111 protein-coding genes (2 of these 111 cut by a window edge) are annotated in these 115343 nt (G+C 36.9%); 48 read left to right on the top strand and 63 right to left on the bottom strand.

What is annotated here, in order from left to right; all coding sequences use genetic code 11:
• The 12 genes from ilvB to argH all read left to right on the top strand — a co-directional run.
• Positions 1-1317 carry the 3' portion of a biosynthetic-type acetolactate synthase large subunit gene (ilvB, locus tag LB454_RS01930; protein ID WP_224462625.1) on the top strand. Its footprint begins 417 nt before the window's first position, so 1317 of the gene's 1734 nt are visible here — the last part of the coding sequence; the start codon falls outside the window, past its left edge; it ends in the stop codon at positions 1315-1317.
• Between the two features lies 1 nt (position 1318).
• Positions 1319-1846 carry an acetolactate synthase small subunit gene (gene ilvN / locus LB454_RS01925; protein WP_224462624.1) on the top strand — a complete coding sequence of 176 codons (528 nt, stop codon included), beginning with the start codon at positions 1319-1321 and terminating at the stop codon, positions 1844-1846.
• An 11-nt stretch (positions 1847-1857) separates the two neighbouring features.
• A complete protein-coding gene (ilvC, locus tag LB454_RS01920) occupies positions 1858-3354 on the top strand; it encodes a ketol-acid reductoisomerase (protein WP_224462623.1) in 1497 nt (498 codons plus the stop codon).
• Positions 3354-4619, top strand: a complete 1266-nt coding sequence (gene ilvA, locus LB454_RS01915) for a threonine ammonia-lyase IlvA (RefSeq protein WP_224462622.1) — start codon at positions 3354-3356, stop codon at positions 4617-4619. The genes ilvC and ilvA overlap by 1 nt, the downstream gene beginning before the upstream one ends.
• 366 nt (positions 4620-4985) lie before the next feature.
• Positions 4986-5609 carry a GNAT family N-acetyltransferase gene (locus LB454_RS01910; protein ID WP_224462621.1) on the top strand — a complete coding sequence of 208 codons (624 nt, stop codon included), beginning with the start codon at positions 4986-4988 and terminating at the stop codon, positions 5607-5609.
• Complete coding sequence (argG, locus tag LB454_RS01905; protein ID WP_224462620.1) at positions 5606-6790, top strand: argininosuccinate synthase; 1185 nt, start codon at positions 5606-5608, stop codon at positions 6788-6790. The genes LB454_RS01910 and argG overlap by 4 nt, the downstream gene beginning before the upstream one ends.
• Positions 6787-7764 carry an N-acetyl-gamma-glutamyl-phosphate reductase gene (gene argC, locus LB454_RS01900; RefSeq protein WP_224462619.1) on the top strand — a complete coding sequence of 326 codons (978 nt, stop codon included), beginning with the start codon at positions 6787-6789 and terminating at the stop codon, positions 7762-7764. The genes argG and argC overlap by 4 nt, the downstream gene beginning before the upstream one ends.
• 25 nt (positions 7765-7789) lie before the next feature.
• Positions 7790-8938, top strand: a complete 1149-nt coding sequence (locus LB454_RS01895; RefSeq protein WP_224462618.1) for an aspartate aminotransferase family protein — start codon at positions 7790-7792, stop codon at positions 8936-8938.
• A 10-nt stretch (positions 8939-8948) separates the two neighbouring features.
• Entirely contained in the window at positions 8949-9893 is a 945-nt protein-coding gene (locus tag LB454_RS01890) for a Rossmann-fold NAD(P)-binding domain-containing protein (protein ID WP_224462617.1), read from the top strand.
• The gene (argB, locus tag LB454_RS01885; protein WP_224462616.1) at positions 9894-10670 is read left to right on the top strand and encodes an acetylglutamate kinase; all 777 of its coding nucleotides are present in this window, start codon (positions 9894-9896) and stop codon (positions 10668-10670) included.
• Entirely contained in the window at positions 10667-11728 is a 1062-nt protein-coding gene (locus LB454_RS01880) for a M20 family metallo-hydrolase (protein ID WP_224462615.1), read from the top strand. The genes argB and LB454_RS01880 overlap by 4 nt, the downstream gene beginning before the upstream one ends.
• A 73-nt stretch (positions 11729-11801) precedes the next feature.
• A complete protein-coding gene (gene argH / locus LB454_RS01875) occupies positions 11802-13076 on the top strand; it encodes an argininosuccinate lyase (RefSeq protein ID WP_224462614.1) in 1275 nt (424 codons plus the stop codon).
• Between the two features lie 59 nt (positions 13077-13135).
• On the opposite strand, the gene leuB is transcribed toward argH, so the two are convergent.
• The 4 genes from leuB to LB454_RS01855 all read right to left on the bottom strand — a co-directional run bounded on the left by leuB (position 13136) and on the right by LB454_RS01855 (position 17572).
• The gene (leuB, locus tag LB454_RS01870; protein WP_224462613.1) at positions 13136-14251 is read right to left on the bottom strand and encodes a 3-isopropylmalate dehydrogenase; all 1116 of its coding nucleotides are present in this window, start codon (positions 14249-14251) and stop codon (positions 13136-13138) included.
• A 146-nt stretch (positions 14252-14397) separates the two neighbouring features.
• Positions 14398-15003 carry a 3-isopropylmalate dehydratase small subunit gene (gene leuD, locus LB454_RS01865; protein ID WP_224462612.1) on the bottom strand — a complete coding sequence of 202 codons (606 nt, stop codon included), beginning with the start codon at positions 15001-15003 and terminating at the stop codon, positions 14398-14400.
• A gap of 1 nt (position 15004) precedes the next feature.
• The gene (gene leuC, locus LB454_RS01860; RefSeq protein ID WP_224462611.1) at positions 15005-16387 is read right to left on the bottom strand and encodes a 3-isopropylmalate dehydratase large subunit; all 1383 of its coding nucleotides are present in this window, start codon (positions 16385-16387) and stop codon (positions 15005-15007) included.
• A gap of 9 nt (positions 16388-16396) precedes the next feature.
• On the bottom strand, positions 16397-17572 hold the full coding sequence (locus LB454_RS01855) for a 2-isopropylmalate synthase (protein WP_224462610.1): 1176 nt from the start codon (positions 17570-17572) through the stop codon (positions 16397-16399).
• 145 nt (positions 17573-17717) lie between these two features.
• Here LB454_RS01855 and LB454_RS01850 point away from each other — a divergent pair, with 145 nt between their 5' ends.
• Complete coding sequence (locus tag LB454_RS01850) at positions 17718-19262, top strand: hypothetical protein (protein ID WP_224462609.1); 1545 nt, start codon at positions 17718-17720, stop codon at positions 19260-19262.
• 9 nt (positions 19263-19271) lie between these two features.
• Here LB454_RS01850 and LB454_RS01845 read toward each other — a convergent pair whose 3' ends face one another.
• On the bottom strand, positions 19272-19718 hold the full coding sequence (locus LB454_RS01845; RefSeq protein WP_224462608.1) for an Lrp/AsnC family transcriptional regulator: 447 nt from the start codon (positions 19716-19718) through the stop codon (positions 19272-19274).
• Between the two features lie 118 nt (positions 19719-19836).
• Here LB454_RS01845 and LB454_RS01840 point away from each other — a divergent pair, with 118 nt between their 5' ends.
• On the top strand, positions 19837-21411 hold the full coding sequence (locus LB454_RS01840) for an asparagine synthase-related protein (RefSeq protein WP_224462607.1): 1575 nt from the start codon (positions 19837-19839) through the stop codon (positions 21409-21411).
• 57 nt (positions 21412-21468) lie between these two features.
• Here the strand turns inward: LB454_RS01840 and LB454_RS01835 are convergent, their stop codons facing one another.
• Both LB454_RS01835 and LB454_RS01830 read right to left on the bottom strand, forming a co-directional pair.
• On the bottom strand, positions 21469-23055 hold the full coding sequence (locus LB454_RS01835) for an NAD(P)/FAD-dependent oxidoreductase (protein WP_224462606.1): 1587 nt from the start codon (positions 23053-23055) through the stop codon (positions 21469-21471).
• 119 nt (positions 23056-23174) lie between these two features.
• Positions 23175-23858 carry a type 1 glutamine amidotransferase domain-containing protein gene (locus LB454_RS01830; RefSeq protein WP_224462605.1) on the bottom strand — a complete coding sequence of 228 codons (684 nt, stop codon included), beginning with the start codon at positions 23856-23858 and terminating at the stop codon, positions 23175-23177.
• Between the two features lie 186 nt (positions 23859-24044).
• On the opposite strand from LB454_RS01830, the gene LB454_RS01825 reads away from it, so the two are divergent.
• A complete protein-coding gene (locus tag LB454_RS01825; protein ID WP_224462604.1) occupies positions 24045-24506 on the top strand; it encodes a YehS family protein in 462 nt (153 codons plus the stop codon).
• Between the two features lie 33 nt (positions 24507-24539).
• On the opposite strand, the gene LB454_RS01820 is transcribed toward LB454_RS01825, so the two are convergent.
• The 4 genes from LB454_RS01820 to LB454_RS01805 form a co-directional block, all read right to left on the bottom strand.
• Positions 24540-25058, bottom strand: coding sequence for a DinB family protein (locus LB454_RS01820; RefSeq protein WP_224462603.1), 519 nt, complete (start codon positions 25056-25058; stop codon positions 24540-24542).
• Positions 25051-25278 carry a VF530 family protein gene (locus LB454_RS01815; protein WP_224462602.1) on the bottom strand — a complete coding sequence of 76 codons (228 nt, stop codon included), beginning with the start codon at positions 25276-25278 and terminating at the stop codon, positions 25051-25053. The genes LB454_RS01820 and LB454_RS01815 overlap by 8 nt, the downstream gene beginning before the upstream one ends.
• Positions 25279-25289: 11 nt before the next feature.
• Positions 25290-26558, bottom strand: a complete 1269-nt coding sequence (locus LB454_RS01810) for a DEAD/DEAH box helicase (protein WP_224462601.1) — start codon at positions 26556-26558, stop codon at positions 25290-25292.
• Between the two features lie 157 nt (positions 26559-26715).
• Positions 26716-27603 carry a phospholipase A gene (locus LB454_RS01805; protein WP_224462600.1) on the bottom strand — a complete coding sequence of 296 codons (888 nt, stop codon included), beginning with the start codon at positions 27601-27603 and terminating at the stop codon, positions 26716-26718.
• A 151-nt stretch (positions 27604-27754) separates the two neighbouring features.
• Here LB454_RS01805 and LB454_RS01800 point away from each other — a divergent pair, with 151 nt between their 5' ends.
• The 5 genes from LB454_RS01800 to LB454_RS01780 all read left to right on the top strand — a co-directional run bounded on the left by LB454_RS01800 (position 27755) and on the right by LB454_RS01780 (position 32480).
• A complete protein-coding gene (locus LB454_RS01800) occupies positions 27755-29227 on the top strand; it encodes an SLC13 family permease (protein ID WP_224462599.1) in 1473 nt (490 codons plus the stop codon).
• 138 nt (positions 29228-29365) lie between these two features.
• On the top strand, positions 29366-29965 hold the full coding sequence (locus tag LB454_RS01795; RefSeq protein ID WP_224462598.1) for a SatD family protein: 600 nt from the start codon (positions 29366-29368) through the stop codon (positions 29963-29965).
• The gene (locus LB454_RS01790) at positions 29962-30678 is read left to right on the top strand and encodes a DUF3307 domain-containing protein (protein ID WP_224462597.1); all 717 of its coding nucleotides are present in this window, start codon (positions 29962-29964) and stop codon (positions 30676-30678) included. Before LB454_RS01795 ends, LB454_RS01790 begins: the two co-directional genes overlap by 4 nt.
• Before the next feature lie 58 nt (positions 30679-30736).
• Complete coding sequence (locus LB454_RS01785) at positions 30737-31525, top strand: dienelactone hydrolase family protein (RefSeq protein ID WP_224462596.1); 789 nt, start codon at positions 30737-30739, stop codon at positions 31523-31525.
• A gap of 55 nt (positions 31526-31580) precedes the next feature.
• A complete protein-coding gene (locus LB454_RS01780; protein WP_224462595.1) occupies positions 31581-32480 on the top strand; it encodes an AEC family transporter in 900 nt (299 codons plus the stop codon).
• Between the two features lie 158 nt (positions 32481-32638).
• Here LB454_RS01780 and LB454_RS01775 read toward each other — a convergent pair whose 3' ends face one another.
• Positions 32639-34789: a M12 family metallo-peptidase gene (locus LB454_RS01775; RefSeq protein WP_224462594.1), complete on the bottom strand. Its 2151-nt coding sequence runs from the start codon at positions 34787-34789 to the stop codon at positions 32639-32641.
• 185 nt (positions 34790-34974) lie between these two features.
• Between LB454_RS01775 and LB454_RS01770 the strand changes: the two genes are divergently transcribed.
• Positions 34975-35397, top strand: a complete 423-nt coding sequence (locus LB454_RS01770; protein WP_224462593.1) for a DUF4829 domain-containing protein — start codon at positions 34975-34977, stop codon at positions 35395-35397.
• 28 nt (positions 35398-35425) lie between these two features.
• On the opposite strand, the gene LB454_RS01765 is transcribed toward LB454_RS01770, so the two are convergent.
• Positions 35426-37048, bottom strand: coding sequence for a family 16 glycosylhydrolase (locus LB454_RS01765; protein ID WP_224462592.1), 1623 nt, complete (start codon positions 37046-37048; stop codon positions 35426-35428).
• A 145-nt stretch (positions 37049-37193) separates the two neighbouring features.
• On the opposite strand from LB454_RS01765, the gene LB454_RS01760 reads away from it, so the two are divergent.
• A complete protein-coding gene (locus LB454_RS01760) occupies positions 37194-39617 on the top strand; it encodes an alpha/beta hydrolase family protein (RefSeq protein WP_224462591.1) in 2424 nt (807 codons plus the stop codon).
• Between the two features lie 204 nt (positions 39618-39821).
• On the opposite strand, the gene LB454_RS01755 is transcribed toward LB454_RS01760, so the two are convergent.
• From LB454_RS01755 to LB454_RS01670, 18 genes are all read right to left on the bottom strand, one after another.
• Positions 39822-40898: an alkane 1-monooxygenase gene (locus tag LB454_RS01755; protein WP_224462590.1), complete on the bottom strand. Its 1077-nt coding sequence runs from the start codon at positions 40896-40898 to the stop codon at positions 39822-39824.
• Positions 40899-41054: 156 nt separating this feature from the next.
• The gene (locus LB454_RS01750) at positions 41055-41216 is read right to left on the bottom strand and encodes a hypothetical protein (protein ID WP_224462589.1); all 162 of its coding nucleotides are present in this window, start codon (positions 41214-41216) and stop codon (positions 41055-41057) included.
• A gap of 168 nt (positions 41217-41384) precedes the next feature.
• On the bottom strand, positions 41385-41951 hold the full coding sequence (locus LB454_RS01745; RefSeq protein WP_224462588.1) for a DUF4377 domain-containing protein: 567 nt from the start codon (positions 41949-41951) through the stop codon (positions 41385-41387).
• Positions 41952-41972: 21 nt separating this feature from the next.
• Positions 41973-42419, bottom strand: coding sequence for a PH domain-containing protein (locus LB454_RS01740; RefSeq protein WP_224462587.1), 447 nt, complete (start codon positions 42417-42419; stop codon positions 41973-41975).
• A 263-nt stretch (positions 42420-42682) separates the two neighbouring features.
• A complete protein-coding gene (locus LB454_RS01735) occupies positions 42683-43105 on the bottom strand; it encodes a hypothetical protein (protein WP_224462586.1) in 423 nt (140 codons plus the stop codon).
• Positions 43106-43525: 420 nt separating this feature from the next.
• Complete coding sequence (locus LB454_RS01730; protein ID WP_224462585.1) at positions 43526-44599, bottom strand: AOC03_06830 family ribosome hibernation factor; 1074 nt, start codon at positions 44597-44599, stop codon at positions 43526-43528.
• A gap of 320 nt (positions 44600-44919) precedes the next feature.
• Positions 44920-45378, bottom strand: coding sequence for a DUF1905 domain-containing protein (locus LB454_RS01725; protein ID WP_224462584.1), 459 nt, complete (start codon positions 45376-45378; stop codon positions 44920-44922).
• 81 nt (positions 45379-45459) lie between these two features.
• Entirely contained in the window at positions 45460-46104 is a 645-nt protein-coding gene (locus tag LB454_RS01720; protein WP_224462583.1) for a hypothetical protein, read from the bottom strand.
• An 18-nt stretch (positions 46105-46122) separates the two neighbouring features.
• A complete protein-coding gene (locus LB454_RS01715; RefSeq protein WP_224462582.1) occupies positions 46123-46488 on the bottom strand; it encodes a cupin domain-containing protein in 366 nt (121 codons plus the stop codon).
• A 25-nt stretch (positions 46489-46513) separates the two neighbouring features.
• On the bottom strand, positions 46514-47506 hold the full coding sequence (locus LB454_RS01710; protein ID WP_224462581.1) for a TlpA disulfide reductase family protein: 993 nt from the start codon (positions 47504-47506) through the stop codon (positions 46514-46516).
• An 89-nt stretch (positions 47507-47595) separates the two neighbouring features.
• Positions 47596-48015 carry a hypothetical protein gene (locus LB454_RS01705; RefSeq protein WP_224462580.1) on the bottom strand — a complete coding sequence of 140 codons (420 nt, stop codon included), beginning with the start codon at positions 48013-48015 and terminating at the stop codon, positions 47596-47598.
• A gap of 84 nt (positions 48016-48099) precedes the next feature.
• Positions 48100-48894: a cation transporter gene (locus LB454_RS01700; RefSeq protein WP_224462579.1), complete on the bottom strand. Its 795-nt coding sequence runs from the start codon at positions 48892-48894 to the stop codon at positions 48100-48102.
• A 47-nt stretch (positions 48895-48941) separates the two neighbouring features.
• Positions 48942-49232 (bottom strand): DUF4235 domain-containing protein, encoded by a 291-nt coding sequence (locus LB454_RS01695; protein WP_224462578.1) that lies wholly within the window; start codon positions 49230-49232, stop codon positions 48942-48944.
• A 184-nt stretch (positions 49233-49416) separates the two neighbouring features.
• Positions 49417-50466: a DUF481 domain-containing protein gene (locus tag LB454_RS01690; RefSeq protein ID WP_224462577.1), complete on the bottom strand. Its 1050-nt coding sequence runs from the start codon at positions 50464-50466 to the stop codon at positions 49417-49419.
• A gap of 51 nt (positions 50467-50517) precedes the next feature.
• Entirely contained in the window at positions 50518-51828 is a 1311-nt protein-coding gene (locus LB454_RS01685) for a metal-dependent hydrolase family protein (protein WP_224462576.1), read from the bottom strand.
• 164 nt (positions 51829-51992) lie between these two features.
• On the bottom strand, positions 51993-52343 hold the full coding sequence (locus tag LB454_RS01680) for a hypothetical protein (RefSeq protein ID WP_224462575.1): 351 nt from the start codon (positions 52341-52343) through the stop codon (positions 51993-51995).
• Between the two features lie 245 nt (positions 52344-52588).
• On the bottom strand, positions 52589-53218 hold the full coding sequence (locus tag LB454_RS01675; RefSeq protein ID WP_224462574.1) for a hypothetical protein: 630 nt from the start codon (positions 53216-53218) through the stop codon (positions 52589-52591).
• A gap of 70 nt (positions 53219-53288) precedes the next feature.
• The gene (locus LB454_RS01670) at positions 53289-54140 is read right to left on the bottom strand and encodes a hypothetical protein (protein WP_224462573.1); all 852 of its coding nucleotides are present in this window, start codon (positions 54138-54140) and stop codon (positions 53289-53291) included.
• Between the two features lie 211 nt (positions 54141-54351).
• Between LB454_RS01670 and LB454_RS01665 the strand changes: the two genes are divergently transcribed.
• Positions 54352-54849: a DUF4494 domain-containing protein gene (locus LB454_RS01665; RefSeq protein ID WP_224462572.1), complete on the top strand. Its 498-nt coding sequence runs from the start codon at positions 54352-54354 to the stop codon at positions 54847-54849.
• A gap of 245 nt (positions 54850-55094) precedes the next feature.
• On the opposite strand, the gene LB454_RS01660 is transcribed toward LB454_RS01665, so the two are convergent.
• From LB454_RS01660 to LB454_RS01635, 6 genes are read right to left on the bottom strand one after another with little or no spacing between them, the layout of a single operon-like run.
• A complete protein-coding gene (locus LB454_RS01660) occupies positions 55095-58238 on the bottom strand; it encodes a type I restriction endonuclease subunit R (protein ID WP_224462571.1) in 3144 nt (1047 codons plus the stop codon).
• 2 nt (positions 58239-58240) lie between these two features.
• Positions 58241-59602, bottom strand: a complete 1362-nt coding sequence (locus LB454_RS01655) for a Fic family protein (RefSeq protein WP_224462570.1) — start codon at positions 59600-59602, stop codon at positions 58241-58243.
• A gap of 11 nt (positions 59603-59613) precedes the next feature.
• Complete coding sequence (locus LB454_RS01650; protein WP_224462569.1) at positions 59614-60363, bottom strand: abortive infection family protein; 750 nt, start codon at positions 60361-60363, stop codon at positions 59614-59616.
• A gap of 9 nt (positions 60364-60372) precedes the next feature.
• Positions 60373-61542 carry a Shedu anti-phage system protein SduA domain-containing protein gene (locus LB454_RS01645; RefSeq protein WP_224462568.1) on the bottom strand — a complete coding sequence of 390 codons (1170 nt, stop codon included), beginning with the start codon at positions 61540-61542 and terminating at the stop codon, positions 60373-60375.
• Entirely contained in the window at positions 61539-62726 is a 1188-nt protein-coding gene (locus tag LB454_RS01640) for a restriction endonuclease subunit S (protein WP_224462567.1), read from the bottom strand. The genes LB454_RS01645 and LB454_RS01640 overlap by 4 nt, the downstream gene beginning before the upstream one ends.
• Entirely contained in the window at positions 62716-64278 is a 1563-nt protein-coding gene (locus tag LB454_RS01635; protein ID WP_224462566.1) for a type I restriction-modification system subunit M, read from the bottom strand. Before LB454_RS01635 ends, LB454_RS01640 begins: the two co-directional genes overlap by 11 nt.
• A gap of 427 nt (positions 64279-64705) precedes the next feature.
• Between LB454_RS01635 and LB454_RS01630 the strand changes: the two genes are divergently transcribed.
• Both LB454_RS01630 and LB454_RS01625 read left to right on the top strand, forming a co-directional pair.
• On the top strand, positions 64706-64912 hold the full coding sequence (locus LB454_RS01630; protein ID WP_224462565.1) for a hypothetical protein: 207 nt from the start codon (positions 64706-64708) through the stop codon (positions 64910-64912).
• Positions 64913-65025: 113 nt separating this feature from the next.
• Positions 65026-65757 carry an SOS response-associated peptidase gene (locus LB454_RS01625; protein WP_224462564.1) on the top strand — a complete coding sequence of 244 codons (732 nt, stop codon included), beginning with the start codon at positions 65026-65028 and terminating at the stop codon, positions 65755-65757.
• A gap of 90 nt (positions 65758-65847) precedes the next feature.
• Here the strand turns inward: LB454_RS01625 and LB454_RS01620 are convergent, their stop codons facing one another.
• The 5 genes from LB454_RS01620 to mnmE all read right to left on the bottom strand — a co-directional run bounded on the left by LB454_RS01620 (position 65848) and on the right by mnmE (position 72281).
• Positions 65848-66663, bottom strand: coding sequence for a hypothetical protein (locus LB454_RS01620; RefSeq protein ID WP_224462563.1), 816 nt, complete (start codon positions 66661-66663; stop codon positions 65848-65850).
• Positions 66664-66939: 276 nt separating this feature from the next.
• Complete coding sequence (locus LB454_RS01615; RefSeq protein ID WP_224462562.1) at positions 66940-67326, bottom strand: hypothetical protein; 387 nt, start codon at positions 67324-67326, stop codon at positions 66940-66942.
• 722 nt (positions 67327-68048) lie between these two features.
• On the bottom strand, positions 68049-69707 hold the full coding sequence (locus LB454_RS01610) for a Shedu anti-phage system protein SduA domain-containing protein (RefSeq protein ID WP_224462561.1): 1659 nt from the start codon (positions 69705-69707) through the stop codon (positions 68049-68051).
• A 158-nt stretch (positions 69708-69865) separates the two neighbouring features.
• Positions 69866-70540 carry a hypothetical protein gene (locus LB454_RS01605; RefSeq protein WP_224462560.1) on the bottom strand — a complete coding sequence of 225 codons (675 nt, stop codon included), beginning with the start codon at positions 70538-70540 and terminating at the stop codon, positions 69866-69868.
• A gap of 328 nt (positions 70541-70868) precedes the next feature.
• The gene (mnmE, locus tag LB454_RS01600; protein ID WP_224462559.1) at positions 70869-72281 is read right to left on the bottom strand and encodes a tRNA uridine-5-carboxymethylaminomethyl(34) synthesis GTPase MnmE; all 1413 of its coding nucleotides are present in this window, start codon (positions 72279-72281) and stop codon (positions 70869-70871) included.
• Between the two features lie 137 nt (positions 72282-72418).
• Between mnmE and LB454_RS01595 the strand changes: the two genes are divergently transcribed.
• Positions 72419-72778, top strand: a complete 360-nt coding sequence (locus LB454_RS01595; RefSeq protein WP_224462558.1) for a DUF4870 domain-containing protein — start codon at positions 72419-72421, stop codon at positions 72776-72778.
• A gap of 130 nt (positions 72779-72908) precedes the next feature.
• On the opposite strand, the gene dnaN is transcribed toward LB454_RS01595, so the two are convergent.
• The 3 genes from dnaN to LB454_RS01580 form a co-directional block, all read right to left on the bottom strand.
• Positions 72909-74030: a DNA polymerase III subunit beta gene (gene dnaN / locus LB454_RS01590; RefSeq protein ID WP_224462557.1), complete on the bottom strand. Its 1122-nt coding sequence runs from the start codon at positions 74028-74030 to the stop codon at positions 72909-72911.
• A gap of 77 nt (positions 74031-74107) precedes the next feature.
• A complete protein-coding gene (locus tag LB454_RS01585) occupies positions 74108-74500 on the bottom strand; it encodes a rhodanese-like domain-containing protein (RefSeq protein ID WP_224462556.1) in 393 nt (130 codons plus the stop codon).
• A 2-nt stretch (positions 74501-74502) separates the two neighbouring features.
• A complete protein-coding gene (locus LB454_RS01580) occupies positions 74503-74814 on the bottom strand; it encodes a rhodanese-like domain-containing protein (protein ID WP_224462555.1) in 312 nt (103 codons plus the stop codon).
• Positions 74815-74980: 166 nt separating this feature from the next.
• Between LB454_RS01580 and LB454_RS01575 the strand changes: the two genes are divergently transcribed.
• From LB454_RS01575 to LB454_RS01565, 3 genes are read left to right on the top strand one after another with little or no spacing between them, the layout of a single operon-like run.
• A complete protein-coding gene (locus LB454_RS01575) occupies positions 74981-75445 on the top strand; it encodes a MarR family winged helix-turn-helix transcriptional regulator (protein WP_224462554.1) in 465 nt (154 codons plus the stop codon).
• A complete protein-coding gene (locus LB454_RS01570) occupies positions 75438-76070 on the top strand; it encodes an NAD(P)H-dependent oxidoreductase (RefSeq protein WP_224462553.1) in 633 nt (210 codons plus the stop codon). Before LB454_RS01575 ends, LB454_RS01570 begins: the two co-directional genes overlap by 8 nt.
• Before the next feature lie 29 nt (positions 76071-76099).
• Positions 76100-76672 (top strand): YceI family protein, encoded by a 573-nt coding sequence (locus LB454_RS01565; protein ID WP_224462552.1) that lies wholly within the window; start codon positions 76100-76102, stop codon positions 76670-76672.
• 60 nt (positions 76673-76732) lie between these two features.
• Here the strand turns inward: LB454_RS01565 and LB454_RS01560 are convergent, their stop codons facing one another.
• The 4 genes from LB454_RS01560 to LB454_RS01545 are packed head-to-tail and all read right to left on the bottom strand — an operon-like array spanning position 76733 to position 82275.
• The gene (locus LB454_RS01560; RefSeq protein ID WP_224463855.1) at positions 76733-77719 is read right to left on the bottom strand and encodes an SDR family oxidoreductase; all 987 of its coding nucleotides are present in this window, start codon (positions 77717-77719) and stop codon (positions 76733-76735) included.
• A complete protein-coding gene (locus LB454_RS01555; RefSeq protein WP_224462551.1) occupies positions 77719-78999 on the bottom strand; it encodes a nucleotide sugar dehydrogenase in 1281 nt (426 codons plus the stop codon). The genes LB454_RS01560 and LB454_RS01555 overlap by 1 nt, the downstream gene beginning before the upstream one ends.
• Before the next feature lie 15 nt (positions 79000-79014).
• On the bottom strand, positions 79015-81486 hold the full coding sequence (locus LB454_RS01550) for a polysaccharide biosynthesis tyrosine autokinase (protein WP_224462550.1): 2472 nt from the start codon (positions 81484-81486) through the stop codon (positions 79015-79017).
• Positions 81487-82275 (bottom strand): polysaccharide biosynthesis/export family protein, encoded by a 789-nt coding sequence (locus LB454_RS01545; RefSeq protein WP_224462549.1) that lies wholly within the window; start codon positions 82273-82275, stop codon positions 81487-81489. It lies immediately after the preceding gene.
• 372 nt (positions 82276-82647) lie between these two features.
• On the opposite strand from LB454_RS01545, the gene LB454_RS01540 reads away from it, so the two are divergent.
• On the top strand, positions 82648-84003 hold the full coding sequence (locus LB454_RS01540; RefSeq protein ID WP_224462548.1) for an NAD-dependent succinate-semialdehyde dehydrogenase: 1356 nt from the start codon (positions 82648-82650) through the stop codon (positions 84001-84003).
• A gap of 25 nt (positions 84004-84028) precedes the next feature.
• Positions 84029-84616 (top strand): hypothetical protein, encoded by a 588-nt coding sequence (locus tag LB454_RS01535; RefSeq protein WP_224462547.1) that lies wholly within the window; start codon positions 84029-84031, stop codon positions 84614-84616.
• 177 nt (positions 84617-84793) lie between these two features.
• Here LB454_RS01535 and LB454_RS01530 read toward each other — a convergent pair whose 3' ends face one another.
• The gene (locus tag LB454_RS01530; protein WP_224462546.1) at positions 84794-85111 is read right to left on the bottom strand and encodes a YbaB/EbfC family nucleoid-associated protein; all 318 of its coding nucleotides are present in this window, start codon (positions 85109-85111) and stop codon (positions 84794-84796) included.
• Positions 85112-85197: 86 nt separating this feature from the next.
• On the opposite strand from LB454_RS01530, the gene LB454_RS01525 reads away from it, so the two are divergent.
• The 3 genes from LB454_RS01525 to LB454_RS01515 all read left to right on the top strand — a co-directional run bounded on the left by LB454_RS01525 (position 85198) and on the right by LB454_RS01515 (position 89770).
• Positions 85198-87333: a S9 family peptidase gene (locus LB454_RS01525; RefSeq protein WP_224462545.1), complete on the top strand. Its 2136-nt coding sequence runs from the start codon at positions 85198-85200 to the stop codon at positions 87331-87333.
• 74 nt (positions 87334-87407) lie between these two features.
• On the top strand, positions 87408-88472 hold the full coding sequence (locus LB454_RS01520) for a PLP-dependent cysteine synthase family protein (RefSeq protein ID WP_224462544.1): 1065 nt from the start codon (positions 87408-87410) through the stop codon (positions 88470-88472).
• A 38-nt stretch (positions 88473-88510) separates the two neighbouring features.
• A complete protein-coding gene (locus LB454_RS01515) occupies positions 88511-89770 on the top strand; it encodes an aminotransferase class I/II-fold pyridoxal phosphate-dependent enzyme (RefSeq protein WP_224462543.1) in 1260 nt (419 codons plus the stop codon).
• Between the two features lie 67 nt (positions 89771-89837).
• On the opposite strand, the gene LB454_RS01510 is transcribed toward LB454_RS01515, so the two are convergent.
• From LB454_RS01510 to LB454_RS01495, 4 genes are read right to left on the bottom strand one after another with little or no spacing between them, the layout of a single operon-like run.
• Positions 89838-91232 (bottom strand): efflux transporter outer membrane subunit, encoded by a 1395-nt coding sequence (locus LB454_RS01510; RefSeq protein ID WP_224462542.1) that lies wholly within the window; start codon positions 91230-91232, stop codon positions 89838-89840.
• Between the two features lie 3 nt (positions 91233-91235).
• Complete coding sequence (locus LB454_RS01505) at positions 91236-94394, bottom strand: efflux RND transporter permease subunit (protein WP_224462541.1); 3159 nt, start codon at positions 94392-94394, stop codon at positions 91236-91238.
• Positions 94395-94399: 5 nt separating this feature from the next.
• Positions 94400-95518, bottom strand: a complete 1119-nt coding sequence (locus LB454_RS01500) for an efflux RND transporter periplasmic adaptor subunit (RefSeq protein ID WP_224462540.1) — start codon at positions 95516-95518, stop codon at positions 94400-94402.
• Positions 95508-96005, bottom strand: coding sequence for a transcriptional regulator (locus LB454_RS01495; protein ID WP_224462539.1), 498 nt, complete (start codon positions 96003-96005; stop codon positions 95508-95510). Before LB454_RS01495 ends, LB454_RS01500 begins: the two co-directional genes overlap by 11 nt.
• A 317-nt stretch (positions 96006-96322) precedes the next feature.
• Between LB454_RS01495 and LB454_RS01490 the strand changes: the two genes are divergently transcribed.
• From LB454_RS01490 to LB454_RS01480, 3 genes are all read left to right on the top strand, one after another.
• A complete protein-coding gene (locus tag LB454_RS01490; protein ID WP_224462538.1) occupies positions 96323-96931 on the top strand; it encodes a fasciclin domain-containing protein in 609 nt (202 codons plus the stop codon).
• A gap of 83 nt (positions 96932-97014) precedes the next feature.
• Positions 97015-97437 carry an NUDIX domain-containing protein gene (locus tag LB454_RS01485; RefSeq protein WP_224462537.1) on the top strand — a complete coding sequence of 141 codons (423 nt, stop codon included), beginning with the start codon at positions 97015-97017 and terminating at the stop codon, positions 97435-97437.
• A gap of 6 nt (positions 97438-97443) precedes the next feature.
• Entirely contained in the window at positions 97444-97827 is a 384-nt protein-coding gene (locus LB454_RS01480) for an acyl-CoA thioesterase (protein WP_224462536.1), read from the top strand.
• 4 nt (positions 97828-97831) lie between these two features.
• Here LB454_RS01480 and LB454_RS01475 read toward each other — a convergent pair whose 3' ends face one another.
• Positions 97832-98122 carry a DUF3817 domain-containing protein gene (locus tag LB454_RS01475; RefSeq protein WP_224462535.1) on the bottom strand — a complete coding sequence of 97 codons (291 nt, stop codon included), beginning with the start codon at positions 98120-98122 and terminating at the stop codon, positions 97832-97834.
• Between the two features lie 86 nt (positions 98123-98208).
• Here LB454_RS01475 and galE point away from each other — a divergent pair, with 86 nt between their 5' ends.
• From galE to LB454_RS01455, 4 genes are read left to right on the top strand one after another with little or no spacing between them, the layout of a single operon-like run.
• Positions 98209-99228 carry a UDP-glucose 4-epimerase GalE gene (gene galE, locus LB454_RS01470; protein ID WP_224462534.1) on the top strand — a complete coding sequence of 340 codons (1020 nt, stop codon included), beginning with the start codon at positions 98209-98211 and terminating at the stop codon, positions 99226-99228.
• A 10-nt stretch (positions 99229-99238) separates the two neighbouring features.
• A complete protein-coding gene (locus tag LB454_RS01465) occupies positions 99239-100747 on the top strand; it encodes an NAD(P)H-hydrate dehydratase (RefSeq protein WP_224462533.1) in 1509 nt (502 codons plus the stop codon).
• A gap of 39 nt (positions 100748-100786) precedes the next feature.
• The gene (hutH, locus tag LB454_RS01460; RefSeq protein WP_224462532.1) at positions 100787-102277 is read left to right on the top strand and encodes a histidine ammonia-lyase; all 1491 of its coding nucleotides are present in this window, start codon (positions 100787-100789) and stop codon (positions 102275-102277) included.
• Positions 102278-102329: 52 nt separating this feature from the next.
• Positions 102330-102743: a hypothetical protein gene (locus LB454_RS01455; protein ID WP_224462531.1), complete on the top strand. Its 414-nt coding sequence runs from the start codon at positions 102330-102332 to the stop codon at positions 102741-102743.
• A gap of 69 nt (positions 102744-102812) precedes the next feature.
• Here the strand turns inward: LB454_RS01455 and LB454_RS01450 are convergent, their stop codons facing one another.
• The 5 genes from LB454_RS01450 to recF all read right to left on the bottom strand — a co-directional run bounded on the left by LB454_RS01450 (position 102813) and on the right by recF (position 106723).
• Positions 102813-103622 carry a hypothetical protein gene (locus tag LB454_RS01450; protein ID WP_224462530.1) on the bottom strand — a complete coding sequence of 270 codons (810 nt, stop codon included), beginning with the start codon at positions 103620-103622 and terminating at the stop codon, positions 102813-102815.
• 80 nt (positions 103623-103702) lie between these two features.
• A complete protein-coding gene (locus LB454_RS01445; RefSeq protein ID WP_224462529.1) occupies positions 103703-104920 on the bottom strand; it encodes a bifunctional alpha/beta hydrolase/OsmC family protein in 1218 nt (405 codons plus the stop codon).
• A gap of 4 nt (positions 104921-104924) precedes the next feature.
• Positions 104925-105224, bottom strand: a complete 300-nt coding sequence (locus LB454_RS01440; RefSeq protein WP_224462528.1) for a DUF721 domain-containing protein — start codon at positions 105222-105224, stop codon at positions 104925-104927.
• A complete protein-coding gene (locus LB454_RS01435) occupies positions 105214-105639 on the bottom strand; it encodes a hypothetical protein (protein ID WP_224462527.1) in 426 nt (141 codons plus the stop codon). Before LB454_RS01435 ends, LB454_RS01440 begins: the two co-directional genes overlap by 11 nt.
• A complete protein-coding gene (recF, locus tag LB454_RS01430) occupies positions 105629-106723 on the bottom strand; it encodes a DNA replication/repair protein RecF (protein ID WP_224462526.1) in 1095 nt (364 codons plus the stop codon). Before recF ends, LB454_RS01435 begins: the two co-directional genes overlap by 11 nt.
• Before the next feature lie 144 nt (positions 106724-106867).
• Here recF and LB454_RS01425 point away from each other — a divergent pair, with 144 nt between their 5' ends.
• The 7 genes from LB454_RS01425 (at position 106868) to LB454_RS01395 (ending at position 113056) form a co-directional block, all read left to right on the top strand.
• On the top strand, positions 106868-107635 hold the full coding sequence (locus tag LB454_RS01425) for a tetratricopeptide repeat protein (protein WP_224462525.1): 768 nt from the start codon (positions 106868-106870) through the stop codon (positions 107633-107635).
• A gap of 2 nt (positions 107636-107637) precedes the next feature.
• Positions 107638-108147 carry a 6,7-dimethyl-8-ribityllumazine synthase gene (gene ribH, locus LB454_RS01420; protein ID WP_224462524.1) on the top strand — a complete coding sequence of 170 codons (510 nt, stop codon included), beginning with the start codon at positions 107638-107640 and terminating at the stop codon, positions 108145-108147.
• Positions 108148-108235: 88 nt separating this feature from the next.
• Positions 108236-108529 carry a hypothetical protein gene (locus LB454_RS01415; protein ID WP_224462523.1) on the top strand — a complete coding sequence of 98 codons (294 nt, stop codon included), beginning with the start codon at positions 108236-108238 and terminating at the stop codon, positions 108527-108529.
• Between the two features lie 3 nt (positions 108530-108532).
• Positions 108533-110380, top strand: a complete 1848-nt coding sequence (gene mutL, locus LB454_RS01410; RefSeq protein ID WP_224462522.1) for a DNA mismatch repair endonuclease MutL — start codon at positions 108533-108535, stop codon at positions 110378-110380.
• Positions 110381-111133 carry a rhomboid family intramembrane serine protease gene (locus LB454_RS01405; RefSeq protein WP_224462521.1) on the top strand — a complete coding sequence of 251 codons (753 nt, stop codon included), beginning with the start codon at positions 110381-110383 and terminating at the stop codon, positions 111131-111133.
• A gap of 1 nt (position 111134) precedes the next feature.
• Positions 111135-112019, top strand: a complete 885-nt coding sequence (locus LB454_RS01400; protein WP_224462520.1) for a rhomboid family intramembrane serine protease — start codon at positions 111135-111137, stop codon at positions 112017-112019.
• A gap of 5 nt (positions 112020-112024) precedes the next feature.
• Positions 112025-113056, top strand: a complete 1032-nt coding sequence (locus LB454_RS01395; protein WP_224462519.1) for an endonuclease/exonuclease/phosphatase family protein — start codon at positions 112025-112027, stop codon at positions 113054-113056.
• Here the strand turns inward: LB454_RS01395 and LB454_RS01390 are convergent.
• The 3 genes in view from LB454_RS01390 to dapB are tightly spaced (at most 11 nt apart) and all read right to left on the bottom strand, a layout consistent with a single transcriptional unit that may run on beyond the window.
• Positions 113046-113678: a WbqC family protein gene (locus LB454_RS01390; RefSeq protein ID WP_224462518.1), complete on the bottom strand. Its 633-nt coding sequence runs from the start codon at positions 113676-113678 to the stop codon at positions 113046-113048. The genes LB454_RS01395 and LB454_RS01390 overlap by 11 nt on opposite strands.
• Positions 113679-113680: 2 nt before the next feature.
• Positions 113681-115249 (bottom strand): signal peptidase I, encoded by a 1569-nt coding sequence (gene lepB, locus LB454_RS01385; protein WP_224462517.1) that lies wholly within the window; start codon positions 115247-115249, stop codon positions 113681-113683.
• Positions 115250-115260: 11 nt separating this feature from the next.
• Positions 115261-115343, bottom strand: partial view of a 4-hydroxy-tetrahydrodipicolinate reductase gene (gene dapB / locus LB454_RS01380; RefSeq protein WP_224462516.1) — the final stretch only. 634 nt of this gene lie beyond the right edge of the window; only the last 83 of its 717 coding nucleotides appear in the window; its start codon lies off the right edge, out of view; the stop codon is at positions 115261-115263.

Here is a 115343-nt window from a genome sequence, read left to right as displayed (position 1 = left end):
CCAGTAACCAAATGGAATCATCAAGTCACAAAAGCTTCAGACATTCCAAAAGTCTTAGCCAAAGCCTTCTACATTGCCAAAAGTGGAAGACCAGGGCCCGTGTTGATTGACATCACCAAAGATGCTCAATTTGAAGAATTTGATTTTTCCTATCAAAAGTGCGTCGGCATACGAAGTTACAAGCCCATTCCTCAGGTAGATGAAAAGAAAGTTCAAGAAGCTGCGGCATTAATTAATTCAGCCAAAAAGCCATTGATAGTTTGGGGACAGGGAGTCATTTTAAGCGAAGCTGAATCTATTTTTAAAGCAGTGGTTGAAAAAACTGGCATTCCTTCTGCCTGGACCATTTTAGGGGCTTCAGCGTTACCAACATCGCATCCGCTCAATGTCGGAATGGTTGGTATGCATGGAAATTATGCGCCCAATGTTTTAACTAATGAATGCGATGTGCTTATAGCGATTGGGATGCGCTTCGACGATCGTGTGACGGGAAATTTGAACTTTTACGCCAAGCAGGCTAAAGTGATTCATTTTGAAATTGATCCAGCTGAAATTAATAAAAACGTCAACGCAGATGTGGCGGTTTTGGGAGATGCTAAAGCAAGTTTAACTCAGCTTCTACCGTATTTAAAAGAGAAAAACCATTCCGAATGGCATCAAAGATTTAAGGATTTGTATACCATCGAATATGAAAAAGTTATCAAACACGACCTTCACCCTACCAAAGAGGGTTTGACTATGGGAGAGGTGCTGAAAGAAATCAACAAACAGAGTAATGGTAATGCTGCTATTGTAAGTGATGTGGGCCAGCATCAGATGATTGCCTGCCGCTATGCTGACTTTAATATCACCAAAAGCAATATCACCTCTGGAGGTCTTGGCACCATGGGATTTGCACTGCCAGCGGCTATCGGCGCTAAAATGGCAGCCCCAGATCGGGATGTCGTGGCGGTAATTGGAGATGGTGGGTATCAAATGACCATTCAGGAACTTGGAACCGTCTTTCAACAAAGAATTCCGTTGAAAATTGTCGTACTCAATAACGAATTTTTAGGGATGGTAAGGCAATGGCAGCAACTGTTTTTTGATAAGCGTTACGCTTCTACTGAAATGACCAACCCAGATTTTGTGGCGATCGCTAAAGGCTACTACATAAATGCACAAAAGGTGACAAAACGAGAAAAACTCTCTGAGGCTGTGAAAGAAATGATGACTTCAGACGGACCCTACTTCCTGGAGGTTGGTGTAGAAAAAGAAGACAATGTATTCCCTATGGTTCCTGCCGGAGCGAGTGTTTCAGATATAAGATTAGAATAATATGGAAGAAAACAAAATCTACACCGTTTCTATTTATACTGAAAACAATATTGGATTGCTTAATCGTATTTCGGCAATTTTTCAGAAGAGACACATCAATATTGAAAGTATCAATTCTTCAGTTTCTGAAATTGAAAACATTTCAAAATGGACTATTGTTGTTCAATTAACAGAAGACCGAATGAAGAAAATCATAGGTCAGATTGAAAAGCAAGTTGAAGTCATTAAAGCCTATTATCACAAAGAAGATGAAATCATCTATCAGGAGTCTTGTCTGTTTAAGATAAAATCTGAATTGCTTTTTGAAGAGCGACAAATTCAAAATATAATCAAAGAAAGCAACGCGAATATTGTGACCGTCAATAAAGAGTTTTTTGTACTGGAAAAATCAGGCAGGGCCGAAGAAATTGAATTGTTACACAGAGAGCTAAAAGTTTTTGGCATTATGCAGCTCACCAGATCAGGGCGTATTGCCGTTACTAAAGATGAAATGAAAATAAGTAAAATGCTGGAAGCATTTTCAAATTAACCTCATATAATATGTCAAATTATTTTAACACACTTTCACTAAGACAACAATTAGAGCAACTAGGTAAATGTAGATTTATGCATTCTTCAGAATTTGAAGAGGGCGTAAAAGTACTGGAAGGAAAGAAAATTGTGATTATTGGTTGTGGAGCTCAGGGACTCAACCAGGGGTTGAACATGAGAGATTCGGGTTTAGATATTTCTTATGCTTTGCGCCAGGCAGCGATTGATGAACAGCGGGAGTCTTTTAAAAATGCTACAGAAAATCATTTTGAAGTGGGAACTTATGAAGAATTAGTACCTGAAGCAGATTTGGTTTTAAATCTTACCCCAGATAAACAGCATTCTAACGTGATCAATTCGGTGATGCCACACATGAAGAAAGGCTCCACCTTGAGCTATTCTCATGGTTTCAATATCGTAGAAGAAGGCATGAAGATACGTGAAGATATCACCGTCATTATGGTAGCACCAAAGTGTCCTGGAACTGAAGTTCGTGAGGAATACAAACGAGGATTTGGTGTACCAACGCTTATTGCAGTGCACCCGGAAAACGATCCTGAAGGCATAGGTCTGGAGCAGGCCAAAGCCTATGCAGTGGCGACTGGCGGACATAGGGCAGGAGTGCTGGAATCTTCATTTATTGCTGAGGTAAAAAGTGATTTGATGGGAGAACAAACCATTCTGTGTGGATTACTGCAAACTGGCGCGATTTTATCTTTTGATAAGATGGTAGAAGAAAATGTAGATCCTGGTTATGCGGCAAAACTGATTCAATATGGTTGGGAAACCATTACTGAAGCTTTAAAACACGGCGGGATTACCAATATGATGGATAGATTGTCGAATCCGTCAAAAATTAAGGCTCACCAATTATCTGAAGAATTGAAAACCATATTACGGCCTTTATTTGAGAAGCATATGGACGACATTATATCTGGTCATTTTTCTAAAACCATGATGGAAGACTGGGCTAATGATGACAAAGATTTACATAGATGGCGTGCAGAAACCGGTAAAACGGCTTTCGAAAAAACTGAATTAACGTCTGAGGAACTAAGCGAACAGGAGTATTTTGATCATGCGGTTTTACTTGTAGCTTTTGTGAAGTCTGGCGTTGAACTGGCTTTTGAAACCATGATAAATGCTGGTATCATTGAAGATTCTGCTTATTATGAATCTTTGCATGAGTTACCTCTAATCGCTAATACTATTGCCAGAAAGAAGTTATTTGAAATGAATCGTGTGATTTCAGATACTGCAGAATATGGCTGTTATTTATTTGACCACGCGGCAAAACCTTTATTAAAGGATTTTATGGTAACAGTAGACACCTCAGTCATAGGAAAAGCCTATTCAGAAGGAAATCAGGTTGATAATGTAGAACTTATTGAGGTAAACGCTCAAATACGAAGTCATCCTATAGAACAGGTTGGAAAGCGTTTGAGAACTGCTATGATTGCAATGAAAGCGGTGAAGTCTGAAGAGAAAGAAAAAGTAGTGCTGTAATGGAAATAAAAACCACATACCTTCCAGAACTCAAAGATGTAAAAGTGGCTGCAGAAAACCTTAAAGGGGTGTCAATAGTGACTCCTTTGAGTTATAATATGAGATATTCTATGCAATACGAGGCTAAAGTTTATTTCAAGAGAGAAGATTTACAACAAGTAAGATCTTATAAAATTCGCGGTGCCTTCAATAAAATGTCTTCGCTTAATCAAGAAGAATCCACCAGAGGTATTGTTTGTGCCAGTGCTGGAAATCATGCGCAAGGTGTTGCTATATCCTGCAAATTGCTTAAAATAAAAGGCAGCATTTTTATGCCGTCTCCAACGCCTAACCAGAAGATTGAACAGGTGAAGATGTTTGGTGAGGACTTTATAGACATTGTGTTAGTTGGGGATAGTTTTGATGATGCGTATGCGGCGGCGATGAAGCAATGCAAGGAAGAGAACAATGTGTTTATCCACCCTTTCAACGATCCTAAAGTCATTGAAGGTCAGGCGACAGTTGGTTTGGAAATTTTGGATCAAATAGGACAAGACAGCATCGATTATGTGTTTCTACCAGTAGGCGGAGGTGGTCTGGCTTCTGGTTTATCCCAAATGTTTAAACTTTTATCTCCAAACACCAAAATCATAGGTGTAGAGCCAAAAGGGGCGCCATCCATGTCGAATTCAATTCTAAATGATAAAAACATCGAACTTGGTAAAATTGAAAATTTTGTCGATGGAGCTGCAGTGAAAAGAGTTGGAGACCTCACCTTTTCGATTGCTAAAGAGAATTTACATGACATGATCACAGTGGATGAAGGACATATTTGTCAGACGATTTTGGATTTATACAACAAGGAAGCCATCGTTGCAGAACCTGCAGCCGCTTTAAGTATTGCGGCGCTTGAGCATTATGCTGAAGAAATAAAAGGTAAAACGGCGGTATGCATTATCAGTGGGAGTAATAATGACATTACCAGAACAGCTGAAATTAAAGAGCGGGCTATGCTTTATGCAGATCTAAAGCATTATTTTATTGTCAAGTTTCCTCAACGTGCCGGAGCTTTGAGAGAATTTGTCGCTGAGATTTTAGGTCCCCAAGACGACATTACTTATTTTCAATACACCAAGAAAACCAATCGAGAAAATGGCGCTGCTGTGGTCGGCTTAGAATTGAAATCCAAGTTAGATTTTGAACCTCTGGTCAAACGCATGAAAGACAATAAGTTTTATGGAGATTACTTAAATAACAAACCTGATTTGTTTCAATTTTTAGTGTGATCAATTTTTTTCAACAAATAATTGATATTAAATAGGTTGTGTAAATAATTAATTTATATTTGATGTATGATTACTCAACAAAATAAAAACGTTTTCGATATTCCCAGCTTAGGGAATCGCCGCCGCCGCTAATCTTATGAATTAGATAGCTTTAGGTATTAACATTTTTATTTTTCTCAATTTTGATCACAGCAAGTCCTTTTTTCTATAACATTTCAAATTTTATCGATTTTTCAATTGATAAGATCTATCGCAAGGCATACTTCCGTCGCCCTTAGGGGCATATTCATTCTACAGAACTTAGATGTGTTCGGTTCTACTTTCAACATAAAATTCAAATTCTTTTCAAATTAAAAATTCAATACAATGAAAATTGTAATTGCTAATTCTATGCATACAGTGTATGCAGACCTTATTTGTGACACGATTGAAGAAGCTTCAAAAATAAGAGGGACAGGCATTGCTAAACGCCAGCCTAGATATATTATTTCCAAACTCGAACATGGAAATGCTGTGATCGCTTTGGATGGTGAAAAGTTCGCTGGATTCTGCTATATCGAAGCCTGGAGTCATGGCAAATTTGTTGCGAATTCTGGTCTCATTGTTCATCCCGACTATAGAGGTCAGGGGTTGGCAAAGCAAATTAAGGCCAAAATATTTGCGCATTCCAGAGCCAAGTACCCGGGGGCTAAAATCTTTAGCATCACCACAGGTCTGGCGGTGATGAAAATGAATAGCGACTTAGGCTACCGACCGGTCACTTTTTCAGAATTGACAGAGGATCAGTCCTTTTGGGATGGTTGCCAATCTTGTAAAAATTACGATGTTCTTCAGCGCACTGAAAGGAAGATGTGTTTCTGTACAGGGATGATTTATGATCCTCGCGCCAAGCATCCACCAGATTCCAAAAAGCATACTATCAGTAAAAAAAGTTGGGAACGACTTAAAAAGATAAAGCATTCAATTTTCTCCAAAACAAACAAAAAATGAAAAAATTAGTTTTAGCATATAGCGGAGGGCTGGACACTTCATACTGTGCCACAAGTTTATCGCAAGAAGGTTACGAAGTTCATGCGGTATCTGTAGATACAGGTGGTTTCTCAAAAGAGGAGCTGCAGGAGATCGAAAAAAACGCCTTCAAAATGGGGGTGACTTCCTATCATACGATCAAAGCTACCGATTCCTATTATCAAAAGGTCATCAAATATCTCATTTTCGGTAATGTTCTAAAAAACAATACTTACCCCTTATCGGTAAGCGCTGAGCGAATTATTCAGGCGCTTGAACTTATTAAATACGCTAAAAACATCAATGCCAAATTTATTGCTCATGGCAGTACTGGTGCAGGAAACGATCAGGTAAGATTTGATATGATTTTTCAGATTCTGGCTCCAGATATTCAAATTATTACTCCCATCCGTGATCAAAAACTAACCAGAAAAGAAGAAATCGAATATTTAAAATTCAACGGAATTGATTTATCCTGGGAGAAATCTAAATATTCGGTGAATAAAGGACTTTGGGGAACCAGTGTGGGTGGAGATGAAACTTTGACCTCTCATCAGGCTTTACCTGAAGAAGCTTACCCCTCACAACTTCAAAAAAGTGAACCAGAACAACTTAAGTTAAGTTTTAAATCTGGGGAATTAACTGCTGTCAACGGACAGAAAAATGATGCTGTATCTCTTATCAAACAAATCAGTGAAATGGCTTCAGCTTTTGCCATCGGTCGAGATATTCATGTTGGTGATACTATCGTAGGACTAAAGGGTAGAGTGGGTTTTGAAGCTAGTGCGGCTTTAATTCTCATCAAAGCGCATCACTTACTGGAGAAACACACCTTAACCAAATGGCAGCTTCAGCATAAAGATTTTCTATCGAGTTACTATGGTATGCATTTGCATGAAGGCCACTATCTGGACCCTGTGATGAGAGATATCGAAGCTTTTTTAGAAAGTAGTCAGACAAAGGTTTCAGGAGAGGTTTACGTTACTTTGAAACCTTACCGATTTGAACTAGAAGGAATTGCATCTGAAAATGATCTGATAAGCTCTAAGTTTGGAAGTTACGGTGAATATAATTCTGCCTGGTCGGCAGAAGAAGCCAAAGGCTTTATTAAAATTTTAGCGAATTCTCAAAAAATCTATCAACAAACAAATTCAGACTCATGATCAAAGTTGGAATCATAGGAGGCGCTGGTTATACTGCTGGAGAACTAATTCGACTCTTGTTGAATCATGCTCAGGTAGAAATCGATTTTGTTTTTAGCACCTCTCAGTCAGGCTCAAAGGTGAGTAAAATTCATCAGGATTTAGTTGGAGCTACTCCACTTCAATTTTCATCTGATATCAACTCAGAAGTGGATGTCGTGTTTTTGTGTCTGGGACATGGAAATTCCAAAGCTTTTTCAGAAAAGCATCAGTTTTCTAAAACGACCAAAATCATTGACTTAAGCAATGATTTTAGACTCAAAACCGATAGCAAATTTCAAGGCAAAACCTTTGTTTACGGACTTCCAGAATTGAATAAAGTAGCTATCAAATCCGCTCAATACATTGCCAATCCAGGCTGTTTTGCAACGGCGATTCAGTTGTCACTTTTACCACTGGCCAAAGAAAATCTATTAGAAGATGATGTGCATGTTAATGCCGTTACTGGAGCCACAGGAGCCGGAACAACACCCTCATCCACAACTCATTTTGCCTGGAGAGACACTAATTTTTCTTCTTACAAAGTGTTTTCTCATCAGCATTTAGGCGAAATTTCAGAATCGGTAAAAGGACTGCAACCCGATTTTGAAAAAGACATCAATTTCATTCCAAATCGAGGAAATTTCTCACGCGGAATTTTCGCCTCAACCTATACCTCTTTTGATGGAACTCTGGAAGAGGCCGAGAAGCTGTATAGAGATTTTTATACTGAAGCTTTGTTCACCACAATTGCTGAAGATGAATTACACCTAAAGCAGGTGGTCAATACCAATCATTGTTTTCTTCACCTTCTAAAGCACAAAGACAAATTATTAATTACCGGCGTTCTGGATAATTTACTGAAAGGTGCTTCAGGACAGGCTGTTCAAAATATGAATCTCATGTTTGGAATAGATGAAAGTGAAGGCTTAAAACTTAAAGCGAATTATTTCTAGATGACAACTCAAAAAAACTAAAATCATGAGCCTATTCGATGTCTATCCTTTATTTGATATTACTCCAAAACATGCAAAGGATATGTATGTATATGATGAAAACGAAACGCCGTATTTAGATCTTTATGGTGGTCATGCTGTGATTTCCATAGGACATTCTCATCCGGCATATGTGAAAGCCATAACAAGTCAAGTCTCTAAAATGGGTTTTTACAGCAATGCGATTCAGAATCCTTTGCAGGTCAAACTAGCTGATAAACTCGGCCAACTTTCATCCTGCAAAGACTACCAGCTGTTTTTGTGCAGTTCTGGTGCGGAAGCCAACGAAAATGCGCTAAAGTTAGCCTCGTTTCACAATCAAAAATCCAGAATATTAGCCTTTAAAAATTCATTTCACGGTAGAACTTCAGCGGCAGTGGCGGCAACCGATAACCCTAAAATCGTTTCGCCATTAAATGCTCAGCAGAACGTTGATTTCGTTGAGCTTGGAGATTTGGAAGTTGTAGAAAAGGTGTTAGCAAAAAATGAGACCTGTGCGGTTATTATAGAATGCATTCAGGGCGTTGGTGGTTTGGATCAAAGCACGACAGCATTTTATCAGGGTTTGGAACACCTTTGTAAGACTCACAATACGGTCTTAATTGCCGATGAGGTGCAGTCTGGATTTGGCAGGTCTGGAGATTTTTTTGCGTTTCAGAAACACGGCATCACCCCAGATGTAATTTCGATGGCCAAAGGCATGGGCAACGGATTTCCTGTGGGCGGGATCCTCATTCATCCCCATATCAAAGTCTCTTTTGGTTTGCTCGGCACTACCTTTGGTGGAAATCATCTGGCTTGCGTGGCGGCTTTAGCGGTTCTTGAGGTTTTAGAAAAGGAGAAGTTGATGGAGAATGTCAAAGTCAGATACCAGAGTTTTTTAAAGCAGGCTGAATCTGTTTCAGAACTAAAAATCATTAAAGGTCGTGGATTGATGCTGGGTCTGGAGTTTGATTTTCCTGTAGCTGAACTGAGAAAAAACCTGTTATACAACCAGCATATTTTTACGGGAAGTTCCAAGAACCTCAACTTAATTAGGATTTTACCGCCCCTAAGCATTCAGGATAAACACTGGGAGGTGTTTTTTAAAGCACTTGAAATAGAGTTAGAAAACTTTAAACACACCAGCATTTAAATTTATGATTATGAAAAATTATACAAGCATTTCAGAACTATACAATCTTGAAGAAACCATTCAAAAAGCGATTCAATTGAAAAAGAATCCTCTTCAGAATTCAGAACTGGGAAAACACAAAACCTTGGTGATGTTGTTTTTCAATGCAAGTTTAAGGACGCGCTTAAGTACTGAAAAAGCTGCTCGTAACCTTGGCATGCATGTGAGTATTTTGAATGTTAATGAAGCCTGGCAACTGGAATTTGAAGATGGAACGAAAATGAATACCAATACCTCTGAACACATCAAGGAAGCCGCTAGAATTATTTCATTATATGCTGATATTATTGCTGTAAGAGCTTTTCCAAGCCTTAAAAATAAGCAACTCGATGAGTCTGAACAGGTACTGAACAGCTTTATGAAGTATGCCACTGTTCCAATCCTAAATATGGAAAGTGCAACAGGTCACCCTCTCCAAGCGCTAGCAGATGCACTAACAATTACTGAACACAAATTAACTAAAAAACCAAAAGTAGTTTTGTCCTGGGCACCCCATTCCAAAGCGCTTCCACAGTCAGTTGCTAATTCTTTTGTTGAAATGATGCAGTTTATGGAGGCTGATTTCAGCATTACACATCCTAAAGGCTATGAACTGAATCCAAAACTTACTAAACAAACAGAAATCATATACAATCAAGAGCAAGCTTTAGAAAACGCTGATTTTGTTTACGTCAAAAATTGGAGTACTTACGATCCTTACGGACAGATTTTAAGTCAGGATGAAACCTGGATGATGACAAAGGCTAAACTTGGTAATGCTAAGTTTATGCATTGTTTGCCGGTGAGACGAAATGTCGTGGCCACCGATGAAGTCTTGGACCATGAAAATTCATTGATTATTGAGCAAGCCAACAATCGGACTTTTGCGGCTCAGGCTGTGCTTGAGGATATATTACAAGACCTAAAATCTAGCTAAATGCAGACACTCAAAATCATAAAGATAGGTGGACAAATCATAGAGGATAAAAAGGCCTTAAAAAGTTTTTTGAAGGATTTTTCTGAATTAAAAGGACCTAAAATACTAATTCACGGCGGAGGTCTTGAAGCTTCCAAATTCTCTGAGCGCCTAAGTATTAAAGTTAGTAAAATTGATGGCAGACGCATCACCGATGCTGAAACTTTAGAGGTGACTGTAATGACTTACGCTGGACTTATCAATAAAAACATAGTCGCACGATTGCAGGGTTTCGATTGTAATGCTTTAGGGTTTACTGGTGCCGATGCGAATACCATCCTTTCCGAAAAAAGAGCTACTTCTCCAATTGATTTTGGATTTGTAGGTGATATTGTTCAGGTAAATACTAAAGTTTTAGAAACATTGATGAACGAAAAAGTAACTCCTGTATTCTGTGCCATCACTCATGACAAAAAGGGCCAATTGCTAAACACCAACGCAGATACTTTGGCTTCAGAATTGGCCATAGCCTTTTCTAAAATCTATAATACTGAATTGTATTTCTGCTTTGAAAAAAATGGAGTTTTAACTGATGTCACCGATGAAAATTCGGTTGTAAAAGAACTAAATTATGGTTCTTATCAACATTTACTCAAAGAAGGAAAAGTTGCCGATGGCATGATACCAAAGTTAGATAACTGCTTTAGAGCTATAGACCATAAGGTTTCCAAAGTATGTATCGGAACCTCTGAACTGATCAAAAATTCCTTAGTAACACATACAAAAATTATAAAATGATAGATCAACTTCAAAAGGATGCACTTTCACTGTTGAAAGTATTGATAGAAACCCAGTCGTTTTCTTCAGAAGAAGACCAGACGGCTAAACATATCGAAAATTGGTTGAAGCAACTCCATATTCCATTCAATCGACAAAACAACAATGTTTGGGCGATCAATAAATATTTTGATGAGTCAAAACCAACCCTCTTGCTCAACTCCCATCACGATACCGTTCAGCCCAATAAGGGCTACACCAAAGATCCGTTTAGAGCGATAGAGGAAGACGGTAAATTATTTGGTTTGGGCAGTAATGATGCTGGTGGATGTTTGGTGTCATTGCTAGCGACCTTCGTTTATTTCTATGCCAGGGAAAACCTGAATTATAATTTAGTTTTAGTCGCCTCGGGAGAGGAAGAAAGCAGCGGTCCAAACGGACTCAGAAGTATGTTGTCAACTATACCGAAAATTGATGTTGCCATCGTTGGAGAACCTACGCAAATGCAAATGGCTGTTGCAGAAAAAGGCCTTTTGGTCTTTGATGGAATAGTAAAAGGAACGCCGAGTCATGCTGCACATCCAAATTTAGATAATCCTATTTATAAAACGGCTTCCGTATTGAAGTGGTTTGAAGCATTTCAGTTGGAAAAGGTATCTGATGTACTTGGCCCAGTGAAAGTGACGCTGACGCAAATCAATGCAGGAGTCCAGCATAATGCGGTGCCTTCAGAAGTGAAGTTGGTGGTGGATGTGCGCGTCAATGAATGCTACAGCAATGAAGAAATTGTAGACATACTTCAGAAAAACTCGCCCTGCGATAGTTTGTTGCCAAGAAGCACACGACTGAATCCGTCGAGTATTCCTTTGGAGCATCCATTAGTGAAAGCGGGTTTAACCATCGGAATGAAAACGTATGGTTCGCCAACGCTCTCAGATCAAGCCTGTTTGTCTTGCCCTTCACTGAAGTTAGGGCCCGGCGATAGCAAACGATCCCATTCTGCAGATGAATTTATTTATTTGAAAGAAATCGAAAAAGGAATAAAAACTTACATAGAACTCTTAGAAAAGGTGTTGTAAATGCGAAGTTGAATTACAACCGATCAAAAGATGACAAAAACAAGGCAAAACTTTTGTCTTTAAACAAAATACTATGAAACTCTGGGACAAAGGAATAGACATCGATAAAAAGATAGAACAATTTACAGTCGGCAACGATCGTGAAATTGATATGCACATTGCTCAATATGACGTGATGGCTTCGCAAGCGCACGCCAAAATGTTAGAGAGCGTGGGTTTAATTTCTTCTGAAGAACTCCAACTTCTTTTGAAAGAATTTGAGGCGATGGAGCAGCAATTGGAGCAAGGGACATTCATAATTGATCCTCAGTTTGAAGACGTGCATTCCAAAATAGAGTTTGATCTCATCCAAAATCTAGGCGATGTAGGCAAGAAAATTCATACAGCTCGGTCGAGAAACGATCAGGTGTTGGTGGCTCTACATTTGTATTACAAAGAGCAGCTGCTGGAGATCAGATCCAAAGTCAGACAGTTTTTTGATACGCTACTTGCTCTAGCCGAAACGCATAAAGACCAAGTTTTGCCAGGTTATACCCATCTTCAGGTGGCTATGCCATCTTCCTTTGGACTTTGGTTTTCAGCTTACGCCGAACAACTCATAGACGATGTTCATGTTTTGGATGCAGCAATTAAGGTGGTAGATCAAAATCCGCTGGGTTCTGCTGCAGGCTATGGCAGTTCATTTCCCATCGATAGAGAATTTACCACCAAAGCACTTGGATTTTCAACGATGAAATACAATGTGGTTGCCGCGCAAATGAGCAGGGGGAAAAGTGAGCGTACGGTCGCTATGGCTTTAGGGAGTTTAAGCAATACCTTGTCACGATTTGCCATGGATATTTGTTTGTATATGAGTCAGAATTTTGATTTTATAGGCTTTCCGGATCAGCTGACCACCGGGAGTAGCATCATGCCACATAAGAAAAATCCAGATGTGTTTGAATTGATACGGGGGAAATGCAATAAAATCCAGGCTTTGCCTTCAGAAATGATTTTAATTACCAACAATCTGCCAAGTGGTTATCACCGCGATTATCAACTGCTGAAAGAAAATATGATGTCTGGCATTGAAAACATGACTTCTATCCTGGAAATTTTCAATTACTCCATCAATCAAATTCAAGTCAAATCTATAGAGGAAAGCGATCCCAAATACAAATTCATGTATTCTGTGGATAAAATAAATGCACTGGTAGAACAAGGCATCAGTTTTAGGGAAGCTTACCAACAAATTGGTCAGCAAATCAATGCAGGTAGTTATCAACCAGGGAGTACCAAAACTCATACACACGAAGGCAGTATGGGCAACCTGTGCTTAGACCAAATCAAAGCAAAATTTCCAAAATAAAACATCCGTCAGAAAAATTCTCTAACGGATATTGTTGTGTTAATAAAGTATGTTTAATCCTAAATGATGGTGGATTGACCAATATGAATATTAGAAAAATTATGATTAGAATCTGTTGGATTGCTAATATAATCAGCAATAAAATCACCTACTTTAGAAGTGGTGATGCGTTCGTGTTTCACCCCGAGATCTGGGGTGGTGATGCCAAGTTTTAAGGATTTTTCAACACCTTTTTTTATCGTTTCGGCTTCTTCAAAAAGTCCAAAATGCTCTAAAAGCATGGCAGCAGATAAAATGGCCGCGATAGGATTGGCAATTCCTTTTCCAGTAGCTTGAGGATAGGAGCCATGTATAGGTTCAAACAAGGCATGTTTTGACCCCACTGAAGCAGAAGGCAAAAGTCCTATAGATCCACCAATAACACTGGCTTCATCACTGATAATGTCACCAAACATATTTTCAGTTAAAATCACATCAAATTGTTTTGGGTTCAGGATCATCTGCATGGCAGCATTATCCACATACAGAAAATTCAAGTTGACTTCAGGATAGGACTTAGCGACTTCGGTTACGGTTTTTCGCCATAAACGGGAAGTGTCCAAAACATTGGCTTTATCAACCAATGTCACTTTGTTACGTCTTCCTTCAGCGGCTTTAAAGGCCAGATGAGCAATGCGTTCAATTTCTGGAGTAGAATATTCGCAAAGGTCAGAAGCATAACTGCCGTCTTCAGTCGTTTCTTTTTTTCCAAAGTAGATACCACCGGTCAATTCTCTGTAAATACTAATATCCACACCTTTAATGATAGGTGTTTTTAAAGGTGAAAAATCCAGCAAAGCTTCAAAAGCCTTTACAGGTCGAATGTTGGCAAATAGCCCCAGTTCTTTTCTCAATTTCAATAAACCTTGTTCTGGACGAACATTGCCCTCCGCATTATCATATTTTGGATCACCAATGGCGCCAAATAAAATGGCATCACTGTTTCGACACAAGTCCAAGGTTTCATCGGGCAGAGGAGATCCCGTTGTGTCTATAGCAATCGCGCCAACATCGGCTTGTTTAAAGGAAAATTGATGGTCAAATTCCAATGCAATAGCGTTCAATGCTTTCATGGCCTGCTCGGTCACTTCCGGACCGATCCCGTCTCCGGGCAATACTGCAATGTTTAGTTTCATGTGTAAAGAGTTATCAAATCCATATTCTATTTTGGGCGTTACCCCCAATCCTCACCCTAAAACTTTTGGTGAGGATTGGGGGTCGCGCTTTCACTACTCGCTTTTTTTCTTCAGTAAAAAGAAGAAAAAGAGCTCAAACAAACCGTTCAATCGCTAACGCGAGCTAATTCCCTTTGGTTCTCGAACAGTTCAATTTCAGCTCTTTTACTTAGTAAGAAATCAATATCATCATACCCGTTGATGAGACAGGTTTTCTTGTAATTATCAATTTCAAAATGTTCTTTATGATCTGAAGACTCCATAGTGATGCACTGGTCTTCAAGATTAACTTCAATGAGGCGTTTCGGCTGTTTTTTGACGGTATGCAATAGAACTTCTAAAAATTCAGGACTCACCTGAACCGGCAAAACTCCATTGTTAAGCGCGTTCCCTTTAAAAATATCAGCAAAAAAACTAGACACGATGACTTTAAAACCATAATCACTCAGTGCCCAGGCCGCATGCTCACGACTCGAACCACAACCAAAATTATGACCTGCAATCAGTATCTTTCCGCTGTAGCGATCATCATTTAAGACAAAATCTTTATTCACACTTCCATCTTTGTTGTACCTCCAGTCTTTGAAAAGATGTTCACCAAACCCTTCACGGTTGGTGGCTTTCAGAAATCTTGCCGGAATAATTTGATCCGTATCTACATTTTCAACAGGAAGAGAAACGGCTTGTGATTTGAGGCTTATAAATTTTTCCATGTTAGTTCAAATGTTTTGTAATGTCTACTATTTTTCCTTCTATAGCGGTTGCTGCTGCCAAAAGTGGACTCGCCAGAAGAGTTCTGGATCCTTGCCCTTGCCGACCTTCAAAATTTCTGTTGGAGGTAGAAACACAGTATTCTCCTGCGGGGATTTTGTCATCATTCATTGCCAGGCAAGCACTACATCCAGGTTGACGCAGTTCAAAGCCAGCTTCAGTAAAGATGGTTTTTAAGCCTTCGACTTCAATTTGTTGTTCTACCTGCTTGCTTCCAGGCACCAGCCAGGCGGTAACGTTATCAGCTTTTTGTTTTCCTTTGACGTATTCTGCAGCCACCCGAAAATCTTCAATTCTGGAGTTGGTACAACTTCCTATGAATACATAGTTGATAGGTTTATGAACAAGGGATTCACCCTTTTGAAAATCCATGTATTTCAAGGATTTTTCAAAAGACGCATCCTCTCGGGTTGGTATATGTCCAGATATTTTGATGCCCATGCCTGGATTCGTTCCAAAGGTGATCATGGGCTCAATATCTTCTGCATCAAATTCAAATTCCTTATCAAATTCAGCATTGACATCGGTGGGTAAACCTTTCCAATACTCCAGTTTTTGCTCCCATTCTTCACCTTTTGGGGCAAATTTCCGCCCTTCTACATAATCAAAAGTGGTTTGGTCTGGGGCAATCATGCCGCCTCGGGCTCCCATTTCTATACTCATATTACAAACGGTCATTCGGCCTTCCATAGACATGTTTTCAAAAACCTCTCCGGCATATTCACAAAAATAGCCTGTTCCTGCATTGGTGCCGATTTTTGAGATGATATATAAAATAACGTCTTTGGGCTGAACGCCTTTTTTTAAGGCGCCATTGACTGTAATTCGCATGCTTTTTGGCTTGGTCAATAACAGGCACTGACTGGCAAACACCTGTGCCACCTGGCTTGTGCCAATCCCAAAGGCAATGCTGCCAAATGCACCATGCGTAGACGTGTGAGAATCTCCACAAACTATTGACATACCAGGTTGGGTAATGCCTAGTTCTGGTGCCATGACATGAACAATACCGTTGTATTTATGTCCTAGTTGGTACAATTGAATTCCATTTTTTGCACAATTTTCCGACAATTGGGTCAGCTGCTTTCTGGATAATTCATCTTTGACAGGAAGATGCTGATCTACAGTAGGCGTATTATGATCTGCGGTAGCCACCACTTGCTTTGGTCTAAAAATAGGAACATTACGACGTTCCAATTCGTTAAATGCTTGTGGACTGGTCACTTCATGAATCAAATGCTTGTCAATATATAATATTTGCGGACCATTGGTGATGGTATGAACCACATGGGCATCCCAAACTTTATCAAATAGTGTTTTATTCATGGTATGGCTTTAAGCTGATTTGATTTCTCTATAGATTTTACTGGTTTCTATGATTTGATGAATATCGTTGTCATTTACTTCTTTGCATTTATCGGCAAAGTGTAAAAAATTAAGATAGACTTCGTCCAGTTGCAGTTTGGTCAAATCATAGCCTGCATTTTTGGCCTTGTAGGCTAAGGCAGCGCGACCACTTCTGGCGGTTAAAACAATGGCAGACTCTGTAACGCCAACATCTGCTGGGTCCATAATCTCATAGGTGTCTCGTCGTTTGATGACGCCATCCTGATGGATGCCAGAGCTGTGTGCAAAAGCATTGGCTCCTACAATAGCTTTGTTAGGCTGTGGAGAAATTCCCATGTGTTTTGAAATCAATTGACTGATTTCAAACAGATGTTTGGTATTGATGTTTGTGTCGAAGTTTAAATAAGGGTGTTGTTTCAAAATCATCACCACTTCTTCCAGAGCCGTATTACCAGCACGTTCTCCAATGCCGTTGATGGTACATTCCACCTGGCGAGCTCCATTGATAATAGCTTCTATGGAATTAGCCGTAGCCAGACCTAAATCGTTGTGGCAATGGCAGGAAATAATAGCCTTGTCTATATCTTTTACATGTTCCTTAAGGTATTTAATTTTTGCCCCGTATTCCTGTGGCAAACAATAACCGGTCGTATCCGGAATGTTGAGCACGGTTGCACCCGCTTTTATAGCGGCTTCACAAACTTTGGCCAGATACTCATTGTCAGTTCTGCCAGCATCTTCCGCATAAAATTCTACATCTTCTACAAAGGATTTGGCATACTTCACTGCTGCATAAGCACGCTCAATGATTTCTTCTCTGTTGGATTTGAATTTATATTTGATATGCGAGTCAGAAGTGCCGATTCCCGTATGGATTCTGGGCTTTTTAGCATAAGTAAGCGCTTCTGCAGCAACTTTAATGTCATTCTCAACCGCACGACTCAATCCGCAAACTTTGGCATTCTTCATCAGCTTTGAAATTTCAACAACAGATTGGAAATCGCCTGGACTGGAAACAGGGAAACCTGCTTCGATAACATCAACACCGAGTTCATCCAGCTTCCTCGCTAAAATCAATTTTTGTTCAGTATTCAGTTTGCATCCAGGTACCTGTTCTCCATCTCTTAGGGAAGTGTCAAAAATTTCAACTTTCTGATGTGACATATCAAATTTATTTATAAGTTTCACTTTCAAAACTATATATAGCTTAGATTTATGCCCAGCCCATTTTTAAACACTTTACGATGTTCAATGGTTTTAATAATATATAAAATATTGGAAAACAGACTATTACGTAGATAATTTATTGATGATAAAAGATCAAAAAGATAATTTATTTTTACTGATTAAGTCCTTGACCAAGTCAGAAAAGCGTCAATTCAAACTTTATGTGGGTAGAATTGAAGGTAATGTCGACGCTAAATTTTTGAACTTATTCAATTTTTTGGATAAGGCTTCCAAATACAATGAAAAGGAAATTTTGAGCACAGGCTTTGTTAAAAAACAACAACTGGCTAATGTGAAAGCTCATCTCTACAAGCAAATCCTGATCAGTTTAAAATTAAATCCACTTCATCAAAACATCAGGTCTCAAGTAAGAGAGCAAACTGAATTTGCTACCATCCTTTATCACAAAGGATTATATAAGCAAAGTTTAAAAATTCTTGATAAAGCTAAGGAAATAGCAATTGCACATGAAGAGAAGACCCTGGTGTATGAAATTGTTGAGTTGGAAAAATTGATAGAATCACAATACATCACCCGAAGTATAGCCAGCAGAGCCGATGACTTGATTAGTCAGTCCAACTCTGTGAGCGAACTCAACGTCATTGCAGGAAAACTCTCAAATATGTCGCTGAAACTTTATAGCATTATCTTGAAATCGGGTTATGTAAAGAGCGATGAAGAAAAAACAGAAATCCTCGATTACTTTAGCAAGAATCTGCCAGATTTTGATATTCAAGATTTGGGCTTTAGGGAGAAATTGTGGTTGTATAATTCTCATTTGTGGCTGAGTTTTTTGGTTCAGGATTTTACATCCTGTTATAAATATTCTAAGAAGTGGGTAGAACTTTTTCACGACTTCCCCAAAATGATATCCCTCAACCCGGTTTGGTACCTTAAGGGTAATCAATATCTTTTAGAGTCTTTATTTTACATTCAGGACCATCAGAGATTTGAGCAGGTAATGCAGGAATTAGAAGTTAACATTCAGAAAAAATCTTTCCCCAAAGATGATAATATAGAAGGACTTGTGTTTTTATACCTTAACACGGACCGGTTGAATCTGTGTTTTATGAAAGGCTTATTTGAGGAAGGTTTATCGCTGGTGAATGGCATTTTAAAAGGAATCAAGCGTTTCAAAAACAGAATAGACGAACACCACATCATGGTGTTTTATTATAAAATCGCCAGTTTGCATTTCTGTGTGGGTAACAATAAAGAATGTATCCGGTATTTGAACTACATCATCAACAACAAGTCTTTGAGCATGCGCGAGGACCTGATGTGTTTCTCAAGAATTCTGAGTTTATTCGCACACTATGACGCAGGTATGGATTACCATCTGGAAACCCAATTGAAGAGCACCTATAAATTTTTGATGAAAATGAATGAGCTCAATGAAGTTCAGACTGAAATCATTAACTTTTTAAAGCAACTTCCAGATATATTTCCTCATGATGCTAAGTCTGCTTTTGAAGAGGTTTTAGCAAAATTGAAGAAATATGAAAATGATCCTTACGAGCGCAGAGCATTTTTATATCTGGATATTATTTCCTGGTTAGAAAGTAAAATCTCAAATACGCCTGTAGATCAGGTTATTCGGAATAAGTTTTTAAAACGCAACGCCTAACTTTTCCGATTAAAACTCAATTTCTCGGGTAAATGTTTGTTCCAGACAGATAAAGGTTTCTGTTCTCGCGACACCATCTATAGTTTGGATTTTATTACTTAAGACCTCGGTGAGGTGTTTATTATCACGACAAACCACTTTTACCAACAAAGAAAAATTACCGGTGGTGTAGTTGCATTCTACAACTTCGTTAATTTCTAATAAGGCTTTGCTTACTGTTCTATAAATATTGGCTTTGTTGAAGTAAATCCCAATAAAACTTTGAGTCTGGTAGCCGAGTTGATAAGTATCGATCATACTCTTAGATCCGGTGATGATTTTTTGTTCTTCCAGTTTTTTTAACCGAAGGTGAACCGCCGTAGGGCTCATGTGGCATACGTTTCCAAGGTATTTTAAGGAGGCTTTTGCGTCGGTACTTAAAATATTTAAGATTTTTCTATCCGTTTCATCTATCATCTTTATAATTTTTAGTGAAAAGCTAAATTAAAATTTTATTTTAAGAATTAATGGATCGAAGTTGTTTTATATTAAGTAATACCCCTTATTTGCTTTATATAATTAAAAATAAACTATCATGTGTGGAATATTTGTAGCCATCGACAGTGCAAAATCTAGTCAATTTTTAATTGATGAGTTCATGAAAATCAAACATCGTGGACCAGATGCATCAGACTTTAAAAGTATTAAGGAAAACACCTATTTTGGGTTTCATCGTTTAGCCATAAATGGCTTAACGCCAAAAGGTAATCAGCCCATGTACAAGAATGGTGTCTGGTTGGTAGCAAATGCAGAAATTTTCAATTATCTGGAACTCGCCACTAAATATGATATCACACTAGAAACAGGTTCAGACTGTGAAATCTTAATCGATTTGTATCAATTGATAGGAGAGGAGCAGATGCTGGAAGAAATCGACGGAGAATTCGCCTTTGTGCTTTATGATGAAGCCAAGGATTTATACATCGCTGCCAGAGATCATCTGGGTGTGAGAGGAATGTACATGGGGTTTGAAGATGCTGAAGTTTACTTTGCTTCCGAAAGCAAAGCCATTGCTTTCACCAAGCATCTCAACCAGTTTCCTCCAGGCCATCACTGGAACTCTTATACCGACAAAATAGTTCCCTATTTCATTCATGACTACGACACCACAGCATTTACTGAAGAAGAATACTGTCAGAAAATCAATGAATTACTGACGCAGTCTGTTGAAAAGCGCATGATGAGTGAGCGACCTCTGGGTTGCTTACTGAGTGGGGGACTGGACAGTAGTCTGGTAGCTGGAATTTTAGCCAGAAAATTAAAGGAAAAAGGGAAACAGCTGGAGACCTTTTCTATAGGGCTGGAAGGCAGTCCGGACATTACCGCAGCCCAAAAAGTGGCAGACCATATTGGTAGTAAGCACCACAGCATTACTTGTACGGAACAAGATTTCTTAGACGAATTAGAACACACTGTTTACATGCTGGGAAGCTATGATGTCACTACGATAAGAGCTTCAGTTGGTCATCAGTTGGTTGCCAAATATGTAAGAGATCATTCGGATGTCAAAGTCTTATTCTCTGGAGAAACAGCAGATGAATTCGGATCTTACCTCTATTTTCAAAATGCTCCAGATTCAGTTAGCTTTCAACAGGAATCTATCAGATTATTGAAAGACATTCAGTTTTTTGATATGAAGAGAGGCGATAGGTCCATTTCCAACGCAGGTCTGGAAGCCAGAGTTCCTTTTGCTGACAAGGCTTTTGTAAAATTCTTCATGTCGATTCCTCCAGAACTCAGAATGTTTTCCGATCAAAAAATCGAAAAATACCTGATCAGAAAAGCTTTTGAAGGAGAAGACTTAATACCAAGTGAAGTTTTGTGGAGACGCAAAAACGGTTTTTCGGACAGTGTGAGCAGTAAGCAAAAATCCTGGAGTGAAGTCATTAAAGATCATATAGAAACCTTGGTGTCTGATGAAGAATTTCAAACTGAAAAATTCAGATTTTCACCAGAACCACCATCAAAAGAAGCCTTTTTCTATTTGAAAACCTTTGAAAAGACTTATGGTTCGCATTTCCAACTGACGCCTTACCAGTGGTTGCCTAAATGGTGTGGAGATGTAAAAGATCCGTCTGCCAGAGTACTGGAGATTTATCAGGCAGATTAGAAACTTTTGTTTTCATGTTTGAAAACAGCCTGTTAAGTCGACAGGCTGTTTTTGTTTTTATGAATTTTCCTTTTCGGATACCATATTTGTAACAGCTTCAGCGCAGCGTTCACCATCAATAGCAGCAGAAACAATACCCCCGGCATAACCTGCCCCTTCACCGCAAGGAAATAAACCTTTCAGTTCTGGATGTTCTAAAGTATTTTCATCTCTGGGAATTCTTACTGGAGAAGAGGTTCGGGATTCTGGTGCAAGAATTACAGCGTCCGGATGATCGAAACCTTTCATCTTTTGAGTGAACTTTTTAAAGCCTTCGCGAAGTCTTTTGGTCATGGCTTTTGGAAAAATCGAATCCATTTCTACGGAAGTGGTTCCCGGCTGATAAGAGTTTTTTGGAATGGATGTCGATTTTCGTTTTGAAATAAAATCCTGAAGGCGTTGCGCAGGAACTCTTTGGGTTTCTCCTGCCAGTTGCCAGCATTTTTTCTCGATATATTCCTGAAATTTTAAACCTTTTAAAGGACCGTATTTTTCAAAATCAGCTAATTCTTCCTCATCGATGGTGACCACAATCCCAGAATTGGCAAACGGATTATTTCTCTTGGATGGCGACCAGCCGTTAGTCACAACTTCGCCTTCTGTTGTTGCGCAAGGAGCTATAATTCCTCCTGGACACATACAAAACGAGTAGACGCCCTTGTTATCCACCTGCTCTACCAGACTATAAGCAGAAGGCGGTAAATACTCACCTCGTTCTGGAGTTTTGTACTGGATTTGATCAATAAGGGACTGCGGATGTTCAACACGCACCCCCATGGCAAAAGTTTTGAACTCGATTTTAATGTTTCGCTCATACATGAGATAAAAAATGTCTCTTGCCGAATGTCCAGTAGCCAATATACAAGCATCAGCATAAATCTTTTCACTATGGTTCACTTCAATTCCGATCAGCTGATTTTCTTCTATGATAAAATCTGTCAGTTTGGTTTCAAAATGAATTTCACCACCAAAATTCAGTATAGTTTCTCTCATTTTAGTGATGATATCGGGTAACTTGTTGGTGCCAATATGCGGGTGAGCATCTACCAGAATATCTTCGCTCGCCCCATGTTCTACAAAGGTTTGCAATACTTTTTTTATGGTTTTCTTATTCCCTGACCTTGTGTAGAGTTTTCCATCCGAATAAGTACCGGCACCACCTTCACCAAAGCAATAGTTGGAATCAGGATTTACCAAATGTTCCTTGTTGATTTTCGCCAAATCCCGACGTCTTGCTCTCACATCTTTACCACGCTCTATGACTACAGGCTTAATGCCTTTTTCGAGCAGTTTTAAAGCTGCAAAAAGCCCGGCAGGACCGCTGCCAACGACCAAAACTCTTGGGCTTTGTTCTGTGACCTGATGATAGTTTTTCTTTTCTGTTTCAGGCCAAATGACGGATTCGTCTTTTAAGAAATAAGCTATTCTCAACTGATATTTAATCTGCCTGGCTCTAGCGTCTATAGAACGCTTCAAAATTTTGAATTCTAAAAGATTTTTTTCAGAAACACCAATAGATCTGGCCAAAGCTTCTTTTAAATCTTCCGGATGATGAGCAACTTCAGGGTTGACTCTTATGTCTACATAATGAGGTTGAGAGGGCATAAATTGAAAATAAAATGCAAAGGTAAGGAATATCCTATGTTTATAAATTGATAAACGCTTAAGGACATAAAAAAAGCCTTCCAAAAGAAGGCTTTAGTTAAGGTTGATTTAAATTGAAATTAGTGATTTAGCTGTTTAGCTAATAAATCAGCTACTTTTTCTGATGAAGCTGGATTTTGACCTGTAATCAGATTTCCGTCTTCAACAGCATAGGGTTGCCAGTCTTCAATTTTAGTGTAAACACCTCCATTATGGATTAACATATCTTCCAATAAAAATGGCACCACTTCAGATAATTGAACGGCATTTTCCTCCTGATTGGTAAATCCGGTTACTTTTTTTCCTTCTACCAGTGGTTTTCCATCTACATTTTTTGGGTGTTTTAATACGGCCGGCGCGTGACAGACAAAAGCAACAGGCTTTTTGTTGGCGTTAAACTCTTCGATGAGTTTGATCGAAGTTTGATCTTCGACAAGATCCCAAAGTACACCGTGTCCGCCTGGGTAAAATACAGCATCATAATCAGCTTCTTGAATATCGCTTAACTTATGAGTGTTGGCTAGCAAAGTTTGAGCTTCTTTATCTAAGTCGAAACGCTCTGTTGCCATTGTTTTAGCATCTTCAGTTTCAGAATTAGGATCGATAGGAGGTCGGCCTCCCTTTGGCGATGCCAAAGTGAGTTCAAATCCAGCATCTTTCAATTTGTAGTAAGGTGCCGCAAACTCTTCAATCCAGAATCCTGTTTTATTGCCTGTGTCTCCTAATTCATCGTTACTTGTGATAACAAATAGTATCTTTTTCATCTTTAAATGTTTTTATTACAAATTTAGAGCTTAAGAAGGGTTTTGATTCCGTTTTAAGTTAAGCTTAGACTTAATATTTGTTAATCTAATGTCCTGAAAAAAATAGCAGAAAAAATTTGTTTTAGTTTAGAAATAAAAGCATTTCTAAACTAGGCTTCATTATTTTTGAATTCTTAAATCTCAACTATGACCAACAACGATGTTTTACGACGATTGCGCTACACCTTTGAGTATACCGATTCTAAAATGATGTCATTTTTTAAATTGGGCGGTTTGGAAGTTTCCAGAACAGAGGTAAGCAATTGGTTGAAGAGCGATGAGGATGAAGATTTTATAGAACTAGAAGATCGTAAGTTAGCAGTATTTCTCAATGGCTTAATCGTTGCTCACCGAGGGAAAAAAGAGGGTAAAACGCCTGAAGCTGAAGCTTTTTTGAACAACAATGATGTTCTCAAAAAACTAAAAATTGCCTATGAACTCAAATCAGAAGACATCATTGAGTTATTTCAGTTAGCAGGAAAAACGGTAAGTAAACATGAGTTAAGTTCTTTTATGCGGCGTCCAACTCAACCTCAGTATCGAGAATTGATGGATCAATACCTCAGGAATTTCCTTTATGGATTACAGTTGAAACAAAAATCTAAATAAAGTATTCTGAATTTAATTCAGATCAAAATCAAGCTATAAGTTTAGTCTAGTTTTTAAAGCACTCACAGTCACGAATAATTGACCTATATGCCGCTGACTGTGTTCTGCTGCGTGAAACAACACGCCAATCTGCGTTGAAGGTAGTTGCTTTCTGCCTACTGAACGTAATTCAGTTAAATCGGTGTTTTTTAGTTGTTTAAAATAATTCAGAGCTTCATCAATTTTTAAATCCAGATGTTCTAGTAAAATGGCTAAGCTTATTTCAGAATTAGCTTTTCCTTCAGCTTCTAAATAATTAAATTGAATTTCAGAAAGTTGTTTTTGCTGAGCGTAAGTCAGCATTCTGTCGATGACTCCAGCAATGTGTTGCAAATGAAATCCGATGCTGGCTCTGCCGAACGGAGTCTCCCATAAGAACTTCTCATCAAAATCTTCGGTATAGCGATGAGCTTCAAGCTTTGTTTGTAACAAGGCATGAGCAGCAGGCTGAAGTAAAGCCGGAATATCTTCAATTGATCCTCTCAACCAGTACTCTGGAGTTGAATTATCCATTAATCTCTTTTTGAAACTTAACGTAAAGCTGTTCCACTTTAGTTCTGGCCCAGGGGGTTTTTCTTAAAAACTTCAAGCTAGATTTTATGGATGGATTTTCCTTGAAACAACGAATGTTAATTTGTTCTCCAAGTGTTTCCCATCCATAAAAGGCTTCAAGGTCCACCAGGATTTGCTCCAAAGTGATGCCGTGTAATGGATTGTTTTTTTGTGTTTCCACAGAATGTATCTTTAACGTCTGGATTTGCTGGAATTAGATCTTGAGTTTCCAGAGGGTTTACGAGAACCTTGCCCAGAATTAGACCTGGAATTACTTCGAGGTTTATTCCCTCTTTGCTGGGGATTGAAAGGCTTGGTCGAAGCATTCGGATCTGGCTCAAAACCTTCCAGAATGTCCATAGGAATTTTTGAACCGATTAGCTTTTCGATATCTCTCAAAAATACGGTTTCATCTGCACTTACCAAAGAAACCGCCAGTCCGCTGGCGCCGGCTCTTCCTGTTCTTCCTATTCTGTGGACATAATCTTCAGAAACATTGGGCAATTCAAAGTTCACCACATAAGGTAATAAAGGAATGTCAAGTCCACGAGAAGCGATGTCTGTTGCTACTAATACTTTTACGGTTCCACTTTTGAATCCTGCCAGAGCTTTGGTTCTGGCACCCTGACTTTTATTCCCATGAATCGCTGCAGCGCCAATTTTGGCCGCTTCCAGTTTTTTGGCGAGTTTGTTGGCACCATGTTTAGTTCTTGTAAACACAAGTACCTGATCCCAGTTACCTTCAGAAATGAGTTTGATCAGTAAATCTGTTTTTTTCTCCTTAGCAACTCGATAGACTTGCTGTTCAATCGCTTCCACCGTCGTATTTTCTGGAGTAGATTCAACAGAAATAGGATTTTTTAAAAAATCATTAGCTAGTGTTCTGATTTCTTTTGAAAAGGTAGCCGAAAATAATAGCGTCTGTCTTTGTTTTGGGATAAGTCCCATAATTTTTTTGATGTCTCTTAAAAAGCCCATATCCAGCATACGGTCGGCTTCATCGAGCACCAATATTTCAACTTTACTTAGAGATAATAAACCTTGATTGTTCAAATCGATAAGCCTTCCAGGTGTGGCGATTAAGATATCGACTCCATTTTTAATGGTCGATACCTGTGATCTTTGATTCACTCCACCAAAAATCACTGTCGATCTTAAATCGACGTATTTGCTGTAGTCTTTTACGTTTTGATAAATTTGAGCAGCCAATTCTCTGGTTGGTGTCAATATCAAAGCCCGTATGGGTCTATTGCGCTGAGGAGGAGTTTGAGATAGAGTATGAAGTACAGGTAGTGTGAAACCAGCTGTTTTACCAGTTCCTGTTTGTGCGGAAGCGAGAACATCTCGGCCTTCGAGTACTGGTGGAATGGATTTGGATTGAATAGGGGTTGGAGTTTCGTAACCTTGCTCGCTTACTGCTTTCAGAAGCGATTCTGAGAGTCCTAATGACTTAAATGACATAAAAAGTGTTTATGAAATGACACTAATTATTTATAAGGCCATTTCTTTATTTAGATGCAAAGGTACGTCTAAAAAGCTGCACGCTTATTTTAGTTCTTAAATAGATAAGTTTAAATTTAAATCTATTCTGAATTTAGGGCAAGCAAATCTGAAGTACCTACCAATCTATAAAAGAAATGCCAACGCCTAATGTGGTTTGGTTGTGATTGTAATCAATTAAAGTCTCACCGTATCCAGTAAAGGCTTGAATATGAAGTCTTAAATTGGATTTGACTGAATAAAAATAATTTAGTTCTAAACTTCCTCTGTGCTCGTCTAAATCCAAAGAACTTTTACCGATTAGATTGAAGCTATGCTTGTCTATATTATAAATTAAATTGGCCTCCATTCTCCCAATAAAGTCGCTTATAGCTGGGTTGTCATCTGTTTCCGGACTTTCAATTCTTATCCATGGTTTTAAGTACAATTGAAAATTATCTTTTTCGAAGGCAGCATGAAACATAAACCTGTTCCAGCTTCTGGACCTAGGTAAATCTCTACCGTTGGACTGATGGTTAAAGCCAAAACCAGCCATCCTTAAATCAACTCCAAAAATATCGATCTTCATCGGGAAATTGACAATTAGTTCTGGCTCATAATTCAATTCCCTGAAGGGCCTTGAAACCGGATCATTATAAACCTGCCAGTTGGCCAGTTGAGTATAACCCAACCATAAATCTCCGTGTCCAAAAAGAAAAGACTGAAGGAGTTTGGTCTTTAAACTCAACTGAAATTTGGCTTCAATATTATCATAGTTTTGAGCTTCATCGAAGCTGTTGTCAGGATTTTCACTTTGTGGAAGTTCATTTGGATCGCTGGACCATCTTACAGGTAACACATATATGGGTTTATAAAACGTCAGTTTAAACGTACCATTTTTATGTTCATCATCCAGTTCCCATCGCTCTGATAGAGATTTTTCAATTACAGCATCTTCTCCAAAAAAAGACTGGGACTTTGCTATAAAACTTATCAATAGAAAGAAAAGCAGATATTTTTTTTTCATGATCAAATTGGTTAAATACAAAAATAAGAAGATGAGTTGCCAATTTTGTAAACACGCCTTCATAATTCTTTGATAATTATTCTATCAGTTAAGTTTAAATTTTATGTCTAAATAAAAATGGATGATTAATTTATTTTTTTAGTTTTAACAGATGACTGCTAATTCTATTAAAGCTAACTTTTTAAAGACGCTAGGGCCACTTGTTTTTGTGGTTTTTTTATACATAGATGCACCAGCTTCATTGGGTGAAACTGGGTTCTACCTGATTGGAATTACAGTATGGATGGCAATATGGTGGATAAGTGAAGTGGTCCCTATTTCTGTTACAGCCTTACTTCCTATTGTTTTATTTCCACTTTCTGGTATCTTATCGATTTCAGAAACGACACAGCAATTTGGTCACAAATATGTCTTTTTATATGTAGGGGGATTTATCTTGGCAATTGCCATTGAACGTTGGAATCTACACAAACGAATAGCCTTACAGATTATTAAGTTTATTGGATCCAAAGCTTCTTATCTCATTTTAGGATTCATGCTGGCCACTGCTTTTTTATCGATGTGGATTTCTAATACAGCAACCACTGTCATGATGCTTCCAATCGCAATTGCTATTGCAAATCAAATTCAGAATCAAAATTTAGACCATCCAAATCAGAGTGCATTATTTTCAAAAGCATTGATGCTTTCCATTGCTTACAGTGCATCTATTGGGGGAATTGCCACACTTATTGGAACACCTCCTAATCTTGTCTTTGCAGGTGTTTTGGAAAATACATATGCTATTAAAATCAGTTTTTTTGAATGGATGAAGTTTGGACTTCCCGTCTCTTTATTCCTGCTTTTTATTTGCTGGAAGTACCTCACAAGTTTTGCATTTAAACTAAAACAAACCCAGTTTAATGGTGGTAGAGAAGAGGTTCAAGTTATGCTTTCCAAGCTTGGTAAGTTGAGTTATGAAGAAAAATGGGTAGGATTTGTTTTTATGCTTGCAGCTTTGGGTTGGATTTTCAGAAGCTTATTAGAAAGTATTATTTCTGGTATAGATGATACCATTATAGCTATTGCTGCTGCAGTACTCTTATTTTTAATCCCTACTAAAACTAAAAACAGAAAACTGCTCACCTGGACTGAAGCGGTTAAAATTCCCTGGGGAATCATCTTGCTTTTTGGAGGTGGAATGGCTTTAGCCAAGGGGTTTACAGAAACAGGATTAGCAACCTGGATAGCGAGTCAGATTAGTTTATTTGAAGGAGTAGGTGTTTTTCTTTTGGTTCTCATTATAGCTACGCTTGTAAATTTTTTAACCGAAGTCACCTCCAATTTAGCTACCACGGCTATGCTTTTACCTATTTTGGCTCCGGTTGCTCTGAGCTTTGATATGCACCCTTATTTGCTTATGATTGCAGTTACGCTTTCAGCCTCCTGTGCATTTATGCTTCCCGTTGCAACCCCTCCCAACGCTATAGTTTTTGGAGCTAATTATTTGAAGGTTTCAGATATGGCAAAAAAAGGAGTTTTGATGAACCTGATTTCAATTTTAATCATCGCTTTAGTCGTGTATTTCTTTATGCCTTATATCTTCCAATTAGAGTCATTAGCCTTTCCTGAATTCTTAAAGTAGATGATAGTTATATTCGATTTAAACATCGAATAATCATTAATTCGATTACAGGATCGAATAGTTAATAATTCGATTTAGGAGTCGAATAAGTAAAAATTTGATATATTAGTCGAATATTAAAATTCAAATTGAAAAGTCATGACAGCCATCATAACAGGAGATATTGTCAATTCAAGAGAAAATAAGTCCTCAGATTGGTTGGAGTCTTTAAAGCTGGCCTTGAATAAATATGGGGATTCTCCTAAAGATTGGGAGATTTATAGAGGCGATAGCTTTCAAATCAAAACCGATGTTAACAAGAGTCTGGAGGCTTGTTTTTACATCAAAGCCTGTATCAAAGAGTATGGTTCGCTAGATGTGAGAATGGCTATAGGAATTGGAAATACAGAGGGAGTTTCAGGAAAAATCACAGAAGACCAGGGCGAAGCTTTTTACAGATCTGGTGAATGTTTTGAAAATTTGAAATCCAATCATTTAGCCATAGACACAGGAAATCCAAATCATAACAAAGTATTGAATCTGATGTTTGAACTAGGTGCTCTGACTTTTGATACCTGGACAAGTATAGATGCTTTAACTCTCAAAACGGCTTTAGAATTCCCAAATAGTACACAGAAGGAAATTGCAAAAAAACTTAATAAATCGGCTAGTACAGTCAGCTTTACTCTACAAAAGACCGGGTATAAAGAGATACTAAAATTACTGGCTTATTATAACCAATTAATTGTGAGCTTATGATTGCTGTACTTTTAAAACTCTTGCTGGCTCATTTTATCGGAGATTTTGTTCTTCAGCCTTATAAATGGGTTCAAAGCAAAGAAACGGAAGGTTTAAAGTCTAAGTATTTTTGGTTCCATATTGGGATTCATTTTATACTCATGCTTGTATTTATAGGGTTTCAACAGAATCTAATACCTATAGTAATAGGCATTGGCTTGAGTCACCTTGTTATAGACTACTTTAAAATAAAATTGAATCATAAATTTTCTTCCATTCGGCTTTTCTTTTTAGATCAAGGTTTGCATTTATTGGTCATTTTGATAAGTCTGGGATTTTATTTTGATGTTGACTGGTCCGCATTAGTAGAAATTCAAGACTCCTGGCTTGTACTTTTATTGGCCTTGGTATTAATCACTTATGTTTCAGGAGTAATCATGAAAGTTCTACTTTCCAAGTGGAATCTTGAAAATTTTGAAGGAGAAGCTCTACACAAAGCAGGCTGGTATATAGGGGTTTTAGAGCGCTTATTCATCTTAGGATTTGTAGTAACAGATTACTGGGCGGGCATAGGTTTTTTGATAGCCGCCAAATCTATTTTTCGGTTTAGTGATTTATCAAGGTCCAAAGACAGAAAACTTACAGAATATGTGCTTATAGGCACCTTATTGAGTTATGGACTTGCTTTAGTTATAGCTATAGTAAGTTACAGGTTGTGGATTTTTTTGAGTTAAATTTCATTTCAAATTAAAATTGAAATATATTTAAGCCAAGAACTAATACCATCATAAGATGAAATCACTAACAGTCTTTTTAAGTTGTATGTGGGCTTTATCCGTGTCCTCACAAACTGACATCGAAGTTTTAGAGCAATCGCCAAGACATCAGGAGTGGGTTGAACTGGAAAGCAATGGAAGAACATTGCACAATTTTGTAGTGTATCCTGAAATATCAGATCGAACAAAAGTGCTTCTTGTTATTCATGAAAACCGGGGACTCAACGATTGGGCAAGACGCTTTGCTGATGAACTTGCAGAAAAAGGGTTTATAGCAATAGCACCAGATTTACTCTCCAATAGTTCAGAAGGAATTTCAAAAACGAGCGACTTCGAAAACTCTGATGCAGCTAGAACGGCGCTTTATAACTTAGATTCAGATCAGGTTTTTGCAGATTTGGATACAGCTTTTGACTATGCAAAATCAATCAAAGCAGGTACAGGGGAAGTATCGGTCATAGGGTTTTGCTGGGGAGGCTCACAAAGCTTTGCTTATGCAACGCATAATCCAGATCTGGAAGAGGCTTTTGTTTTTTATGGTACAGCACCAAAAGCAATGGAGGATTTAGTTAATATTGAAATTCCGATATATGGATTTTATGGCGGAAACGATGCGAGAGTCAATTCTACGATCCCGGAAACAGAAACAAACATGAATAAACTAGGTAAATTTTTCACCTACAACATTTATGAAGGAGGCGGGCATGGGTTTATGCGTAGTGGTGCTCAACCCGATGCTTCTGAAGGTAATAAAATGGCACGGGAAGAGGCATGGCAGGGTCTCCTTGAAATTTTGAATCCTTAATCGTACCAAATTATTACTTTTGCTGACTTTTTCTAATCTAGTGTTGTAAGATAGCATGAGTAATTTTATTTTGATTATTGTCTGTCTCATAGGGGGAGTGTTTCTAAGTAAATTGAAGTCATTTCCACCAAATGCTCACAAAGGCATCAATGCATTTATATTTTACGTTTCCCTTCCAGCATTATCTTTAAGGTACATTCCACATATAGATTATCGTTACGAAATCCTTTTTCCAGCGTTGATGCCTTGGCTTGTATTTGTCATTGCAGCTGCTTTATTCTTATCGTTGGGAAGAATTTTCAATTGGCATAAACATTTAATAGGTTGTCTCATCTTGTGTTGTGGTCTGGGAAACACTTCTTTTGTAGGCTTCCCACTTTTAAAGCTATTTTACGGAGATAGATCTATTCCTTTTGGTATTTTGGCGGATCAGCCCGGCTCTTTTATGGTTATGGCAACCTTAGGTATTTTTACGGCGGTATATTTTCAAGAAGGTAGAGGAAATTTTAAGCCTATTGCCAGGAAAATAATTCAATTTCCACCATTCATAGCATTTTTAGTAGCTTTACTACTCACGTTTGTCGATGTTCCAAAAACACTTAACGACGTTTTTGAAACTCTGGGTTCAACCTTAAGTCCATTAGCATTATTCTCTATTGGCACTCAGCTCACCTGGAAGACCAAAAACTTCGAGTTCTGGCCTTTTAGTATTGGGCTGGTGTATAAGTTGTTTATGTCACCACTTATCATCTTCATGATTTATTCAAAATTAGCCTCACCACAAGACCTTATTATCAAGGTGTCTATCATTGAAGCCGCAATGGCTCCAATGATCACAGGGGTATTGTTAGCCATTGAATATAAGTTAAGACCAAATCTGGCCAGTATGTTTGCTGCTGTAGGCATCCCTCTTTCTATACTCACTACCTGGCTCTGGTTTTCTTTTTTAGGCTGAATTTGCTTCTGCTAAGCTATAGTCTGAGAGAACTAAGTTTCACGTTTTCATTCACTTAATCGAGCGTGTTTCAAGAGTTAAGTTTTTTAAAACAAGACATACTTCGAATAATTAGCAATGCGCCTGAAACGTAACTAATTTTTTTAAAATCCTTTATCTTACTTTTTGATAATTCGTTTGATAAATTTAGTATTGTTCTTATAGAAAGTAATAAAATACACACCAGTATGAAGGTAGCTTAAATCTAAAGTAGTTTCTGATTGAGAATTCATTTCCTGGCTATGTATGTGTTTTCCATTCATGTCATTTAAAATAAGTCTATCAAAATTAATTGATGAATTTATGATCAAATTGGTCTCAAAAGGGTTTGGATAGATCCGGATGTCATTGTCTGCAAATTCTTGAGATGATAATGTCTCACAAGAGACATAAATCTCCCACCCACTTCTAGTCACAGAAAAATTCGAATTAAATTCTACAGTAATCGCTCCCTGAGGATTGGTTGCTTCAAAAAATGTTCTGTCCAAATCATTACCAGACAATAACTCACCGTCATCAAACACAGGAGAATTTGAAGATTCTCCATCATAAATTGTCATGAAATCATTTCCGTTTTCAAGGTCGAAATCATTAATAGTAAAACTTATCTTATTTTCAGAATCATTTGGATAAAATGTTTTGACGAGGGATTCATTGTTCCTGTAATTACCATTGAGTCCTCCAGTGTCTGAAAATGTTCTGCCTTCACACCAATTATCATCTGTAAGAAAAATGGTACTCAATACTCCTCCAAAGTTACCATTGGAACAATTATTAGCTACTATTATTTCATAATATGTGTTTGGTTCTAAATTAGTATAAACGATTTCATTATCGGTTGTCTCTAAAAAGTTGGTAGGTGTATTTAACTTATGAATACTATAAGTCCATGAATTTGAGATAACATCTTCGATAGTCAATGTAAAGGCGCTTAAATCTGATTGATCTACGCTTAAGCCTGCTATGGTTCTCATACAAGAATCTATACAATCTGTTCCAAGGCAAGGTTTATTATCGATAGTATTGCTCATGTGTTCTTTTACCTGAGGGTGAAATCCTAGAGCTAAATTCATGCCCACAGCATCCAGGTGACAATAACTCATGACTGTACCGCCTTCATCAGGTATCTCTGCATCATCGCAACCCTCAGAATAGCCGTTATTTGGGCCGCATGAATCAATTGCAGAACTATCTCCATTCCAAAAACAAGCATGGGTATGCGGAGAGCCTAACGAATGTCCCATTTCGTGAGTAATCACATTAATGGTCCATGAATAAGTAGGTAATTCCTGATAATTTAGAGATAATCCAGAAAATGCATGCCTAAATTCTGAACATAAACTATTTAAATAAGCAACTCCACCTGATACAGGTAAATCTATAAGATGACCTAAGTCTCCATTAAACGCAATTCGATTATTTCTAAAGTATTCTAGCTTATCGAGATTACTACCAGTGTATGGGTCTTCTTCCTGCCAAATCAAAACTTCACTAAGAGCTGTAGATATATCTGAATTGCTGAATAAAGTAGCAACTATATTATGTACTGAGGTAATCCAGTTGGTAGTTTCATCTACTGACGAAGAATTGTTGGTATAAATATCATTGGTAAGTTCATAAAAAACTTTCACACAATTTTCAGTTGAAGTCGAATTACCGCTAAACTCCGATGGTGGTATCAAGTCTCCAATTTGTTCAAGTTCATCGACATCACATATAAAATCATTTTTAATAGTCATTTTTGAATCATTATATATGATATACTGATCACTATTTTTGAGTTGGGCAACAATTCTGTTGCCTTGATATGGCTCTGAGATGATACCATTAAGGTTTTTTTCGAAAAAATTAAACACAGCTAAGGTATTACGATCGTCGTTCACTATTCCACGATAGTACAATCCTGGGCTGTAGCTAAGTTTTTTATCATCTTGATTTCGAACTTTAAAGTCGTCTGTTACAACTTGATGTTTTTGCATTTTGACGGACAATGTGTCGTTAGCATGAATGATTTCAAAATGAATAAATTCTGGTTTTTCCTTTTGAATATTCAAAAGTGAAGTTTTATTAATAGAAATGGGTTCTATATCGGTTGCGACTTCAATTAAAGAGGGATTTATTTTTTGATTTGAAGTAGAAAAGATAGGATAGCTCTTGAAGGTTTTATTCTTTTTATCTGCATTTTGAATGGCTTCTTGAAATGAAGGATAATTTTGACAAAAAATTAGATTGCAGAATAAAAAGAATAGTAATGAGGATATAGTTTTCATAAAATGTGTTTCTTAACAACAAATTTAGTTTTACTTAAACTTTTATCATCTCAAAAAGCTAAATATCTTTTCGGTTTATGTAAATTAAAATGGAAAATTAAGAATCAATAAGTTAAATAATTACATAAAATTTGATTCGAACTGCAGGTTTGGCTAAGTTTAGTAGCATATCTAAAAAAAATATCATGAAAATAATACTTTTACCATTTATTTTATGTCTTGCATTTATGAGTTCTAAAGCTCAAACCCCCTCTGAAGTTGTGGATTTGTTCTTTACTGCTTTAAATTCTAAAGACATAGCGCTTCTTGAGAGTTTATCTACGGAAGACCTTCAAATTCATACCTTAAACATAAAAAATGATAACACTTTAAGTAAACAAACGCTAAGTGAGTTTTCAAATGGACTAAAATCTATACCTGAAAACGATACCATTCAGGAAAAAATAAGGTCTAAAGAATCTATAGAATCAGAGCATTTGTCCCAGTATACTTTAGCTTATTCCTTTTATGTGAATGATGAACTTACACACTCCGGAACTAATGTTTTAACGCTTATAAATACCGAAAAAGGCTGGAAAATCAGTTATATAGCAGATACAAGAGAATAACTGCATTGCCAGCAATGCAATGATTAATCTAGTTTTTTATGATTTTGTAGGTTTTACTCGATGCCTTACTTTTTTGTTTAAATAAATAGACTCCAGAGTCCAAGCCCGACATATCAATTTTTGTTTTCTTATTATCTAGCTTATGAACCTCCAGAAGTTGTCCCTGGATAGTGTAAATTTCAAGATTATGATCTTCAAACTGATTCTGGATTGATACGTTAACAAATCTATTGACAGGGTTTGGATAAATTTTTAATTTAGAATCAGGTGTTACCTCTCCCGTTCCAAGAGTGCTTTCCTGGTATACTCTTACATAGTCAATTTCCATTGTACTTTCTGTAAAATTGGGATCAATACTTGATTCTATTGCCGTGTTTAATAAAATATACTGTTCTTCTGTAAAAGGCCATGTATCTGGGTTTTGAACTTCTGGTTCATAGACATAATGTACATTACCATCGACACTGAAAACCATTCTATCTTCATACCAGTCTAAAGTATAAGTATGAAACTCAGTTGACGCTGTAGGTATGATTTGTCCACCGTGATTTATCGTTCCTCCAAAACTTGAAGGCGTGTGCATAGCACTTTGTACAAAATTTTGGTTATCACCCCAGTGTTCCATGATGTCTATTTCACCACATGCAGGCCAGGGTGTTGTGCCATAACCTTCATTGTCCCAGTATCCGCCAGTTTCTTGAATATTTTTACCAAGCATCCAAATCGCTGGCCAGGTTCCAACTCCTGTAGGGAGTTTTGCTCTCACCTCTACACGGCCATAAGTAAATGCGAATTTTGAATTCAGTCGGGCTGAGGTATATTCTTTGGTTACTCCCTGGTCGGTAAAGGTTTCTTTTTTAGCCACCAAATGCATAACTCCATCTTCCACAAAAGTATTATCGACACGATCTGTATAATGCTGAATCTCTCCGTTGAACCATGAACTACCGTTTGGTAATTCTGTTTGGTGAAACCATTTTTCTGAATTCAATTCTCCATCGTTATCAAATTCATCAGACCAAACAAGTTCATCATAAACTGGATCGTCTGGATTATCCGGGTCAGTATCTGCATCTCCACCTTCAAAATAAAAGTCATCTATATAAGCAACTACCAAATCAGTATTATTTTCTCCATTGACCTGAAGGACAACTCGATTGAAATCATCTCTGGTCAATGGATCTGGGGAGTTAGGGTCCAAATTGATGTAGTTATCTTCTGAAAAATCAAATATGACTGTCTGCCATTGATCCAGTTCTAGAGGTTTGATAATTTCAGTCTGATTGGACCAAGGTTCCTGCTGATTTCTGTTTTGTAGTTTTAAAGAAATCTGGTTGGGTTGATTTCCGGTAACACTTTCAGAAGCGATATAGATATTTAAGCTAAAGGGGGTTTCATCCCCAAGTATAACGGGTTGAGAAGAATCAAAGCCAATATTTGAGTACTCGCCACCTGTATCTTCATACTTTAAAACTTTCGCAGAAGGATTTTCCTGGTTTATTACAGGATTATCAAAATCCGTATTCATTTCAATATCATCAGCATACCATGTAGAAATGGTAGAGTCATCATCAAAGTTGTCTTTCAGAAGTTGTGAATATGAACACAAACTCAATGAAAAAAACAACAAAGTCATCAATAATTTAGTCATAAAATTTAATTTGTCGCAATATACTCATAGCTAGACGTTTCTGGCAATGACTGAGTGTTAAAAGTATTTATCATAACCATACGAGATTTAGATTTGACCATTAGGCTCAAAATATCTAAATTTAAAGACAAATAAATTTAGACTTATGAAAAAACTATTTTTTGTATTTTGCGCAGTATGGCCTTTGCTCGGCTTTAGTCAAATTGACCTTGACTACCAGCAGCCTCATGAAGATATTTTGGAATTGGCAGATGTGCCAATGCCACCCTCGATGAGCATCAATCCCGACGGAAGTAAGGCTTTACTTATTTATCGCAATCAATACCAAACCATTGAGGACTTGGCAGAAGATGAACTTCGTCTGGCAGGTTTGCGTATCAATCCCAAAACCAACATCAACAGCCGTACGCGCTTCTACACAGACCTTAAATTGTTTGACACCAGAAAGAAAAAGGAGTCCGACATCAAAAACCTACCGCAGAATCCCAAAATTTCCAACATCAATTGGTCGCCAAAGTACAATTACATCGCTTTTACGCAGACCACAGCCACTGGAAATGAACTCTGGATCATCGATTACAAAAAGAAATCTGCCAGCCGCCTTACCGAGGCGACTGTGAACGGAAATATGGGAACAACACTCACCTGGCTGCCAGATGAATCTGCAATTCTTGTAAAAACCCTCCCCAAAAACCGGCCAGAACTCATCGATGCTGACAATAAAGTTCCTACAGGGCCTACGGTTTCTGTCAACGAAGCCGGAACCGAAGCTCAAAACAGAACCTATCAGGATTTATTAAAAAATAAAGACGATGAGTTCAATTTTGTGGTTTTAGCAACTTCAGAAATTCATAAAGTGGACCTCAAAGGAAACCAAAGCCTTTGGAAGCCCGAAGGCATGTATGGGAGTTTATCTGTTTCTCCAGATGGGAATTATATAATGGTATCCGAGATCAAAAAACCTTTTTCTTATATCGTCACCTATGGAAGATTTCCAACCACTTACAATATCTATAAAGCAGATGGAGAACTGGAATATACGGTGGCCGATATTCCTTTGATTGAAGAACAACCCAAAGGATTTATGTCTACAAGAACAGGCCGTCGAAGTATGTCCTGGAGAAACGACCAGCCAGCCACCATCGTCTGGGCAGAAGCTCTGGACGAGGGTGATGCCAATAAAGAAGTGGATTTCAGAGACGAGGTCTTTCAATTAAAGGCTCCATTTAAAGGAGAAAAAGAATTTCTGGCCAAAACAAAACTGCGTTACTCTGGCATTACCTGGGGAAATGAGTCAACTGCTCTGTTGACTGAGTACTGGTGGAATTCCAGAACTTTAAGAACAAGCTTTATCAATCCTTCCAAGCCCAAAGCGGATCCAGTATTGTTCAACGAGAGAAATTACCAGAATACGTATGATAATCCAGGAAGCTTTGTGACTACCAAAAATGATTTGAACCAATCTGTTCTTGAGATTTTGGACGGGAAATTAACTTTAACAGGTCAGGGCTATTCTGAAGAAGGTAAGTTTCCATTTGTGGATGAATATGATTTAAAATCCAAGGAAACCAAGCGCTTGTTCCAGGTCGAAGAGTCTGATTATCTGGAGTCTTTTGTCAATATGATTGATGCCAAAAAAGGACTGATGTTGACCCGACTGGAAAGCAGCAATGAGTTTCCCAACTATTACTTCAGAAACATTAAGACGGGTCAACTAGAACAGATTTCCGATTTTGAAAATCCGTTCAAGGCCATTCAAAATGTAGATAAAGAAGTCATTACCTACAAGCGGGAGGATGGACTGGAATTGTCTGCCACTTTATACTTGCCAGTTGGCTATGACAAGACCAAAAAAGAAAAAATGCCGATGTTGATGTGGGCGTATCCACGGGAGTACAAAGACAAAAACAGTGCTTCGCAGGTTACTTCCAATTCCAAAGAGTTTACCTATCCTTATTACGGTTCGCCGATTTATTGGGTGAATAGAGGTTATGTAGTTTTGGATGATGCTGCCTTTCCTATTATTGGAGAAGGCGAGGAGGAGCCGAATGACAGCTTCAAAACGCAGTTGGTGGCCAATGCCAAAGCAGCCATTGATGCTGTGGATGATTTGGGCTACATCGACCGAAATAAAGTGGCCGTAGGCGGACATAGTTATGGTGCATTTATGACTGCTAACCTCTTGTCTCATTCTGATTTGTTTGCGGCAGGAATAGCTAGAAGTGGTGCTTATAACCGAACGTTAACGCCGTTTGGCTTCCAGTCTGAAGAGCGCAATTACTGGGAAGCTCCAGAAGTGTACAATACTATGTCGCCCTTTATGAATGCTGAAAAAATGAAAACTCCGCTATTGCTCATTCACGGCCAGGCCGATAATAATTCCGGGACGTATCCAATGCAAAGTGAGCGTTACTTCAACGCGCTGAAAGGCCTTGGCGCCCCAGCGCGATTGGTCATGTTGCCTAAGGAAAGTCATGGCTATGCGGCCAAGGAAAGCATTATGCACATGTTATGGGAGCAGGACCAGTGGCTGGAGAAATATGTAAAAAATCGAGAGGTTCAGGAGTAATATGTCTTCTGAATTTGATTCAAGAAAAGACTGGGAGCTTACTGCTTCTGGTCTTTTTGTTTTAGTTCAACTACTAGAGCCTTCAGGTTAACCTTAAAACCTCTGACGAGCATGTTGAAGTTTGTTAGGAGCAATTAAGTTCACTACCAACATCTTCAAATTTACACGTGGCAAATTCAGCAGAAAACCAGAAAAAATTGAAACTTAAGCGATCTGTTTAAGTTGGTTAGTCGCTAATTCTCGCATGTCTTTTGGAACTTTGGGATTCATGAGTGCAAACCAAAGCGGTGGAATAAACGTCAAGAGAATGCTGGTAGGGTAACCGTAGGGCAGCTCTGGACTTGTGTCGTGATAATCTAGTAATTGGTAATTTTTATTTGCTCTGAAATGATGGTCGCTGTGTCTGGTAAGTTCGTAGAGTAAAATTCTACCAAGTAAATGGTTGGAGTTCCAGGAATGGATCTCCTTTACAGGATAATACCTACCACTTGGGCGTTGCTGCCTCAATAATCCGTAATGCTCGATATAATTGATACTTTCCAGCAACAAGAATCCTACAACTCCCATGGCGATTGCCAAAAGTGCGGTTGTCCATGAAAAAAGAATAAACAAAGCACTGATGTAAGTTAGTTGTAAGGCAGTATTGATCAGCATAGAATTGTGAAGTGACCAGAACGCCTCATTTTTGGTCGCCAGCAACTGGTTCTGAAGCTTCCAGGCATTCCAGTACTGTCTTGTGGACGACGTCAGCCAAAAAGAGTAAACAGATTGATTGAGTTTGGCAGTAGCTGGATCTTCCGGCGTGGAAACTTTGGCATGATGACCAAAATTATGCTCTATGGTGAAATGCGTGTAATGGGAGGGAAGCAATAAAAACTTAGACACCCATTGGCTACAGGTACTGGTCCTGTGTCCGAGCTCATGAGCTACATTGATGCCATTGCTGCCCAGAACAATACCAACGCTTAGGAGCAAACCAAGGGTTTGAAGGCTTGTCAATTCATAACGTTCCATTGAAACTAAGGCAAAACCCAGGATGAAATATACCAGAGGCAGATTGAAATACAGCAGCCAATCAAAAAAAGGATGAGCAGCTTTAGTTTGCTTTTCAGTACTTGACAAATTTTTTGAATACTGGGGTGTGAAAACTTCTACTAGAGGAACTATACCAAAAGTAACAACAGGAGTTAAGAAACTCAATTGCGAAGGATATATAAGTCCCAAAACTGCAGTGATGGAAATAATATAAGCTGTAAGGTATTTCAAGTCCTTAAAATTCATTTGAAAATCAACAAATTAATATCTATAAATTTAATAAATAATTTAAGATTTTCCTTTCTTAAATGTTCTTATGAAAAAATAAGATTTAAGGTATAGATAGTGCAAACCTCAGCTTTCATTTTATAAGTTGCTGTTATTTTAAACCATTGGTATTTTTTAATACCGGTATTGATTTAACATAGCTGTGGTTTTAGCTTTTTTAGTGCTTTTCATTTTCTTTTCTTCTTTTTCTTTTTTTTCTGGAAGATCACTTGATTCTAATGATTCTGTGTATGTAGAAACAGTTAATGAAACGAGGAGGAGGATGATTTTTTTCATGATTGTTGGTATTAGGATTTTCGAATAGATATGGTGTAATAGAAGCAATTTATTTTATGTCTACTCAGCTTTAAATTTCTTAGATACCAGAGTGCTAATACCTACAAGCGTTTTTATTAAAGAGTAGACTTTAAAAGTAAATGAAGTAAGGTAGTCACACCTTGAGTTTTAAAGTTCGATTTCTAGAAGTTCAACCGTTTGATCTCCGGCATGTCTAAAAATTCCTTTGACATCTGTTTGAGAATTTAGATGACTATCTAAATCATCACAAAGTTCGTTACAGTTCACGTCAATTTGGTTAAGGAGTTGAAGACCAGAGTCATTGGTGATAAAACTAAAATCATCAATCTTTAAATCCATTTTGAAATTAACTTCAGCACCTACTTCTTCTTTTGATGAAATGCTTCTTAATGAATAATTCACGGAACTTGCATCTGCGGGAGGGTTAGCAAGAGTAGTTTTATTTACAGAAAGGGAATAGATAAATCCAGGTTCATAATCAAAGCCTTCAATAAAAATAAAATTTTCCCATTTGTTTGTACCAATATTGTCACCTTCTTGATAACGCAAACCCAAATAAGGAGTTGTTTCATTAGAGGGTATTGGTGAAATGAGCATAGTTTCTGGATAATGATCGATTCTCATTTCAACAAGTTCAGTAGAATTATCATCATCACTGGAACAAGACATAAGCAGTGTTGATATAAACAGCAGGAGTAAATTGATTTTTTTCATGATTGAGTTATTTTTTTGTGATTAAGTGTTGGTTAGGTTTCTTTTAAATTCCTTCATTGTAATATTTGCATTTAGTTGCAGTAGTTTTTCTATAAAAATTTCTTGATGTTCTGGTGTTATATAGATGTTTTGAAATGTTTTATAACTGATGAGTAAGCCAGACTTAGCTGTGGCTGGATGAGATCCAAAAAGGTATTTGTTTTGGAAGGTCAAACTGTGAATTCTGTCAATAGGGATGATGTCTTTACTAAATAAACTCATACAGATCAAGTTTCCGTCTTTAATTTCATATCTGGTTTTGAGATAGGTATAAAAAATAATATAATTAATGATCAAGACTGGTAAAAGTTGCCATGGGCTGAAATCTTCACTTTGGATGAAGTCGGTCACAAAGAATGCATTTAAAATTAGAGCTATGCTTAAGACTAGTAGTTTATAAAAAGTATCTTTTTTACTTTGAAATTTCATCGTGATTAAGGTTGAAAATCCATTTATATTAAATCGATATAAATATAGAAAATAAATTCTCAACTCATGCCGATTTCTAAACTAACTTCTTCGCTTATAACTTTACATTAGATCGGGAATACTTGGACTGCTAGGCTTTTGAAAAGTGTTTATAATTTTCAGAGTTGCTTTGGGTATTGTTTTTCTTAAGTTGATTATTAACCATAAAAAAAGTCTGGTAACTAAAAGTTAGATACCAGACTTTAATGAAATAAGTAATTTTCTTAATTACAATCGTAATCTATTTCAAAAATAAAATCTTTTGTACTTGATTTTGTGATTGCAGGATTAGATCTATGATCTGGCTTATAAGAAGCACCAGTTCCTAAATCAATACCAATTCCAAGAATCCCCCAAGCAAAAGCACTTAATATAAAATTACCAGTTCTAAAAGACTTATTGAATGTTTGTGTTTTCTTTTCACAACTGTCATCCTTTACTTCTACAACAAGCTCTCTGTTTCTTGGAAATAAATTGGTAGTTTGGCCCACACCCAATTTTTGACCGTCTACTGAAATTTCAGCGTTTGGATTGTCTTTTACAATGATGGTCCCATTGTATTTACTTCCTCCAAACATCACTCCGCAGCTATTAAGCGTAAGCGTTAAAGCAAAGAATACTAATAAAATTAGTGGTTTTTTAAGCATAATAAATTGTTTAGTTTTAAAGCCTACTTTCAGTAAATTATAGTCGCTGTTTCAGCAATTCCGACTTTTATATTAACGAGTGCATAAATATTACTTTTTCATAAAAGTATATTAAAGAAAATCTTCGATTAACGTTTTTATAACAATTGATTTAGCCCAATTTAATTCCAAAATATCTTTTGATAATTGTTAGTAATTTTAAAGCGTATCATAGCTTTTTTGTTGATTTCTACTGGTTCTCAACTTAAGGCCATATTCGCTCATAACTTTAAGAATAAAAACAGGTGAGTGGTGAAATTTTTAAATCACAAACAAATCAAAATAAAAAATTCACATCAAACAAAATCCCCTGCAAATCAGATTTGCAGGGGATTCATTATAAATCTAAATTCTAACGTTTAAAGGTCTCACATCTGTACTCTAATAGCGAGTCTTCGCCGCGATGCCGTGAAATTTTTCCAACTCTCCTTTGGGTAAGAAGACCACATCACCACCAAAATTGAGGTTGGCTTCTATCATTTCATCGTAAATATCATCAATTACGTCTTGCTTCCCTGCTTTTTCTACATCTACAAGGTGGATTTCCTGGTTTTTGATGATAGCTGGTTCAAAAAGCTCTTCTTCGATAAACAAAGTGTCTACGCGACCTTCGCCGATAGCTTTCCAGATGTCGCTCAAGTCACTTAGGAAATTGCCAGCACCTACAGCTTTGGACAAGTCTTCCTTTTTGGCTTTTCGCTGGGCTTCCATCTTTTCACTCACCAACGGCCAGGCTTCAGCTACGATGGCCTGTGCTTTTTCGTCTAGTCTGTTTTTGTTCAGGTAAGTGTCCAAAATGCTTTTTTTGTCATTTGCAATTTTGAGATATTCGTGGTAATTGGCTTCTTCAGTACAAATCAATACCGGGAGTGGATTGTCTTTCCTCACCTTGTTAAGCGCTTTGTCCACACGATTGAAAAACTCTGCAACCAACTGTGTTTGTCTTCCAGCATTGGCAAGTTCATCCTTAGTTGTAGAGTAGAGGCTGGTGTTTTCAAAAGGAAATTCCCCACCGATTTCCTCTACGACTTTATCATTAAAGGCTTCAATAAGTCTCACTTCTCGCTGACTCAACACCAAGACGTAATAATTGGTTTCTTTATGCAAAGCCCTCACCAGGTCGCGCGTGGCGAAAGAGGTATCAATAACCACCCGATCGGTAACTTCAATAGGCAATCTCAAAAATTCAGCTTTATGCTCATCTGCAAAAACAATCAAACTTTCAAGATTATGACTGTGATCAATTTGCTCCTCTATCTGGTCCAGGTGGTGAAGCACACTGCTAAGTTCTCGTTTATCGTAAGCTTCCAGAAGACGTTCTTTCGCCTCTTTTATGTGATTTTTAAGGACTTTGGGATCCTTATCATAATCAGGTTTTGTCCTGTGCGTATTCATGATGATACTCACACAATATTTTCCAGTTTCGTCCTTTAGTTGTTTTAGTTTTGCATCCATAAGTCACGTCTAGTTTTAAGTTAATTTCCATGATTTGGGATCAATAATTTTTTCTTTTATTTACCCAAATACATTTGTTTCTAAGATACAACAAGAGTTCTATTCAACTGTGAAAGAGCTTACTAAACCTCTGTTAAAGCAATCTAAAGACTGATCATTATCATTTTTTCTGATTTTGATACAGATAAATTTAATGCGTGGAATACCTTAGCTTAATGCAGCTACTTAACTAATGCTATTGCCGGGCTGTAAAGTTAAAAAGCTGAAGGTGTAGAGGTGGCTTGATTCCAAAAGTCACCAAATAGGCTGTAAGATAAGGATCAGGATAATTCAGAAATCACATGGTTGATTTCTTTGACTTGTTGATCTCCTGTAGGTATTGACTGGATGCGTTTTAGGATGGCCTGTTGTTCTTTGGCAGATAAGGCATCATATGCTTTCAAAACTCCAGCATCTTTAAAACACCTAATGATTTCAGATGGTGTAAGGAGAGGGTTAGCATAGTCATGAAGATGCAAGGTTACCTTTACCTCATCACCCCCTGTTTTTTGTAGAGCGTCGCGTATATCTTTGTTTATAGAAATCAGCTTATCCTTATTTTTTCTGGGCGCAAGGTTGATCTCCTCGATCACGTAGTCATCAATTTGTCCGGAAGCCTTCAGCGATCCCCACTTGCCTTGCAGGAGGGCGGTGTTTGGAATGACCAGATGATACGTCCAGGCTCCATTTCCTTTCTTGTAATTGATTTCTAGAAATTGATCTTTGATAAGTGTAATCACCGTGGTTTTATGTATTATCTATCCCTAAGTTTTATTTTAGATATTTAAATATCAGTTGTAGCTAAAATGATTGGTTTCATCTCAAAATTGAATACCTAAACTTAAGCCATAAGAACGAAAAGTAATACGGGAAGGATCATCATTAACATCTTCCAGAATACTTTCGTTGTATGTAAAATTATTAAAATCTCCAAAAATATTCAGGTTCATTACAAATCCATCCACACGGGTAACGGGAATCTGTAAACCAAGGCGAAGATTTGAAAAATTACTATCAATTTTATCATTCAGCGCAATGTTTCCAGCTAGCATAAAGTTGAGGTTAACGCTTTCATAGTCTACAAAGTGGTACCTCATAACTGCTCCAGCCTTTAAAGCCGTAATACTCTGTTGCACCTGGTGTTGAAAGCCACCCACCGCACCTAGTGTAAATTTCTTAAAGATAGGATAGCTATAACTGTACAATAGGCCGTAAGCTGCTTTGTTCTCCAGTTCGGTTTGCGCCCCAGATCTTATATTTCCAGCATCATTTAGAATTTTGTAATCGTATTCAGTTGAACTTGCGACTGCAAAAACCAGATCTAAATGTGAAAACCAGCGTTTTTCTAGGGGAACAGGATCTGTGTCTTTTGCCACAGCATTTCCTGCATTGACTAGGTCTAAGGCGTTTTGCGATTTTACTGAAAAGGAACAAATAAGAATTAAAATAAGAACAGTTTTTTGCATCGTAAAATTTTTCGGTATTTAAATTTGGTCAGGAGTTTTAATGGTCAACTCACTGTCCACAGTTCCAGTGTTCACGGTAGATTTTGGCTCAAATAATAAAACTTTAGCTTCACCAATAGCTGAGGGTTTATGCTGAATTCCCCGCGGAACTATGATAAATTCTCCTGCATGGACGACATGAGTTTTATCTTCGAGTTCCATTTTAATTTGACCTTCGATGACAAGAAATAATTCATCCTCATCTTCGTGCTGATGACTCACAAACTCGCCCTTAAATTTAGCTAGCTTAACCTGTTGTCCATTCAATTCTCCTACAACCTTGGGGGTCCAGAATTCTGAGAAGGAATCAAATTTTTCTTTTAGATTAATCGGTTTTAAGTTCAAATTAAAATTCTTTAATGGGTGAGATTCAATTTAAAAGTTCATTCAATTTATCATACAGGTTTTCACCACGTAAGTTTCTTTCGATGATTGTTCCTTCCGCATTGATTAAGAAATTATCTGGTATACCGTTGACGCCATAGATCAGTCCGGCCGAGTTGGCATCGCCTGTAAGTTCGGATACCTGCGGCCAGGGCAAATGGTCTTCTTCTATAGCATCCAGCCACTTTTTCTTGTCAGCATCGTGCGACACTGCAAAAATTTCAAAGCCTTTAGGATGAAATTTTTCATAGGTTTTAATGAGGTTTGGATGTTCCTTTCGGCAGGGCCCACAGTTGGATGCCCAAAATTCAAGTAAGATCAGTTTTTCATCTATATCCGATAGCTTTTTCAGGTTCCCCTCAGGATCTTCCATTTCAAAATCAATATACGAATCTCCAATGGCTGGATTTTGATTGAGCTCGATGTACTTTGCGATTTCCTTGCCGTATGAACTTTGCTTGATGTCCTCTGGAAAATTTTCAAACAGCTCCTGCGTGGTTTCTTTTCCCCAGGTTGTTGAATATACGGATAGGATGTAGGCACTATTAAGGCTGTTCGGATTGTTTTTTATAAACTCCTGCTGTATAGGCGCTCTTTTGCTTCTGTCGATAGGTTCTGTTTTCTTATCCAGTGCCTGGCTTAAATTTTCTTCTTTTGATCCTATAACCTGAGCACGGCTAAAATCTGTAGCAGAAGCATCAAACACCATCGGTCTATCTTCCAGCCATAAGAACCGGTATTGAGAAAAGTCCTTTTTGCTCAAGATGACCTGTAACGGAGCGTCTGTTAATTCGGTTTCAAATCTGAAAGTGTTGTCATTGACTGTGGCTGAATCTATCGGTTTATCTTCATGGATCAAGTACAAAGTACTTCCATCTTTTATGTCCTTTGTGGTGCCTTGAAGGGAAAACTTTTCTTGATTTTTGACATCACAGGAGATGAGGCTGACGAGAAAAATCCCGAACATAAAATGTTTCATAATAGGAGGGTATAGAATTCTTATCATTTAACTGAAAGTTTAAATATAACGGAATTCTATAACACCAACTTAAAATTTGGGTCTAATATTTACAAACCTTTGGCAGGTTGAAAATGCAATTTTAGATTGGACATTCCTGGAGGTGCGTCTTCTCCAAGATTTAAATTGATGACAAGGTCCTCTTTGGAGATGGATTTGATTTTAAATGTTACATCTCCGCTGGCATTAAGTTTTACTGTTTTTTCTTTCTCATCATAAAACCAGGTTCCTGTGTTTTCATCTTCGTTGAGACCTATTACTTCGTAGGTTCCATCCGTCTCAAACCTAAGATCGAAATCTATCGCTTCCGGGATTTGTTCAATTTTCATATCTCCCATTTGTGCAAACGCAATTTTCCATTGTTTACATAACAAGGATTCCAGTTTAGAGGGTTTTAGGGTGATGTCCTGTGCCACTAATGGAAGTTGATAACTTATGAGGAGTAAAAATGCAATGGCTACTTTTTTCATTGGAAGTGTTTAGAACTTAACTTTAATATATAGGATTTATTGCTTTTTGAGTACCATGAAATCGATAAAACTGACATTTAAAATTTATTTGCCAATTTTTAATATTCTAACAGCACCCTGAATAACAAGTCCAAAAACGATACTGCCAATAACCAAGTCTGGCGTACTGGAATCCAGCCAGTTGACTAGCAATCCTGCAGCGATTACTCCCAGATTAATAATGATGTCATTGGAGGTGAAAATCATGCTGGCCTGCATATGCGCTTCCTTCTTACTTTTAGATTTCTGAAGCAGGTATAAGCATACACCATTAGCAATCAATGCAAAAATCGATACCACAATCATGATATTGAAGTCTGGTAGAGTTTCACTCCCCAAAAAACGTCTTAGAACTTCTGCAAATCCAATTACTGCTAATACAATTTGAAAATACCCAGCAAGTCTGGCAATTCTTTTTTTCCTCGTCAGGCTTTTGCCAACGGCTAAAAGGCTAATCCCATAAACAAACGAATCCGCCAGCATATCGAGACTATCCGCTACCAGTCCCATCGATTTTGAAATTAATCCAGTCGCCATTTCAATGCCAAAAAAAGCAAAGTTGATGATCAAAACAGACCAGAGTAATTTTCTCTGCTGGGTTTGTTCTGTAAATTCAGTTTGCTGAGTTGCTTCCGTAGAAAGTTTTTGAGTGCCCAAGTTGAGTTGGAGGAGAGAGGCTTCTATTTCATCTGAGCTGCTTCTGTGAAAAACAGCTACTTTTCTGTTAGGAATGTCAAAATCCAGATGTTGAATGCCCTCCAGTTCCTCCAGTTTCATCCTGATGAGGTTTTCTTCGGATGGGCAATCCATTTTGGAGATTTCAAAAATTGATTTTTCCACGATTGATGCTATTCTATATATTTAACTCCAGTAAGGGTAAGTGAAACTTATTCCAGTGTTTTGGGTAAATCTCCACCCATCTTATCCCATTGCTTGGCAAGTTTATTTCGGGTTAAAAGTTTGATGCCAGTACTCACCAGGGCTAAACTTACAGAGAATAGAATAACTTCTTTGACACTTGCCCTGGATGAATACGGATTTTCTGGTGCAGGAGTTTGAGTGGTCTTTTCCCAGCCTTTCTTTACCAGCTCTTTTGCTACAAGGCTGATTCCAAATGCAGCAATAAGCTCTAAAATTTCAAATCTTTTAATGGTGAGTTGTTCGTTTTTATTGCTCATAATTCGTGTTTAATAAGTTAAGGCTTAGTTTTCTTCTCAACCTTCAGAAGTTATCGATCCCAACTGGATTTCTACTACTAAGATATAACTTTAAGCAATGTATTGTGAAACATAAATTGAGTTGTAAACAAATTCAGCCTAAAAGAAAGATCTACTGATGAAATATTCAAAAACAGATGAATGGCTACAGACTCCAGCCTAGTGTGGTTTGCAGGACATAATCTGTCTCCATACCACCCAGGACGGGTTGGTTGTCATAGTTTAAACTCACACCAAAATTGATAAAAAAGTCCAAAGGCAAATCGTATTTTATATCAAAGTTGAAGTCCGTTCTCCACCTGCCGGACTCCGTTAAGCTGGGATATACCACGACTCGGCTGAGCAGGCTTAAATCCCCGATGTTGTACAAATTGGCTTCTGTACCCAAGAAAGCTTCGGAACTTTCATTTTCCAGATCAACGCCTTGATTACTGAAGCGTTCCTTGTTGAAGGTGAGGCCAGCTTGAAGTCCCCAGTATAAGGTGTTGGTCTGGACCAGATACCTGCCTAAACCTGCTTTACTCACCGTCCTTAGGCTTATATTTTGAGCCGTGTTGGTAAGCCAGTTGACCTCACCCAGTAAAAACCATTTCTTTTTTAGAAAGTAATTGTAAACCAGATTAGCATCCAGTCTTTCGGTTGATGGTACGTCCGTTTGTGAGGAAATGATATGATTGTATCGCGTAGAAGCAGACCAGCGTTTCCCTCTGTATTCTATATTACTTCTTACGCTGTACTGGGATAAGTCATTGGCCTTGGTGAAATTATAGCCAAGGCTGAGTGACGCATTGAAATTTCTCCATACATCTGGCTGGATTTGTTTTAAAAAAACAATGTTGCGCATTGGTGATCTGGCTAAAGGCTTATTCTTGTCGAGCAGTTGGATCACTTCAGAGTTACCCTTAAGAATTGCTGTGTAGCGCTCACCAGACTGAAGTGTGATGACAAACTTTCCTGTTGTTTTAAGCTCTTCAATCTTATCCCATTTAATCTTTAGATCGGTATCGCTGTAGTCTGTTTTGACGGTTGCGACGTTCTGTCTCATTTCTTTGAGTTCACCAACGATGGTGTTTCCATTTTTTAGAACGATGGAATCTGTTTGTGCTATGGCAGAATTTTGAATACCTCCACAACCTATAAAGCAGGCGAGGATCCAGTACAGGGTGTTTTTAGAAATGTTAATGCTCCATCTCATTATCAAAAATCTGGGGAATCATTTGCGCGAGTAAAGAAGTTAGAACGTTATTCACAGCTTATTTTTGTAGACTTCCCCATTTTTCATAATGAAGAGGATATTCTCTTTATCCTTGAATACTTCCAAATTTTTGAGTGGGTTCCCATCAAGGATTAACAAATCGGCAAGTGCATCCTCTTCGATGACCCCTAGCTTTCCTGTATACGGACTTCTTTTACCAGACAAAGCCAGCAGGCTTGCGTTGGTGGAGGTGGCCATTTTTAAAATTTCAAAATTGTTGAACCAGCGCTTCATCTTGAGTAATTGTAAATTTGGCTGATCTGCTTTAGTCTTGTTGAATAGTACGTCGGTTCCATAGGCAATCTTCATATCGTATTTTTTGGCCAGAGCAAAGGCCTTATCGGTTCCCTGGTACATTTCCAGTTGCTTGGCGCGACTTTCTGGATTCAATCCGCCTGTGTTTCCTTCATCTACAAAGGGCTGTAAACTCCAGAAAATGTTGTTTTCTACCATTAGTTTTACAGTTTCCTCATCTACAAGCTGACCGTGGTCTATGCACTTGACACCCGCCTGAATAGCCTGTTGTATGGCGCGGGGTGTATACGCATGAACAGTCACATAAGTTCCCCAGTTTTCTGCAGCTTCTACAGCCGCTTCGATTTCTTTGACGGTATATTGAGTGACATCCAGCGGATCGTAAACCGAGGAAACGCCACCGCCAGCCATGAGTTTGATTTGGCTAGCGCCCTTCATGAGCTGTTCTCTGGTTTTGAGCCGCACAGCATCCGGACTGTCGGCTATGGCTGCTGCGTTAATTTGTTCACCATAAGACAAACCACGGCTGGGATCTGAGGGAATTTCATTGGGTAACCTAAAATCACCATGACCTCCTGTCTGGGATATGAATGCACCTGAAGGCCAGATTCTTGGTCCTTTGGTTATTCCTTTGTCTATGGCCTGTTTCAGTCCAAAAACGGGACCACCCAGATCTCTGATACTTGTATATCCATTCATCAATAAATTTTCAGCGTTTTTACCTGCCACCAGGTTAACAAAACCAATGTCTGCCGTTAATAAAACCACCTGTGACAAGCTGGAGAACATGGCGTGGTAATGAGCATCTATAAGGCCTGGCATCAAAAATTTGCCGGTACCGTCTATGGTGGTGGTTGTTTTTTTATCTACCGAGATAGATTTACCGGACACCTTAGTTATTTTACCATTGGTAATTAACACATGGCCTTTGGTTGTTTTTTCATCTTTTCCATTGAAGATTTCCACATTGGTAATCAACGTGTTTTGCTGAGCTACAAGACACTGGAGGCTAAAAAGGAAAACGCAAATAGTGAGAATGGATTTCATTATATAATTTTTAAGAAAAATACTGATTTTTTGGATATAAATTGAATTTTTTCAAAAAATAATGGAATGAGGACGGGTTTAGATTCAATACAATCTACAGAATTCTCAATACCTTTTTAATGCGATGTAGTTGATCTATGAAAGAGGGTCAGCCTACTTTAAGATCAGTTTTTTATAAGTTTTACCCTCAAACGTGCCGGTTCATAATTGCTGTTCAACATCTTATGGTATTTATGATAAAAGTCGCCCTCTTCAATAGCATTGATTTCGTTTTTCATCCAATTCACAATTTTATTTTTAAAAACAGAATTTTTCTCCGTTAGCATGTCCTGATTAAGTTGATCAAAAACCATAAAAGAGGAGTATACCATGGTATTGGTTTCACCCCCGGAAGTAACCACTTTATACGTTATGGAATCATTCCTAAACAAAGGAACATCATCCCAAATAAGCATGGGTTGTTGAGCTTGTGGTGGACGAATCACTTCATCCCACATCCCAAAGTTGATGTACATAGCCTCTGCTGTTTTAAATGAAGCATAGGTATGCTCGAAGTAAATGTCATTGAACTTGAGGGTATCCTTGTTGACTATGGATTTAAATTCATTTTCAAGTATTCTTAAATCCGGGCACGGGATTTGGCAGATCCGAAACAGATGTCTTTGTTTGAGTAGATGAGCAGGCTACTATGAGCAAAATCAATAAAAAGGGAAAAAAGGATTTCATATTTAAAGTAGATGGTAAGGATTTATATAAGGTATCAATGTTCGGTTTCAAAAGTTTCTAAAAATTGAGATCTGTTTTTCACCATATGCACCGGCTTTTTGGGAAATTTTAAGTCAGGATTGCGCGTTTGCCAGTACACTTTATAAAATTCATCATCCCGGGTTTTAACAATTTCAGCAATTAATTCCGAGAAGTATTTTTTAATAGCTTCTGTTTTTTTTGGATGCTTACCAAGGACGTCATTGCCTTCATGAAATACCATTAGCGAAGAATACATCATGTTCCAATCCTCCTCACCGCTGGATATGACTGTATATGCTGTTGAATCCCCAGGAATAAGTTTAAGATTGTTCCAAACCAGCAGTGGGCTATACTTATTTGATGGAACTATAAATTCGTCCCACTTACCGTGTTCGTGATAGATGGCCTCAGATAATTTGAAAGCCGTATTGGTGCACTCGTAACGTATTTCATTTAATAAAACGGTATCATTGTCAATGATGGATAAGAATTTATCATCAACAATTCTCTTAAAGCCTTTTTTGTTGTTGGAATAATTACAGCTTCTTGGGACTCCATCGTGAAAATAGATGCTACTTTCTTTTTTTGATGCACAAGAAAAACAAAGGATTAAAGTTAAATAGAGGAGGAGTGTTTGCTTCATATGGGATAAGGTTAGATCACAAACTTACATATAAATAATAAATAATGTATGATGACAGACTTAACTGCTCTTAGATCTGATCACTGGAATACTGGGGCAGGTTTTCTAAATCTTTTTTTACCTTATACTTCCATCCGTTAAGCTTGGAATAATTTTTACCAAAGTTGGTTTCCATTTCCAAATTAAATATATCAGTTTCGTATTTGGTATAAATTTCCAAATAGAGGCTCTCCGCAAATTTGATCCATTCCTTGGACGAAGTTATTCCAGCCTCATCAAAAGCTTTTCTCATCTCTCTGGCATAAACTTCCAACAGGTCAAATTTAATCTGGTTGTACTCCAATAAATTTTCGTCCTTTTTGAGGGGTTGAACGTAAGAGCAATCAAATATCAATTTGGGATTGATGATGACTTTTCTTTGATTATCTTTTGCTAAATCGTTGAATTGTGCATGAATATATCCACAAAATGAAGACGTAGGTTCTACCTTTGGGGCAGCTTTAAAGTAAGACCACTGCAAAGGATGTTGCTCACTCCAAATCAATTCGTTTTGGTAAGCTTCTATGTCATTTAATTTATAAATATCAAATTCAATGCGATGACAGGTAGACCAGTTATCTGGTACTTTATGATCCGTGATTTTTACAGCATTGCCTCCAAGACTTCGGGCTTTTTCTTTAGCCATAAATAGAATACGTTCATAAGTACAATCTAAAGCTAAGCCTCCATCGGTAATTTTAAAAGCGCCGATTTTAGCAGCGATATTGGAGGGATCTATGGTTTTTAATTCGTTGATATCCACTACAGTTTCGGTATTGGATAAGGGGCTGAGCGCTTGTTGTTCCGATCCTATCATTTTTAATTTTGGTGAGCAGCTAAAACTTAGGATTGACAACAGAAGGACAAAAGTTACTTTTTTCATAAGAAAGAATTAATAAGTCACAAACATACTATTATTTCTTTTTCAGATCATTGCTTTTTCCTAAACGCGAACTAGTAAGGAATATTGAATCGCTAATTCTTGATATCTAAATGCTTAGAAAAAGAAGTAAATAATTCTGAATATCTCGCTTATATTTTACTTCTCAGACCAGCTAAAAAGGATATTTTTGGCGCTCAAAAAAAATAATACTATGAGCGTAATTTGGTTTGAATGCAAGGTAAAATACAGAAAAACACAGGAAACTGGAGAACAGAAAATAACCACAGAGACGTATCTGCTGGATGCTGTGTCTTTTACCGAAGCCGAAGCGAGAATCAATGAAGAAATGAAAGCTTACACCAGTGAAGAATTTCGAATCATGAACATCAAGGTAGCCAATTTCAGTGAAGTGCATCCTTTTGAAAATTCTGATCGCTGGTTCAAATCGAAAGTTTCTCTGATAGCGCTTGATGAAGAAAGCGGTAAGGAGAAAAAGAGCAACATCTACTTGCTTGTCCAGGCCAATGATGTGAAAGAAGCTTTTGAACATACAAACACAGCCCTGGAAGATACGATGGGAGATTACACGATTCCTTCCATTACAGAATCTCCGATTCTGGATGTGTTTCCCTACTTTACCGGAGAAGAAGAGCAACTGGAAAAGTTTAACGTCATAGCATCAGCTGAAAAGGAGACAACAGAACATTAATGACTCATTTTGAAGGATTCAAACAAACGAGCAGCAAAACACTAAAGTTCTGCTGCTCGTTTATGTTGAAATGATTTTGGTGGGAGTTCTGGATAGGGGTTGATCTAAAAGGTTTTTTTCACCTCATTGGATTTGTGTTTTTTGTTATTAACTGCAAATCATTTTCTTGGACGTGCTGAGGTATAAAGTTGATCAAAACCTCCCATTAATAATTTGCATATTAAAATATATCTCATGAAGCCTAACTAGCCTCTAAACTTCTTATAATTCTCAGCTTGCTCAAAGATCTCCTGGTAAACTTCATCGCGCTCTACTGGTGGGTAGCCATGCTCATCCAGCATTAAAATAAGACCTACTTTCAGTGAGGATTTTATATCCTCACGCTTGCTCCAATCTGGAAATTGAGCTTGATTATCTACAAGTTTTTTTACTGACTTGGCTAGCTCAATTAGCTTTTCCTCTGGATAGGTAAAATCGTATTTGATGCATAGTTCATAGAGAATGTCATAAAATGCTTTCTCCTCTATCCCAATACCCAGTTCATTTCCAGTATTCATCTCTTCGTAGACACTCCAAATTAAATCAGTTAATTGATCTGCCATGTCCTCATAAACTTCACTTATCAAAACATCATTCTTGTCTCGATCATTATAGCGTGTAACTAGAGTTTCCATTTTTTTAGAAAAATCTACACCCTTGACTTTATTGACTTGTTTGATCTGGCCAATAGCTTTAGCCAATAATTTTTGAAGGATCTTAATCTTTGTGTTGGGTAATTTTATTTTATTGATTTTGTCTAAGTAATCTTCGTCAAAAATATTTTGTTCAGACACTCCATCTTCACCCATCTTAAAGATTTCTTCTATGCCCTGGCTTTGAAGTGCGTTGGTGATCATTTCTTTCACCTTTTTGTTCATTTGGGCGGTATCTGGTGCAGATCCTTTTGTCAGTTTTGCAATAATAGAACGAACTGCGAGGTAAAAATGGGTATAATCCCTTTGATCCTGGGTGAGCTTTTCACTTCCTGTACAAATGTCATAAGCAGCTTTAAGTCTTTTGACTAAAGCCATGAATCTGGTTTCTGTGTCTTTAGATTGCTGAATAAATTCAACTGCAAAATTCAAAGTATTCAACTGTGCTAATGAGGAACCACTGAAATAGGGCTGACTATCAAACTTGTGGAAGAGTTTACCCAGTAAGTCCAAATGATTCTTAACGACGATCAAGGATTGGTCTATATCTTCAAAGTTTTGAGCATCTGCATTAGAGAACATTGCTAAAGCAAGATTCATTTGATTTTTGATACCAATATAATCGACGACTAAGCCTTTATTCTTGCCTTTAAACCTTCTGTTAACTCTTGAGATGGTTTGTATCAAGCTGTGTTTCTGTATCGGCTTATCTATGTAAATCGTGTCTAAAAATGGCACATCAAAACCTGTTAGCCACATATCCACCACAATAGCAATCTTGAAATTCGATTTTTCATTTTTGAACTGCCTATCTAATTCTTTTTTATACTCTTTAGTGCCGAGCAGGTTATACATTTCTTCGGGATCATCCTGATTTCTTGTCATGATGAGCTTGACACGCTCCATCGGTTTGATTTCTTTCTTCTCTTTTTCGGTAAGCGTTGCCCCTTTTTCTGCTGACATCACCTCACCCCATTCGGGTCTTAATTCGAGTAAGTTGAGATAAAAATGATAAGCAATGTCTCTAGAACTGCTCACAAACATAGCTTTACCTTTCACTGTAGAACCTTCATTTACTCTCTTTTCATAGTGTTCTACAAAATCTTCGGCTAAAGCTTTTAGGCGATCTGGATCTCCTAAAATGGTATTCATATTAGCAGTTTGCTTTTTGCTCTTTTCAACCTGATACTCGTTAGCACCCTCTTCCTCGGCAACTTTATAGTAGTCTTCTATCTTGGCAAGTTCACTATTTTCTAAAGCAACTCTTGCAGCCCTGCCTTCATAAACAATTTTTACAGTGATTTCATCTTTGACTGATTCCGTCATAGTGTAGGCATCTACGACTTCTCCAAACACATCTAAAGTTGCATCTATTGGAGTGCCTGTAAAACCAACATAAGTTGCATTAGGGAGGGAGTCGTGAAGGTATTTAGCAAAGCCATAAGTTTTCTTGACTCCATATTGAGTGACTCTTATTTTCTGATCTAAATTAGTTTGACTTCTATGCGCTTCGTCTGAAATACAGATCACGTTATTGCGCTCTGTTAACAGCTCTAAATCCTCTGTAAACTTATGAATAGTAGTTAAGAATACACCGCCACTGGCTCTGTTCTGCAGTAATTCTCTCAGTTCTGCTCGACTTTCAACGCTTTGAATGTTATCATCCCCTATAAAGGTTTTGGCATTGGTAAACTGTCCTGAAAGCTGTTCATCTAAATCTGTTCGATCTGTGATTAAAACCAAGGTAGGATTCTCGAAAAAATCGCTTTTCATAAGCAGTCTTGCCAAATAAAGCATGGTGTAACTCTTTCCGCTTCCAGTAGCTCCGAAATAAGTTCCTCCCTTACCGTTACCCAAAGGTTTTTGTGCTTTTTTAATACTTGCGAAGAGTGATCTAACAGCGTAATACTGTGGATAACGACAAACAATTTTTTCGTCTCTTTTAGAAGAGTCTGGTATATAAACAAAGTTCTGAACAATGTCAATCAATCTTCGTTGATCTAGCATTCCCTGAACCAAAGAATGTAAACTATCTATCCCATCGACATCATTTGTGCTGGTGGAGATTCTTCGCCAGGCATAATAATACTCATAAGCAGCAAAGAAAGATCCAGATTTATTGTTAACTCCATCGCTTAAAACACAAAACGAATTGTACTTAAAAAGTTCTGGAATGTCTCTTTTATATCGAGTGGTTAGTTGTTTGTAAGCATCGTGAATAGTTGTATCTTCTTCTATGGCGGTCTTAAACTCAAACACAGCCAATGGAAATCCATTAACATAGATGATACCATCGGGAATACGCTTGTGATTCCCTGTGATTTCAAGTTGAGTAACAAATTTAAAGTGGTTGTTTTCTATGTTTTCAAAATCCACTAAGTAAATCCAAATGTCTTTTTGGCTTCTATCTTCTCTTTTTAAACTGAACCCATCAGATAAATACCTGGTGAATGTTTTGTTGCTTTCGTAAAGGTCTGAGCTTGGTAAAACTTTTAGCTCTCTTATAATGTGCTCAATCTCTTGTTGGGTTATGTTTTGAGCTTTGTATTTTTTGCTTAAAAACTCATGAATATCAGCTTCAATTAGAACTTCCTCTTCACTTCTGGAAATGCTCGACCCCAATACATGAGTATATCCCTGATGAGTTAACAATTCAGCAATGGCTTCTTCTAATTTTGCTTCAGTGAATTTTTTCATTTTTATTCAAATAATTCGTTCTCATTTCTAAACGTTTGCCCACTTCTAGTTAAACGATATTGTTGTCTACTACTTTTAGGTTTATCTGGAATAGTAAGTTCTACTAAGCCTAGTTTTATGGCTGGGTGCAAATAATTTTTTCTAAAGGTATGATTATGGGATAATTTAAGTAAACCCATTAATTCACTTCTGTTATGTTCGTTTTTCATAACAGACAAAAGCTTTTTAACTTGGTCGGTTACTTGGTCGGTTACTTGGTCGGTTACTTGGTCGGTCGTATAAACTTGTTCTGCAGATGGAAAGACCATTCGCAGAAAGTTTGCGGAGAATTGAAAGCAATCCTTACCATAAGTTTCCAGTATTCTTGGAATGCCTGAGCCTAATTGTTCTACCAAGTCCAAATCTTTAAAAATCCGCATTAATTCCTTGTTTCGTGGAACAGAATAGCCTTCAAAAAACTCGCTTTCGCTCAAGCCTTCTGGTAAAGCTCCTGCAGATGTGATTTCTATTCGGTCCTGAAATATTTCAAATTTGGGTGCGATTTCCCTTGTATAATCATTATGTACAAAAGCATTAATTATGGCTTCCCGTAGAGCAATATCATTCCAGAGGCGTATTTCTTTGCGTTCTTTAGAGGTGATTTTTGTTATAGTGCGATTCTCTAATTCTATTTTATCGAGTACACTTTTGGTTGCCTTAATAAGGGACACATAGCCATACTCATTGCTTTCTGCCAAATCTACACGAGTTTTACTTTTGTATTTGGCTAATTTGACCGAAATGTTATTTTCATCTGCCAATAAATAAGCAGCATAGTTTAAGTCTCCTTCTGGAGTAAGCAGTTCTAAGTTCTTTTTAAACTGTTTGTTAAGTGGTTTACGCTTTTCTTCAAAGTAAATACGCAATTGCTCAAAACTTAAATCTTGTCGGTTCGCCTTTATTTTACCTATCGAATTCCGCGTACGAGAAGCAAATAATTTCTCTATCATTTTTTGAGGCATAGGCTCTGCCGAAGTTCCAATGCGGAGATAAGAGCCTTTTTCTGTCATTCCATACTTCTTCTTGAAATATGGTTTTTCACTACCACTGGCAACAATGATTTTGATGATGTCTTTACCCTCTTTTTTATCAGCTACAACATCAAATAAACCCATAGCTGATGGAGCAATGTTGTTTTTAATGCGGTCTTTAATCTTTAACATATCGGCATCTGAGTCAGTTACACCCAAAACATTGCCGTTTTTATCGATACCAATATAGATCAAACCACCTTCGTGGTAGTTTAAAAAGGCGACCACCTCTTTTTCCAAATCTAATTCTTTGGTGAGATGCGCTTTGTATTCTATACGGTTGGTTTCTGGCATTAGTTCTATTTTTAATTAGCTTTATTTTCTTGATAAGTTTTGAACAGAAAAGTTGCCATTGAACCTGCTAAATTTACTGCTAGTTCACTGTGTCTTTCTGATGGCTTGATACTTTTCTTACTTTTCCCGTGAGCATCCCCAAGTTTATTTCTCAATGCTCCTAATCCGCTAACAATGCCACTTGCACCTCCTAGAATTTGTTTGAAGATTTGCTCCTGATGATTCTCAGGTGCTAAGTTTAAGGATTTTGCAACTTCCTTATATAATTCAGGTAATTCAGCTGCATCATTATAATCTATCTCTTGTTCATCCAAAATGTGCTTTAAGATACTTTCGATTAAAGTTCGAGCGGATGTTATAGCACCTTCAGGTTCTGTTTGTTTTCTATCAAGAGCTTTTTGCCATTGAGTATGTATATGAGCTTCATCAAAAACAATACTTTCGTCTAAAGGTGAAGTAGATTTCTTTTCTAAATAATGTAGTATTGGGGAAAATTCACTCCATAAAAATTCTCTACGCTCTTGATAAGTACTAAATCTTCCCTTAATGAAAGTCCAAAATTGATCAATTGTCCTTTTATTTTTAACCCATTCAGGTAACTGTTTTTCTATTGCTTTATTCCTAATAAGTTTGGTTCTTACTACTTTATATAATTGATCATCAAAACCGTCTCCCGTAGAACGAGCTACAACACCATCTTGAAAGTATTCAACAAGTTGATATTCATTAAATTTTTCTATTTGTTCTAATTCTTCTTGCATCTAATCTAGTTAAAAAGGCAAATCATCGTCTTCATCATTTACTTTGTCTCTATAATTCTCAGTTTCGTCTTGCCCTTCAATAATAAATTTAGCTCTTTCATATAGTTCATCGAAAGTCAATATTTCAACATTTCTGCTGTCACGTCTAAACAGTTCTAATGTTTTCTTTTTAATTTCTTTTTCTTCTGTATTTGATGATTTTTCAAGTTCTCTCCAATCACCAATGATTAAAACTACTTTAGAATCGTAGGCTTTTTGATTTAAAGGTTCACCTTCAACATATTGTTGTTTTTCTAACTTAATCATTCCTGATGATTTATGTTCTAAAATTTGTGATACACTATCAATCAAATCATTAGAAAGTCTCCATGAATTGGAACGATTTTTTTCTCTTGAAAATAAGGGTGTTGATGGTTTTTTCAATTCAACAAATGTTGTAAAGAATTTATCCCCAAGAAGATAGTCGCCAATTACCGTATTAGTTCCATCAATATTCGAATCTGATAAATGTGTTTCTCTTTGCAGAATATTCTTGAAACGGTAATCTAAGCCATAACCGAAAATCCATTGATTTTTCTCAAAAAAATATTGCCATACTTTTTCTTCACTATGTTTACTAATATCATTTTCATCTGCATAGGTTTTCCAGTAATCAGGACTGTCTTTTAACTTCTGAAATATATCAAGCCCCCTTTTTCTAAAAGAAGTATTCACAATATCCTTAGATGAAATAATACCCTCATTAATTAAGGTTTCAACGACATCTGCACCACCTTCTTTAGATAAAAGTGTTTTAACAGATCGAATGCTATCTTCATCTAAGTCCTGATCATCAAAAATTTTCAAACGCTTTTCAGTTATTCCTTTAAGGTCAATTTCATTTATAAATCTTAAAAACTCTCTGAGTTGCGCAAAATTGAATTTACTCAGTTTAATTCTTTCAGTTTCTTTACCACTAACTAATTTTATTAATTCGAAACCCTCAATATCTCCGTATTTTTCAATGTAAACAACTTTTAGCATTGTCCTAGGAGCAAATTTCATTGTGGCACTTTTTTCATCTTCGTGAACAACTTGAAAAAATCTTCCTTTTTCAAACTCATGCCAATACAACCGATTAGGTTTATAGTTTAAAATAATTTCTTCTTCTTGTGTTAGTCTTCTTCTCGATATGCTCATATCATTTCCTTTTCAACTTCAACCTTACTCATTTTTGAAAGAAGTAAATCTTTGAGTTCTGATAGCTTATAATTTTCTTCTTGTCTTTTTATAAGTTGTTTGTTTATGGGGCTTAATTCTTCTTCAAATTTTTTAAGTATTGAGTCTTTAGGGTTTTTGATCTCAATTTTTTCAAAATCGCTTTTATTTAGCATTGGCATTGTAGAACTACCCATAGCTATGCCTTTTATTTTCTCTTCTGAAATATGATTAAGAGTATAGAATAAATAATCAGAAAAGTATGAATGATTAACGACTATGGAATTTACTTGTTGATTTGTGATACAATCCATATTGACAACAGCAACTTTTCCCATATCAGATCCTATACAAGTAACAAGAATTGATCCTTCGGGCAAAATCTTATTTTGTAATTTTCCAAAGCCGATTTTAGATAATCTTCTATTTGAATCAAGTATAAATTTTTGAGATGCATTGAAATCGCCAGGTGTAACAAATGGCATTTTATTTCCAAAATCCTCTGGATTTTTACTTGATGGTGTTTTTCCAGTTATGATGCTACCAAATTCTTTCAGCTGAAAATTCTCATTAAAATCGTTATGATTATAAACAAACCATTCCTTATAAATCGCCTGGGCGGTTTCTTCCAGTTTTTGATTGAGTTGTTCGTTGATGCGGATGCGGTTGTCTACGGCATTGTATTCGGCGACGATTTGGCGTTGTTTTTCTATGGGTGGGACGGGTAATTTAAAGCTCATAAAATCTTCCCATTCTAAGCTTCCGCGGACTCCACCAACGGCATGAAACGTAGCTTCCCTATCAAATTCTTTTCGTTTAAACCACATCATCAAATAATCAGGATTTAAAACGGACTCATCTTTTACTTTAAAAACTGGATAGGCTTGGGAAATAATAGCTTTGTCATAAGTTTTAAGAATAGCAACAGGCATTTTTCCATCTCTACGAACCTGCATAATACTGCATGCAAATTGGTTTTTATGTACAATTTTATATTTCTTCATATTGGTGCCAATTGTGTTGGCAACAGACGGAATAAATTCTTTACTAATGCTTAGACCAAGTAAAACATCAATAGCCAAATCTTCGTTTCGTTGATCTACAAGTTCAATATAATCTCCAAGCCTTTTGTAATGAGATTTATCTGATTTTGACTTATAGCTCATACCCTAAACTTTTAAAGACTTTTTCCAATTCTTTTTTAGATGCAGCTTCTTGTTGGAGTAAGTCAGCAATCTCCGTTTGCAACACCTTCATTTTATCATCAAAGTCAATATTTTCATCTCTGTTGATAAACTCAATGTACTTGGAAGGGACTAAGGAGTAGTCTTTCTTTGTGATTTCAGCTTTGCTTGCCGCATAACAAAATTCGGGTACATCTTTATATTCTGCATGTTCTTCTTGCCAATTGTGGTAGGTTTTGGAAACATGTTCAATTTGTTCGGGCGAAAACTGTATAAATTTCTTTTCTAATGGCACACCAATTTGGCGCAAGTCCATAAAAAGGGTTTCGCTTTCTCTATTTTTAAATTGTCTTGTCTTATCGGGTAATTTAAGGCTACGGTCTTTTTTATTTTTGTTTAAAATCCAAAGCGTCACACTAATGTTAGTCGTGTAAAACATATTTTGTGGCAAAATCACAATGGCTTCTACCAGGTCGTTTTCTATGAGTTTTTTACGGATTTTATATTCTTCGCCACCGCCCGATAATGCGCCGTTGGCTAAGATAAATCCAGCCACACCATCTTCAGAAAGTTTGGCTACAATATTCAAAATCCAAGCATAATTGGCATTGCTTACAGGCGGTATATCATAGCCTTGCCAACGTGGGTCGTCATTGAGTTCGTCTTTGCCTCGCCAAGCCTTTTGGTTAAACGGCGGATTGGCCATAATAAAGTCGGCTTTTAAATCTTTATGCTGGTCGTTGCCAAAAGTATCGGCGGCTTTATCGCCTAAATTGGCATTGATTCCTCGAATGGCGAGATTCATTTTTGCCAGTTTATAGGTCGTATTGGTGTATTCTTGTCCGTAAATCGACACTTCTTTTTTGTTGCCGTGATGATTTTCAATAAACTTTATGGATTGCACGAACATACCACCCGAACCGCAGGCAGGATCATAAATAATACCCCGATACGGCTCAATCATTTCCGCAATTAGGTTGACAATACTCTTTGGGGTATAAAACTCACCTTTTCCTTTGCCTTCTTTTAAGGCAAATTTGGATAGGAAGTATTCGTACACCCGACCAACGATATCTTGGTCGGCATCTTTAAGTGTATCAATATCATTGATGTTGTCGAGTAGTGCGGCTAGCTTAGATTTATCCAAACCTAAACGTGAAAAATAGTTGTCAGGCAAGGCACCACGTAAGGATGGATTGTTTTTTTCAATATCGTGTAGGGCAGTGTCAATTTTTATAGCAATATCGTCTTGCTTCGCATTTTTGATGATGTAGGACCAACGGGATTTTTCATTCAGGAAGAATACATTTTTCATGTTGTAGAATTCCTTCATTTCTACATATTTTTCTTGACCTTCATCAATCAACTCTTGTTTGCGTTTTTCAAACTTATCGCTGGTAAATTTCAGAAAAATAAGTCCAAGAACGACGTGTTTGTATTCGGAGGGTTCAATAGAACCTCTTAATTTGTCGCAGGACTGCCATAAGCTTTCTTCAATAGATTTGGTTTTTTGTTGGGTATTGGTTTTCGCCATTGGTATAGGATGCTTTGCTGATTGTTAAAATTTAAAGTATGAAGATAGCATTTTATGCGAAATCAGGGGGTTTTAATATGCAATAAATACTAATTTTGCAAATTTAACGGTCAATGCAACGGCTAGATATAAACCCGTTGTTATCCGTTGCATATTTTGCAACAGGAAATGAAAAATCCGTTTCTTGATTCATTTACCTTAGCCTTTCAACACCTCAACTCAATCATCGAAATAAAGCTGAAGGATTTCAACCGTGAATTGAATGCTAAGCCTCCAAATTTTTTCATCTAAGAGAACAACCTCAGACTTTACAGCAACATAGAAGTACAAAAGCTATCACAAAGCTTTCCTAAGAAAACTAAAAAACGATTTTGGGTTTAAGGAGATACTCTTATATTAAGGATGAAACAAATAAAAACTATAATTCATGGAATTTAATACGAAGATCAAAGAAGAACTGGAAGGAAGAATCAAAGGAGTAGAGGACTTCATTGCAGAAAATGGAATAGGCTCCAAACAGCTGAATAAAGCTAAAAAAGTACAGCGCGATGGGAATTTAGCCATAGTTATTGGCGGCTTAATCACCGCTGCAGGACTAGCGATTTGGGCACTGAATCGAAACAATGACGATTAATAGAGGATAACATCTAATCCGGTTGCCAACTCATGGCAGTTTTTGAAATATTTTTATAGAAGTCCAATAGTCCACTATTGGACTTTTAATTCTATGCTTTTAAATTATAACTCATGTGCGCTCACACGTCTCAAATCCAAAAGGTAGAACAACTCGAAGAGCAGTATCAGGTCAAACTCAGCGATGAACGTCAGCGTGAGCTTTTCGACCAGCCTAGTTATCACATCATAGGCTTTACGCATGCGCAGATGCTGATCATCCCGCAGGAAAAACCCAGTGTTTTGGCTGCGGCTACCTGGGGTATAGCACCAGAAAGTAAGAAAGTAGGGGAGCTGAAAGATTATTATAAAGAAGCAGCAAAGTTTGGTGGGGGCATCAATGCCAGATCTGAAAAGGCCTTTGATCATTTTCTGTACAAGCAATCCATTTATACCAAACGCTGTATCATCCCCGTGTCCGCGTTTTACGAACCTCACGATCACGAGGGTAATAAGTATCCGTTTGTCTTTAAATCTAAAGACAAAGATTTTTTATCTCTGGCAGGCATTTACACCCGGATAGACAATAAAGTTACTTTCGCCATTCTCACTAAAGAAGCTTCGCCTTTATTTGCCAAAATTCATAACCAAAAGAATCGGCAGCCAGTGATGCTTTCTTCAGATCAAGAAAAGGAATGGCTGATGGAGGACTTAGAAGAAAAGGACATCAAAGCCATTTTTGATCAAGATTTCGATGAAGATCAGCTGGAGTACTATCCGGTGAGCACCGATTTATTCAGCCCAAAAGTCAATTCTAATGTGGAAAGCATTTTGGATAAAGTAGAATATGGGGAGCTGGAGATTTAAGTAATCAACTTTGAATCAACGCCAAGTTCAACAGCTTTTAAAACTTTATGATGTCGTTTTTTCTAATACTCGCCTTTAGATTTTTGTGCTCTACGAATTGCTTTTTATAAGCTCTTCATAAGTAGCTGCACGGTTTCTTTCCTGTTCGGCTAAGAGTCTGTAGTTTTCCTTAGCCTGTTTGGTCGCAGAGAGTTCACCAGGGTAACTTACAATACCAACCAAAAGCAGAATACTTCTGGTAATTGGAAACGTAAGTGTAACGACATCCAGTATGTTGGCAATGATGGCCCTGTTCACTTTCTTTTCCCCACCTTTGGCATACCTCGGCATCCAAATGAGGTGTAACCCTACAAAACGACCAAATCCTTCAGGATTTAGAGCTTTCGCCTGATTTTCGAATTCAATGGAACGTTCTCTGCATGCTTTTGCCGATGTGTTAAGGACGTCGACAAACACTTCTTTGGTAGAGATAGTGATGTTTTCGAGTTGTTTATACACTTTGGCATCTTCCTCTTCAGTAAATCCAATGACATCTTCTACGTCTCCACATTTGTCTACAAACTGTTTCATCATTTCGAAGAGCTGCTGACTCTCGTTCACGTCTAAATAGCCGTCTTCTACGAAAGCCTGAGCTTCATTTTTTATGACTACATAGGCCCCACCCAGTTTTGAAATTAAAGTCGTTGGTCTATATCCAGTTTTAAAGCTAATAGCCTTTTCAAACTCATCTTTCACTTCCTGAATGGGTTGTGCTTTTTGATGCACGAACCCTTGGCTGGAATGGGGTGCGGATTTGGACCTGGCTCGCCTTATGGGAATGGAATGCCTGTCTTTAAAAACAGTATTACTCACAACTCGACCCATATCTCGACCGACCTGATTAATTGCGCTTTGTAAAAATCCCATGTTTAAGCTTTAGATTAGACTTGTGAAATCAAAAGATGAGATGATTTCAGGATAAAAGTTTCCCGAATATAAGAACAACTGCTAAATTATAGACTATTGAAGCGCGAATAAATGGGTGAAAACAGGCTAATGACAGCTTCAAAGCTTAAAGCAGCTTAGCCTTTTATTTACCGAAATCCTTTTTTAAAAAAGAACCACCAGCCAGTAATGCTTTCTTCAGATCAGGAAAAGGAATGGCTGGAGGAGGATTCAGAAGACTCCAACTAGTTCCAAAAATTAAGACTTGTTAGTTTTGAAGTGCTTAAAATTAGAAGCTTTTCTTGCCATGATGTAGGAAAGTGTCCCAAATGCATAGGCAAGAATGTCCCAATAGTCTGCTGTAAATTTTTCACTGATGAGCGGAAACAAACCTTCTCCGATGAGTACTACCAGTAAAAAATAGCCCAATATATCAGTGTAAGACAACACTAAGTGTCTATCGCGCAAAAGTATCCTGCGTTCCCAAAGCACTGCATATAATAGTAAAGGCATAAGCAGTATTGGATCTAGGTAGTTATCTAGGAACGTGATGTGTAATTGAATGACTAATTGAAGATACTGATGTATCAAAAACAGCACTGCAGAAACACATACCAGGATGAGGATTGGGCTTTCCTGTTTCATAATCCGACCACAAGCGTTAAGAACATAACGATAAAAATGACAGGGGATAAGGTTAAAAACAAGATCAAAACCGGTAGTTTTAAAATAAATAGAAGAATTTGGAGGACAAGGGGATGTTTTGGTGACGGTTTCATCCAATCCTTTGCAAAGTAATAAATCAAAGAGAATAAATTCTCTGTAGTTTTTTCTTCTTTATGAAGTAGTTTATCAAGTTTGGGTTTCTTCATCTTTGCTTTGCTATGCTTTTTTGAAAATTCTAATCACCTAAAAATAGCAATTTAAAATTAGAACAGCTCAATAAAAAACAAAGCATCACCACTGTATTTCCATTTTTTTAACCTAAAAATCAGGAAGCTAAAACACCTCCGATTATTGATTCTTATAGGCAACGAATTTTTGGCATTGGATATAGAAATCACTAAAATAGGTGGATTATTTAGTGACTACTATCGCTATTTTTATGTTTTTGAGTAATCATGGCTTTAAAAGTTATGAGTATAGTCTGATGTTTTAAAATTCACTCAAAATATAGCAAAATGTGGAGTAAAAATTTTGCGGTCTTTGCTTTGTGAAATAAAAACCCTGCAATACGTAATCAACTCTAATTTAAGCCCTCTAAATTTAGCGTAAAACCAACTCTGATAAAAAGACAAAAGCCCTGAAAAGGGCTTAAAATGACTTGCTTTTTGGATTTTTATTGGCTTGTGCAACGGTTACTGTTGTTATGCCTCGTATTTAATATGTTCAGTTAAATATTTAGCTCTTTCAAACAACTCATCAAAGGTTAGGATTTCAGGATTTAACATATTCCTCCTAAGAATCTCAAATGAAGAATATTTATCTTCATTCACTCCAAATTCGCAGACAAATTCAGACAATGAGCCAATTATTAAATAAGATTTTGGCTGATATAAGAAAACTTGTTCGCCAGTTAAATTGCCTTGTGAATCTTTTATCTCAATTTTTGATGAAATAGATTTTAAAGATTTATCGACGGTTCTTTGAATTTGTGCTATTGCTCCTGACAGTTCATATGATGCACTCCAAGATTCTTTGCGATAATAATTTGATTTTAACAAATCTGTTCTATGAGTTTTTATCTCAACAAAGCATAATGAACTTATTAACCCTCTAGTTTTTAATAAACCATCAACTCTTTTACCGCTTGCATTAAAGTCATACCCGCTTACAACTTGTTCTAATTTCTTACCTTCCAAAGGACTTGAAAAAATATAATTCAAACCATGACCAAAAATCCAAGGATTTGATTCAAAGAAGATTTGCCAAACTTGTTCAGTCTTGGAAATATTATTATCTGTTTTGAATTGCTCAAAAAATTCTTTATCTGTCAGTAGTTTAGAAAAAATATCAAGTTGTTTCTTTCGATAACCTAAAGCAATAATGTCTGAATGTGAAATATCGTTTTCAATGAAACTTTTTATCAATTCAGGATTTTTCTCAATTAGTTGTTTAGTTTGATAATCCGTAAAAACAATGTTTTCAATCTGTTCGTTAGTAATTTCAAGCTTAATTGATTCACTTTGTTTCTTGTTATAAATTGTATCTAGTGGTGAGAATTCAATCTCTCTATATTCACTATCTATTTGTGAGTAGTACTCAATAGTTTTTGCGTTCATTCCAAGGTGTTTAAGAATATCAATTGTCTTAAACCCTTCATCCTGCAGATGCTTTACATACGAATATTTTAGGTGTCGAACGGTAATGACATCATCAAGTCCAACCGATTTTTTGGCTCGGTTAAAAACATTCCTAATCGAGGTTGGAGAATACATTGAACCATCTTTTAATCCTTCGAAAAGAAAATCAGACGGTTTATAAGAATTCCGATATTCTTTGAGAAGCTCCATCATAAATTTACCAATCTTTGTCTCTCGTACAATCTCATCATTTTTACCTCTTACAGATAATTTGGCATCTTTAATATCGGATACTCTTACCTTTACAACTTCTGATATGTCAAGACCTGCTGCATAAATTAAAGCTATTACAGACCTTTGTTTAATATTTGAAATTGAATTAAGTAATGCCTTTATTTTCTTCTTATCTATTGAAACAGGATTTTCCCTTTCAATAATTGGGGTTTTAATATGGTCGAAATTAAATCCAATTTTTAATATCTCAGAATACAGAAATCTTAAAGCTGCAATAGCAACATGAATAGAAGATGGACTATATTTCCTTTTATTAATTAAATAATCGAAGAAGTTATTAATCTCCTGAATTTTGATTGTTCGTAATGCTTTGTATCCACAATATTCATGTAATTGATCATACCAAGCCTTATAGCTTTGATAAGTTTTTGTATCAAGCTTTTCTTTAAATTTTTTCTCCGTTTGAATATTAAACCTAAGTTTTTTCATTTTGTATTATATGAGGCATAACGTTTTTGGATATGGTTTCGTTGCGGGAAAATCCGCAGGATTCTTTCCGTTGTAGCCGAAAGATAGCAAAATAGCGTTGAATTCCGCCAAGGAATTCAACCGCAATGAATTATAGCCTGTGTTGGGCTTAGTTATTTTTATTCATATCCGTGTTTTTTCTTCCAATCAGAGATATCAATTTTTTCAATTTCTTCAAGTCTTTTTTGTTCATAATTATTAAATGTGATATAAATAAGAACAAACCAACTGATAAATCCTAAAGTTAAAATTACAATCCGCTGTTTAAATTTTAAAAAATAATTTTCTTTTCTTAATGTAAATACATCATCAATACGACGAAAAAATTCTAAAGGTCCAAAGACGAAAATTAAAATCATTTCCCACGTTGAATAACTTTCTGTTCTGTTTTTCTCAAAAGATTCTTTTCGTTCATTTTCAAAAAAATTCTTGTATACTTTTTCAGCGTCATAGGTTGATTCCGAATTGTTATTTTCTCCAGTAAATTTGTGTTTTTTATTGAACTTACCATCATTGTTGAAATAAGATAATAATATTTCAGTCAGTTGATTTATGGAAGAAGGAGCTTTGTCAATAACAAATTGCTCATTGTTTTTTTCGTACATAGCTGAAAGTCCGTCTTCTTTTAGATTTCCTCCAACTTCAATCCAATCGTAGCCATTTTTACTTAGACAAACTTGATGAAATAAATTCCAATCAATAGAATTCATAGTCTCAAGGATGTCCGATTCAGATGGATTTTTCTTTTTCAGATTTTCTCTTGAACCATAATCAGATAAAACTAATAATTCCATTCTTTTCTAGGTGTCGTTTTAATTAAGCCCAACTATTATATATCCTCAAATATATGTAACTTTTTTAAACATGTTTTCTTGTTCAAATGGCGATATAAGTTGAATAGGCTTAAATCATTTTCTGTATACAGGAATGATGTGAAAGTTGCTTTGAGTGTAAGTACAGCTGATGATCAATGAATTTAAGAGTTAGAGTAGGGCAGCAAATCCTTTTTCCTTTCAAGCTTCATTAGAACTACTCGCCAAGCTGGATCTTGTAAATTAACTGCACGCATTAAGCAATGTATTGTAAAGGCTATAAGTTAGCAAGAGCAAATTCAACAGACACCTATTTCCCGATACAGAAATTCGCAAATATATTCCCTAAAAGTTCGTCGTTGGTGACTTCTCCAGTGATTTCCCCAAAATGGTACAAAGCCTGGCGTATGTCGATGGCGAGTAAGTCGGTAGTTAAGCCTTGATTCAGGCCTTCCTGAACTTTATTGATTTCTTCCAAAGCGAGGAGCAAGGCATTATAATGTCTGGAATTGGTCACAATCGTATCGTTGTTGCGTAAAGCACCATCGTCTACGTAGCTGAGGAGCTGATCCTGGATTGCCTCAATCCCGGTTTTATCTTTGGCAGAAATGAAAAGCAGGCCTTTGTAGTCTTCTTTAAGGCGTTCTTTATTAGCGTCGGTGAGCAAATCTGCCTTATTGGCAAGTAGGAGGAAAGGGCGCTCGGGAAAGGCTTCCTTCAGTTGAGTGATGTCGTCCTGAACGCGCTGCCATTCTTCACTTATGAGTTGGTGATTGGCATCAAAGACCCTGGGTGTGTCGATGAGTTTGATAATAACCTGAGACTGTTTGATTTTCTCAAACGTACGCTGGATGCCCAGGCCCTCTATGGTGTCTTGGGTTTCACGAATTCCTGCAGTATCTATAAATCGAAAACCTATACCGCCTATAGAAATTTCGTCTTCAATGGTATCGCGGGTTGTGCCTGCAATGTCACTCACGATGGCGCGGTCTTCGTTGAGCAGAGCGTTGAGCAGGGTGGATTTCCCCACATTGGGCTCGCCTACGATGGCTACAGGAATTCCGTTTTTGATCACGTTGCCTACTGCAAAAGAATCGATAAGTCGGGACAAGACTTTTTGAATTTTTAAAACTAAAGCCTGAAACTGTTCCCGATTGGCAAACTCGACATCTTCTTCAGAAAAATCGAGTTCGAGTTCCATCAGAGAGGCAAAGTCCAAAAGCTCTTGTCGAAGTTCCTGCAACTGATGGGTAAATCCGCCACGCATTTGCTGCATGGCCAGTTGGTGACTAGCGGCATTGTCGCTGGAAACCAGATCGGCTACGGCTTCGGCCTGACTTAAATCCATCTTACCGTTTAGAAAGGCTCGTAAAGTGAATTCACCTGGCTTTGCCGAACGGCAGCCCTTGGAAATAAGGAGTTGTATGATTTCTTTCTGAATAAACGAACTCCCATGACAGGAAATCTCCACTGTTGGTTCACCTGTGTAGGATCTTTGCCCTCTAAAAACGCTAACCAGTACTTCGTCCAAAATGCGTTCTCCCTGACGTATAGTTCCCAATTGAAGGGTATGACTCTTCTGGTCTAGGATTGATTTTTTGTTTTTGGCATGAAATAAAGGGTTACAAATCTCCAAAGCCTTTTCTCCACTTACGCGAATAATGGCAATGGCTCCACTTCCTGAAGCTGTAGCGAGAGCAACAATGGTATCGTTGTTTATCATACTGCAAATTTACAGTCTGTTTCTCAATTTGTGTTGATTTTCTGCTAGAATTGAAGTCAGGGGCAATTTTTTTAAGATTTATTTGTTAAAAAGTGTAACAAATCGAAGAGGTTGAAGTCTTATAAAAAAACATAGACATGGAAGTATATCAGGACCCTATTTTAAGAGAAGATCGTCAACTTTTGCTTTTTACTCACTTGTCACAACTCCTTACTTACATTACTGGCTTTGGTGGATTTGTGGTGCCTCTTATTATTTGGCTAATGCAAAGAGACAAAATAGAGCAGATGGATGAACAGGGAAAACAAATTTTGAATTTTCAACTCACCATGATTCTGGCAGCTTTAGTTTCTATTCCTTTGATGTTGATCCTGGTAGGTTTTGTTATTGCAGCTTTGGTAGGACTATTGTCTTTAATTTTTCCAATTGTGAATGCTATCAAAGCCAATAATGGGGAACCCACTCATTACCCATTATCGATCATGTTTTTTAAATAATTGAACCCTAGTGAGTTATTTCTCGTAAATACACCTAGCCGATAATAATTTTATTAGTTTTTAGTTTGTTTGAATCAAAACAGCCTCCAAAATGGAGGCTGTTTTTGTATACTACATAAATGAATATTGCTTATTGGTTGCCTAACATTACAGGCATGACGAGCATTGTAATGTGTTCACCATCTTCTAGACCATCTACTGGGGTTAGAATTCCGGCTCTGTTTGGCAAACTCATTTTGATCTTGATGTCATCAGAATTGAGGTTGTTCAACATTTCCGTTAAGAATTTGGAGTTGAACCCTATGGTTAAATCATCTCCCTGATAGTCGCAGGTGAGACGTTCTTCAGCTTTATTGGAATAATCTAAATCTTCTGCAGAAATGTTTAGTTCTGCTCCTGCAATTTTTAATCTGATCTGGTGTGTCGTTTTATTAGAGAAAATAGAGACACGTCTTACCGAGCTCAAAAATAATGAACGATCTATAGTAAGAACATTAGGGTTTTCTTGAGGAATTACCGCTTCATAGTTAGGATATTTCCCGTCTACCAGACGACAAGTCAGTTCTACATTTTCAAAACTGAATTTGGCATTAGATTCATTGAATTCTATTTGTACGTCTTCTTCACTTCCTAAAAGTACACCCTTCAATAGATTCAAAGGTTTTTTAGGCATGATGAACTCTGCCGGCTTATCGGTTTTAATATCTGTTCTGGAATACTTTACCAGTTTATGAGCATCTGTTCCAACAAAAATCAAGGCTTCTTCTGTAAATCTAAAGAACACACCATTCATCACTGGTCTCAAATCGTCGTTTCCAGTGGCAAAAATAGTTTTGTTAATGGCGGTTGCCAAAATATCACCTACCAATACAGTCTGACTTGCATCTTCAATAGTCACTGGAGTAGGAAAATCTTCAGCATTGGCATAAGCCAAAGCATATTTACCTTGTTCAGAGCTTATTTCTATGGTATGGTTATCCAGTTTGTGAAATGTAAGCGGCTGTTCTGGGAAAGCTTTTAGCGTATCCAAAAGCAATCTCGCGGGAACAGCGATTTCACCCTCATCACTGGATTCTACATCAAGTTTGGCACTCATCGTAGTTTCCAAGTCGGATGCAGAGATTTTAAGTGAGTTGTGATTCAATTCGAATAAAAAATTATCCAAAATCGGCATCGTGTTATTATTATTGATCACTCCACCAAGGGTCTGGAGGTTTTTCAACATATATGTACTGGAAATGATAAATTTCATGTGACTTAAGTATTTGATCTATGCAAATATATTTTTTTCTAATGAATAATGGTGAATTATATGAGCTTACTAAGACTTTATTGAGGCAGAGTATCCTTTATAAGTTCTTGCTTGAACTCCCATTGTGTCAATCCTCCTTTGAGTTGATAAATTTGTTTAAACCCCGCATCTCTAAGAATACTTGAACATTTTTCTGAACGTCTTCCTGTCCTGCAGTAGACTGCTACTGGTTTATTTTTGTCGAGTTGACTTATCTTGTAAACAAATTCATCGTCATACACCAGATTTTGAGCTCCTTTCAGATGACCTTCTCTAAAGGCTTCAAGCGATCTCACATCTATCAATTGTACAGAATCTAATACCATGAGTTCCTTCATTTCCTGAGAAGTAACCATAGTGGCAGAGCTTTCCTTTGGAGAACAGGAGAACATAAGACCAAGAAAAATAAAAGCTAAAGCTAAAACTCTCATATTTATTTTTTTACCTCACCTTTCCAGTCCAAAATTCCACCTTCAAGATTATAAGCATTCTCAATGCCTGCTTTATTCATCAGTTGACAAGCCATTTCACTACGGCGTCCAGATCTACAATACACGTAGTAATCTTTATCTTTCGGAAGCTGTTCTATTGCGTTAATAAATTTTTCAGAGTCTTGTATATTGATAAGTTTTGCGCCTTCAATATAACCTTCGTTGAATTCATCTGGAGTTCTTACATCTATAATTTCAGCCTTATCAGATGATTTTAATCCTTCGACCCACTTTTCTTGATTCAAATTTTCCATAAAGTTTTTTTACAAAATTAAATCGTAAAAATACAATAATCCTAACAGCTAGTCAGATTTTAGATCAATTCTCTTATTGATTTTTTGGGTTTGAAAGTTTAACAAAGATTTTAAATTTCGAAATCAACTTATCACATACATTTGTACCAACAACAATTGTAAGTACATGATTATCGAAAAGGAATTAAAAATTACTAAAAAATTACCTGAGTGTAAGAAAGCATTGCTTAACCTCATGTATACAGGTAATTGGATAAATGATGAAATTACATCTATCCTAAAGCCTTTTGATATATCGACTCAGCAATTCAATGTGTTAAGAATTTTGAAAGGGATGAAAGGCACTCCATCTACTTTACAGACCATACAGGAACGGATGATCAGTAAAATGAGTAACACAACTCGTCTGGTGGATAAACTGATTAAGAAAAATTACGTGCAAAGAGAGCAGTGTGAATCCAATCGTCGTAAGGTGGATATAACCATAACGGAAGAGGGCATAAAAGCATTGGATGTCATTAATGTTGCGGTAGATGAAGCAGAATCCAAAATAACCAATAACCTTTCCCACCAGGAACTCGAACATTTAAATCATTTATTAAATAAACTTAGAACTAAAACCTATGCATAATTACATTGAAAAATTACACTGGCGTTACGCCACAAAACAATTTGATCCAGAACGTAAAGTATCTGAAGAAGATCTAGAAACTCTACTAGAAGCGATAAGACTCTCAGCTTCTTCATATGGATTACAGCCTTATGAGGTTATTGTGATCAAAGATCCTGAAGTAAAGGCTAAATTGAAACCAGCAGCGTTTGGTCAGCCACAAATCACAGATTCTTCTTACCTGCTTGTATTTGCTTATAATACTAATGTAGATGAAAAGTATCTTGATGAGTTTATCAAAACTAACAGCGAGACCAGAAATCAACCGCTGGAAGCTTTTGATGGCTTAAGAGACATGATCAAAAATTCTGTACTTACCTTTTCAGATGAAGTGAAAGAAGTATGGGCATCCAGACAAGCTTACATCGCGATTGGTAATTTACTATCTGCAGCCGCAGAGTTAAAAATAGATACTTGTCCGATGGAAGGATTCAATCCTGATGAATTTGATGAATTACTGGATTTGAAATCAAAACATCTGAAATCTGTTGCTCTTACAACTATTGGTTACAGAAGTGATAAAGACCAGTTGAAAGATGCTAAAAAAGTAAGGAAATCAAACGAAGAACTATTCACAATAATTTAAATACAAACATTAATTTAAAATTCAATACTATGAAAATGAATTTATTAAAAGGTGCATTGGCCACTACAGTAATTTTGACTTTGGTAGCTTTTACCAACAGCATCGAAAAGAAAAAAGTAAATGTAAAAGAAAGCACTATCCAGTGGGAAGGTGAGAAATTAACAGGATCACATGAAGGGAATATTCAACTTAAAGATGGATTTTTCCTAATGGAAGATGGTGAATTGACTGGGGGAGAATTTACAGCAGACATGACCACAATTGATGTGACCGATCTTGAAGGCGATAGCAGAGATAAATTGATGGGTCATTTGAGATCTGATGATTTCTTTGGTGTTGAAAATCATAAAACAGCAAAATTCGTTATCACTACAGTTGCTAAAAAAGGAGATATTTATGGTATCTCAGGAGATTTAACCATCAAAGGAAAAACTAACCCAATCGCATTCGATTTGAAAATGGATGACAATTCTGCTACAACCAATCTTACCATTGATAGAACAAAATATAATGTAAGATATGGTTCTGGTTCTTTCTTTGACAACTTAGGAGACAACACTATTTACGATGAATTTAATCTCGCAATCAATTTAAAATTTTAGTTGATTAGTTTTGATTTGATTAGGAACCTGCCAGAGATGGCAGGTTTTTTTATGCCGTCTCTACACTGTTCTGTTGAAATAATCCCAGGTTACTTTTAGACCTTCTTGAACATTAAATTTTGGATTGTACATCATCAATTGTTTGGCTTTGTCAATATCAGCCAGAGAATCTCTTACGTCTCCCTGTCTTGGAGGGCCATATACAGCATCCAAGGGAATACCGGAGGAATCCTGTAATGATTTCCATAATTTATTTAGACTGATGCGCTCTCCAAATGCTACATTATAAACCTGGTTCACGGCGTTTTGAGTCGCAAAAGCAGCTTTTATATTGGCCTGAACGGCGTTTTCTACAAAAGTAAAATCACGTGTTTGCTCACCGTCACCATTTATAGTTGGTGAAGTTTTGTCCTTTAGCGCTTGCATAAACAGAGGAATAACTGCTGCATAAGCTCCCTGAGGACTTTGTTTTGGTCCAAACACGTTAAAATAACGCAAGCCTATTATTTCCATGCCGTAAGTTTTGGCAAATACATCGGCATAGAGTTCATTCACATATTTGGTGACCGCGTAGGGAGATAGGGGTTTTCCTATACGATCTTCAATTTTGGGTAAAGTAGGACTATCTCCATAAGTCGAGCTTGAAGCAGCGTAAACTATACGCTTTACGGTTTTTGAATTTTTACTGGCAACCAGCATATTTAGAAATCCAGAGATATTTACTTCATTGCTTGTTATAGGGTCATCTATAGAGCGAGGAACAGATCCCAGTGCTGCCTGATGTAAAACTATATCTATCCCATCTACAGCTTTTTCACAATCTTCTAAGTTTCTAATATCTCCTTGTTGAAATTCAAAGTTGGACTCAGATTCAAATTCAGCAATATTTTCAAAATATCCATTGGATAGATTATCCAGGACACGAACTTTTTTGGCATCAAATTTCAGGAGGTATTCAACTATATTGGATCCAATAAAACCAGCACCTCCGGTAACTAAAAAACTTACTTTACTTAAATCGCTATCATGATAAGCTTCAGAATACATCATAATCTACCGTCAATTTTGTCGGTTGGTAAAAAGGATTTAACGTCAAAAACAACGGCCTTTTCATTTTTTAATTTATCAAAATCAAGTTCTAAAAATTCCTTGTGGGAAACGGCTAAAACAATACTATCATAAGTGTTATTGATTTCATGACATCTTAGTATCTCAATATCAAACAATGCTTTCACTTCTTCTTTATTGGCCCATGGATCGCATACGTCTACCTGCATATTGTAGGTCTGCAGTTCTTCGATCACATCTATGGCTTTGGTATTACGAGTATCAGGACAATTTTCTTTGAAGGTAATTCCCAGGACCAGTGCCTTTCCGTTTTTGACCTTTGCTTCTTTGTTGAGCATCAATTTGATGACTTCATTGGCGACATATTTGCCCATTCCGTCATTCATCCGTCTTCCTGATAATATGATCTCTGGGTTGTAGCCCACTTCCAGTGCTTTTTGAGCTAAATAGTAAGGATCAACACCTATGCAATGCCCACCCACCAGTCCTGGGGTATATTTAGTAAAATTCCATTTGGTTGCTGCAGCTTCTAGGACATCATTCGTATCGATATCTAAAAGTCTGAAGATTTTAGATAATTCGTTTACGAAGGCAATATTGATATCTCTTTGAGAATTTTCAATTACTTTAGCGGCTTCAGCCACTTTTATGCTGCTGGCTAAGTGAGTTCCCGCCGTGATAACAGACGCGTATAATTCATCTACTTTCTTGGCAATTTCAGGAGTGGAACCCGAAGTCACTTTTAATATAGTTGTCACTGTATGCAATTTATCACCGGGGTTGATGCGTTCTGGCGAATATCCTGCAAAAAAGTCTTTATTGAAGATTTTACCCGAGTACTGCTCCAAAACAGGAACACAAACTTCTTCAGTAACGCCTGGATAGACTGTAGATTCGTAAATAACTATGTCTCCATCTTTCAATAGCTTTCCAATGGTTTCGCTCGCCTTTATCAAAGGAGTTAATACCGGCTGTCTATTTTTGTCTGTTGGAGTAGGAACGGTCACAATAAAAATTGTAGCGTCTTTCATGTCCTCAGCATCAGTAGACAATTTCATAGCTGGTGTCTCATTTTCAGTAAGAGCTGCTTTCAGGTCGCTGTCTGAAACTTCCAGCGTATGGTCTGTACCGTTATTCAGTTCTTTGACTCTAGCTTCGTTAATATCAAAACCGATGACTGGGTATTTTTCTGCAAATGCTACAGCAAGTGGTAAACCTACATATCCAAGGCCTATAACTGCTATTTTAGGATGACTCATAAGTGAGAGATAATGTTATGCGTTAAATATTTTCTTCAATTTTCTTTTGATTCGTTTTCTTAGAGAATGTTTATGTTCAAGTTGTAAATATCCATTTCCGTAACGTCCGTATCCATAACCATAGCCATAGCCATAATTATATCCATAACCATACTTGGCCTTGTGCTGAAAATAGTTGAGAACAAAACTAATGTTTTTCACCTCACCTTTTTCATACTTTTCATTGATCACACTTAGCATGGCTTTTTTGGTGTAGTTTTGTCTCAAAAGATAAAGTGAGGCATCTGCATATTTCCCAAGATTCAGCGCATCGGAAACCAGACCAATTGGAGGTGTATCCATAATGATACAGTCATACTTTTCTTTAAGAGTTTCAAACAACACATCCATTTTATCGGACATTAAAAGCTCGGAAGGGTTTGGTGGAACAGGTCCAGAAACAATAACATCTAAGTTATCATACTTTGTGGTTTGGATGATGTCTTCTATAGAACTTTGATCAATTAAATAATTAACCACCCCAATATCATTAGTAATATCAAAATCTTCAAAAATTTTGGGTTTTCTAAGGTCTAAGCCTATCAGTAAAGTTTTTTTACCACTCATGGAAAACACCGAAGCCATGTTGATGCCTGTAAATGTTTTACCCTCCCCACTCACAGAGGAAGTGATAAGAATGGTCTTATTTCCTTGAATATGCTTCTGCTTAAAAATAAACTGCATACTCGTTCTCAAACCTCTGAAGCTTTCAGCAATTGCAGATCTTGGTTTTGAAAATACAGCGAGGTTACTGCTGGTTTTACTTTTTCCAACTACTCCTAAAATAGGAATAGGGGATAACTTGTTGATGTCTTTGGGGTTATTGATTTTATTATCGAGAAATACGAGTAGAAAAACAAAAACCAAGGGTACAAAGCTGCCTATTAGTAAGGCCATAACGTAATTAAGCTCTGTGTTTGGACCTATTTTGCCACCTCCAGTGTCCATAGCTTTGTCTATGATTTGTACATCACTCACATTGGCGGCTTTTATAAGTCCTGCTTCGTTACGTTTACTTAAAAATAAACTATAGGTCTCTTCGCTTATGGTATAGCGTCTTTCAATTTTGAGTAAATCCTGCTGTTCTTTAGGCAGTTTTCTTATTTGCCGTTCCAGTTCTGCAACATTTTGTCGGACAGTACTTATCTGTTCCTGAAGAATTTCTTTAGAAGAATCGATATTCTCCAGAAGTACAGACTTGGTAGCGTTGATTTGCCTATCTATATCATTAAAAACTGGTGCGTCAGACTTTAATGAATAGGAATATTTACTCCTTTGTTCTGAAAGTGCTACAATTTTTCCAACTGCAGAACTTATGCTTGGCTCATCGATTCCTGCTACAGATGGGGCTGGGACGTCAGTGTAATTTTGTCTGCTTCTCAGGTACTGCTCCAGTCTATTGTAATAATCCAACTGCCTTTGGATTTCATTTTTTTCAAGATCAAGATTAGTAAGGCGCTGTCTTATTTCACTGCTTTCTGCCGTCAAATCAATAATATCATTACTGATTTTGAACTGATTTAACTCCTCTTCCACAGATTTTAATTCTTTGGACTTTTCGGTAAGACTGCTATCTATAAAACGAATTGTTTTAGTTGCAAACAGGTTTTTTCTATTCAGCATGTCTTCACTAAGAACATAGACTGTATTGTTAAGATAATCTACCAGTTTTTGCTTGTTATTTCCATTCAGAGATAATTTCAAAATAGAACTTCCTTTGTTTTCTGGACTTACATTGACATTCTGAAATTGCTTTACAGTAGAATAATAATTGTTAAATTGAAAATAATAAGGTTTATTTTCTCTTACTGGAATGGTATTTCTCAAAATCCGTCCTTTGAAGTAAGGGGAGTCAACGTATTCTGAAGTTGAAAATGTAGCTTTATAATTAATTTTATCGGAGTATTTACTCTCCTGTTCTTTTGTTGAATAATTAAAATAATTAAGATTTCCTGGCTCTTCATCTTCAAAAGTCAGGCTGAGTTCAAATGTCTCTTCATCCAAAAAAGTAACAGACATTTTTCTCCCCATGAGCTGTGACTGTAAGCTGTCCTCTATAGCCACAAATGGAACCCTCCCGTATGCATCTTCCTTTTGATACTTGCCGTCTTCAAAATATTGAATATAATACCTCAGCCTGTCCACAACTTTTTCGTTGTGCGTTCTGGTCTTAAGGGTTGTGACTGTTGTATTGACTTTGTCCGAAACTCCTCCCCAGTTGAAGGTTAAACTTGTATTGGAAGTGAAAAATGGATTTTGATCATCCTTTACGGTTATCAAACTCTCAATTTGATAAATAGGCTGCTTTCTTACATTTATGAAATAGGCAATACTCAAGCCTATGAGGATACTGATGACAAACAAGTACCAGTAGCTAAATATTTTGACTAAAAATCCTTTAAAGTCAAAGTAGGCATTGGATTCGCTTATTTCGAAATCTTCATCCATCTAGAGTCGTATCAATAATATGGTGAGTCCTGTTAATAATGAAAAAACAGTAGCTATAGTTCCAAATCCAGTTTCACCAATACCAAATGATTTTTGAGGTAGAGGATCTACTATAATTAAATCGTTGGGCTGTATGTAATAAAACGGTGAATTCACTGCTGAAATTTTTGTAAGGTCAACTCTGTGTATGCGTTGTCCTTCCGGGTATTGCCTTAAAATTTTTATATTCCGCCTATCTCCGTAAATGGTGATGTCGCCAGCGTTTGCGATGGCCTCCATAATGGAAACCTGTTCCTTGTAAATCACCTGGCTGCCTGTTCCTATCTCACCTAAGGTCGTGTAGCGCAAGCCTGCGAGTTTTACTGTTATAAAAATATTCGCTTCAGATTTAAAATATTCATTTAGAAGCTTTTCTTCTAATTTCAGTCTTATTTCTTCCAAGGTAAGTCCAATAACCTTTAGTCTTCCTAAGGTAGGAATTCTTATTTCACCGTGTCTGTCGACCAAAAATCCGTCAAAGTAAGCCTTTTCTTCAGTGGTTGCCGTAGAGTTTTCAGCATCACCAATAGGATTAAACATACTCGTCAATTCCTGATCCAGAGCTTTTACTCTTATGCTAAGTAAGTCATTGATCTGAACTCTGTAAGGAGGTTGCATTTCCTGAATGCTAATCAAGCTATCAATTTGTGTTTCCTTATCTTCTGCTAAGTAAGTAAGTCGCTTTGTACTTATGCAGGAGCTAAGTGAGGTAATGGCAAATAAGACTATAATAATTGATGTTAATTTCATCCAGTGGTTAATAATTAATATGGCAAATATAGTTTTTGATTTAGAAACATAAACCCTTAACTTATATTTTATATACGTCAACGTTTAATTTTTAGATCAAGTGTTTTTAATGGTTAATTTTTTTTACCCTTAAAATCTGATGTTCGAGATTTATTCATAAAAAATACTGCAAATATGGCTTTCATTTAAAGCGATAGTTTTTCTTACTAGAATCAAACAATACGATCTTCAAACGTGCAAAGAAATCATAAAAGACTTTTAAAAAAAGTGTGGTCATCTATAAAGTCATAAATTTAATCATTCAACAACCGAATCTTTTTATTCAAAGTTGAAAATATTTCAAAATTGAATGATTTTTTAAAATTATAACCAATGAAATTTCAAAGCAAAAATCCCTATGATGGAACTCATATCGCTGAATATACCTCACTTACTTCCGAAGAGCTCAATCAAAAATTGAAAGATTCTTCTCAAGCCTTTAAACATTGGAGAAAGACGCCATTATCTGAAAGAACTCGACTTCTTAAAAGAGTAGCCCAAATACTTAGAGGCAATGTAGAAGAATACGCTAAAGTTATCACTTCAGAAATGGGAAAACCTATTGCTGAATCCAGGGCTGAAATAGAAAAGTGTGCCTGGGTTTGTGAGTATTATGCAGAACATGCAGAAGAATTTCTAGCTCCAGAGCAAATAGAAACCGACGCTACCAAAAGTTTTGTACGACACGATCCTATTGGGACAGTGTTTGCAGTAATGCCTTGGAATTTCCCCTTTTGGCAGGTGTTTAGATTTGCAGCTCCCACCTTAACTTCTGGAAATACAGGATTGCTGAAGCATGCTTCCAATGTATTTGGCTGTGCTGAGAAGATTGAAGAAGTATTCTTAAAAGCTGGCTACCCAAAAGCTGTGTTTCAAAATTTAATCTTTCATCATGATGAAACCGAAACAGTAATTTCTCATGATGCCGTTCAAGCTATAACTCTTACAGGAAGTGAAAAAGCTGGCTCTGCTGTAGCACAATTGGCAGGAAAATATATCAAGAAAAGCTTGTTGGAGCTAGGAGGAAGTAACTCATTTATCGTGTTGGAAGATGCAGATGTAGATCAGGCTGTAGAAACAGCCATAAAAGCCAGAATGATGAACAGCGGACAAAGCTGTATTGCTGCCAAGCGATTCATCATAATAGACTCAGTCTACGATGAGTTTGTGACCAAATTTATAGAAGCTGCAAGCAAACTTAAAGCTGGAGACCCCATTTTGGAGGAGACACAAGTTGGGCCACTAGCAAGAAAAGATCTCGCAGAAGAACTTCAAAAGCAGGTGCAGGAATCTATTCAAAAAGGAGCAGAACTGTTATTGGGCGGGAAACAAAAAGAGTGTTTTCATGAGCCCACTGTTTTGGGTAATGTAACTGAGGGCATGCCAGCATTTGACGAGGAAACCTTTGGTCCTCTGGCGGCAATGGTAAAAGCTAAATCTATTGACCATGCTTTTGAGCTATCGGAAAAATCAAGATTTGGATTAGGGGTGAGTGTGTTTACAAAAAATGCGAAAAAGGTTTTAGAGTATGCAGATAAGGTAAGTGATGGTGCACTTTTCATTAATGAATTGGTGAAATCAGACCCCAGATTACCCTTTGGAGGAACTAAAATTTCAGGTTATGGCAGAGAACTTTCCAAAGACGGGATGATGGAATTCATCAATAGAAAAGTGGTCTACATGAAATAAAGTCAATCTTATCACTCCTGTTATGATGAAAAAGTATACACACATTATTTTGACTCTTCTTGTCTTGCTATCTCTATCTTCCAGAGCGCAGCAATTTGTAGAAGATTGGGATGGAGCGCCCAACCTGGAAAGGCATCAGTTTACTTTAAATTTTATTGGACCTGGCATTCGCTATGAGCTGGGTTTATTTAAAAATATAAGCGTTTCAACAAGTATAGCTCCAGGACTGGCAACTTATGAAGAAGGCTATTCTTTTGGTCTGGCCTGGCATACTCGCGTAAGATACTATCATAATTTTAAGACCCGTTACAACTATGGAATGGAAATAGTCGGGAATTCTGCAAACTATTTTGGACCTGCAAGAACGGTGTTTTGGGAGCCAGTGCAGATTAGTCATAATCTGGATGGACAGGATAATTTTTCTCTAGCATTCTACGGCGGTGTTTATGGTTGGCAAAGAACCAATAGAAAAGGTTTTAATTCCACTATAGAATTGGGTTTTGGCTATTACGATGGAATAGGAGTAGACAGTGGTTTTGGTCCGCTGATTAATTTTACTTTTGGCTGGGTGCCTGGAAGTAAAAAATCAGATGAAATCATAAAAGGCTATTAGTCAATAAGAAAACAAATTGATCTGTCATATTCTTATTCCTGCCAATTTTTAACTAGCCTGACTGTGTCTGCCAATTGAGTGGAGAATTTAAAAGACTGTCATTTTATCAATAATGAGTTTAAGAGGCAGGTTATAAATAACTTATCAAATGTTTAAAAAAAGCCTAACTTTAATTGCCTAGCTCGTTAACCCTGGAATATCTGGAAGACCGTCTTTTGCAACGGCAGAAATTTCCGCTTCATTTACATCACCAGCTTTTTTGATTGCTTTATTGAGTGTTAGGATTAAATAATCTTCCAACTGTTCTTTATCTTCAAGTAATTTATCGTCTATTTCAATAGATTTCACTTCTCGGTTTGCAGTGATCTTTACTTTTAAAAGCTCATCATTGCTTTTTTCCTGAAGAGTTACTTTGTCCAGTCGTTTTTTGGTTTCCTCCACTTTAGCTTGGGTTTCTTTGATTTTATTAATCATACCCATCATATCTCCAAACATAATTTTATGTGTTTAATTTATTTACAAAATTACTATATTGTAAGGCTATAAACTTGATCAATCTATGTAAATTAAAAATGAGTCTTATGAAACAATTAATTCCTGTTCTTGCCTTAAGTTTTATATTTGCCACTTCTTGTAAAAATGATAACTCGAAGATGACAAATACAGATATAAAGCCGCCTGTCGCAGAAAAAAAACCAAAAACTCTTTCCATTCATAATGATGACAGAATAGATAATTATTATTGGATGAATGACAGAGAAAATCCAGAAGTCATCGATTACCTTAATGCAGAAAACAAATACTACGAGGAGTCTACTGAGCATACCAAGGATTTTCAGAATAGCTTGTTTGAAGAGATGAAGTCTCGAATTAAAGAAGATGATACTTCTGTACCTTATAAGTTAAATGGATACTGGTATCAGGTAAAATATGAGAAAGGGAAAGACTACCCTGTTTATACCAGAAGAAAAGGTTCCATGGATGCAGAGGAAGAAATTATGTTTGATTGTAATGCAATGGCAGAAGGCCATTCTTATTTCAATCTTGGAGGCGTAAGTGTGAGTCCGGATAATACCTTTGCATCATTTGGCATTGACACCGTAAGTAGGAGAAAGTACACGATTCAAATTAAAAATTTGAAGACGGGTGAAATTCTTCCCGAAAAAATTGAAACAACAACAGGAGGTTCGACATGGGCCAATGATAATAAAACTCTTTTTTATACTAGAAAAGATGAGCAAACCTTAAGGTCAAATCAGATTTATAAACATAAACTTGGAGACTCACCAGATCAAGATGAGTTAGTATTTGAAGAAAAAGATGAGACTTTTAACACCTATGTTTATAAAACTAAATCTAAAGACTATATCATAATCGGCTCTTCAAGCACCATGTCTGACGAATATCAAATCCTTGATGCCGATAAGCCTAATGATACTTTTCAGGTATTTTCTGCGCGCAGAAGAGGCCTAGAGTACGATTTAGCTCATTATAAAGATCATTTTTATATTCTCACCAATAAAGATGATGCCCAAAATTTTAAATTGATGAAAACTTCTGTGGATTCTACATCAGAAGACAATTGGGTAGAAGTAATTCCTCATAGAAAAGATGTTTTACTTGAAGGACTGGATATATTTCAAAACTTCCTGGTGACAAGTGAAAGATACAACGGATTGACAAGAATTCGTGTTCAGAAATGGGACAAAAGTGATGATTATTATCTTCCTTTTACAAGCGAAACTTATACAGCAAGACCAACGACCAACGTAGATTTTGACACTGATAAATTGAGATATTCATACAACTCACTTACTACTCCAGCATCGGTGATTGAGTTTGATATGGTGGATAAGACTGAAACTGTTTTAAAAGAACAAGAAGTCCAAGATCCCAACTTTGATAAGAATAATTACATTTCTGAAAGAATCTGGGCTACAGCTAGTGACGGTACTGAAATACCTGTGTCTTTAGTGTACAAGAAAGGCATCAAAAGAAATGGTAAAAATCCATTGCTTCAATATGGATATGGAAGTTATGGAGCGACCATGGACCCTTACTTTTCTTCTACGAGATTATCACTTTTGGATAGAGGATTCATCTACGCTGTAGCTCATGTAAGAGGTGGAGAGTATTTGGGTAGAGACTGGTATGAAAAAGGGAAATTGCTTCATAAGAAAAACACTTTTACTGATTTTATTGAGGTTTCAAATTATTTGATAGAACAAAAATACACATCTCCAGAGCATCTTTATGCTATGGGAGGCAGTGCAGGCGGACTTTTGATGGGTGCGGTCATTAATATGGCTCCAGAGCTATATAACGGAGTTGTTGCTGCAGTTCCTTTTGTAGACGTAGTGACAACTATGCTAGATGAATCTATTCCTTTAACGACTGGTGAATATGACGAATGGGGGAATCCAAACGATAAGGAATACTATGACTACATCAAAACTTACTCGCCTTATGATAATGTTGAAGCAAAAGATTATCCAAATGTGCTCGTCACTACAGGTCTTTATGACTCACAAGTTCAATATTGGGAACCAGCTAAATGGGTAGCAAAACTGAGAGAATTAAAAACAGACACTAACAGGTTATATCTGGAGACGAATATGGATGCCGGGCATGGCGGAGCGTCTGGTCGATTTGAAGCTTTAAAAGAGCTTGCAAAAGACTACGCTTTTATTCTTGATTTAGAGCAAATATCAGAGTAATCCAAAAAAAATCGTAATTTAGCCCCCTGTTATTTATTCAATAGACACTACTTACGTGAAAAGACGTTGGCTTTATGCATAAAAATTTGAATGTTCACGACAGCTTGTTATCCATGGTGGGCTGCACACCTTTAATAAGATTAAAAAATATTACTAAACATTTTCAGGGAGAATTTTTAGCTAAATATGAAGCTCAAAATCCTGGTTTATCTTCCAAAGACAGAATTGCTCATTACATTATAGAAAGGGCTGAAAAAAATGGAGATTTGAAACCTGGAGATACGATTATAGAAACTACCTCTGGCAACACTGGTTTCAGTATTGCTATGGTAGCGGCCATAAAAGGATACAAGTGTATTCTCGCAGTGAGTTCAAAATCTTCTAAAGATAAAATTTCACTTTTAAGAACAATGGGCGCAGACGTCACCGTTTGTCCATCCAATGTTGCTCCAGAAGATCCTCGATCTTACTACGAAGTTGCCAAACGCATTCACAAGGAGACCCCTGGATCTATTTACATCAATCAATATTTTAATGAATTGAATATTGATGCTCATTACTTAACAACAGGTCCTGAAATCTGGTCACAAACCGAAGGTAAGATCACTCATCTTGTGGCTTGCAGTGGTACTGGTGGTACGATATCTGGGACCGCTAGATTCCTTAAAGAAAAAAATCCTGATATTCGTATTTTAGGTATTGATGCCTTTGGTTCTGTTTTACAGAAGTACCATGAAACCGGTAAACTTGATAAAAGTGAAATCTATCCTTATAAAATCGAAGGCCTTGGAAAAAATCTAATACCAACCGCTACAGATTTTGACAGCATCGACAAGTTTACTAAGGTAAGTGATGAAGATAGTGCTTATATGGCTCGCGATATTGCCAGAGCAGAAGGTATGTTTGTAGGCTACACCAGCGGTGCTGTAATGCAAGGTATAAAACAACTGAATAGGGAAGGTGAATTTAATTCTCAAAGCAAAGTAGTCGCTATTTTTCCAGATCATGGTTCAAGATATATGAGTAAAGTTTTTTCAGACGACTGGATGAAAGAACAAGGTTTCACCAACTACCCTGGATTAGAGGATAAACAAAACAAAAGCAATTTGAAAAAAGCCCATGTCACTAACATCAACTAATTGATATTGGGTAAGTTTGCAACAAAAAACACATCAAAATGAAAGATTTATTTTCAAAGATTTATAGAGATAAAGGCCCGTTAGGCAAATGGGCAGATCAGGCTGAGGGCTATTTTGTATTTCCAAAATTGGAAGGACAAATCAGTAATCGAATGAAATTTCAAGGACGCGAAGTCATTACCTGGAGTATCAACGATTATTTAGGTTTAGCCAATCATCCGGAAGTAAGAAAAGCCGATGAAGAAGCTGTAAAAAAATGGGGGAGTGCTTACCCTATGGGTGCTAGAATGATGAGCGGTCATACAGATCTTCATGAACAATTGCAAAATGAGTTGGCAGAATTTGTAAGTAAAGAAGCAGCATATGTTCTCAACTTCGGTTATCAGGGCATTTTGTCTACCATAGACGCCCTCGTAGGTAAAGATGATGTCATCGTTTATGATGTAGATGCTCACGCCTGTATTATTGACGGTGTGCGTTTACATTTAGGAAAGCGTTTTACCTACAAACACAACGATCTTGACAGTATTGAATTGAACCTGGCACGCGCCGAAAAAATAGCTGAACAAACTGGCGGTGGTGTTTTATTTATTTCTGAAGGTGTTTTCGGAATGAGAGGTGAACAAGGAAAATTAAAAGAAATCGTTGAATTAAAGAAAAAGTATAACTTTAGATTATTAGTTGATGATGCCCACGGCTTCGGTACGCTTGGTAAAACTGGAGCAGGAGCAGGAGAGGAGCAAGGTGTCCAAGATCAAATAGATGTTTACTTCGCTACTTTTGCAAAATCCATGGCCAGTACAGGAGCTTTTATAGCAGCTGATAAAGAAATTATCGATTACCTCAAGTACAACTTGAGATCTCAAATGTTTGCAAAATCTCTACAAATGTCTCTTGTGGAAGGTGCCTTGAAGCGACTAGACCTTATAAGAAAATCCCCAGAGTTTAAAAATAAATTATGGGATAATGTGAATGCACTTCAAAATGGACTGAAGGCAAAAGGCTTCGATATCGGAACCACGACGAGTTGTGTAACTCCAGTTTATCTTAAAGGTAGTATTCCTGAAGCTATGGCTTTGGTAAAAGACCTTAGAGAAAACTTTGGTATTTTCTGTTCTATTGTGGTGTACCCTGTCATACCTAAAGGATTGATTCTGTTAAGAATGATACCTACGGCAACTCATACCATGGAAGATATTGAAATTACGTTGGATGCTTTTTCCGCGATACGAGAACGCTTAGAAAATGGAACCTATAAAAAATTGTCTCAGGCCTTGATGGAAAAAATGGGAGAATAAATTATTCCTAAGTTACTTTATAAAAAAAGCCGAGCATCGCTCGGCTTTTTTAGCTATGTAATATCAGTTATTGCCAGCCACCACCAAGACTTCTGTATAATTCTACAACAGCGCTAAGTTTATCAAACTGAATTTGAGTAACCTCAAGTTCAGTATTTAAAGCATTTTCTTGAGCATTTAAAACTTCGAGGTAAGTTGCTAGTCCGTTATTTAATAATTCCTGAGAATCATCCAGAGCCTTTTGATATGCTTGATATTCTTTTGCTTTCACCTCTTTCCTTTCAGTTGCGTTTTGGTAATTCAGCATGGCATCAGATACCTCCCTGCTTGCAGTCAATAATGTGCGTTCAAAATTCAGTAAAGCTTGTTCTTTTTCACTTTGAGCTACTTCGTACTCAGTTCTGATTTCTCTTCTATTAAAAATAGGTTGAGTAAGACCTCCAATCAGTGTTAAAAAAAGCGAATTCGTTGAAATGAAATCTGAAGCTTCTAGACTCTGAAAACCTCCTGTTGCAGAAATAGTGATAGACGGATAAAATCTACTTTTTGCAGCATTAGTCAATTCGAAAGCATTGATCAAGTCGTATTCTGCTGCAATGACATCGGGTCTGTTTTCCAACAAATCTGAAGCAACTCCAGTGGTCAATTCCTGATCAATAACTTGAGCGGAAAGCTCACCTCTTTTAAAACTTTGTGGAGATTCACCTTTTAAGATGGAAAGTGTATTTTCTAGGAGTTTGACGTCATTTTTTAGATCCAGTAACAAAGCTTCTGCAGCATATACTTGAGCTTCAGTTTGGCTTACAGCTACTGAAGTCAAATTTCCAGCTTCTTTTAATGCATTGCTGGTTTCGAGACTTTTCTTTCGACTTTCCAGCGTTTCTTCTGCAATTTTCACTTGTTCGTCTAGTGCTAAAATTTGATAATATCCAGTAGCAATACGCGAAATCAAATCGGTTTTTACAGCTTTGTGAGCAGCTTCAGACTGCATGAATCTGGCTTGTGCAGCTCTTTTATTACTTCTGATTTTTCCCCAAATATCAGCCTCCCAGGCTAAGCTTGCATTGAGCTCATATTGTTCTAATGAGGAAAAGAAACTACCAAACTGAGAGTTTGGAGATAATTCTTGTCTGGTTACTGAACCATTGATATCTACTGAAGGATAGTATCCAGCCTTGCCTTGTTTGAAAAATGCATTGGCAGCATTAATTTGTTGTAGGGCTATTCTTATATCTTGATTATTTTCTAAGGCCTCTTCTATGTGATGTTGAAGGACGGTATCAGTAAACATTTGCCTCCAGCTCACTTTTGAAACGGACAAAGAATCCTCTTTTAACTGGTCGGTTCTATAATTTATAGGATCTATCTCTTCCTCAGGTCTTTCGTAATCTTTTGCCACAAAACAGGATTGTAATGAGGATAAACAGATAACAACGAAAATAGATTTAATAATGTATTTCATGATCTATTTAGTTTCTTTAGAATTATTTTGAGCATTTTCAACTTGAGCTCGGCTCGATGGACTTACTTTTTCTTGTAACCACTGGAAAACAACAAATAGGACCGGTATGACAAATACTCCGATAAGGGTTCCTACAAGAAGTCCTCCTGCAGCACCTGTTCCTATTGAATTATTTCCTTTAGCTCCAACTCCTGTTGCAAGGACAAGTGGCAGTAAACCTAAAATAAATGCAAAGGATGTCATCAAAATAGGTCTTAATCTCACTTTAGCTCCATCTAAAGCAGCTTCATATATAGACATTCCTTCCTGTCTTCGTTGTATGGCGAATTCTACAATAAGTATGGCATTTTTAGCCAGTAAACCTACCAGCATAATCAATGCAATTTGAAAATAAATATTGTTCTCTAAACCTGCTAAATTGGTACTCCAGAATGCTCCTGCCACGCCAATTGGTAATGAAAAAATTACTGCAAAAGGGAGTAAATAGCTTTCATACTGCGCCGCTAGAAAGAAGTAGACAAAAAGAATACTCAAGGCAAAAATGAAGATGGATTGTCCGCTGGCCGCAATTTCTTCTCTGGTTATACCCGAAAATGCAATATCATAATCAGTGCCCAGTTGAGCTTCGGCTGTTTTTCTAATGGATTCAATGGCATCACCAGAGCTAAATCCTGGGGTTGTACTCCCGTTGATAGTCACTGCATTGTAGAGGTTGAATCGATTTACCACTTGAGGCCCGTAAACTCTTTCTAAGTCTACAAATTCTGAAACTGGTGCATTTTCACCTGATGGTAAGGTGACAAAAATGCTATTGAGACTTTCTTTATTATCTCTATCTTCTGGCAATGTCTGTACGAATACTCTGTATTGCTTCCCGAAAGTAGAAAAGTTGGATACAAAAAATCCACCAACATAGGATTGCATGGTGGTAAGGACTTCGTCAACAGACAATCCACTGGCTTTAATCTTCGGTACGTTCAGATTCATGCTGTATTGAGGGAATTTTGTACTAAAGGAACTATTCGCAAAAGCAATGGATTGTTTTTCAAATAACCCACCCACAAATTTGTTGGCTTCGTTGTCCAGGTCTCTTAGAGGTCCTGCTGCCTTGTCGATCAATTGCATTTCAAATCCATCGGCAGCTCCGTATCCCGGTACGCTCGGAGGTGTAAAAAATTGAATCTCAGCATCAGGAATATCAGAAGTAACCTGATTCAGTTTACCAACGATGGTATTAATTTGGGTGGCATCATTTGTTCTCTCACTCCAGTTATCAAGAATAATAAAGCCCTGAGCATACGAACTTCCGTTTCCTGAGAAAAAGTTTCTACCTGATATCAAGGAGGCAGTTCTTATGCCTTCTATATTTTGAATCCTTTCGTAAATGTCTTCAGTTGCTTTAAAAGTTCTGTCTAAAGATGATCCTACTGGTAATTCCAGATTCATAAAGACAACTCCACGATCTTCTGTAGGTACAAATCCTTTAGGAGTCATTTCATTAGCAAAATAGATGGCTACTCCAGCTACAATTAATATAAGTAAAGTAACCCATTTCTGTCTTACAAGAAATTTTAGGGAATGTACATACTTGGTCAGCAGGGCATTAAACCCAGCATTGAAGGCATTGTAGAATCGCTGTAATAAATTTGGTTTGTCTTTCTGTTCTTTAGGAGGTTTTAGAAATAAGGCACATAAAGCTGGACTTAACGTAAGAGCGTTTACTGCAGAAATAACGATGGCTACAATAAGCGTTACACCAAATTGCTCGTAAAATACTCCAGCAGGACCTTTTATGAATGTAATCGGAATAAATACCGCTGCCATTACCAGCGTAATGGATACAATAGCTCCGCTTATTTCATTCATTGCAGTAATGGAGGCTTCCTTGGCACTTTGGGCACCATCCTCAAGTTTGGCATAAACCGCCTCTACTACAACGATGGCATCATCCACCACTATACCAATAGCCAGAAGCAATGCAAAGAGTGTAAGTAGGTTGATGGAATACCCAAATAAGTTTAAGAAGAAAAAGGTACCAATTATAGAAACAGGAACTGCTATAGCAGGTATTAACGTAGATTTTAAATCCTGTAAAAAGAGGAATACTACCAAAAATACAAGTAAAAAGGCTTCTATGAGTGTTTCCTGTACTTTGTCTATAGAGGCAGTTAAGAATTCATTGGTATCATAGTTGACAAGATATTCTACACCTTCGGGGAAGTTTTTTTCAAGTTCATCCATTTTATCGTAGATGTCCTCAATGATTTCCTGGGCGTTGGATCCAGGGGTTTGAAAAATTCCGAAGTTAACACCAGGATAACCCTTACTTCTTGATAAAGAATTATAGGAAAAAGCATCCAGCTCAACTTCTGCGACATCTTTCAGTCTCAAAAACTGGTTGTTATCAAATGACTTTAAAATGATGTTTCCATATTCTTCTGAAGTTTTGAGCCTGCCTTTATAAGTAATAACATATTCAAAGGCTTTTCCTGCATTTTGTCCTACAGAACCTGCAGCAGCTTCCTGACTTTGTTCTCTTATGGCTGCTATAACTTCTGAGGCATTAAGGTTATAATTCGCCATCTTATCTGGATCAAGCCAGACACGCATGGAGTAATCTTTACCTCCAAACACATTGACATTGGCAACGCCATTGATACGTTGTAATTCTGGACGGATATTGATGTTCAAATAATTTTGAACATACGTATCAGAATAATCTTCATTGGTAGAATAAATTGCTGCATAAAGCAAAGCTGAATTCTGCTGTTTTTCGGTAATCACACCATTTCTTACAACTTCATCTGGTAAAACAGCATTGGCACGTGCTACTCTGTTTTGAACATTCACGGCAGCAATATCGGCGTCGTATTCCTGTTCAAAAAACACTGTAATGGTAGCACTACCATCATTACTAGCCGATGAAGTAAGATAGGTCATACCTTCTACACCATTTATTTCTTCTTCAATGGGAATGATAACACTTTCCAGAATGGTTTCAGCATTTGCACCCGGGAAGCTCGTGGTTACCTGTACGGTTGGCGGAGCAATATCAGGATACTGAGTGACTGGTAATTCTTGTATACCAAGGATACCAAGCATCACTATTATTATCGAAATAACAGTCGATAAAACGGGTCTTTCTATAAATTTCTTTAGCATCTTTACTATTTAAAAACTTTATCAAATGAATCTACAATGGAGTCCACTGTAGACTCTTTAGGAATTATTTTATCGCTGTTTTTGATTTTATTGACGCCTCTTCCCACGATTTTCTGACCTTTTTTTAAGCCCGAATTCACAATATAAAACGGATCTGCTCTCACTACTTCAATCGCTTTTTCTGTGACAGTGGAATCGGATTCATTAAAACTGAATACAAATTCTTTACCTTGTCTCGAGAATGTTGACATTCTTGGAACAACTATAGCATCCTTGGTATTGGAAGGTATTTTGATTGTTCCGGTAAGGCCGTCTTTTAAAATTGATCCAGTATTTTCAAAAGTAGCTCGGAATCTGACAGTTCCCGTTTGTCTATTCACCTGACTAGAAATACTGGTTATTTTCCCTTTCTTTTCATATTCCTTGCCATTGGACATGACCAGCATTACGTCTGGAAAAGAAGAAGTCATGTCCGACTCATCTTTTGTCTCTGCATTAAATTGACTGGCCATATTCAAAAACTCCTTCTCATTTACAGAGAAGTATGCAAAAACTTCGTTGGTTTTCACAACTCTGGTAAGCGGGAGCATATCAGAAGGATTGATAAGCGCACCATCTCTGTAATTGATGTTGCCTACATAGCCATCTACAGGACTTTTAATAGTTGCATAATCTACATTTGCTGAAATGCTTTCCAAGTCACTTTTTGCAGTTTCCAGTTCAGCTTTAGCAGTTTCCAGTTGTCTTTGGCTCACAATTTCTTTCTCAACCAAAGGTTTCAATTTGTCAACTTCAATCTGAGCAGAATTTACTCGAGCTCTTGCTGCAGAAGCATCACCACTCAGGCTTCTTGTTTCTAATTTGAATAAAATATCTCCTTTTTTCACAGCAGCTCCTTCTTCAACCCTCACGTCTGTAACATAACCGGGAACTTTAGCTCTTATCTCACTACTTATGACGCCTTCAAGTTGAGTTGGATACTCAGAGAATGTAGTCATGTCTCTAGTTTCAACTTTAATAATTGGGAGTTCAGGCGGTGGTGATGATTGTTGTTCGTCTTGCTTTTGGCATGAACTAAATACAAGTGTCGAAACAGCTATAAAGGCAAGTAATTTATTTTTCATGGGGATTTAAATTATGACTCGTTTGTTTTAGGTTATCTATTGTCTCTAATATATTTTCTCTTTCGTTGACCAGGTGATTTTTGAAAATAGCAACAAGTTTTTTGTTGAAATCTTCATTGTTTTTAAATTGAATAACTTTTGAAAGCATTTTGATCTCTTTCTGAATTTTTTCCAGATGTAATTCAAGAGTTTTGCATAAATAATAGCGTTTTGTCTTGAAGTAACGTTTTCTTTTATCATCCTTATAAGTGAAATCAACGCGACCTTCTTCAATTAAAAAATTCAACTGATTGGAGACAGAACTCTTGCTGGCACCTGTGATATCAATAAGATTATCAAAAGTGAGCGATTCTGAAGATGAAAGTATAAGGTGAGAGTATATCTTAGAAGCCAGTGGAGGCAGATCATGTTCAGTTTCAAAATGCAAACTCAATTCATTTATAAGATTGTTTTTCGATTCAGAAATAGAGTTATCATTTTGCTTCATAGAGCAAATGTAATTTTAGTTCGTTTCCAAGCGAACAAGTTTCAGATAAATTAATGTTAATGCGAATTACTTTAGTTTTTTATTAAGACTATCCAGCTGGAGTTTAATTCTAAAGTTGAGTGGGAAGCCTGCTTTAAGTCATTTAGACTAATAAAGTTTAATTAGCATTGACAGCCATTGTTGATTAATAAGGGGACTAGTTATCATGAGTAAGCGCTACCCTAACTGATTTCATAGAATTAACAAATAATTATAGTGTATCTTGGGTTTGTTTCAGGTTTTTAAAATACTTTTAAACAAACTAATAAAATATAGTCATGAAAAAAATAATTTTGAGTTTGAGCGTAATTGCAATGATTGCATTTACTTCTTGTAAAAACAACGAAGAAAAACAAAAGGAAACTGAAACTGAACAGAAAGAGGATGCAATGGAATCTGATGCATCCTATGATGATGGAAATTCTGAAGATGCAATGTCTGATCAACAAAACATTGTAGAGATTGCCTCCGGGAATGATGATTTTAGCACGCTTGTGACTGCTGTGAAAGCTGCAGGTCTAGTTGAAACATTAAGCGGTGACGGACCATTTACAGTGTTTGCACCAACAAATGATGCTTTTGCAAAATTACCAGAAGGAACAGTTCCTAATTTGGTTAAACCAGAAAACAAGGAACAATTGACTGGGATTTTGACTTATCATGTTGTTTCTGGAGAATTTATGGCAGCTGACGTTGTAAGTGCTATCGAAGATAACGGTGGAAGTTTTACAATTCCTACAGTTCAGGGAGGTGAATTAACAGCCTCTCTTGATGGAGAAAATGTTATTTTAACTGATGCTAATGGAAGTACATCAACTATAATTATGACTGATGTTGACGCTTCTAATGGTGTGATACATGCCATCGACACAGTTGTGATGCCATAATGAGTTCACAAAATTCTTATTAATTAAAACCCTTCTTCATGAAGGGTTTTTTATTTTAGCACATTTAAAAACGTACATAAGCATTGAGACAATCAATTCATATTACTGTAGATATAGTCGTTTTTTATAAGAAAAGACAAAAGACGTTTATCTTACTGATCAAAAGAAAGAATGATCCTTTTAAAGATTCATGGGCCTTTCCAGGTGGGTTTGTAGACAATAACGAATTGGTTATAAATGCATGTAAAAGGGAATTGAAAGAAGAAACTGGCTTGGATTTAAACATTGATGCCTTTAAGTTTTTAAATTATTATGATGCTTTAGATCGAGATCCCAGGAGCAGAACAGTTTCATTTGCATTTTTAGCAGAAACAGATGAACAGAAAGACGTAGAAGGGAATGATGATGCACAAGACGCAAAGTGGTTTCCTCTTGAGAAATTACCTAAATTAGCTTTTGATCATTCTGAAATACTTCAGGATGCTATAAATCTTATCAAAACTTAAGAAATTATGAGATTTCATACTAGAAAATGGATTAAACCTGAAGACTTAAACCCGAATGGCACTCTGTTTGGTGGAAAATTACTGGCCTGGATAGATGAAGAAGCAGCGTTGTATTCTATCATTCAATTGGAAAACCAAAAGACAGTTACCAAATACATGAGTGAAATCGACTTCAAAAGTTCTGCAAAACAGGGAGATATTGTTGAAATTGGAATTGAAGTTGTGAAATTTGGTTCAGCCTCACTTACTTTAAAATGCGAAGTCAGAAATAAAATGACTAGACAAAGCATTATTGTTGTAGATAAAATTGTAATGGTGAGTCTCGATGAGGAGGGAAACGCTAAACCTCATGGCAAAACAAAAGTTGAATTTGTAAAAGACAGGCTCTAAACGACTAAGGTAAATATTTTTTTTCCACCACAAAAGGTCCAAAAGGAAGTATAGAACTTAAGAATACAATAAGAAGAACCTTTACAGACCACCCGAGTTTTTCATACATCCAATAGGCACCTAAGAGATAAAGTATAAACAAAATACCATGAGCCATACCTACAATTCTCACATACTCCGGCATTTCCCAAATATACTTTAGAGGCATGGCTATAAACAAAAGAACCAGAAATGATAGGGCCTCTAAAATGCTAACCCATCTGAAAACTCGTATTGATGTATCTTCTTGTGGCATATTTAATTTTTTTCAAAAATACGCTTTACAATAATTAGGCCTCGTATTTTTTGTAATTTGCAAGTTAATTTTAACAAGTCTATAAAATGAAAATACTAGTTACTGGAGGTCTTGGTTTTATAGGTTCCCATACTGTAGTTGCACTACAAAACAAAGGCTATGAAGTAGTTGTTATCGATAACCTCTCCAATTCATCATTACAAGTTCTTGAGGGAATTACCCAGATCACTTCTAAGACTCCAGAGTTCCAAAAGATTGATTTAAAGGATAAATCTGGTCTCCATGATTTTTTTATTAACCATCAGGATATTTCTGGTGTTATTCATTTTGCAGCATCCAAAGCAGTTGGCGAGAGTGTGGAGAACCCGCTTTTATATTATGAAAATAATTTAGCAGCATTAACGTATTTGCTTCAGAATCTTGTAAAGTTAGACAAACAAAATATGATTTTCAGTTCCTCTTGTACAGTTTATGGTCAAGCGGATGAACTTCCCATTTCAGAAGATGCTCCTGTCAAAAAAGCAATGTCTCCTTACGGAAATACAAAACAAATTGGAGAGGAAATAATAAGAGATACCTGCGCCACAGAAGATAAATTAAGAGCTATTTCTTTAAGATATTTTAATCCTATTGGGGCTCATCCCTCCGCAGAAATTGGAGAATTACCCTTGGGTACCCCTCAAAATCTGGTGCCTTTTATCACTCAAACAGCAATAAGTAAACGAAAAGAACTGTCAGTTTTTGGAGATGATTATCCTACCAGTGACGGTACCTGCATAAGAGATTATATACATGTCATGGATCTGGCAGAAGCACACGTCATAGCTTTAGAAAGACTATTGTCTGCTCCAACTAAAGATACTTTTGAAGTGTTTAATGTTGGGACAGGTGTAGGCTCTTCTGTACTGGAAGTCATCAAAGCTTTCGAAAATGCTTCTGGAGAAAAGTTGAATTACAAAATTGTGGGTAGGCGTGCTGGTGATGTGGTTGCTGCTTATGCAGACACAAAAAAAGCAAATGAGATCTTGGGTTGGAAAGCAAAACGTTCCCTAGAACAAGCTCTTAAGGATGCCTGGACATGGGAGAAAACACGTGTGAAAGCATAAAATATGAATTATGAAAATATTGAACGCCTCACAATTGTCAGATCTAGACCAATACAGTTGTGAAGTTCAGAATATTTCTTCTTGGCAGCTAATGGAGCGTGCCGCTGGATTAGCTTACGATGAAATAAAAAAAACTTTACAAGGAGAATCAAAAAAAATTAAAATACTCGTTGGTCCAGGTAATAACGGAGGAGATGGTCTTGCTATAGCTTATTTCATGGCAGAAGATGATTTTGAAGTAGAGGTTCTTTTGGTCAATTTTACACCCAACAGATCTAAGGATAACCAAAAAAATCTAGATCGGCTTAAATCTCAGTCAAAATGTAAGGTAACTGAATTTGTTGAAAATTCTCATCTTCCAAAAATCGATTCTGAAGAGGTTGTCATCGATGCAATTTTTGGGGTTGGCTTGAACAGACCTATGCCAGATTTTGTTCAAAAACTGACAAGACATGTCAATGAGTGTTCATCTAAAACCTTTTGTCTAGATGTACCAAGCGGTATGTATCTGGATAGATCGCCAGGTGATAGTGAGAGCGTTTTTCAGGCTGATTTTACGTTGACTTTCCAAACTCCAAAATTGTCTCTGTTTTTACCAGATTATGCAAATTGCATTGGAGAAGTAAAAATCATAGATATAGGTTTAAGTCAAGACCATTTAGAAGAAATTTCTACAGAATTTAATTTCGTTGACCTAAGCTATGCGAAAACACTTTATCAACCAAGATCTAGATTTTCTCATAAAGGGACTTACGGTCATGCCCTTATTGTTGGCGGAAGTCAATTGATGCTTGGGAGTGTTTTGCTTTCAAGTTTGTCCTGCATGCGTTCAGGAGTAGGTAAAACAAGTGTTATGATGCCCAGTAGGGGACATTCCTCATTGCTGCAGAACTTGCCAGAAGCTATGCTAATTGAAAACCAATCAGAAGATTATATCAGCTTCAAAGAGCTCGATTTTCAGCCAGATTCTATAGGGATTGGCGTAGGTATTGGAACATCTAAAGATGCCTTAAAAGCTTTAAGTTTGTGGCTAGATAACGCCACCTGTCCTTTAGTGATAGATGCAGATGCTTTAAATCTTATTGCTGAGTATGAAGGCTTGCAGCGTCAAATTCCGAAGAAATCTATCCTAACCCCACATCCAGGAGAACTGAAGCGACTTATAGGAGAATGGAAAGACGATTTTGAAAAGTTAGATAAAATAAAGAAGTTATCTCACCGATTAGACGTTGTTATACTGGCCAAAGACGCCCACAGTTTATGTGTATATAAAAATGAAGTCTATGTAAACTCTACGGGTAATGCAGGAATGTCAACTGCGGGAAGCGGCGATGTACTCACAGGACTCATTGCAGGTTTACTGGCGCAGGGCTACTCTAGTTTAGGTGCAGCTGTATTTGGCATGTATATTCATGGACTTGCTGGAGATTTCGCATCATCTAAAAGGTCTCAAGAAGCCATGATTGCTTCAGATATTGTGAAGCATTTGGGAGATTCTTTCTTAAAACTTAAAGATTGAACAATTCTTAAATCTTATCTTTGATTAAAAGATATTGCCATGCCAATTACACATTATATAGATTCATCAGTGCTTGGATTTTCAAAACTTCAGACTTTACTAGATGAAGATTATAAAATTGCCTTAAGCGAAGAGGCCAGTGCCGAAATAGATAAAGCGCGTTCCTATCTCAACTTAAAACAAAAGGAAAGTAAGCACCCTATTTATGGGGTTAATACCGGATTTGGATCCCTGTGCAATATCAAAATCAATGAAGATAAGCTTACTTTTCTACAGGAAAATTTAGTCATGTCTCATGCCTGTGGAACAGGAGATAGGGTAGAAGACGAAATTGTAAAATTGATGCTATTGCTGAAGATTCAATCTTTAAGTTACGGTTATTCTGGAGTTTCAATAAAATTGGTGGAACGACTTATCCACTTTTACAACGAAGGTATTTTTCCCGTAATTTATGAACAAGGCTCACTTGGGGCTTCTGGAGATTTGGCTCCTTTAGCACATTTGGCTTTACCTCTCCTTGGCAAAGGTGAAGTTATTATAGATGGTAAAATTGAATCTGCTAAGATTTTACAGGAAAGATATGGGTGGGAGCCATTAGTGCTTCAATCCAAGGAAGGTTTAGCCCTGTTAAACGGCACTCAATTTATGAGTGCACACCTGCTTAGAAATGTTCTTTATTCAAGGCGTTTGATGAAATGGGCAGATGTGATTGCTGCCGTTTCTATTGATGCATTTGACTGTAATATGTCTCCTTTTGATGATTTAGTCCATCAGGTAAGGCCACACAAAGGACAAATTGAAACAGCACAAACCATACTGAAGTTGTTGCATGGAAGCGAAATTGCTGTTAATCAAAAGCAAAACGTACAGGATCCTTATTCGTTTAGATGTGTTCCTCAGGTACATGGAGCAACTCGAGACGCTTTACGTTACATTGAGCAAACCTTACTTACAGAAATTAATAGTGTAACAGATAACCCAAATGTATTTGTAGATGAAGATAAAATTATTTCTGGTGGAAATTTTCATGGACAACCCCTTGCTATTGCTGCAGATTTTATGGCAATTGCCATGAGTGAAATAGGGAATATTTCTGAGCGAAGAATATACCAGCTGGTTTCAGGTTTAAGAGGTCTGCCGACATTTCTAGTCAGTTCCCCAGGACTTAACAGTGGTTTCATGATTCCACAATATACAGCTGCCAGTATAGTGAGTCAAAACAAGCAATTGTGCACGCCTGCCAGTGTTGATTCTATAGTTTCCTCCAACGGCCAGGAAGATCATGTAAGTATGGGAGCAAATGCAGTTACCAAACTAAACAGAGTTATAGATAATATTGAAAAGATACTTGCCATCGAGCTATTTAATGCCTCACAGGCGATGCACTTTAGACGTCCATTAAAGAGCTCTGAAGCTGTCGAGTCTATTTTAGACGCTTACAAAGAAGCAGTGCCAGTAGTGAGAGAGGACAAAGTGATGGCAAGTGAAATACAGAAATCAATACGCTTTTTAAGAAATCATAAAATCTAAGTGGAACCCACTGAATTCCGTTACTTTTGTAACTTAACTTAAATTATATTTTATGAACGCTAAATTTAATATCCCAGTTTTAATAATATTATTAATTTTTGTTTCATCCTGTGCAACAAAGGTAGATTTTCCTGTTTCTAAAACAGTACCAGAGGCTAATGTAACAGCAAAAGTAAAAAAGGATGGTAATGATAATTATAAAATAGACCTTAAGGCTGAAGATCTTACCTCTCCAGAACGGCTAGATCCTTCAAGAGAAATGTATGTAGTTTGGATAGAAACAGCAAGAGGAACCAAGAACATTGGTAAATTGAACATATCCAGCGGCATGTTTTCCAGTAAAAGGAAAGGCTCATTAAGCACAACCACTGCCTTTAAACCAAGTAGAATTATAATTACTGCTGAAAATACTTCTACCAACAATGAACCTGGTACTTTCATTATTGTTTCTTCGGAAAATTTCTAAGAATTGCCAAACTGTAAGCATAAAAAAAGCCTCGCTATTGCGGGGCTTTTTATTTAAAAATATATAATCCTATTTTTCTAAAGTTACAGTTCTAGTAACCGAATTGAATGGACCTGGAATTGGCTCCATATTATTGTCAACCAACGTAAGTTGTATTCTATTTTCACCCATTGGCATATTTTCAATGACATGAGGTCTCCATTCTGTAATTAAGTAATCTTCTCCTTCATTCACGGTGACTTTTACTTTATTTCCATCCTCACCTAACTCGGTGTTGACAAGGAAGAAGTCAAGAAGCACCTTTTTGGTATCCTCCCCTTTATAAGTACCTTTTGGTCTACTATAAAAAAGGTGCTGCTTGGAAAAATCAACATCCATTTGTTGGTCTTCTGAAGGATTTCCAGCTCTTATTTTTTTCACTACAAAAGAACTTTCATTCTTTACAGCTTCATGGTATGATCTGGATAAAAATGCAAGTAATACGTGATCACCCTCTTCTATTTCCTTACTAAACTCGCTTTCATAATGAGCTGAGTAAGGTCCATTATCTAAAATGAAATGAATGTGCTGACCTTTACCAGAATTGGCTAAGCCATTTTCACCAGCATTTTCTGTCTGAGCTCCTAATTCGTAGTTTTCTACAGAAAAATTGAAATCTACAGATCCAGCTTCAACTTCTATCGTTTCTCCACCTGGGTGAGACAAACTGGCTTCAGGGAATTCTGGGGAGCCTTCCATAGGAGTTATGGTTACAATGGTATCTGTAACACCAACAGCTTCTGTATTTTCTTTTTCCTCTTTATCTTTCTTTTTTCCATCATTACATCCTACAACCAGAAGTAATCCAAGAACAAAAGTTAATAAGCTTATTTTTTTCATGAGTTTTGATTTAATGTTTGATGTAAATTTAGCTTAAATACTAAGGTCACTCAAATTTAAACATTACCTTAACATTACTTTTAGTTTAATAGTTCTGAAGTGATTTCAATGTCAGAATGTAGCGTTTTATGCACAGGACATCTATCCCCAATCTCAAGCAATCGTTTAATCTGAGACTCATCCAAATCTCCTTTGATTTCAATTCTCTTGGTTATAAAATCTTTTTGCGTGGATTTTCCGTCTTCTTTTTCAATTTTCCTCTTTTCGTGATCTATATGCACCTGTACTTCATCAAGTTCCCATTTTTTGTGTCGGGCATAAACATGCAGAGTCATGGCAGTACACTCAGCTAGTCCTGCCGTGAGTAAATCGTAAGGGGCAGGTCCAAAATTTGAACCTCCGTGATCTTCAGGTTCATCACCTATCATTTCGAAATCCCCTACCTTAAGGTGTGTGGTAAATTTGTCTTCATTTCTAAGAACTGCTGCAGATTGACTTTCTGAAGATCCTGCTTTGTTAGCACTTTTTGAAATGTCTAAGTAATTGGAGGCCCAGTGTCCAATTAAGCTCCCAATGTAAGATGCATCTATATTCTCGTTCATAAGGTGGTCTGCTTTATCTAAACTAATGAAGCTTTTAGGATGATGTGACCATTTATACAACTCTTCAGCATTTTCAATTCCCACAATAGTATCCTGTGGAGAGTGCATGATCAAGTAGGGTTTTTTGAGTTCTCCCAGAAATGATTTTGTGTCCTTAGCTTTAATGTCGTCAAGAAAATGCTTTTTAATTTTGAAATCTCTACCACCAATATTAATGAGTACAGAATCGTCATCTTTTACAGAGTCTTCTTTTGCATTGGATGTTATTAAATTTTCAACATGAGAGGGTTGTGAGGGACTCGCAATAGTTGCTATGGCTTTGATATTGTCCAGCTGTTTTGCAGCAAATAAAGCGGCTGTTCCACCAAGAGAGTGGCCTATAATTAAAGCTGGAGCTTTATATTCTTTTTCAAGAAATTTTGAGGCTTCGAGCAGGTCTTCCACGTCATGAGAAAAATTGGTGTCTTCAAACTCTCCATCACTTTGCCCAAGTCCTGTAAAGTCAAATCTCAAAACTGCAATTCCTAGTTGGGTAAGCGCTGATGAAATTTCCCTTATGACTTTTAAATTTTTACCACAGGTAAAGCAATGTGCGAAAATTGCAAATTCCTGCGGGTATTGTTTATCTGGTAACTGAAGCCTTCCTACCAGTTCTTCTCCCTTTCTATTTGGAAACCTTACTTTTTTAACTCCCATAGTTTTATCTTAAAATTAATTTAGAAATCAGTTTTTTACCCAAACTCTCATTGAGTGTTTTTATGATTTTCTCCTTTCCATAACTCAATTCTTCTCTCAATGTTGAAGAAGACAAATGTACTGTAAGGGTGTTATTTCTGAATTTGATTTCGTTTGTGTAATTTTTTATCGCTGGACCTAGTTGCGTCATCCACGCATTTTCAACATCCACTTTGTCCAAGCCTGGGTTCAATCTATGTTTGCTTTTGAAGATTTCCATCAAGTCTTTCATAGACTGTTCTTCATTCGCTCTTTTATTCTTCATCTAAGTCTAGGTTATTTGGTTCGTGTCTTTTGTAGGTGTAAATAAAGTTTTGTTTGTTTTTTACAACAAATTTATCATCTTCTATGCTTAATAGAGTCTCCGTCCAAGTGTCGTAATCATTTTCGTATACTAACACCAGACTGTCTTTTGAATCCTGAATTTTGAAATATTCTCGGTTTTGAGAAGATTGATAGTTTCCTAATAAGCTGGGTTGCATCTTTTTTCTAAAACCTGTAGAATCTTCAATTTTAAAATAATCTACCATTTGATTCATTTTATAAGACTTATCTCCGTAGGGAGTTTCTGCCTTTTCAATTTCCCAAAATCCATTGAGTTTTGAAATGTCTTCTGCGTCAGGTTTCGATTGGCAAGCAACCAGGACAACCAGGCTAAAAAGTAAGAGTTTATACTTCATATTCTAAATTTATCATTTTATAAGCAGTTGCATTCTTCTTTACAACTTCCTCGGTTCTTTCGGGGTGAGTATCGCTAATACACATCTGACCAAGTTCTGCATTGGTGACCATTTTTACAATTTGTGATACTCGATCTTCATCTAGTTTATCAAAAATATCATCCAAAAGCAAAATAGGCTTAACTCCGTAGTGTGATTTTAAAAAATCATACTGAGCAAATTTTAAGGCTATCAAATAGGATTTTTGTTGGCCTTGAGAGCCAAACTTTTTAACTGAATGTGATTTTATTTTAAAAATAAGATCATCTTTATGTGTGCCAAAATTGGAAAACTGACGCTGTAAATCCGTCTTGAGACCAGATGTTAAGATTTCTTCAAAAGTATCTTTCTCATTAAATTGGCTTCTGTATTTCAGACTGATATTTTCTCTGGAATCGCTTATTTCTTCATATCTTTTTTGAAGAATAGGTGTAAATTCTTCAATAAATTCTCTTCTTTTTTCAAAAATGACCTGACCTAGTTCGATGATTTGATCATCATAAACCTCAAGGCTTGTCTTGTCATAAGTACGATTAGCTGCAAAATATTTAAGAAGTGCATTACGCTGAGACAAGACTTTATTGTAATTTAATAAGGTATTTAGATACAATTTGTCACCTTGGGAAATAACTCCATCCATAAATTTACGTCTGGTTTCACTTCCTTCCAAAATCAAATCTCTGTCGGTAGGAGAGATGATGACCAGCGGGATTGTTCCTATATGGTCGCTTATTTTCTCATAATCTTTCCCGTTTCTTTTAATGATCTTGCGTTGCCCTTTTTTGAAAGAAGTGATAATTTTCTCAGACTTTTCACCATTTATAAAATCTCCTTCCAGCATAAAAAACTCTTCACCATGTTTCACATTTTGACTTGTAATCGGGTTGAAATAGCTTTTGCCAAAGGCCAGATGATAGATGGCATCGAGGATATTGGTCTTTCCTATTCCATTTTTACCTACAAAGCAATTTATTTTAGAATCGAACTCTAAGGTTAGCTGTTCAAAATTTTTATAATTGATAAGAGATAATTTTTTTAAAATCATGTGATAACTTCAATTTACTTTAGCCGTGTATACAGGGGTTTTTTCTTCTGAATTCATTAAAAGTTGAAATGTAAAAATATCAAATAAATAGTGTATTGTATATGGAATAAAATTATATTTTTGCCCCTTGAATAAAATACAATTATGGCATCATACAAGAAGAGAGGTTACAAACCAAATAATAAAGCTGAACGTGAAGAGCAGGTTGAAAAAGAATCAACAACAGCTGAAGTATTTAACACATTAGATGAAGGCGCTAGTTCAACCGAACAGTTTTTGTCTAAATATCAAAAACCTATTTTTGGTGTCATCATCGCTATAGCTGTTGTCATCCTTGGATTCTTGGGTTATCAGAAATTTATCCAGGAGCCAAATGAAGCTGAAGCTGCTAATGAAATGAACCAGGCACAGCAGTTTTTTGATTCTGCAATTGAAGCCTCTGGTAGTCAACAAGATTCTTTATTTACCAGGTCACTACAAGGGGGAAATGGGAAATTTGGATTTGAAGACATAGCATCCAGTTATAGTGGAACAAAAGCAGGGCAACTTGCCAATTACTACGCAGGCATTTCTCATTTAAATTTAGGAAATTACCAGGAAGCTATTGATTATCTAGACAAATTTAATGTTGATGATGAAATTTTAACCCCACTGGCTAAAGGATCTATTGGAGATGCTTTTGTTCAGTTGGATCAACCTGAGGAAGCGTTAGATTATTTTGAGCAAGCTGCCAAAATGCGCACAAACGAGTTCACAACCCCAAAATTCCTATTGAAAGCTGCAATCACTGCAATCAGTCTTAAAAATGGCAAAACTGCCAAAAAGCATTTAGAAAGAATTAGTGATGAGTTTCCAAATTCTGCAGAAGCTAAAAATATAGATGTGTATTTAGGACAAGCAGAAGTTCTTTAATTATGGCAACTTCTGAAAAAAACCTTTCTGATTATAATAAGGATCAACTTCCTGACGCTAAAGACATGAAAATTGGCTTTGTGGTTTCAGAATGGAATCCAGATATTACTGAAAATCTTTTTCAAGGTGGTTTTGATGCTTTGATTGAAAATGGAGCCATCAAAGAGAATATTGTAAGATGGAATGTTCCAGGAAGTTTTGAGCTGCCATACGCTTGCAAGAAAATGCAAGAAAGCTTTGATATGCTTGATGCTATAGTTGCTGTTGGAAATGTAATTCAAGGGGAGACCAAACATTTTGATTTTGTGTGTCAAGGATTAACTCAAGGTATCATGGAATTGAATCTAAAAGGTGATATTCCTGTTATTTTTTGTGTGTTAACAGACGATACAAAAGCTCAATCTGAAGCCCGATCTGGTGGAGTTCACGGGAACAAAGGAACCGAAGCAGCCATAGCAGCCATTAAGATGGCTCAGCTTAGAAAAGATGCAAAATTCTATAAAGCAGACTAGCTTTTTTTAGAAAATTTCCTTTTTTAAATAAGGGTTATCCTCTAAGAATTGATGGATTTTCTTTAATTTTGAAGATTCAGCAAAAATTATGTTTAAACTCAAATCACTTAAGCTTCGGAAGAATTCCAGATACAATTATACTCCCAGGTATTATAAGGGGAAAGATACTGGAAATCCCTATAGTTTTGATTCTAAATTTGCTAAGTACAAAGAGACGCATAATAGTGTTGATTTTGGTTCTCACTGGGCGGAGGCAAGAGAGAACTCTAGACATAGAGGGAATCGAGGTATCAATAGAACAGTTATACTCATAGCACTTATTTTAACTTTTATCTTTTTATGGATCATCGATTTTGATCTGTCAATTTTTTCCTCAAAATAGTCAATGAATAGCATCATTCACTTACTGCCAGACCATGTTGCAAATCAAATAGCCGCTGGAGAAGTCGTTCAACGTCCTGCCTCTGTGGTGAAAGAACTTTTGGAAAACGCTGTAGACGCTAATGCTTCGTCTATAACATTGCTGGTAAAGGAGGGAGGTAAAACTTTGATTCAGGTTATAGATAATGGTTCTGGAATGGGAGATACAGATGCTAGGCTATCTTTTGAGCGTCACGCTACTTCAAAAATCAATACTGCCGAAGATTTGTTTCGTCTTCATACCAAAGGATTTCGAGGAGAAGCATTAGCCTCTATTGCAGCTGTGTCTCATGTGGAGATGAAAACCAAAACTGAGGATGAAGACCTTGGGTCTCATCTTATCATAGAAGGTAGCCTTATGGTGCAACAGGAACCCTGCGTAACTCCTGTAGGGACTTCAATTTCTGTTAAAAATCTTTTTTTTAATATCCCTGCACGTCGTAATTTTTTGAAATCTACAACTGTAGAGCAAAAGCATGTTATTGATGAATTTCAAAGAGTTGCTTTGGTACATCCTTCTATTGCTTTCAAACTGATTCATAATGGAAGTGAACTATTTAATCTTCCAGTCGCTAACCACAGACAACGTATTGTAGGTGTTATGGGAGCTAAAACCAATGAGAAGCTGGTTCCTGTAAAAGAAGAAACGGATCTGATAAAGTTGACAGGCTTTGTTGGCAAACCTGAGTTTGCAAAAAAATCCCGAGGAGAACAGTTTTTCTTTGTCAACGATCGTTTCATAAAACATCCTTATCTACACCATGCGGTTTCAAGTGCTTTTGAAGGCTTGTTAAAAGATAAAGCCTACCCGTCTTACTTCTTGTATTTGCAAGTTGATCCAAAGTCAATAGATATTAATATACATCCGACAAAAACAGAAGTAAAATTTGATAATGAACATGCTATTTATTCCATATTAAGAAGTAGTGTAAAGCATAGTCTTGGGCAGTTCAACGTTTCTCCAGTTTTGGATTTCAATAAAGACTCGAGCATGGATACGGATTATACTCAGCATAAAACGGGTGCCAAAATTCCTTCAATTGACGTGGATAGAAATTTCAATCCTTTTGAGTCTGAGATGAAAATGAACCCTACATCTAAAAATACAGGTACATTCAAATCAAAATCGACTGCCAACTGGGAATCTCTTTACACTGAAGCCTCAAATCACGAAACTGATTTGATGAATATAGAAGTTGAAAGTGAATCGGTTTCACCTTCACTTTTTCAACGAGAATTATCTAGTTACCAGTCTTCGGGCACCTTTCAGCTTCAGCGTAAATATATTATTACTTCTACTAAATCAGAAATGCTCATTATAGATCAACATCGAGCGCATTTTAGAATTTTGTATGAAGAGCTATTAAAAAATATCACGGCTCAACCTGCATTGAGTCAGCAGTTGTTATTTCCATTAAAATTACAGCTAGATACCAATGAAATACGGGTGTTTAAAATTTTAAGAGAAGCATTGGTCAACGCTGGTTTTTCCATATCAGAATTGGGAGAAGATTTTGTAAAGATCAATGGAATACCAAACCGTTTGCCTGAAAGTGAAACTTCAATTCTATTGGATCAGCTATTATCGGATTTCGAAAATGACATTCCAGATTCTGGGTTTGATCAAACCGATAGATTAGCTAAATCCTTGGCACAGAGTATGGCAATCAAAAATGGAACAGTCCTTCAAAAGGAAGAGCAAACAGAACTTGTAAATCTGTTATTTTCTTGCAAAGAACCTATGCTAACTCCACTAAATCGTTTAGTTTTCGTAAAACAATCTGCTGCAGATTTCGACAAAAAATTTATGTAAATGGGAAGGATCACCGAAACGGTCAAAGTCTTATTAATCGCTAACATTATATTTTTCTTTGGAGCAAATTATTTAGGAGATTATGCCTATAAAATATTTGCTCTATGGTTTCCAGAAAATCCAAACTTTGGGTTTTGGCAAATCATCACTCACATGTTTATGCACGGGAGTTTTTCTCATATCCTGTTCAATATGTTTGCATTATACATGTTTGGCAGTTTGCTGGAACAGTATTTAGGTCAAAGCAAATTTTTATTTATCTATTTTTCTGCTGGCTTGGGAGCTGCTGGTTTTCAGATTTTATTTAGTTATATAGGTTTTAATGAAGCCTATAATGCCTACATTGATGCAGGAGTAAGTCCAGATGAAATTTCTCAAATGTTTGAAAGCGTAAGATCCACGGGGGAGTATCGTGTATATTCTTCTATTCCTAAAGATGTCAGTAATCAGTTATTTAGTAATTACCTTACGCCTATGGTAGGCGCATCCGGGGCTATTTTTGGAGTACTTGCTGCTTTTGCTGTTGTATTTCCAAACCTCCCTTTGTATATCATTTTTGTTCCTATTCCTGTAAAAGCAAAATATTTAATTGGAGGATATTTCCTCATGAACCTTTTTTCTGCTGTAACTGGAGTAACTTTACTGGGTCCTTCCAACACAGCTTATTGGGCACACATTGGGGGAGCCGTTATTGGGTTTATCACCATGTACTACTGGAAGAAAAATTCGTTTAACGAAAACAGATGGAATTGATATGGACTGGAAACAAAAATTAGCCTATAAATACAATACAGCCGATACTTTAGAAAAGTTGATCGGTATCAACGTTGCTTTATTCATCCTTACATTTGTTTTTAGAACACTTGGATTTTTATTTCAAATTCCAGCTGATTTCTTTGTTGAGTGGCTGGTTTTTCCAAAGAGTCTTGTGGAATTAGCTTATAAACCGTGGACCATTATTACTTATGCTTTCATGCATTCGGGTATATTTCACATTCTATCCAACATGTTGATCATGTACTTTTCTGGTAAATTCTTCCTAACTTATTTTTCAGGAAGACGCATGCTCAATTTATATTTTCTTGGCGCTGTCTTTGGAGCACTCATTTTCACGTTAAGCTATAATTTACTTCCTGCTTTTAGCGGTACTGGAAGGTCTTATTTAATAGGAGCATCTGCATCTGTAATGGCAATTCTTGTTGCTACGGCTACTCAAGCCCCCAACTTGCAGGTGAGATTGTTCTTTCTTGGAAATCTTAAACTTTGGTGGATCGCCGCTTTTCTGGTGGTGCTGGATGTAGTTCAAATTCCTTTGTCTAATCCTGGTGGACACCTAGCTCATCTTGGAGGTGCAGGAATAGGATACCTTTATATTACTCAGCTTAACAAAGGAAATGATATTGGAGCCTGGTTACAAACTATTACAGATTGGTTTGCTGATTTTTTTCAGCCAAAATCAAGAAAAAGCAACATGAAAACTGTCCATAAAAATTCTAAGAAAACACAGTCCTCAACTACAAGTAGAACTGATAAACAAAAAAAGATCGATCAAATTCTTGATAAAATAAGTAAAAGTGGGTACGATAGCCTTTCTAAAGAAGAGAAGGATTTTTTATTTAAAGCTGGTAAAGACATGTAATTGTCATGAAGTCAAAGCTCAATTTCTTTCAAAAAGTAATTTTTACTTTTAATGTCTTTTTTGCAATTTGTTTGCTGGTTGCCTACATTTTGCCCTTTGTGCCACCAAAATTTTCTGCGTTTCTTTCTATTCTGAATTTAGGGCTGCCAATATTTATGCTCATCAATCTTGCTTTTGCACTGTATTGGATCCTAAGATTGAAGCTGCATTTTATACTTTCTGCCCTTTTAGTCCTGTCTGGATATTCCTATATAAGTAAAATCATCGTGTTGAATGATTTACCCGAAACCATGTCTGAAAACACATTGAAAGTGATGAGTTATAATGTGCGGTTGTTCAATGAATACAATTGGATTAAAGAAGATAATGTTGAAAAGAAAATATCAGCTTTTGTAACTGATGAAGCTCCGGATGTTGTTGCTTTTCAAGATTACCTGAAAGTTGATGGACTTCAGATGGAAAATTATCCACATCGATTTGAAAAGTTTAAAACCGAAACTTCCAAAATTGGAATTGCTATTTTCAGTAAACATAAGATTGTGAACAGAGGGACTATTGACTTTCCAAACACTCACAACAATGCAATTTTTGCTGATGTTTTGGTTAATGGAATGACCATTAGAATTTATGCTGTTCACTTGGAATCGCTTAAAATTATCCCAGATGTTAAAGAGCTCCAGAAAGAAAATCATCAAAAGCTCATAAGCAGAGTAGGGAAGTCTTTTATAAAACAACAAGAGCAGGCCAAAATGCTTACAGATAATTTCCAAACCACAGACTTGCCCAAAATCGTTTGTATAGACATGAATAATACTCCATTTTCCTTTGTGTCCAGCAAACTTTTAGAACACAACATGGAAGATGCTTTTATAGAGTCTGGAAAGGGTTTAGGTAAGACTTTTGATTTTGATTTTTTGCCTCTTAGAATTGATGCTATTTTCAATGAGAAAAGTATTGAAAACGTCGGTTTTAAAAACTATGATATAAAACTTTCTGACCACTATCCTATAATGGCAAGCTTTAATCTCAATCCGTAAGCTTTTGAGATTGTAAATAATCAAGAGCAGAAGGTCCTTTATTAAACAATAAATCTAAGATACTCAGATTGGAAATATAGCCGAATTTGGTTTGAAAAACTTGAATGTATTCTTCAAGTTCTGCGCCAGGACTTCGTTTAGAATTTACGAGCTGTCTTTGGTCATTATAGCCTTCAGGAGTCAACTCAAACAGTTCAGTAAATTTAAAGTCAAAGTTAAGATTAAGACATTCGAAAACAATTTCCATGCACTTTAAATTGAAATCCATTAAAAATGTTGCTTTATTTTCAAATAAGCCAACAAATTCATCTTCATAAAATTCAAAAAAAGGCGATGTCCTGTAAGCCGCCTCCAAAGATTTCCAGTGTAAACGCTGCCACTTAAAGGCATTTTCAATTCGGATATCTTTATATTTTTGATGTTTATCGGTTTTATTTTCTCTATGTTTTATAGGAACATTCAGCAGTAATTTTCCATTTGCTCCATAGATATATTGGCGGGTTCTGTACGTTTGTTTTTGATAGTTATCCTGCTTTTCCATAACCACTACTTCAGATTGAGCAATGACGGCATACAAATCTATAGGGCCAAAATAACAGGGGTGGGTCAGAACTGGTTTCAAATTTATTTTTTCTTTTTGATGAAATAATTATAACCTATGATGAGTACAAGTCCAATGAGGAAATAAACGAAGTAGGAGGTGGGTTTACCTTCTCCTCCAACAGTAATAAATAAACGTTCCCACCTAACCTTGTCCGTAAGACTTCTAGCATTTCCATCCAAACTCATCCAGACAAAAACGGGTTTACCCACTACGTGATTTTGTGGAACATATCCCCAATATCGACTATCTTCACTATTGTGGCGATTGTCACCCATCATCCAGTAGTAGTCCTGCTTGAAGGTGTATTCATCTATTGGACTTCCATTAAGGTAGACTTGTGAGCCTTTGACTTCCAATGTATTTTCAATACCCATTTCGGAGCCCTCATAAACTTCTATAATTCTACGGTAGAGTGAAAAAGTTTTAAGATCAAGTTTAACCTTAGCACCTGCTTTTGGAATATAAATAGGCCCCATATTGTCCTTATTCCAGTCAACTTTATTATTGTTCGGAAAGATTTTAGCCTCAGCTTCTCCTTTAGGAGAGATAATGCGCTGTACAGATTTTACATTGGGATGATTTTTAAATTTGGCTAAATTTTCTTCGGTGATAGCGTTGACTTGATAAAGATTTCGCTCTCTGTCTACCCACTGCAGGCCATCGGTAATCCCATAAATTTCAATTAGACTCTGCATATTAAAGCCTTGACCTTTACCTTGGACGAGGTAAGAATATTGTGGTTTTGCGCGATCCGGAAGTTGTAGTGCTGACTTATTGACGTAAATCTTGCCATCTATTATTTCTAAAGAATCTCCTGCAACACCAACAGCACGTTTCACGTAATTAGATTTTTTATCTACGGGCTTGTCATAATGTCTACCAGACTTATCCCTAAACATTCTTACTGTGTCTATTGGCCAGTTGAAAACAACAATATCATTACGCTGAACGTTTTGAAAACCTGGTAGCCTCATATAAGGCAACTGTGGCGACTTAGTGTATGATTTGATCCCTAGGCCTGGTATAGTATCATGGACCATAGGAAAAGATACAGCTGTTTGCGGTAGTCTAGCTCCATAGTGAAATTTACTCACGAACAGAAAATCACCAACCAGCAACGTCTTTTCCAGAGAAGAGGTTGGTATCGTGAAAGGCTGCATAATATAGGTATGTACAATAGTTGCTGCAACTACTGCAAACAGGATGGAACTCACAAAATCTCCTGACTTGGATTTTGCCTTTAGACTTCTGTTTTCTATGTATTCATGTTTTGTAAAATAATTAATATAATAGGTATACAAACCAAGTGTGACCAATTCTAAAATAGTATCTGTAGTCGAATTTCTACCAAAACTTCTTGCAGTTTCAACCCATATTACAGGGAACATAATTAAATTTACAATTGGAATAAAAATTAAAAACACCCACCACCAAGGTCTATTAATAATTTTAAATAAAATAATAGCGTTATACACTGGAATTGCAGCTTCCCACCATTTTCTACCTGCACTTTGGTAAAGTTTCCAAGTTCCAAAAAAATGAATAACTTGGATAATGATGATGAAAAGTAGTATATCAGAGAAAGACATAGGTAATCAGATTAAGTTGGTGAATTGAGTCGAAGTACGTCTTTCATAGAATAAACGCCTTCACTTTGATTTAGTATCCATTCTGCAGCGACAA

The sequence above is a fragment of the Psychroflexus montanilacus genome (assembly GCF_020164535.1).
Classification (GTDB): Bacteria; Bacteroidota; Bacteroidia; order Flavobacteriales; family Flavobacteriaceae; genus Psychroflexus; species Psychroflexus montanilacus.
Note: the sequence above shows the minus strand (reverse complement) of the source record. Positions and strands in the feature narration are given on the sequence as shown.

Excerpts from the sequence above, each read along its gene's own strand:
- ilvN (WP_224462624.1), top strand. The coding sequence starts at position 1,319 with ATGGAAGAAAACAAAATCTACACCGTTTCTATTTATACTGAAAACAAT.
- ilvC (WP_224462623.1), top strand. The coding sequence starts at position 1,858 with ATGTCAAATTATTTTAACACACTTTCACTAAGACAACAATTAGAGCAA.
- ilvA (WP_224462622.1), top strand. The coding sequence starts at position 3,354 with ATGGAAATAAAAACCACATACCTTCCAGAACTCAAAGATGTAAAAGTG.
- LB454_RS01910 (WP_224462621.1), top strand. The coding sequence starts at position 4,986 with ATGAAAATTGTAATTGCTAATTCTATGCATACAGTGTATGCAGACCTT.
- argG (WP_224462620.1), top strand. The coding sequence starts at position 5,606 with ATGAAAAAATTAGTTTTAGCATATAGCGGAGGGCTGGACACTTCATAC.
- argC (WP_224462619.1), top strand. The coding sequence starts at position 6,787 with ATGATCAAAGTTGGAATCATAGGAGGCGCTGGTTATACTGCTGGAGAA.
- LB454_RS01895 (WP_224462618.1), top strand. The coding sequence starts at position 7,790 with ATGAGCCTATTCGATGTCTATCCTTTATTTGATATTACTCCAAAACAT.
- LB454_RS01890 (WP_224462617.1), top strand. The coding sequence starts at position 8,949 with ATGAAAAATTATACAAGCATTTCAGAACTATACAATCTTGAAGAAACC.
- argB (WP_224462616.1), top strand. The coding sequence starts at position 9,894 with ATGCAGACACTCAAAATCATAAAGATAGGTGGACAAATCATAGAGGAT.
- LB454_RS01880 (WP_224462615.1), top strand. The coding sequence starts at position 10,667 with ATGATAGATCAACTTCAAAAGGATGCACTTTCACTGTTGAAAGTATTG.
- argH (WP_224462614.1), top strand. The coding sequence starts at position 11,802 with ATGAAACTCTGGGACAAAGGAATAGACATCGATAAAAAGATAGAACAA.
- leuB (WP_224462613.1), bottom strand. The coding sequence starts at position 14,251 with ATGAAACTAAACATTGCAGTATTGCCCGGAGACGGGATCGGTCCGGAA.
- leuD (WP_224462612.1), bottom strand. The coding sequence starts at position 15,003 with ATGGAAAAATTTATAAGCCTCAAATCACAAGCCGTTTCTCTTCCTGTT.
- leuC (WP_224462611.1), bottom strand. The coding sequence starts at position 16,387 with ATGAATAAAACACTATTTGATAAAGTTTGGGATGCCCATGTGGTTCAT.
- LB454_RS01855 (WP_224462610.1), bottom strand. The coding sequence starts at position 17,572 with ATGTCACATCAGAAAGTTGAAATTTTTGACACTTCCCTAAGAGATGGA.
- LB454_RS01850 (WP_224462609.1), top strand. The coding sequence starts at position 17,718 with ATGATAAAAGATCAAAAAGATAATTTATTTTTACTGATTAAGTCCTTG.
- LB454_RS01845 (WP_224462608.1), bottom strand. The coding sequence starts at position 19,718 with ATGATAGATGAAACGGATAGAAAAATCTTAAATATTTTAAGTACCGAC.
- LB454_RS01840 (WP_224462607.1), top strand. The coding sequence starts at position 19,837 with ATGTGTGGAATATTTGTAGCCATCGACAGTGCAAAATCTAGTCAATTT.
- LB454_RS01835 (WP_224462606.1), bottom strand. The coding sequence starts at position 23,055 with ATGCCCTCTCAACCTCATTATGTAGACATAAGAGTCAACCCTGAAGTT.
- LB454_RS01830 (WP_224462605.1), bottom strand. The coding sequence starts at position 23,858 with ATGAAAAAGATACTATTTGTTATCACAAGTAACGATGAATTAGGAGAC.
- LB454_RS01825 (WP_224462604.1), top strand. The coding sequence starts at position 24,045 with ATGACCAACAACGATGTTTTACGACGATTGCGCTACACCTTTGAGTAT.
- LB454_RS01820 (WP_224462603.1), bottom strand. The coding sequence starts at position 25,058 with ATGGATAATTCAACTCCAGAGTACTGGTTGAGAGGATCAATTGAAGAT.
- LB454_RS01810 (WP_224462601.1), bottom strand. The coding sequence starts at position 26,558 with ATGTCATTTAAGTCATTAGGACTCTCAGAATCGCTTCTGAAAGCAGTA.
- LB454_RS01805 (WP_224462600.1), bottom strand. The coding sequence starts at position 27,603 with ATGAAAAAAAAATATCTGCTTTTCTTTCTATTGATAAGTTTTATAGCA.
- LB454_RS01800 (WP_224462599.1), top strand. The coding sequence starts at position 27,755 with ATGACTGCTAATTCTATTAAAGCTAACTTTTTAAAGACGCTAGGGCCA.
- LB454_RS01795 (WP_224462598.1), top strand. The coding sequence starts at position 29,366 with ATGACAGCCATCATAACAGGAGATATTGTCAATTCAAGAGAAAATAAG.
- LB454_RS01790 (WP_224462597.1), top strand. The coding sequence starts at position 29,962 with ATGATTGCTGTACTTTTAAAACTCTTGCTGGCTCATTTTATCGGAGAT.
- LB454_RS01785 (WP_224462596.1), top strand. The coding sequence starts at position 30,737 with ATGAAATCACTAACAGTCTTTTTAAGTTGTATGTGGGCTTTATCCGTG.
- LB454_RS01780 (WP_224462595.1), top strand. The coding sequence starts at position 31,581 with ATGAGTAATTTTATTTTGATTATTGTCTGTCTCATAGGGGGAGTGTTT.
- LB454_RS01775 (WP_224462594.1), bottom strand. The coding sequence starts at position 34,789 with ATGAAAACTATATCCTCATTACTATTCTTTTTATTCTGCAATCTAATT.
- LB454_RS01770 (WP_224462593.1), top strand. The coding sequence starts at position 34,975 with ATGAAAATAATACTTTTACCATTTATTTTATGTCTTGCATTTATGAGT.
- LB454_RS01765 (WP_224462592.1), bottom strand. The coding sequence starts at position 37,048 with ATGACTAAATTATTGATGACTTTGTTGTTTTTTTCATTGAGTTTGTGT.
- LB454_RS01760 (WP_224462591.1), top strand. The coding sequence starts at position 37,194 with ATGAAAAAACTATTTTTTGTATTTTGCGCAGTATGGCCTTTGCTCGGC.
- LB454_RS01755 (WP_224462590.1), bottom strand. The coding sequence starts at position 40,898 with ATGAATTTTAAGGACTTGAAATACCTTACAGCTTATATTATTTCCATC.
- LB454_RS01750 (WP_224462589.1), bottom strand. The coding sequence starts at position 41,216 with ATGAAAAAAATCATCCTCCTCCTCGTTTCATTAACTGTTTCTACATAC.
- LB454_RS01745 (WP_224462588.1), bottom strand. The coding sequence starts at position 41,951 with ATGAAAAAAATCAATTTACTCCTGCTGTTTATATCAACACTGCTTATG.
- LB454_RS01740 (WP_224462587.1), bottom strand. The coding sequence starts at position 42,419 with ATGAAATTTCAAAGTAAAAAAGATACTTTTTATAAACTACTAGTCTTA.
- LB454_RS01735 (WP_224462586.1), bottom strand. The coding sequence starts at position 43,105 with ATGCTTAAAAAACCACTAATTTTATTAGTATTCTTTGCTTTAACGCTT.
- LB454_RS01730 (WP_224462585.1), bottom strand. The coding sequence starts at position 44,599 with ATGGATGCAAAACTAAAACAACTAAAGGACGAAACTGGAAAATATTGT.
- LB454_RS01720 (WP_224462583.1), bottom strand. The coding sequence starts at position 46,104 with ATGCAAAAAACTGTTCTTATTTTAATTCTTATTTGTTCCTTTTCAGTA.
- LB454_RS01710 (WP_224462581.1), bottom strand. The coding sequence starts at position 47,506 with ATGAAACATTTTATGTTCGGGATTTTTCTCGTCAGCCTCATCTCCTGT.
- LB454_RS01705 (WP_224462580.1), bottom strand. The coding sequence starts at position 48,015 with ATGAAAAAAGTAGCCATTGCATTTTTACTCCTCATAAGTTATCAACTT.
- LB454_RS01695 (WP_224462578.1), bottom strand. The coding sequence starts at position 49,232 with ATGAGCAATAAAAACGAACAACTCACCATTAAAAGATTTGAAATTTTA.
- LB454_RS01690 (WP_224462577.1), bottom strand. The coding sequence starts at position 50,466 with ATGAGATGGAGCATTAACATTTCTAAAAACACCCTGTACTGGATCCTC.
- LB454_RS01685 (WP_224462576.1), bottom strand. The coding sequence starts at position 51,828 with ATGAAATCCATTCTCACTATTTGCGTTTTCCTTTTTAGCCTCCAGTGT.
- LB454_RS01680 (WP_224462575.1), bottom strand. The coding sequence starts at position 52,343 with ATGTACATCAACTTTGGGATGTGGGATGAAGTGATTCGTCCACCACAA.
- LB454_RS01675 (WP_224462574.1), bottom strand. The coding sequence starts at position 53,218 with ATGAAGCAAACACTCCTCCTCTATTTAACTTTAATCCTTTGTTTTTCT.
- LB454_RS01670 (WP_224462573.1), bottom strand. The coding sequence starts at position 54,140 with ATGAAAAAAGTAACTTTTGTCCTTCTGTTGTCAATCCTAAGTTTTAGC.
- LB454_RS01665 (WP_224462572.1), top strand. The coding sequence starts at position 54,352 with ATGAGCGTAATTTGGTTTGAATGCAAGGTAAAATACAGAAAAACACAG.
- LB454_RS01660 (WP_224462571.1), bottom strand. The coding sequence starts at position 58,238 with ATGAAAAAATTCACTGAAGCAAAATTAGAAGAAGCCATTGCTGAATTG.
- LB454_RS01655 (WP_224462570.1), bottom strand. The coding sequence starts at position 59,602 with ATGCCAGAAACCAACCGTATAGAATACAAAGCGCATCTCACCAAAGAA.
- LB454_RS01650 (WP_224462569.1), bottom strand. The coding sequence starts at position 60,363 with ATGCAAGAAGAATTAGAACAAATAGAAAAATTTAATGAATATCAACTT.
- LB454_RS01645 (WP_224462568.1), bottom strand. The coding sequence starts at position 61,542 with ATGAGCATATCGAGAAGAAGACTAACACAAGAAGAAGAAATTATTTTA.
- LB454_RS01640 (WP_224462567.1), bottom strand. The coding sequence starts at position 62,726 with ATGAGCTATAAGTCAAAATCAGATAAATCTCATTACAAAAGGCTTGGA.
- LB454_RS01635 (WP_224462566.1), bottom strand. The coding sequence starts at position 64,278 with ATGGCGAAAACCAATACCCAACAAAAAACCAAATCTATTGAAGAAAGC.
- LB454_RS01630 (WP_224462565.1), top strand. The coding sequence starts at position 64,706 with ATGGAATTTAATACGAAGATCAAAGAAGAACTGGAAGGAAGAATCAAA.
- LB454_RS01625 (WP_224462564.1), top strand. The coding sequence starts at position 65,026 with ATGTGCGCTCACACGTCTCAAATCCAAAAGGTAGAACAACTCGAAGAG.
- LB454_RS01620 (WP_224462563.1), bottom strand. The coding sequence starts at position 66,663 with ATGGGATTTTTACAAAGCGCAATTAATCAGGTCGGTCGAGATATGGGT.
- LB454_RS01615 (WP_224462562.1), bottom strand. The coding sequence starts at position 67,326 with ATGAAACAGGAAAGCCCAATCCTCATCCTGGTATGTGTTTCTGCAGTG.
- LB454_RS01610 (WP_224462561.1), bottom strand. The coding sequence starts at position 69,707 with ATGAAAAAACTTAGGTTTAATATTCAAACGGAGAAAAAATTTAAAGAA.
- LB454_RS01605 (WP_224462560.1), bottom strand. The coding sequence starts at position 70,540 with ATGGAATTATTAGTTTTATCTGATTATGGTTCAAGAGAAAATCTGAAA.
- mnmE (WP_224462559.1), bottom strand. The coding sequence starts at position 72,281 with ATGATAAACAACGATACCATTGTTGCTCTCGCTACAGCTTCAGGAAGT.
- LB454_RS01595 (WP_224462558.1), top strand. The coding sequence starts at position 72,419 with ATGGAAGTATATCAGGACCCTATTTTAAGAGAAGATCGTCAACTTTTG.
- dnaN (WP_224462557.1), bottom strand. The coding sequence starts at position 74,030 with ATGAAATTTATCATTTCCAGTACATATATGTTGAAAAACCTCCAGACC.
- LB454_RS01585 (WP_224462556.1), bottom strand. The coding sequence starts at position 74,500 with ATGAGAGTTTTAGCTTTAGCTTTTATTTTTCTTGGTCTTATGTTCTCC.
- LB454_RS01580 (WP_224462555.1), bottom strand. The coding sequence starts at position 74,814 with ATGGAAAATTTGAATCAAGAAAAGTGGGTCGAAGGATTAAAATCATCT.
- LB454_RS01575 (WP_224462554.1), top strand. The coding sequence starts at position 74,981 with ATGATTATCGAAAAGGAATTAAAAATTACTAAAAAATTACCTGAGTGT.
- LB454_RS01570 (WP_224462553.1), top strand. The coding sequence starts at position 75,438 with ATGCATAATTACATTGAAAAATTACACTGGCGTTACGCCACAAAACAA.
- LB454_RS01565 (WP_224462552.1), top strand. The coding sequence starts at position 76,100 with ATGAAAATGAATTTATTAAAAGGTGCATTGGCCACTACAGTAATTTTG.
- LB454_RS01560 (WP_224463855.1), bottom strand. The coding sequence starts at position 77,719 with ATGTATTCTGAAGCTTATCATGATAGCGATTTAAGTAAAGTAAGTTTT.
- LB454_RS01555 (WP_224462551.1), bottom strand. The coding sequence starts at position 78,999 with ATGAGTCATCCTAAAATAGCAGTTATAGGCCTTGGATATGTAGGTTTA.
- LB454_RS01550 (WP_224462550.1), bottom strand. The coding sequence starts at position 81,486 with ATGGATGAAGATTTCGAAATAAGCGAATCCAATGCCTACTTTGACTTT.
- LB454_RS01545 (WP_224462549.1), bottom strand. The coding sequence starts at position 82,275 with ATGAAATTAACATCAATTATTATAGTCTTATTTGCCATTACCTCACTT.
- LB454_RS01540 (WP_224462548.1), top strand. The coding sequence starts at position 82,648 with ATGAAATTTCAAAGCAAAAATCCCTATGATGGAACTCATATCGCTGAA.
- LB454_RS01535 (WP_224462547.1), top strand. The coding sequence starts at position 84,029 with ATGAAAAAGTATACACACATTATTTTGACTCTTCTTGTCTTGCTATCT.
- LB454_RS01530 (WP_224462546.1), bottom strand. The coding sequence starts at position 85,111 with ATGTTTGGAGATATGATGGGTATGATTAATAAAATCAAAGAAACCCAA.
- LB454_RS01525 (WP_224462545.1), top strand. The coding sequence starts at position 85,198 with ATGAAACAATTAATTCCTGTTCTTGCCTTAAGTTTTATATTTGCCACT.
- LB454_RS01520 (WP_224462544.1), top strand. The coding sequence starts at position 87,408 with ATGCATAAAAATTTGAATGTTCACGACAGCTTGTTATCCATGGTGGGC.
- LB454_RS01515 (WP_224462543.1), top strand. The coding sequence starts at position 88,511 with ATGAAAGATTTATTTTCAAAGATTTATAGAGATAAAGGCCCGTTAGGC.
- LB454_RS01510 (WP_224462542.1), bottom strand. The coding sequence starts at position 91,232 with ATGAAATACATTATTAAATCTATTTTCGTTGTTATCTGTTTATCCTCA.
- LB454_RS01505 (WP_224462541.1), bottom strand. The coding sequence starts at position 94,394 with ATGCTAAAGAAATTTATAGAAAGACCCGTTTTATCGACTGTTATTTCG.
- LB454_RS01500 (WP_224462540.1), bottom strand. The coding sequence starts at position 95,518 with ATGAAAAATAAATTACTTGCCTTTATAGCTGTTTCGACACTTGTATTT.
- LB454_RS01495 (WP_224462539.1), bottom strand. The coding sequence starts at position 96,005 with ATGAAGCAAAATGATAACTCTATTTCTGAATCGAAAAACAATCTTATA.
- LB454_RS01490 (WP_224462538.1), top strand. The coding sequence starts at position 96,323 with ATGAAAAAAATAATTTTGAGTTTGAGCGTAATTGCAATGATTGCATTT.
- LB454_RS01480 (WP_224462536.1), top strand. The coding sequence starts at position 97,444 with ATGAGATTTCATACTAGAAAATGGATTAAACCTGAAGACTTAAACCCG.
- LB454_RS01475 (WP_224462535.1), bottom strand. The coding sequence starts at position 98,122 with ATGCCACAAGAAGATACATCAATACGAGTTTTCAGATGGGTTAGCATT.
- galE (WP_224462534.1), top strand. The coding sequence starts at position 98,209 with ATGAAAATACTAGTTACTGGAGGTCTTGGTTTTATAGGTTCCCATACT.
- LB454_RS01465 (WP_224462533.1), top strand. The coding sequence starts at position 99,239 with ATGAAAATATTGAACGCCTCACAATTGTCAGATCTAGACCAATACAGT.
- hutH (WP_224462532.1), top strand. The coding sequence starts at position 100,787 with ATGCCAATTACACATTATATAGATTCATCAGTGCTTGGATTTTCAAAA.
- LB454_RS01455 (WP_224462531.1), top strand. The coding sequence starts at position 102,330 with ATGAACGCTAAATTTAATATCCCAGTTTTAATAATATTATTAATTTTT.
- LB454_RS01450 (WP_224462530.1), bottom strand. The coding sequence starts at position 103,622 with ATGAAAAAAATAAGCTTATTAACTTTTGTTCTTGGATTACTTCTGGTT.
- LB454_RS01445 (WP_224462529.1), bottom strand. The coding sequence starts at position 104,920 with ATGGGAGTTAAAAAAGTAAGGTTTCCAAATAGAAAGGGAGAAGAACTG.
- LB454_RS01440 (WP_224462528.1), bottom strand. The coding sequence starts at position 105,224 with ATGAAGAATAAAAGAGCGAATGAAGAACAGTCTATGAAAGACTTGATG.
- LB454_RS01435 (WP_224462527.1), bottom strand. The coding sequence starts at position 105,639 with ATGAAGTATAAACTCTTACTTTTTAGCCTGGTTGTCCTGGTTGCTTGC.
- recF (WP_224462526.1), bottom strand. The coding sequence starts at position 106,723 with ATGATTTTAAAAAAATTATCTCTTATCAATTATAAAAATTTTGAACAG.
- LB454_RS01425 (WP_224462525.1), top strand. The coding sequence starts at position 106,868 with ATGGCATCATACAAGAAGAGAGGTTACAAACCAAATAATAAAGCTGAA.
- ribH (WP_224462524.1), top strand. The coding sequence starts at position 107,638 with ATGGCAACTTCTGAAAAAAACCTTTCTGATTATAATAAGGATCAACTT.
- LB454_RS01415 (WP_224462523.1), top strand. The coding sequence starts at position 108,236 with ATGTTTAAACTCAAATCACTTAAGCTTCGGAAGAATTCCAGATACAAT.
- mutL (WP_224462522.1), top strand. The coding sequence starts at position 108,533 with ATGAATAGCATCATTCACTTACTGCCAGACCATGTTGCAAATCAAATA.
- LB454_RS01405 (WP_224462521.1), top strand. The coding sequence starts at position 110,381 with ATGGGAAGGATCACCGAAACGGTCAAAGTCTTATTAATCGCTAACATT.
- LB454_RS01400 (WP_224462520.1), top strand. The coding sequence starts at position 111,135 with ATGGACTGGAAACAAAAATTAGCCTATAAATACAATACAGCCGATACT.
- LB454_RS01395 (WP_224462519.1), top strand. The coding sequence starts at position 112,025 with ATGAAGTCAAAGCTCAATTTCTTTCAAAAAGTAATTTTTACTTTTAAT.
- lepB (WP_224462517.1), bottom strand. The coding sequence starts at position 115,249 with ATGTCTTTCTCTGATATACTACTTTTCATCATCATTATCCAAGTTATT.